104 protein-coding genes, 1 other RNA gene and 2 pseudogenes (1 of these 107 cut by a window edge) are annotated in these 112,912 nt (G+C 61.2%); 65 read left to right on the forward strand and 42 right to left on the reverse strand.

All coding sequences use genetic code 11. The features are described 5' to 3' along the window. The 6 genes from VR71_RS23800 to VR71_RS23825 form a co-directional block, all read left to right on the forward strand. On the forward strand, positions 1-990 hold a 990-nt coding region (locus VR71_RS23800; RefSeq protein ID WP_045686785.1), incomplete at its 5' end, for a hypothetical protein. A gap of 142 nt (positions 991-1,132) precedes the next feature. Continuing rightward, positions 1,133-2,092 (forward strand): HEXXH motif-containing putative peptide modification protein, encoded by a 960-nt coding sequence (locus VR71_RS23805; protein WP_296430842.1) that lies wholly within the window; start codon positions 1,133-1,135, stop codon positions 2,090-2,092. After that, positions 2,085-3,299 carry a SagB family peptide dehydrogenase gene (locus VR71_RS23810; protein WP_045686787.1) on the forward strand — a complete coding sequence of 405 codons (1,215 nt, stop codon included), beginning with the start codon at positions 2,085-2,087 and terminating at the stop codon, positions 3,297-3,299. The genes VR71_RS23805 and VR71_RS23810 overlap by 8 nt, the downstream gene beginning before the upstream one ends. Then, entirely contained in the window at positions 3,296-3,985 is a 690-nt protein-coding gene (locus VR71_RS25470; RefSeq protein WP_296430843.1) for a cupin domain-containing protein, read from the forward strand. The genes VR71_RS23810 and VR71_RS25470 overlap by 4 nt, the downstream gene beginning before the upstream one ends. Continuing rightward, positions 3,979-4,878 (forward strand): serine protease, encoded by a 900-nt coding sequence (locus VR71_RS23820; RefSeq protein ID WP_296430846.1) that lies wholly within the window; start codon positions 3,979-3,981, stop codon positions 4,876-4,878. Before VR71_RS25470 ends, VR71_RS23820 begins: the two co-directional genes overlap by 7 nt. Beyond that, positions 4,878-5,564, forward strand: coding sequence for a class I SAM-dependent methyltransferase (locus tag VR71_RS23825; protein ID WP_296430849.1), 687 nt, complete (start codon positions 4,878-4,880; stop codon positions 5,562-5,564). The genes VR71_RS23820 and VR71_RS23825 overlap by 1 nt, the downstream gene beginning before the upstream one ends. 63 nt (positions 5,565-5,627) lie before the next feature. Here VR71_RS23825 and bla read toward each other — a convergent pair whose 3' ends face one another. Continuing rightward, a complete protein-coding gene (bla, locus tag VR71_RS23830; protein ID WP_296430851.1) occupies positions 5,628-6,512 on the reverse strand; it encodes a class A beta-lactamase in 885 nt (294 codons plus the stop codon). A gap of 191 nt (positions 6,513-6,703) precedes the next feature. On the opposite strand from bla, the gene VR71_RS23835 reads away from it, so the two are divergent. Continuing rightward, the gene (locus VR71_RS23835; RefSeq protein WP_045686877.1) at positions 6,704-7,618 is read left to right on the forward strand and encodes a LysR family transcriptional regulator; all 915 of its coding nucleotides are present in this window, start codon (positions 6,704-6,706) and stop codon (positions 7,616-7,618) included. Positions 7,619-7,690: 72 nt separating this feature from the next. Here the strand turns inward: VR71_RS23835 and VR71_RS23840 are convergent, their stop codons facing one another. Genes VR71_RS23840 through VR71_RS23865 form a run of 6 tightly spaced genes read right to left on the reverse strand, consistent with a single transcriptional unit; the run spans position 7,691 to position 14,614 of the window. Continuing rightward, positions 7,691-9,322, reverse strand: coding sequence for an AMP-binding protein (locus tag VR71_RS23840; protein WP_045686789.1), 1,632 nt, complete (start codon positions 9,320-9,322; stop codon positions 7,691-7,693). After that, complete coding sequence (locus VR71_RS23845) at positions 9,322-10,104, reverse strand: enoyl-CoA hydratase/isomerase family protein (RefSeq protein ID WP_367118667.1); 783 nt, start codon at positions 10,102-10,104, stop codon at positions 9,322-9,324. The genes VR71_RS23840 and VR71_RS23845 overlap by 1 nt, the downstream gene beginning before the upstream one ends. Next, the gene (locus tag VR71_RS23850; protein WP_045686791.1) at positions 10,082-11,773 is read right to left on the reverse strand and encodes a methylmalonyl-CoA mutase family protein; all 1,692 of its coding nucleotides are present in this window, start codon (positions 11,771-11,773) and stop codon (positions 10,082-10,084) included. The genes VR71_RS23845 and VR71_RS23850 overlap by 23 nt, the downstream gene beginning before the upstream one ends. Continuing rightward, positions 11,770-12,771: a methylmalonyl Co-A mutase-associated GTPase MeaB gene (gene meaB / locus VR71_RS23855; RefSeq protein WP_045686792.1), complete on the reverse strand. Its 1,002-nt coding sequence runs from the start codon at positions 12,769-12,771 to the stop codon at positions 11,770-11,772. Before meaB ends, VR71_RS23850 begins: the two co-directional genes overlap by 4 nt. Next, positions 12,768-13,220, reverse strand: a complete 453-nt coding sequence (locus VR71_RS23860) for a cobalamin B12-binding domain-containing protein (protein WP_045686793.1) — start codon at positions 13,218-13,220, stop codon at positions 12,768-12,770. Before VR71_RS23860 ends, meaB begins: the two co-directional genes overlap by 4 nt. Then, a complete protein-coding gene (locus VR71_RS23865; protein WP_045686794.1) occupies positions 13,217-14,614 on the reverse strand; it encodes an aspartate aminotransferase family protein in 1,398 nt (465 codons plus the stop codon). The genes VR71_RS23860 and VR71_RS23865 overlap by 4 nt, the downstream gene beginning before the upstream one ends. A 57-nt stretch (positions 14,615-14,671) precedes the next feature. Here VR71_RS23865 and VR71_RS23870 point away from each other — a divergent pair, with 57 nt between their 5' ends. Further along, positions 14,672-15,583: a LysR family transcriptional regulator gene (locus tag VR71_RS23870; RefSeq protein ID WP_296430852.1), complete on the forward strand. Its 912-nt coding sequence runs from the start codon at positions 14,672-14,674 to the stop codon at positions 15,581-15,583. 31 nt (positions 15,584-15,614) lie between these two features. Here VR71_RS23870 and VR71_RS25475 read toward each other — a convergent pair whose 3' ends face one another. From VR71_RS25475 to VR71_RS23880, 3 genes are read right to left on the reverse strand one after another with little or no spacing between them, the layout of a single operon-like run. Continuing rightward, entirely contained in the window at positions 15,615-15,788 is a 174-nt protein-coding gene (locus tag VR71_RS25475; protein ID WP_157046581.1) for a hypothetical protein, read from the reverse strand. Between the two features lie 15 nt (positions 15,789-15,803). Next, on the reverse strand, positions 15,804-16,973 hold the full coding sequence (locus VR71_RS23875) for an MFS transporter (protein ID WP_045686796.1): 1,170 nt from the start codon (positions 16,971-16,973) through the stop codon (positions 15,804-15,806). After that, entirely contained in the window at positions 16,970-17,494 is a 525-nt protein-coding gene (locus tag VR71_RS23880; protein ID WP_045686797.1) for a helix-turn-helix domain-containing protein, read from the reverse strand. Before VR71_RS23880 ends, VR71_RS23875 begins: the two co-directional genes overlap by 4 nt. Positions 17,495-17,690: 196 nt before the next feature. On the opposite strand from VR71_RS23880, the gene VR71_RS23885 reads away from it, so the two are divergent. From VR71_RS23885 to VR71_RS23925, 9 genes are all read left to right on the forward strand, one after another. Beyond that, complete coding sequence (locus tag VR71_RS23885; protein ID WP_296430853.1) at positions 17,691-18,314, forward strand: TetR/AcrR family transcriptional regulator; 624 nt, start codon at positions 17,691-17,693, stop codon at positions 18,312-18,314. A 732-nt stretch (positions 18,315-19,046) separates the two neighbouring features. Beyond that, positions 19,047-19,331, forward strand: coding sequence for a XapX domain-containing protein (locus VR71_RS23890; RefSeq protein ID WP_045686799.1), 285 nt, complete (start codon positions 19,047-19,049; stop codon positions 19,329-19,331). Between the two features lie 149 nt (positions 19,332-19,480). After that, positions 19,481-20,317 carry an alpha/beta hydrolase gene (locus VR71_RS23895; protein WP_045686878.1) on the forward strand — a complete coding sequence of 279 codons (837 nt, stop codon included), beginning with the start codon at positions 19,481-19,483 and terminating at the stop codon, positions 20,315-20,317. A 37-nt stretch (positions 20,318-20,354) separates the two neighbouring features. Beyond that, the gene (locus VR71_RS23900) at positions 20,355-21,044 is read left to right on the forward strand and encodes a hydrolase (RefSeq protein WP_009817767.1); all 690 of its coding nucleotides are present in this window, start codon (positions 20,355-20,357) and stop codon (positions 21,042-21,044) included. A 61-nt stretch (positions 21,045-21,105) separates the two neighbouring features. Further along, complete coding sequence (locus tag VR71_RS23905; RefSeq protein WP_296430856.1) at positions 21,106-23,070, forward strand: amidohydrolase; 1,965 nt, start codon at positions 21,106-21,108, stop codon at positions 23,068-23,070. A gap of 46 nt (positions 23,071-23,116) precedes the next feature. After that, positions 23,117-23,509, forward strand: a complete 393-nt coding sequence (locus VR71_RS23910) for a DoxX family protein (protein ID WP_045686800.1) — start codon at positions 23,117-23,119, stop codon at positions 23,507-23,509. Next, positions 23,506-23,805 carry a GNAT family N-acetyltransferase gene (locus VR71_RS23915; RefSeq protein ID WP_045686801.1) on the forward strand — a complete coding sequence of 100 codons (300 nt, stop codon included), beginning with the start codon at positions 23,506-23,508 and terminating at the stop codon, positions 23,803-23,805. Before VR71_RS23910 ends, VR71_RS23915 begins: the two co-directional genes overlap by 4 nt. Continuing rightward, positions 23,789-25,384: an MFS transporter gene (locus VR71_RS23920; protein ID WP_045686802.1), complete on the forward strand. Its 1,596-nt coding sequence runs from the start codon at positions 23,789-23,791 to the stop codon at positions 25,382-25,384. The genes VR71_RS23915 and VR71_RS23920 overlap by 17 nt, the downstream gene beginning before the upstream one ends. A gap of 31 nt (positions 25,385-25,415) precedes the next feature. Next, on the forward strand, positions 25,416-26,378 hold the full coding sequence (locus VR71_RS23925) for a pirin family protein (RefSeq protein WP_045686803.1): 963 nt from the start codon (positions 25,416-25,418) through the stop codon (positions 26,376-26,378). 68 nt (positions 26,379-26,446) lie between these two features. Here VR71_RS23925 and VR71_RS23930 read toward each other — a convergent pair whose 3' ends face one another. Then, positions 26,447-26,848 (reverse strand): RidA family protein, encoded by a 402-nt coding sequence (locus VR71_RS23930; protein ID WP_009817773.1) that lies wholly within the window; start codon positions 26,846-26,848, stop codon positions 26,447-26,449. A gap of 271 nt (positions 26,849-27,119) precedes the next feature. On the opposite strand from VR71_RS23930, the gene VR71_RS23935 reads away from it, so the two are divergent. Further along, entirely contained in the window at positions 27,120-28,694 is a 1,575-nt protein-coding gene (locus VR71_RS23935; RefSeq protein WP_045686804.1) for a VOC family protein, read from the forward strand. On the opposite strand, the gene VR71_RS23940 is transcribed toward VR71_RS23935, so the two are convergent. Beyond that, complete coding sequence (locus VR71_RS23940; protein ID WP_296430857.1) at positions 28,664-30,298, reverse strand: pyridoxamine 5'-phosphate oxidase family protein; 1,635 nt, start codon at positions 30,296-30,298, stop codon at positions 28,664-28,666. The genes VR71_RS23935 and VR71_RS23940 overlap by 31 nt on opposite strands. Positions 30,299-30,325: 27 nt before the next feature. Next, positions 30,326-30,958 carry a glutathione S-transferase gene (locus VR71_RS23945; protein ID WP_045686880.1) on the reverse strand — a complete coding sequence of 211 codons (633 nt, stop codon included), beginning with the start codon at positions 30,956-30,958 and terminating at the stop codon, positions 30,326-30,328. A gap of 138 nt (positions 30,959-31,096) precedes the next feature. On the opposite strand from VR71_RS23945, the gene VR71_RS23950 reads away from it, so the two are divergent. Then, positions 31,097-31,999 carry a LysR family transcriptional regulator gene (locus tag VR71_RS23950; RefSeq protein WP_009817778.1) on the forward strand — a complete coding sequence of 301 codons (903 nt, stop codon included), beginning with the start codon at positions 31,097-31,099 and terminating at the stop codon, positions 31,997-31,999. Here VR71_RS23950 and VR71_RS23955 read toward each other — a convergent pair. Both VR71_RS23955 and VR71_RS23960 read right to left on the reverse strand, forming a co-directional pair. After that, on the reverse strand, positions 31,986-33,041 hold the full coding sequence (locus VR71_RS23955; protein WP_045686806.1) for an LLM class flavin-dependent oxidoreductase: 1,056 nt from the start codon (positions 33,039-33,041) through the stop codon (positions 31,986-31,988). The genes VR71_RS23950 and VR71_RS23955 overlap by 14 nt on opposite strands. A 33-nt stretch (positions 33,042-33,074) precedes the next feature. Continuing rightward, a complete protein-coding gene (locus VR71_RS23960) occupies positions 33,075-33,707 on the reverse strand; it encodes a LysE family translocator (protein ID WP_045686807.1) in 633 nt (210 codons plus the stop codon). A 755-nt stretch (positions 33,708-34,462) separates the two neighbouring features. Between VR71_RS23960 and VR71_RS25480 the strand changes: the two genes are divergently transcribed. After that, on the forward strand, positions 34,463-39,511 hold the full coding sequence (locus tag VR71_RS25480; RefSeq protein WP_296430859.1) for an ExeM/NucH family extracellular endonuclease: 5,049 nt from the start codon (positions 34,463-34,465) through the stop codon (positions 39,509-39,511). Between the two features lie 360 nt (positions 39,512-39,871). On the opposite strand, the gene VR71_RS25485 is transcribed toward VR71_RS25480, so the two are convergent. Next, positions 39,872-40,180, reverse strand: coding sequence for a hypothetical protein (locus VR71_RS25485; protein WP_296430860.1), 309 nt, complete (start codon positions 40,178-40,180; stop codon positions 39,872-39,874). Positions 40,181-40,284: 104 nt separating this feature from the next. On the opposite strand from VR71_RS25485, the gene VR71_RS23970 reads away from it, so the two are divergent. The 10 genes from VR71_RS23970 (at position 40,285) to cysG (ending at position 54,249) form a co-directional block, all read left to right on the forward strand. Next, the gene (locus tag VR71_RS23970; protein ID WP_009817784.1) at positions 40,285-40,869 is read left to right on the forward strand and encodes an ANTAR domain-containing response regulator; all 585 of its coding nucleotides are present in this window, start codon (positions 40,285-40,287) and stop codon (positions 40,867-40,869) included. Beyond that, on the forward strand, positions 40,866-42,038 hold the full coding sequence (locus VR71_RS23975) for a CmpA/NrtA family ABC transporter substrate-binding protein (protein WP_009817785.1): 1,173 nt from the start codon (positions 40,866-40,868) through the stop codon (positions 42,036-42,038). The genes VR71_RS23970 and VR71_RS23975 overlap by 4 nt, the downstream gene beginning before the upstream one ends. 267 nt (positions 42,039-42,305) lie before the next feature. Beyond that, entirely contained in the window at positions 42,306-43,673 is a 1,368-nt protein-coding gene (locus VR71_RS23980) for a CmpA/NrtA family ABC transporter substrate-binding protein (protein WP_045686808.1), read from the forward strand. A gap of 75 nt (positions 43,674-43,748) precedes the next feature. Beyond that, positions 43,749-44,825, forward strand: coding sequence for an ABC transporter permease (locus VR71_RS23985; protein WP_045686809.1), 1,077 nt, complete (start codon positions 43,749-43,751; stop codon positions 44,823-44,825). Positions 44,826-44,830: 5 nt separating this feature from the next. Next, positions 44,831-46,516 carry an ABC transporter ATP-binding protein gene (locus VR71_RS23990; RefSeq protein WP_045686810.1) on the forward strand — a complete coding sequence of 562 codons (1,686 nt, stop codon included), beginning with the start codon at positions 44,831-44,833 and terminating at the stop codon, positions 46,514-46,516. Positions 46,517-46,520: 4 nt separating this feature from the next. Beyond that, positions 46,521-48,953 (forward strand): nitrite reductase large subunit NirB, encoded by a 2,433-nt coding sequence (nirB, locus tag VR71_RS23995; protein WP_045686811.1) that lies wholly within the window; start codon positions 46,521-46,523, stop codon positions 48,951-48,953. Beyond that, positions 48,950-49,279, forward strand: coding sequence for a nitrite reductase small subunit NirD (gene nirD, locus VR71_RS24000; protein ID WP_009817790.1), 330 nt, complete (start codon positions 48,950-48,952; stop codon positions 49,277-49,279). The genes nirB and nirD overlap by 4 nt, the downstream gene beginning before the upstream one ends. Continuing rightward, the gene (locus VR71_RS24005) at positions 49,279-51,909 is read left to right on the forward strand and encodes a nitrate reductase (protein WP_045686812.1); all 2,631 of its coding nucleotides are present in this window, start codon (positions 49,279-49,281) and stop codon (positions 51,907-51,909) included. The genes nirD and VR71_RS24005 overlap by 1 nt, the downstream gene beginning before the upstream one ends. Further along, positions 51,906-52,832 (forward strand): glycosyl transferase family protein, encoded by a 927-nt coding sequence (locus tag VR71_RS24010; protein WP_045686813.1) that lies wholly within the window; start codon positions 51,906-51,908, stop codon positions 52,830-52,832. Before VR71_RS24005 ends, VR71_RS24010 begins: the two co-directional genes overlap by 4 nt. Before the next feature lie 13 nt (positions 52,833-52,845). Beyond that, a complete protein-coding gene (gene cysG, locus VR71_RS24015) occupies positions 52,846-54,249 on the forward strand; it encodes a siroheme synthase CysG (RefSeq protein ID WP_045686814.1) in 1,404 nt (467 codons plus the stop codon). 70 nt (positions 54,250-54,319) lie between these two features. On the opposite strand, the gene VR71_RS25490 is transcribed toward cysG, so the two are convergent. Then, the gene (locus VR71_RS25490; RefSeq protein WP_296430861.1) at positions 54,320-54,493 is read right to left on the reverse strand and encodes a helix-turn-helix domain-containing protein; all 174 of its coding nucleotides are present in this window, start codon (positions 54,491-54,493) and stop codon (positions 54,320-54,322) included. Positions 54,494-54,531: 38 nt separating this feature from the next. On the opposite strand from VR71_RS25490, the gene VR71_RS25495 reads away from it, so the two are divergent. Both VR71_RS25495 and VR71_RS25500 read left to right on the forward strand, forming a co-directional pair. Then, a complete protein-coding gene (locus tag VR71_RS25495) occupies positions 54,532-54,702 on the forward strand; it encodes a hypothetical protein (RefSeq protein WP_296430863.1) in 171 nt (56 codons plus the stop codon). 32 nt (positions 54,703-54,734) lie between these two features. Next, positions 54,735-54,947 (forward strand): annotated as a pseudogene (locus tag VR71_RS25500) (IS3 family transposase); the annotation flags it as partial. A gap of 72 nt (positions 54,948-55,019) precedes the next feature. On the opposite strand, the gene VR71_RS24020 reads toward VR71_RS25500, so the two are convergent. The 4 genes from VR71_RS24020 to VR71_RS24035 are packed head-to-tail and all read right to left on the reverse strand — an operon-like array spanning position 55,020 to position 57,677. Beyond that, entirely contained in the window at positions 55,020-55,319 is a 300-nt protein-coding gene (locus VR71_RS24020; RefSeq protein ID WP_009817799.1) for a hypothetical protein, read from the reverse strand. A 9-nt stretch (positions 55,320-55,328) separates the two neighbouring features. Next, the gene (locus VR71_RS24025; RefSeq protein ID WP_045686815.1) at positions 55,329-56,588 is read right to left on the reverse strand and encodes an APC family permease; all 1,260 of its coding nucleotides are present in this window, start codon (positions 56,586-56,588) and stop codon (positions 55,329-55,331) included. Continuing rightward, a complete protein-coding gene (locus tag VR71_RS24030) occupies positions 56,581-56,937 on the reverse strand; it encodes a cupin domain-containing protein (protein ID WP_009817801.1) in 357 nt (118 codons plus the stop codon). Before VR71_RS24030 ends, VR71_RS24025 begins: the two co-directional genes overlap by 8 nt. Then, a complete protein-coding gene (locus tag VR71_RS24035) occupies positions 56,934-57,677 on the reverse strand; it encodes a YqcI/YcgG family protein (RefSeq protein WP_296430865.1) in 744 nt (247 codons plus the stop codon). Before VR71_RS24035 ends, VR71_RS24030 begins: the two co-directional genes overlap by 4 nt. Positions 57,678-57,822: 145 nt before the next feature. Between VR71_RS24035 and VR71_RS24040 the strand changes: the two genes are divergently transcribed. The 4 genes and pseudogenes from VR71_RS24040 to dusA all read left to right on the forward strand — a co-directional run bounded on the left by VR71_RS24040 (position 57,823) and on the right by dusA (position 60,651). Next, a complete protein-coding gene (locus VR71_RS24040) occupies positions 57,823-58,335 on the forward strand; it encodes an Lrp/AsnC family transcriptional regulator (RefSeq protein ID WP_217623016.1) in 513 nt (170 codons plus the stop codon). Next, positions 58,335-58,745 (forward strand): helix-turn-helix domain-containing protein, encoded by a 411-nt coding sequence (locus tag VR71_RS25620; RefSeq protein ID WP_367118669.1) that lies wholly within the window; start codon positions 58,335-58,337, stop codon positions 58,743-58,745. The genes VR71_RS24040 and VR71_RS25620 overlap by 1 nt, the downstream gene beginning before the upstream one ends. Before the next feature lie 106 nt (positions 58,746-58,851). Next, positions 58,852-58,989 (forward strand): annotated as a pseudogene (locus tag VR71_RS25505) (integrase core domain-containing protein); the annotation flags it as partial. A gap of 636 nt (positions 58,990-59,625) precedes the next feature. Then, entirely contained in the window at positions 59,626-60,651 is a 1,026-nt protein-coding gene (gene dusA, locus VR71_RS24055; protein WP_045686817.1) for a tRNA dihydrouridine(20/20a) synthase DusA, read from the forward strand. Here the strand turns inward: dusA and VR71_RS24060 are convergent. Next, positions 60,641-61,531, reverse strand: coding sequence for a LysR family transcriptional regulator ArgP (locus tag VR71_RS24060; RefSeq protein WP_045686818.1), 891 nt, complete (start codon positions 61,529-61,531; stop codon positions 60,641-60,643). The two genes, dusA and VR71_RS24060, sit on opposite strands and share 11 nt — an antisense overlap. A gap of 117 nt (positions 61,532-61,648) precedes the next feature. On the opposite strand from VR71_RS24060, the gene VR71_RS24065 reads away from it, so the two are divergent. Next, positions 61,649-62,242 (forward strand): LysE/ArgO family amino acid transporter, encoded by a 594-nt coding sequence (locus VR71_RS24065; protein WP_045686819.1) that lies wholly within the window; start codon positions 61,649-61,651, stop codon positions 62,240-62,242. A 95-nt stretch (positions 62,243-62,337) separates the two neighbouring features. Continuing rightward, positions 62,338-63,258, forward strand: coding sequence for a DMT family transporter (locus tag VR71_RS24070; RefSeq protein WP_009817812.1), 921 nt, complete (start codon positions 62,338-62,340; stop codon positions 63,256-63,258). A gap of 12 nt (positions 63,259-63,270) precedes the next feature. Here VR71_RS24070 and choV read toward each other — a convergent pair whose 3' ends face one another. The 5 genes from choV to VR71_RS24095 form a co-directional block, all read right to left on the reverse strand. Next, on the reverse strand, positions 63,271-64,299 hold the full coding sequence (choV, locus tag VR71_RS24075) for a choline ABC transporter ATP-binding protein (RefSeq protein ID WP_009817813.1): 1,029 nt from the start codon (positions 64,297-64,299) through the stop codon (positions 63,271-63,273). Next, positions 64,296-65,132, reverse strand: coding sequence for a choline ABC transporter permease subunit (choW, locus tag VR71_RS24080; RefSeq protein ID WP_045686820.1), 837 nt, complete (start codon positions 65,130-65,132; stop codon positions 64,296-64,298). Before choW ends, choV begins: the two co-directional genes overlap by 4 nt. Continuing rightward, complete coding sequence (locus tag VR71_RS24085; RefSeq protein WP_045686821.1) at positions 65,132-65,857, reverse strand: hypothetical protein; 726 nt, start codon at positions 65,855-65,857, stop codon at positions 65,132-65,134. Before VR71_RS24085 ends, choW begins: the two co-directional genes overlap by 1 nt. A gap of 2 nt (positions 65,858-65,859) precedes the next feature. Further along, entirely contained in the window at positions 65,860-66,789 is a 930-nt protein-coding gene (gene choX, locus VR71_RS24090; RefSeq protein ID WP_045686822.1) for a choline ABC transporter substrate-binding protein, read from the reverse strand. A 103-nt stretch (positions 66,790-66,892) separates the two neighbouring features. Next, positions 66,893-68,446 carry an ABC transporter substrate-binding protein gene (locus tag VR71_RS24095; RefSeq protein ID WP_045686823.1) on the reverse strand — a complete coding sequence of 518 codons (1,554 nt, stop codon included), beginning with the start codon at positions 68,444-68,446 and terminating at the stop codon, positions 66,893-66,895. A 245-nt stretch (positions 68,447-68,691) separates the two neighbouring features. Between VR71_RS24095 and betI the strand changes: the two genes are divergently transcribed. The 4 genes from betI to VR71_RS24115 all read left to right on the forward strand — a co-directional run bounded on the left by betI (position 68,692) and on the right by VR71_RS24115 (position 73,260). Continuing rightward, positions 68,692-69,279, forward strand: a complete 588-nt coding sequence (gene betI / locus VR71_RS24100; RefSeq protein ID WP_296430866.1) for a transcriptional regulator BetI — start codon at positions 68,692-68,694, stop codon at positions 69,277-69,279. Beyond that, complete coding sequence (betC, locus tag VR71_RS24105; protein WP_045686824.1) at positions 69,276-70,784, forward strand: choline-sulfatase; 1,509 nt, start codon at positions 69,276-69,278, stop codon at positions 70,782-70,784. Before betI ends, betC begins: the two co-directional genes overlap by 4 nt. Positions 70,785-70,857: 73 nt before the next feature. Beyond that, positions 70,858-72,516 carry a choline dehydrogenase gene (gene betA, locus VR71_RS24110; RefSeq protein ID WP_045686825.1) on the forward strand — a complete coding sequence of 553 codons (1,659 nt, stop codon included), beginning with the start codon at positions 70,858-70,860 and terminating at the stop codon, positions 72,514-72,516. A 63-nt stretch (positions 72,517-72,579) separates the two neighbouring features. Further along, positions 72,580-73,260, forward strand: a complete 681-nt coding sequence (locus tag VR71_RS24115) for a thermonuclease family protein (protein WP_045686826.1) — start codon at positions 72,580-72,582, stop codon at positions 73,258-73,260. A 91-nt stretch (positions 73,261-73,351) separates the two neighbouring features. On the opposite strand, the gene VR71_RS24120 is transcribed toward VR71_RS24115, so the two are convergent. Beyond that, entirely contained in the window at positions 73,352-74,044 is a 693-nt protein-coding gene (locus tag VR71_RS24120) for a metal-dependent hydrolase (protein WP_045686827.1), read from the reverse strand. Positions 74,045-74,190: 146 nt separating this feature from the next. On the opposite strand from VR71_RS24120, the gene gatC reads away from it, so the two are divergent. The 6 genes from gatC (at position 74,191) to VR71_RS24145 (ending at position 78,420) form a co-directional block, all read left to right on the forward strand. Continuing rightward, positions 74,191-74,478 (forward strand): Asp-tRNA(Asn)/Glu-tRNA(Gln) amidotransferase subunit GatC, encoded by a 288-nt coding sequence (gene gatC, locus VR71_RS24125; RefSeq protein ID WP_040651348.1) that lies wholly within the window; start codon positions 74,191-74,193, stop codon positions 74,476-74,478. Continuing rightward, positions 74,478-75,965 (forward strand): Asp-tRNA(Asn)/Glu-tRNA(Gln) amidotransferase subunit GatA, encoded by a 1,488-nt coding sequence (gatA, locus tag VR71_RS24130; RefSeq protein WP_045686828.1) that lies wholly within the window; start codon positions 74,478-74,480, stop codon positions 75,963-75,965. Before gatC ends, gatA begins: the two co-directional genes overlap by 1 nt. A 38-nt stretch (positions 75,966-76,003) precedes the next feature. Continuing rightward, complete coding sequence (locus VR71_RS24135) at positions 76,004-76,735, forward strand: hypothetical protein (protein ID WP_045686829.1); 732 nt, start codon at positions 76,004-76,006, stop codon at positions 76,733-76,735. Positions 76,736-76,799: 64 nt separating this feature from the next. Next, the gene (locus VR71_RS24140) at positions 76,800-77,432 is read left to right on the forward strand and encodes an N-acetylmuramoyl-L-alanine amidase (protein ID WP_296430876.1); all 633 of its coding nucleotides are present in this window, start codon (positions 76,800-76,802) and stop codon (positions 77,430-77,432) included. 12 nt (positions 77,433-77,444) lie between these two features. After that, an RNA gene (gene rnpB, locus VR71_RS24435) (RNase P RNA component class A) lies at positions 77,445-77,877 on the forward strand. Between the two features lie 36 nt (positions 77,878-77,913). After that, positions 77,914-78,420, forward strand: coding sequence for a DUF2244 domain-containing protein (locus VR71_RS24145; RefSeq protein ID WP_045686831.1), 507 nt, complete (start codon positions 77,914-77,916; stop codon positions 78,418-78,420). A gap of 151 nt (positions 78,421-78,571) precedes the next feature. On the opposite strand, the gene VR71_RS24150 is transcribed toward VR71_RS24145, so the two are convergent. After that, positions 78,572-79,030, reverse strand: a complete 459-nt coding sequence (locus VR71_RS24150; RefSeq protein ID WP_045686832.1) for a GatB/YqeY domain-containing protein — start codon at positions 79,028-79,030, stop codon at positions 78,572-78,574. A gap of 161 nt (positions 79,031-79,191) precedes the next feature. Here VR71_RS24150 and carA point away from each other — a divergent pair, with 161 nt between their 5' ends. Both carA and VR71_RS24160 read left to right on the forward strand, forming a co-directional pair. Further along, entirely contained in the window at positions 79,192-80,340 is a 1,149-nt protein-coding gene (gene carA, locus VR71_RS24155; protein WP_045686833.1) for a glutamine-hydrolyzing carbamoyl-phosphate synthase small subunit, read from the forward strand. A 95-nt stretch (positions 80,341-80,435) separates the two neighbouring features. After that, positions 80,436-82,370, forward strand: a complete 1,935-nt coding sequence (locus VR71_RS24160; RefSeq protein ID WP_296430868.1) for a glycosyltransferase family 2 protein — start codon at positions 80,436-80,438, stop codon at positions 82,368-82,370. Here VR71_RS24160 and VR71_RS24165 read toward each other — a convergent pair. Further along, the gene (locus VR71_RS24165; protein WP_009817831.1) at positions 82,311-82,961 is read right to left on the reverse strand and encodes a GntR family transcriptional regulator; all 651 of its coding nucleotides are present in this window, start codon (positions 82,959-82,961) and stop codon (positions 82,311-82,313) included. The two genes, VR71_RS24160 and VR71_RS24165, sit on opposite strands and share 60 nt — an antisense overlap. 101 nt (positions 82,962-83,062) lie before the next feature. Between VR71_RS24165 and VR71_RS24170 the strand changes: the two genes are divergently transcribed. The 3 genes from VR71_RS24170 (at position 83,063) to VR71_RS24180 (ending at position 85,247) form a co-directional block, all read left to right on the forward strand. Then, the gene (locus VR71_RS24170) at positions 83,063-83,707 is read left to right on the forward strand and encodes a pyrimidine 5'-nucleotidase (protein ID WP_045686834.1); all 645 of its coding nucleotides are present in this window, start codon (positions 83,063-83,065) and stop codon (positions 83,705-83,707) included. An 85-nt stretch (positions 83,708-83,792) separates the two neighbouring features. Continuing rightward, complete coding sequence (locus VR71_RS24175) at positions 83,793-84,011, forward strand: hypothetical protein (protein ID WP_009817833.1); 219 nt, start codon at positions 83,793-83,795, stop codon at positions 84,009-84,011. 33 nt (positions 84,012-84,044) lie between these two features. After that, entirely contained in the window at positions 84,045-85,247 is a 1,203-nt protein-coding gene (locus VR71_RS24180) for a UbiH/UbiF family hydroxylase (protein ID WP_045686835.1), read from the forward strand. 3 nt (positions 85,248-85,250) lie between these two features. On the opposite strand, the gene VR71_RS24185 is transcribed toward VR71_RS24180, so the two are convergent. From VR71_RS24185 to VR71_RS24195, 3 genes are all read right to left on the reverse strand, one after another. Then, the gene (locus VR71_RS24185; protein WP_045686836.1) at positions 85,251-86,378 is read right to left on the reverse strand and encodes an aminotransferase class V-fold PLP-dependent enzyme; all 1,128 of its coding nucleotides are present in this window, start codon (positions 86,376-86,378) and stop codon (positions 85,251-85,253) included. A 64-nt stretch (positions 86,379-86,442) separates the two neighbouring features. Beyond that, complete coding sequence (locus tag VR71_RS24190) at positions 86,443-86,901, reverse strand: Lrp/AsnC family transcriptional regulator (RefSeq protein ID WP_009817836.1); 459 nt, start codon at positions 86,899-86,901, stop codon at positions 86,443-86,445. After that, positions 86,898-87,353, reverse strand: coding sequence for an Lrp/AsnC family transcriptional regulator (locus VR71_RS24195; RefSeq protein WP_040651353.1), 456 nt, complete (start codon positions 87,351-87,353; stop codon positions 86,898-86,900). The genes VR71_RS24190 and VR71_RS24195 overlap by 4 nt, the downstream gene beginning before the upstream one ends. Positions 87,354-87,480: 127 nt before the next feature. On the opposite strand from VR71_RS24195, the gene ilvC reads away from it, so the two are divergent. Together ilvC and VR71_RS24205 are read left to right on the forward strand one after the other, a co-directional pair. Beyond that, positions 87,481-88,503, forward strand: coding sequence for a ketol-acid reductoisomerase (ilvC, locus tag VR71_RS24200; protein ID WP_009817838.1), 1,023 nt, complete (start codon positions 87,481-87,483; stop codon positions 88,501-88,503). Between the two features lie 66 nt (positions 88,504-88,569). After that, positions 88,570-89,487 (forward strand): DMT family transporter, encoded by a 918-nt coding sequence (locus VR71_RS24205; RefSeq protein WP_045686837.1) that lies wholly within the window; start codon positions 88,570-88,572, stop codon positions 89,485-89,487. A 132-nt stretch (positions 89,488-89,619) separates the two neighbouring features. Here the strand turns inward: VR71_RS24205 and folP are convergent, their stop codons facing one another. The 6 genes from folP to proS all read right to left on the reverse strand — a co-directional run bounded on the left by folP (position 89,620) and on the right by proS (position 95,364). Next, positions 89,620-90,630, reverse strand: a complete 1,011-nt coding sequence (gene folP / locus VR71_RS24210; RefSeq protein WP_045686838.1) for a dihydropteroate synthase — start codon at positions 90,628-90,630, stop codon at positions 89,620-89,622. A 211-nt stretch (positions 90,631-90,841) separates the two neighbouring features. Further along, the gene (locus VR71_RS24215) at positions 90,842-91,240 is read right to left on the reverse strand and encodes a DUF4864 domain-containing protein (protein ID WP_045686839.1); all 399 of its coding nucleotides are present in this window, start codon (positions 91,238-91,240) and stop codon (positions 90,842-90,844) included. Positions 91,241-91,293: 53 nt separating this feature from the next. After that, entirely contained in the window at positions 91,294-91,698 is a 405-nt protein-coding gene (locus tag VR71_RS24220; protein WP_009817842.1) for a cytochrome c, read from the reverse strand. 71 nt (positions 91,699-91,769) lie between these two features. Then, positions 91,770-92,453 carry an ABC transporter ATP-binding protein gene (locus VR71_RS24225; protein WP_045686840.1) on the reverse strand — a complete coding sequence of 228 codons (684 nt, stop codon included), beginning with the start codon at positions 92,451-92,453 and terminating at the stop codon, positions 91,770-91,772. Further along, positions 92,446-93,732: a lipoprotein-releasing ABC transporter permease subunit gene (locus tag VR71_RS24230; protein WP_009817845.1), complete on the reverse strand. Its 1,287-nt coding sequence runs from the start codon at positions 93,730-93,732 to the stop codon at positions 92,446-92,448. Before VR71_RS24230 ends, VR71_RS24225 begins: the two co-directional genes overlap by 8 nt. Before the next feature lie 276 nt (positions 93,733-94,008). Then, complete coding sequence (gene proS, locus VR71_RS24235) at positions 94,009-95,364, reverse strand: proline--tRNA ligase (protein ID WP_045686841.1); 1,356 nt, start codon at positions 95,362-95,364, stop codon at positions 94,009-94,011. A 169-nt stretch (positions 95,365-95,533) separates the two neighbouring features. Between proS and VR71_RS24240 the strand changes: the two genes are divergently transcribed. From VR71_RS24240 to VR71_RS24275, 8 genes are all read left to right on the forward strand, one after another. Then, positions 95,534-96,778, forward strand: coding sequence for a cation:proton antiporter (locus VR71_RS24240; RefSeq protein ID WP_045686842.1), 1,245 nt, complete (start codon positions 95,534-95,536; stop codon positions 96,776-96,778). Between the two features lie 79 nt (positions 96,779-96,857). Then, positions 96,858-97,637: a 23S rRNA (adenine(2030)-N(6))-methyltransferase RlmJ gene (rlmJ, locus tag VR71_RS24245; protein ID WP_045686843.1), complete on the forward strand. Its 780-nt coding sequence runs from the start codon at positions 96,858-96,860 to the stop codon at positions 97,635-97,637. A 133-nt stretch (positions 97,638-97,770) separates the two neighbouring features. Further along, on the forward strand, positions 97,771-99,423 hold the full coding sequence (locus VR71_RS24250) for a pentapeptide repeat-containing protein (protein ID WP_296430870.1): 1,653 nt from the start codon (positions 97,771-97,773) through the stop codon (positions 99,421-99,423). Between the two features lie 524 nt (positions 99,424-99,947). Further along, the gene (gene ctaD, locus VR71_RS24255; protein WP_009817850.1) at positions 99,948-101,621 is read left to right on the forward strand and encodes a cytochrome c oxidase subunit I; all 1,674 of its coding nucleotides are present in this window, start codon (positions 99,948-99,950) and stop codon (positions 101,619-101,621) included. Positions 101,622-101,773: 152 nt separating this feature from the next. After that, positions 101,774-102,703: a dihydroneopterin aldolase gene (locus tag VR71_RS24260; protein WP_045686845.1), complete on the forward strand. Its 930-nt coding sequence runs from the start codon at positions 101,774-101,776 to the stop codon at positions 102,701-102,703. A gap of 184 nt (positions 102,704-102,887) precedes the next feature. Further along, on the forward strand, positions 102,888-104,147 hold the full coding sequence (gene fabF / locus VR71_RS24265) for a beta-ketoacyl-ACP synthase II (protein WP_045686846.1): 1,260 nt from the start codon (positions 102,888-102,890) through the stop codon (positions 104,145-104,147). Next, the gene (gene mltG / locus VR71_RS24270) at positions 104,147-105,304 is read left to right on the forward strand and encodes an endolytic transglycosylase MltG (RefSeq protein ID WP_045686847.1); all 1,158 of its coding nucleotides are present in this window, start codon (positions 104,147-104,149) and stop codon (positions 105,302-105,304) included. The genes fabF and mltG overlap by 1 nt, the downstream gene beginning before the upstream one ends. A gap of 158 nt (positions 105,305-105,462) precedes the next feature. Continuing rightward, positions 105,463-106,032 (forward strand): hypothetical protein, encoded by a 570-nt coding sequence (locus VR71_RS24275; RefSeq protein ID WP_296430872.1) that lies wholly within the window; start codon positions 105,463-105,465, stop codon positions 106,030-106,032. 246 nt (positions 106,033-106,278) lie between these two features. Here the strand turns inward: VR71_RS24275 and VR71_RS24280 are convergent, their stop codons facing one another. The 3 genes from VR71_RS24280 to VR71_RS24290 form a co-directional block, all read right to left on the reverse strand. After that, on the reverse strand, positions 106,279-107,211 hold the full coding sequence (locus tag VR71_RS24280) for an ABC transporter permease (protein WP_009817856.1): 933 nt from the start codon (positions 107,209-107,211) through the stop codon (positions 106,279-106,281). Further along, the gene (locus tag VR71_RS24285; RefSeq protein WP_045686849.1) at positions 107,204-108,211 is read right to left on the reverse strand and encodes an ABC transporter permease; all 1,008 of its coding nucleotides are present in this window, start codon (positions 108,209-108,211) and stop codon (positions 107,204-107,206) included. The genes VR71_RS24280 and VR71_RS24285 overlap by 8 nt, the downstream gene beginning before the upstream one ends. An 89-nt stretch (positions 108,212-108,300) precedes the next feature. After that, the gene (locus tag VR71_RS24290; protein ID WP_045686850.1) at positions 108,301-110,001 is read right to left on the reverse strand and encodes a peptide ABC transporter substrate-binding protein; all 1,701 of its coding nucleotides are present in this window, start codon (positions 109,999-110,001) and stop codon (positions 108,301-108,303) included. A 300-nt stretch (positions 110,002-110,301) separates the two neighbouring features. On the opposite strand from VR71_RS24290, the gene VR71_RS24295 reads away from it, so the two are divergent. Together VR71_RS24295 and argE are read left to right on the forward strand one after the other, a co-directional pair. Continuing rightward, positions 110,302-112,122 (forward strand): ABC transporter ATP-binding protein, encoded by a 1,821-nt coding sequence (locus tag VR71_RS24295; protein ID WP_045686851.1) that lies wholly within the window; start codon positions 110,302-110,304, stop codon positions 112,120-112,122. 2 nt (positions 112,123-112,124) lie between these two features. Beyond that, positions 112,125-112,912, forward strand: the 5' portion of a protein-coding gene (argE, locus tag VR71_RS24300) for an acetylornithine deacetylase (protein ID WP_045686852.1). The gene runs 379 nt beyond the window's last position; the window shows 788 of its 1,167 coding nt (coding positions 1-788); it begins with the start codon at positions 112,125-112,127; the stop codon falls past the right edge of the window.

Here is a 112,912-nt window from a genome sequence, read left to right on the forward strand (position 1 = left end):
GGCGGTGCCAAGCTGGGCAGTCTCGCGAACCTCGCGGCCTTGCTTGATCAGCAACAACAGCAGACCGGGTCGCGTGGGCTGGACGCGTTGGCAGCGATCCTTGACCAGCAACAGCAGCAGGGCGGTGCCAAGCTGGGCAGTCTCGCGAACCTCGCGGCCTTGCTTGATCAGCAACAACAGCAGACCGGGTCGCGTGGGCTGGACGCGTTGGCAGCGATCCTTGACCAGCAACAGCAGCAGGGCGGTGCCAAGCTGGGCAGTCTCGCGGGTCTTGCGGCCTTGCTCGATCAGCAACAGCAGCAGACTGGGTCGCGTGGGTTGGACCAGTTGGCAGCGATCCTTGATCAGCAACAGCAGCAGGGCGGTGCCAAGCTGGGCAGTCTCGCGAACCTCGCGGCCTTGCTTGATCAGCAACAGCAACAGGGCGGCGGCAAGTTTATGGAAAACTTGGCGGCGCTGCTGGATCAGCAACAGCAGCAGGGCGGTGCCAAGCTGGGAAATCTCGCGAATCTTGCGGCCTTGCTCGATCAGCAACAGCAGCAGACCGGGTCGCGTGGGTTGGACCAGTTGGCGGCGATCCTTGATCAGCAACAGCAGCAGGGCGGTGCCAAGCTGGGCAATCTCGCGAATCTAGCGGCCTTGCTCGATCAGCAACAGCAGCAGACCGGGTCGCGTGGGTTGGACCAGTTGGCGGCGATCCTTGATCAGCAACAGCAGCAGGGCGGTGCCAAGCTGGGCAATCTCGCGAATCTAGCGGCCTTGCTCGATCAGCAACAGCAGCAGACCGGGTCGCGTGGGTTGGACCAGTTGGCGGCGATCCTTGATCAGCAACAGCAGCAGGGCGGTGCCAAGCTGGGCAATCTCGCGAATCTAGCGGCCTTGCTCGATCAGCAACAGCAGCAGACCGGATCACGCGGGTTGGATCAGTTGGCGGCGATCCTTGACCAGCAACAGCAACAGGGCGGCGGAAGGCTGTTTGGAGGACGCTGAGATGGAGGTGCAAACGCAAGTGACGTCCTGGCCGGCGTCCTTTCATCCCGATTCAGATGCGACCAGCGTTCAGGCCATGCGCGAAGCCTTTATAACTTCGCGGCGCACTCAGGGCAGCAAAAGCCTAAAAGTGTCGGCGACGGTGGCACCTGACGCAACCCGCGAAGCGGTGCAGAACGGGATTCTAGATCTTTTGTCCGGCCACGGCGACGGAGAGGACGGTCTCTATGTCGATCCTGTCTTTACCGCTTGGATGAATTTTCTTGGGCGTGCCTTTGCGCGGGGCGACGAAAAGGAAATCATGTTCCACTGCGAGAATGTCGCGCAGGTGATGGCAAGAGTGAAGGGACGACTTGCCGGGGAGGACAGGCATTATATCCCCGGAACCCGGATTGCCCTGTTACAGGACGATTTTGATCCCTACATCATGGCCGCAACGCCGCCGTCCTATGACTTTGAGCCGCTCTTGACGTCCGAGAAAGGTCTGAATGGCTACGGACATCCGCTTGCCCTTCAGAAAGAGCTTTTGGGTCTCGCGTTCGAGAATATCGCCAAGGCGTGGCCAGAGCTGCGGACGCAGATCGAGGATGTGGTCCAGATTGTCGGCTACCTTCCTAACGCGACGTTCCGAAGTTGTTCGGCGGCGCGGTATGCAGGCGTGGTTTACTTGGGGAATCTGGATGAGAGGATCCTCGACATCGAAGAATCCATCGTTCACGAGGCCGGTCATCAAGTATTGTATCGCTTGGGTGAATTGGTCCCCTTGGTGCAGGAAGACGCGCCCAAGACGGATGATTACACGCTGCCGTGGTCGGGATCGAAACGTGATCTTTTCGGGTTTTTGCACGCCTTCTATATCTACACGCTTTTGACCAAGTATTTTTGGCGTCGCGCCGCGATCAACGAGTCTGAGCACAAAGACTGCGTGTTCCGCGCCGCGGTGATCCTTGTCGGGTCCGAAAAGGCAATCCCGATGCTTCTGAAGGATGACAATCTTAGCCCTCAGGGGCGGACCTTGGTCGAAGCGCTGGCCAAAGACATGGAGGTGCTGCGCCCTGACATAGACTCCGCTTGGTCGAAGATCGCGAAAAGCCATGGGTGAGTCGGAGAAAGATGACGCCGAGGATCCCGGCGCAGCCGTGCCGCCTGCCGATCTGGTGCTGCGGTTTTCGGAGGCAGCGATTGTCGGTATGGATGACGAGCGCATTCTGATCGGCAATCGCGACACCGGCGGCTATCGGTTCTGGGCGCGGGCGGAGGAAGAGTGGCTGGGTCGATACATGTCGTGGCGATCCTTGCGCGATATTCTGGCCGAAGCGGTGCATCGTGTTGCGGCTGGCGATGAGATCGCCCCGGCGGTCAATGCGGAGCTTGATCGTCTCGTCGGGCTCATGACGCTGGGTGTGCTTGAAGACCGCGCGGCCGATCTCAGCGGAGCGCGGCTTGACCCGCCGGGTCCGGCTTGGGAGCCTGCGTTGCGGTTTCTGCTTGCGACGCGGACGACGGCGGATACGATCTTTGCCATTCCCGAGGAATACAACCAGATGCTCGCCGAGCGGGCGCGTCTGGAACGTCAGCCCTCTGCCTATTACGAGCGCCCCGGCGTACCGGTTTTGCAGCTCTCCGAACCCGGGGCAAACGACAGCCGCAAGGGTCGTAGCAAGTCCTTCAAGGATGTGCTGCTGTCCCGTCGCACCACGCGACGCTTCTCTGACGAGCCGATGACAGAGGCGCAGCTTTCAACGCTGTTGTATTATGGCTGGGGCGAGACCAAGACCGTGCCCAATCCTTTGGGAGATGTGTTTTTGCGCAAAACCTCACCCAGTGGTGGATCGCTTCACCCGGTAGAGGTCTATCCGGTGGTCCTGAATGTCGAGGGGGTTCCGCGCGGTCTGTATCACTATTCCGTCCGTCGGCACGCGCTGGAAGAGCTATCGCGCGAAGATCCGCGCGATTGGGTTGCGCATGCGACGGGTGACCAGCAATGGGTGGCCGAGGCGGGTGTGGTTTTTCTGATAACTGCCTTTCTCCCGCGCACGGCGTGGAAATATAACTATCCGAGAGTGGCAAGAGCGGTCATTTCCGAGGTCGGGTTCAGCAGTCAAAGCGCCTTTCTGACTGCAACCTGGCAGGGACTCGGGGCCTTTCATACGATTGCGCTGCGCGACCAGATTTGGGAGGAGAAGCTTGGACTCGATCCGATCAGGGAACCGGTATTCGGCCTGACCGGAGCCGGTACGCTGGAGGAGGATATTGATGATCACTCTCGCCCCAGACAAGAGGTGGCACCTGGGGTGGACGTATCATGACTGGGGGGGCGCACGAGGCTCTGGAAGAGACGGCCTGTGTCGCATTTGGCAGTGGCCCAAGCGCTCTTTGCGCTGAAACCGAGGTGGCCATCATAGAGGCGCTGGGCAAATGCAGTTGCAAGCTGCTCTACCGCGATACGTCGGGCCACCACAAGGAAGTGTCACTTGGTGATGGCCTTCGCAAGGCGGATCGACGCGGCACTTATTGCGCCATGCATCTTGAACGCCAATCACCGGCGCTGCGCGGCTGTCTGACCCCGGTCGCTGTTGAGAGTGACGCGATTGATCGCATCAATCTCTACATCTCGCCACCTGAGTCCGGAGCGCCAATGCATTTCGACACCCGCTGGAGTGTCGTGGTTCAGTTGGCGGGAAGCAAACTTTGGCAAGTGGGGCCGGGGCCAGCGGTGGCGGAGCCGCTCTGCAATGTCGTGGCGGACGAGCAAGCCGGCGAAGCATTTCATCTTGGTCAACGGATCGCCCTGCCTGAACAGATGAGTTTCGTTAATCTTCAACCCGGCGATTGGTTGATGCTGCCTTGGGGCACCTGGCACGGCACGTATTCCCATGGCGGGTCGGTTTCGGCGACGCTTGCCTTTGCAGAGGGCACCCGACCGCGTTTCAACGCTGATTTCTGGGCAAATGGCACGACACGTCTGCCAGAAGGGCTGCGTCTCTTATGTTGAAGGAACTTCAGCAAACCGCCTGTGCGGGTCGGTTTCAACAGCGCGCAGCCGTGCGGCAACAACGCTTGGGCTCTTTAACCGACTTGCTCTCGGGTAAGAGTGTAGACCCCAACTCGATTGAGCCGATGGCACGGCAGCAGGAACGTGCCCGGCTCTTGGTAGAGGCCCGTCCTGCGCTGTCTGCGTCCGATTTGCAGGACGGGCGACGCATCCTTGAGGCGGTGGTGGGTCGTGATGACCGAGTGCCGCGCAGCTTTTTGGTGGATGGCGCGCGCACCGCCGATGCAGTTTGCCGTGTCGCAACGCTGACAGACTCGGGACAGCCATCCCTGGGCAGCGGGTTTGCGGTAGCGCCGGGGTTGATCCTGACCAACAATCACGTGTTGCCGGACTGGACCGCCGCAGCGCGCGGACAGGTCGAATTCGGGTATTGGTCGAACGAGTCCGCGCGCCAGAATTCCCGCGTTGTTCTGGCATTGGATCCGGGAACATTGTTTCTGACGGATGTGGTGCTCGATTTCACATTGGTTGCCTTTGAACCCAACGCTGCTGAAGCAGCACACCGGGTTTTCGGCTCTATCGACATCTTGCCCGACACAGGCAAGGCTCTGATCGGCGAAGCCCTGAACGTGATCCAGCATGGTGACGGCGAGGCTCAGACCATAAGTCTGCGCGACAATGTCGTGGTCGATGTCTTTGAGGACTGGATTCACTATACCAGCGACACATCCGCGGGTGCCTCTGGGGCCCCTGTGCTGAACGACCAATGGCAGCTTGCGGCCCTGCATCATGCCGCGTTCGAACATACGGCGGCCGATGGCCGTCGGGTTTTGGTCAATGAAGGCGTGCGGATCAGTTCAATTGCCGTCGCGCTTGCGAGGATGTTGCGATGATGTCATATGGGTTCCGATCTGCGGCTCAGGCGCTGAATGGCACATTTGGCACTGAAACCGCCGCGCCGTTGCTCTACGCGCTGGCGCGATTTGTCAGACCGCGTCGGATATTCGAGGTTGGAGCAGGGCTCAGCACGCTTTACCTCTTGCAAGCGCTCGCTGACTCGGCGGCGGATGACCATGAAGATCGCAGTTCTGACCGCAATGTCTACGGCAAGACGTCTTGGTATGATCGCCCCTATGCGCCGCGACTGATGACATTGGATGATCAATCCCACGGTCAAAACAAGGTTGAACGGCTCTTGGGTGTTGTCGATGATCTGGGCCTCGCGCCCTATCTCGACCTGCGTCGCGATGTCTTTGAAGGCTATGCCGCCAAGCTGTCAGACGACATGCTGCCACTGGATCTGGTGTGGTTCGACTGTGGAGGATTGGAGGCCTATGTCGACTTCACGCTCGAGTATTGGCCACTGGTCAATCCGAATGGCGGTCTGATCGCCTATCACTCGACCCTCACAAATGCCGAGCTGCGGGTTTTCACCGAGGTCTTGATCAATCGTCAGCGGGCAAGCGGTGAATTTGAGCTTATCAACCTTTTGGAGCCGCATAAGAAGATGCAGAACAGCATGACTATTCTGCGGCGTCGGTCGGGTCGTCTATCCCCACTCTACACCTGGGAGCCATGAGGCCGCGCTCTGTCGCTGCTTTGGGGCATGCGCCGTCAAGGTCGCCCGTCGCCCGCGTTTCGTTTAGCGGCTTGTGACCACATCCATCACAGCCTTTGACAATGTGATGACAGCGGCGTTGCGTGTTGCGAAATCGGCATCGGTATCCGACAGAAACATGGTGATGACATAGGGGGGCTGATCCGGCGGCGTCACCATCGCAACTATATTTCGGTTATACGCGCCACTGCCTGATTTATCTGCGACCTGCCAGCCTTTTGGGGTGCTGGCCCGGATCAAGGCGCCTGTGACACCGCCCGCACTCATCCATTTGACAAGCTGCGCACGGGATTGAGGCGAAAGAGCATCACCTGCCAGGATGTTTTCCAGCGTTGACGCCATTGCAGCCGGTGTGGTCGTGTCGCGAGGATCACCGGGCGTGAAGGTGTTCAGGTCCGGCTCGCGTCGATCAAGCCTGCTGACCGGGTCACCGATAGCGCGTAGGAATGCCGTAACCTTGTGAGGTCCGCCAAGGCGGTCAATCAGAAGGTTCGTTGCCGTGTTGTCGCTCATATCAAGCGCCGCAAAGCAAAGCTCTCCGAGACTCATGGTTTTGCCGATCTCGCTCTCCGTTATTGGCGCGTATTCGAGGATATCCTGGTCTGTGATTTCTAGCTGCTCATCAAGAGCGAGCGTGCCCTTATCGACCCGGCTCAGAACCGCGCCACAAAGCATGGCTTTGAACGTGCTGGCCATGAGAAACCGCTCGTTTGGTCGATGGCTGACAGACCAGCCCGTTGCGCTGTCGTGGATATGGAGTCCGACGCGTGCGTCAAGGGTTTGCTCAATCTGCGCGATTGTCTGGGCAAGGCGGGATTCGGCGTCTTGTGCGACGGCTGACGACGAAGCGAGAAGGCCACAGGCCAATCCGACCGCCAGAAACGGCATAGAAATACGTGAGAGAAGCATGCGCATATCCTTGGTTGTACCAAACCCTATGTATTTGCCTGACCCTCGGGTGACGGTGTGTACCGAAGACCTTGGGTCTGGCCGCGACGTGATCACCGATATCACCTGATGTCATGGAGAACGCATAACCTTACGATTTACGGACCTCAAACGACAAAGTATAACCCATGTCATTAGCTGGAGTAATGGCAATGGATCGTCCGGATATACCATTGAACGGGCTGCGCACCTTTGAGGTCGCGTTGAGGCAGGGCAGTTTCACACGCGCGGCAATCGAATTGCGGGTCACTCAGGCGGCCGTCAGCCATCAGATCGCGCGGCTAGAAGATCGGCTTGGGGCCAAGCTGTTTCTGCGCACCTCCGGCGGTTTGGTTCCAACCGACGAAGGGCGGGATTTGTATCCGGTTTTGGAGCATGGTTTGGACGCTATCGCGCGTGCGTTGGACCGAATTACCGGGCACCGCCACATTGAGACGCTCAAAGTCGGTGTCGTCACGACCTTTGCTGTTGGATGGCTTTTACCAAGGCTGTCAGAGTTTCGACGTAGCCATCCGACGATTGATCTGCGCATCTCGACCAACAACAACAGGGTTGAGATACTGCGAGAAGGCCTCGATATGGCCATACGTTACGGCGCCGGAACTTGGACAGGACACAATGCCGAACTGGTTTTGGAGGCGCCGCTGACACCGCTCTGTGCGCCATCCGTCGCGGAAACTCTGAGCCACCCGGATTGTTTGAGTCGGCAAGTCCTGCTTCGAAGTTATCGCAGTGACGAGTGGTCGCGATGGTTTTCGGCGGCGGGCGCGTCTTGTCCAGCGCTTACGGGCCCAATCTTTGACTCGTCCATCGCGCTGGCTGACGTTGCATCCGCTGGCGCAGGTGTGGCGCTGTTGCCGGTCGAGATGTTTGCGCGACGACTGGCCGAAGGACATCTGGTTCAGCCATTTGCAACGACGGTATCGGCAGGGCGCTACTTTTTGACTTGGCCGGCCGAACGACCGTCGACGCCAGCCATGATGGATTTTACGAGATGGATCACTCGGGCATCCGCTGAATTACATCCGATTGTTCACGCGCAGATCACAGGGTTGAGGTCGGAGTAGGCGACAGGCGTGGGCTAGGGTGGCGGGGCTTTGTTCCAGTGTCGGTCCGCGGGCTGACCCCGTGCGGTCGCATCAGCGTTCTGACGTATCGAAGGTCTGCATCCCGACACCGCGCTGTTTCAATGCTGCCCGAGAGGTTTTCTCGGTCGGCGTTCTTGGGAGGGGATCGTCGGTGATCTCGATGTATCGCGGCACCAAGTGACGTGGCGCATTATCGAGAAAATAGTCGCGCAGGATTTCTGGTTTGAGACCCGAACCGGGACGCCGCAACGCGACCACCATGATATCTTCTTCGGTCAGGTCCGACGGCACGCCGAATGCAGCACTTTCGACGATATCTGGGTGGCCCTCGGCGATGCTCTCGACTTCATAGGCCGATACATTCTCACCTCTGCGCCGGATCGCCTCGTTGAGGCGGTGTTTGAAATAAAGCCAGCCCTCTGCGTCGAGATAACCCGCATCTCCCGAGTGATACCATAGGTTTTGGAGCGTTTGGATCGTCTTTGCCTCAAAGCCGTCATAGCCGGAGAAAATGCACCAACTTTTCCTGGGGCGTGCGACGATCTCACCAATCTCACCTGCAAGAACGGGTCGATCATGTTCGTCAACCACTGCGACCTCCCAATCGGGGTGCGCGCGCCCACAGGAATTCTCACGGGCCTCATCAACGCTGTCCAGTGTGACAAAGCTGGTTTCCGTTTGCCCGTAGCCAGTGACAACTTTCAGGCCAAAGCGGCTCTCAAAGGCTGGCTTGTCTGGCACGAGGGGGATGCACTGGCAAACACGCAGAGGGTTTTCGGTCTCATTCGCGGCGGGCGGTGCTCGCATCAAGATTACGGCCATGGCACCCAGCATGTTGGATGCGGTCGCGCCACTGGCCCGCACTTGATCCCAGAACCGGGAGGCGCTGAACCGATCAACGATCGTGGACTTTGTTCCAAACACGAGCGGCATGTAGACGCCGAACATCTGCGCGTCAGTGTGAAACAGGGGCAGTGCGGAAAAATAGCTGTCGGACGACGTATAGCCAAGATTGCGGGCCATCGCCTCGGTCCAAGCAAAACATTGATGATGCGACATCACCACGCCCTTGGCCGGACCCGTTGTCCCGGAGGTGTACAAGATCGCCATTGGATCAGAATACCGCACATCCGGACGATCAAAGGCAGTTTGTGACGACAGGCACGCGTCATAGGGAATGATCCGGTCGATGCGCACTCCGGCCGCACGCGCTGACTCTGGCGTTGCGTCAACCAGAATGAGGGTGCGGATCAGAGGAAGATGCTGTTGTACGGCGGCAATCTCGTTGAGGGTCGCGCCATCCGCAACCAACACTTCGGCACGGCTGCTTTGCAAGTTGTGGATCAGGAGATCGCCGCGCAGCCCCGGATTGCTGGGCACCTCAATCGCGCCGAGCTTGGACGCCGCAAACCATAGCGCGACAAATTCGAGGCAATTGGGAAGCAACAGAGCGATGCGATCCGAGTGTTTGACGCCGAGCTGCCGAAGGCCGTTGGCAAGCTGGTCGGTGATCCGGTCCATTTCGGCGAATGTAACCGGGCGCCCGCAGATTTCGAGGAATGGCATATCGCCCAATTGTTCCGCCTGTCGACGGAGAATGAGCGGCAAGACGCGATCCAGCATGGATACCATCGCTGACGCCGGGTCACAGGTCACGCCCTGAACCGAAGTGTCGACGCTCATCAGAATTCCCTCACCAAGGCCTGCGACGCGGGTGACAGAAAGCCGCGAACCGTCGCCTCGGTTTCGATCTCCATTGCGTCCTTGAGTGTCGAGTGAAACCCTTGATTGATCGCGCGCTTGATGTCCGCGACTGCGACTGCGGGTTTTTCGATGATCGCTGATGCCAGTTGGCGTGCTTCGTTCAAAAGGGAGTCTTCGGGGACCAGCTTCCATGCGATGCCAAGATCGAGTGCCATCTGAGCATCCTGACGCGCGCCGAGTATCATCAGTTCCTTGGTTTTTTGCGGGCCGATCTGTTTGGTCAGCAGTGCCGTAACGCCCCCAGTGACGAAAAGCCCATAAGACACTTCTGGAAAGAACCACCGGGTGGTTGCAGCAAACAGCCGGAAATCGCAATTGATCACCCATTCGAGTGCGCCGCCCACGCACCAGCCATGGACGGCAGCGATAACGATCTTGTCGGAATCCATGATCTGCAAGGTGACGCGTTGGATGGTCTCAACCCAGGCCGCCGTGGTGGCGTCCGAGGCGGTCTGCGCATCAAGATCCTTAAGATCATCGCCCGAGCAAAACGCGCGGCCCTCTCCATGCAGGATGATGACCCTGACAGACGGGTCGGTATTGGCAGAGTCGAGCGCGCGAACAAGCCCATCGACCAGTGGCCCGTTCATTGCATTCAATCTTTCGGGACGATTCAGCCTGATCCAGCGTATGGGGCCATCACTGTGTGTCAGGACGGGTTCAGGCATCGCGGACTCCTCAGACAATATTGGGTTCATCATAAGCCCCCCAAACCTCGCGCAAGGCGCTGCAGATTTCGCCCAGCGTGGCGCGTGCTTTGACCAGTTCGATCGTTTTGGGCAACAGGTTGGTTTGCTCTGTCCGGGCCTGTTGTTTAAGGTCGCTCAGAAGGTCATTAACCAAGCTGTTGTCTCGGTTTTCGCGAAGCTCCTTCAGACGGCTGACCTGAAGGGTGGTGCAATTCTCGTCGTAGGGATGAATTTCAACCGCTGCTGGCGCGCTATTTGCATCCACATGCCGGTTCACCCCAACCGAAATTTTCTCGCCTCGATCAATGAGCTTGAATGTCTGATAGGCAGAATCCGCAAGTTTCTGTTGGAACCAGCCGTCTTCGACCAGCTTTACAGCCCCACCAAGACGATCCACCTCGTCCAGAACCTTCCAGATTTCCCGCTCCATCTCGCTTGTCAGGCTTTCAACGAAGTAAGAGCCGCCAAGGGGATCAACGACGGATGTTACGTTGATCTCGTCGCGAATGATCTGCTGTGTCCTGATTGCGAGCTTCATCGCCTCTTCGGTGGGAATGGCGAAGGCCTCGTCAAGGCCGTTGGTATGCATGCTTTGACAGCCGCCCAGCACAGCGCCAAGCGCCTGAAACGCTGTTCGCATCAGGTTGTTCTTGTGTTCCATCTTGGTCAGGCTCATCGCTGCGGTCTGGACATGGACACGCAAGCGCATGGATTCTGCTTTTTTCGCGCTGAACCTTTCGGCCATGATCTTGGCGTAGACCCGCCGGGCCGCGCGGAATTTGCAGATCTGCTCAAAGAAATCCTGATGACTGATGAAGAAGAACGACAGGCGTGGGGCAAAGTCGTCAATGTCCATGCCCGCGGCGATCACCTCTTCACAATAGGCGATGGTAAAGGCCATGGTGAACGCGATTTCCTGAATGGCATTCCCGCCGACGTCCGAAAGGTGATAGCCGCTGAGGCTTATTGGGTTGATTTTCGGGGTTGTTTTCGTGCTGTAGATGATCAGGTCACGCAACAGGCGAACCGCTGGCCGCACTGGATAGATCCATTCTTTCTGCGCAACATATTCTTTGAGCGGATCGGCCTGGAGCGTTCCGGTGAGTTTGGTGAGATCATTGCCGCGGCGTTCAGCACTGGCGACAAACATCGCATAGATGACCCAGGCAGAGGGATTGATCGTCAGCGAGACCGATATTTTTTCAAGGTCGATCCCGTCGAACAGCCGGTCAACATCATCAATCGAGTCGATTGAAACCCCAACGCGGCCAACTTCGCCAAAGGCCATCGGATCATCGGAGTCGAGACCGAGCAAGGTTGGAAGATCAAAGTCCGTGGACAGGCCAGTCTGCCCGGTTTCGATCATGTACTTGTAGCGTTGGTTGGTCGACTCGGGGTTGCCAAATCCTGCGACCTGCCGAATTGTCCAGGGACGGCCACGGTACATCGTTGGGTAAGGCCCGCGCGTAAAGGGAAACTTGCCGGGAAAGCCGATGTCCTCGAGTGGAATATCGGCCACATCCGCTGCCGTGTAGATGCGTTTGAGGGGGATGCCACATTCGGTGCGGTAGTCGGTCTTGTCCTCGGGGCGGATGTTCAGCGTCGCGGCGAGTTCATCCTGCTCCCATTCCGCAAGACTTGCCCGCAGCTTTTCGGTTGTCTCTGGGGAATAGTCGGTCATGGTTTGGCTTCCATCCTGTTCAATCCCAAAAGCGCGAGAGCTGCCGTCATCGGATCCGAGCTACGGTCGGCCACAGCCTGCAAGTGCGCGGCGAGGTTTGTGGTATTTTCGTCGAACTCTCGGCGGAGGAGATGGTTGAGGGTCGCGAGAACCCGCGTTCGGCTAATGGATCTTTGACGCAGGGCGAGTTCGCCGCTGGCCACAAGGTGGGCGTGGTGGCTGTCGAGGCATTGCTTCAGGTCAAGGATACCATCCCCCGTTGCGACGCTGAGCGTCAGGATCGGAGTCTCCCATTCTGATGGTCTGCCCAAAGGCGTCAGAGACATCATGCCCCTGAGCGCTGAGGCGGTGGCCGCTGCGTCGGGTTTGTCGCCTTTGGAGACAACATGGATGTCAGCAATCTCTGTCACGCCGGCCTTGATGGCCTGTATGTCGTCTCCGAGGCCGGGTGGCGACAGCACCACCACCGTATGAGCGGCGGTGACCACTTCGACCTCATCTTGGCCCACACCGACAGTTTCGATGAAAATGGGCGAGTATCCCGCTGCATCCAGCACATCAACGGCTTGGAGTGTGGCCCGTGCGAGACCGCCCAAATGGCCGCGTGTGGCCATGCTCCGAACAAAGGCCTGCTGCGCCTCGGCGCTGTCACCCATGCGGATTCTGTCGCCGAGGATGGCACCGCCGGAATAGGGGCTGCTCGGGTCTACGGCGACCACCGCAACCTTGTGACTGTCGCCCGAATAGGCGCGGATCAGCGCCGAGATCAGCGAGGATTTTCCGCCGCCCGGCACGCCTGTGACGCCGATCACATGCGCCCGCCCGGCATGGCGATAGAGTGCGGCCAAGGCATCAGACGCCTCGTCATAGCCAGCTTCGGCGCGCGAAATCATCCGGGCGATATCGGGTCTGGAGCCCGCCAGCACTTTGGGCACGAGGTCAGCCGAGGGGCGGTAAATGCCCCGCTTGGGTGTGGCGTTGCGCGTGACCAAAGTCATATGCGACCGCGCGCGTCTACGAGGTCTCGGATCGCAGATACAATCATATCAGACCGCGCCTCTTGCGGCACGATGACATCCACGCCGCTGTTCATCAGCGCGTCATAATCCTGTTCCGGGATCACGCCACCAGCGACGAGCAGAATATGATCGGCCTGCTGGTCTCGTAGCAGGCTGCCGAGCGCGGCAAAGAGAGGGACATGGGAGCCGGACAGAAGGCTGACCCCGATCACGTCTACATCTTCCTGAATCGCGGCTTCCAGAATTTGCGCGGGAGTTTTGTAGAGGCCGGAATAGATGACCTCCATTCCGGCATCGCGAAGGATGCGTGCAACCACTTTGGCACCTCTATCATGCCCGTCGAGGCCAAGTTTTGCGACAAGAACGCGGATCCTTGGGGTGTTGGACAGGTTTTCTGAGCCGGGCATCCGGTCTCTTTCGACGGTCATGTCTGTGGGTCCTTTGCACAGGCATCACGCGTATGTGCTGTCTCGATCTTGATGCTCTGGCCGCTGGCTTGGTTGGTGGGTGTGATCCCGCGCGTCATGGTGGCCTCTATCGCGTCTGCGATTATACCGAGCCCCTGTTCGAGATCGTCTTCGGAAATCGTGAGAGGGGGGGCGAGGCGGAACACACCGCCCATGCTGGGAAGTTTCACGATGTTCATGCTGAGGCCTCGGCGTAACGCTTCGGCGGCGATGCGCGCGCCTGTCTCATGGTCCGGGATGCGGTTCTGCCGGTCAGACACAATTTCGAGCCCGGCAAGCATGCCGCGACCCCGCACATCGCCGACGCAATCAAACCGCTGTTTCAGCGCATGCAGCCCTGCGAAGAGACGCTTGCCCATAAAGCGCGCACGTTCGACCAAGCGTTCCTGTTCGACCACGTCAATGACGGTCAGGCCAACCGCAGCCGGTAATGGATCCGAAACATGGGTGGTGTAGAACAGAAAGCCCTTTTCATGCGCCTTGTCTTCTATTTCGGCCGTGGTCATCACTGCGGCAAGGGGAAGACCCGCGCCAATTGTCTTGGAAAGTGTCAGAATATCAGGTGTTATTCCGTCGCGCTGATAGGCAAACATGTCGCCTGTGCGACCCAGCCCAGTTTGGGCCTCGTCAAGGATCAGCAGCATCCCGCGCTCGTGACACTTTTGCTGCAAGGCGCTCAGATAGCCCTCAGGCAATTCCAGCACACCGCCGCTGGATAGAATTGGTTCTGCAATGAAGGCCGCAAGGTTTCCGGTTGATTGCGCATCAATGAGCGCGAATCCATCATCCAACTCGGCTTGCCAATCAAGGAGCCCTTCGGGGGTTTTGAAGCGGGGGCGGTAGCTGTTTGGTGCCGGTATCGCCAAAGAACCGACGGATGATGGTCCATAGCCCTTGCGGCCAGCGCTATAGGTTGCCGATGCCGCAACCCCGGTCATGCCATGCCAGCTTTGCGCGAAGGCGACGATCTCGTGCTTGCCTGTCACCAGCTTGGCCAAGCGGATCGCGGCTTCGTTGGACTCCGCCCCGGTCGACAATAAAAGCACGCGATCCAATCCCGGTGCAATTCCCGCTAACCGACGTGCCAAATCGACAACTGGCCAAGAGAGCATTCCACTAAAAAGGTGAATTGAATCAGCGGCTTGCCGTTGAATTGTGGCGACCACGCTTGGATGGGAATGCCCAAGAAGCGCGCTCATCTGTCCCGACGTGAAATCAAGGATCGCACGCCCGTCAGCGTCATAAACGAAACTGCCCTGTGCCCGCTCGATGATGACGGGATCAAAACTTCCGCCATAGCGGAGGAGGTGGGTTCGAGCGGAGGTCCAGAACTCGTGATTGCTGTTCGCCGACATAGATCATTTCACCTTTCTTGTCCGGAGACCCATCTGCACGGGAAAGACTAGACGCGTGTGGTGAATCCAGTAAAATTGATAATAATCAATTGGGATATTAGGAATTCTGATATGCTGCAAACATTGGACCTGCGCTTGCTTCGCACATTTGTTTGTGCAGCGCGGTCAAGATCGCTGAGTGCGACGGCCATTCAGGTGCTGCGGACACAGTCGGCCGTCACAATGCAAATCCAACGGCTGGAAGAGGTGCTGGAGCAGAAACTGTTTCACCGGTCGGGCAGCGGTATTCATGCGACCGAGGCTGGGGAGCGATTTCTGATCTATGCTGAGCGCATCCTGAAGTCGCATGACGAAGCGATCTCGGAGTTTACCAACAAGGGTCTCTATGGTTCACTCAGTTTTGGGTGCCCGGAGGACTATCTGATCGCCTTCGGCCCGTCTTTGTTGCAAAGTTTCGGGGCCATTCATTCTGCTGTGGACATCACGGTTGTTGCCGCGCCGACAGTTGAGCTGCGCCGACTGGTGCAGCAGCGCCAGATTGATCTGGCTCTGATCTCTACCTCGCATCCGACAGAAGCAGATGAAATCCTGCGGCAGGAAAAGTTGGTTTGGGTTGGAAACAAACCCAAACTTGCCTTGGAAGAGTATGGCGACACCTTACCGTTGGCTCTATCAGCCTCCAATACAATGGATCACAAGGCGGCCTGCGATGCGATGGATCGGGCTGGGATCAACTACAGAATATCCTTTGCAAGTAACAGTTTGGGTGGCTTGATTGCCATTGCAAGATCAGGATTGGCCGTTTGCGTCTTTACGCAGAAGGCGGTTCCGCCGGACCTTTATATCCTTGATCGCTACTTGCCGCGCCTGCCACATATCGGGGTTCTTGTGGACTATTCAGACACAGAACGCTCTGCGGTGGTGAAGACCTTTGGAGAGCATATCCGCAATCTGCTACCCTCTCTGTGACTTGGCTGACGTCAGGACCAGTGGAGGGTTGTCATCGCAGCGCTGCGATACTCATGAGTTGGGTCAGGCGGTCTTTCTCACTCTGGCCCATGCACCCCACGGCCAGCATCGGCGTGGCAATGTTGCGCAACAGACGCGCCTTTTGTGCCTCGTTGAATAGCAGGAACAACGCGCGCGGCGGGCTGTGGATCGTCTGCCATCTCACGGAACCGCCGCAGTTTCAGACCTTTTGACCGTGCGGTCGCGGGCACCTGATTTCAGCGGCGTCCACGGACAAGCGGCGCGCGCGAAACGCGCCGCCGATCAGCGCAAGGGTGGCGAACACCGCCCCCGCCGTGGATGGTCCCAATTGCCCCAAGACCATGCCAAACACAGGCGCGCCCGCAGTCTGTCCGATCGCGATCGTAAGGAAGCCCACCATCAGCCCCGTGGCCGGACGGTCGGGCAGGGCACGCACGCCCCAGATCAGGTAGACCCCCGTCAGCATGACATAGGCACCGCCGAACAATGCACCTGCGGTCAACACCAGGACCGGTGTGGCCTGAACCGTTGCAATGACCAATATGCCGACCGCCATCAATACAAGGAAGATGCCGTGGGTCGTGTTCAGCCCGAACCGGGCAACAAGGCCGCCTGCGCCCGCGCCCGTAATTCCGCCAAGACCCATGCAGACCCAGAGCCCCCCGATCTTTTCAGGCCCCCAGTCCAGATTAATCGACACCAGTTGGCCACCAAAGGACCAAACCGCCGTGCTTGCCGCCCCCATGAGGAAGGACGTGGCGATCAGGCGTCGGATCGACGCGTTAAAGGCCGGCATCCTTTTCGGGAGGGTGGTGACGCGCGACGTGGGCAGGGATCGTGCCACTGAGACGGCGACGATCAGCGCCAGAACGGCGAGAAAAGCGAAGGCGGTTCTCCATTGTCCGGCCATTAGGAAGGCGATTGGACCGGAAAGCGCCACGCCCGCGCTGGTGCCTGCATTGATCGTCGTGTTCACCAGATCCTGCCGAACTGGTGAAACGGCCGCCGCCACAGCGGCCGCCATCGGAGGCGAGGCAAGACCTGTGCTTGCTCCTGCGAAAATCACGGCCGCCGCCAGAAACAGGGGCGTCGGTGCCAACGCGATACCCGCCATGCCGAGGGCGGCAATGAGGGCGGCAGCCGTCGCAACCGCCCGCGCGCCCAACCGTTCTGTCACTACGGCGGAGCCAATGATCGCGACGCAGTAGCTTGCGAAAGCACCGCCCGATATCACCCCGCTCAGTGTGGGACCGAGCCCAAGATCGGCATCCACCTGCGGCAGGAAAAGCCCGAAGGCGAAACGTGCAAAACCGTAGCAGACGGCGATCAGGGCGAAACCAGTCGCGCTGATACGAACGGCGGGGCTCATGTCCGAGCTGCCTTTACCAGCGCCGCTGCAGCAACCCGAGCGGCGTCAACTGCGCCATTGCCCCGATAGATCGCGGCATGCGCCGCGCCCTCGAAGAGGACAATGATCTGCTCTGTCAACAAGGGGTCATCGCGGCCGATATCCATGGCCACGATGTCGCCTATGCGCGCCGCGAATGCGGCCTTGTGCGCCGCGACCGCTGCGGTGATTTCGGGTGTGTCTCCGCCTGTCTCGCCCAAGGCGCGCAAGAACAGACACCCGCGTGCGCCTTCGGTTGCGGTCCAGTCCTTGAGCGCGTCAAAGAGCGCCTCGACGCTCTTTACGTCGGTACGGCACAGAAAACGTTTGTCGCGTTCAGACAGCACCATCGCCATAAGCTGCGCCTTGCTGCCTGCATGTTTGTAAAGCGTCCGGCTGGACATGTCGGCGGCCTTGGTAAGCCGGTCCATTCCGGTTGCCGTGTATCCGTACCGGTCAAAGAGTTTCTCGGCTGCATCGGTCAGCCTGCGCGTCAGTTCCATGACAGTGTCCTTTTCGGTATCAAGCCCGTAAATGTAAAACGATCACTTTACATGTAGGCGGCCGTATGGACGATTGCAACCGGGTTGCGGCATCCGGCGAAGCCTTGTTATTTCATATACGTTGCGTACATTAAGAATGCGCTCAGCGAGATATTGAAAATCAGGGGCTTCCCTCCGAATTACTCAGAGAATGACGATGGCAGCCAGAACACGCGCCGAGATGATGAAGGAAACCCGCGAAAAGCTGATCGCTTCGGGGCGTAAGGCCTTTGCGGAAAAGGGCTTTTCCGGCGCGTCCATGGACGACTTCACCGCTGAGGCCGGTTTGACGCGCGGTGCGCTCTATCACAACTTCGGAGACAAGCGGGGCCTGTTCGCGGCGGTGGTCGACGAAATCGATTCAGCGATGGCCGCGCATGCGCAGGCCGCAGGGGAGCTGGCGGGCGGCGGCTGGGAAGGTCTGCTTGCCGAAGGCCACGCCTATATCGAGATGGCACTCAGGCCCGAAGTTCAGCGGATCGTGCTTTTGGATGGCCCTTCGGTGCTGGGTGACCCGTCGCAATGGCCCAGCCAGAACAGATGCTTGCAGGCGACTGTCGCCACCCTGAGCGACCTTGCGATCCAAGGTGCGATCAAGCCTGTGGACATCGAGGGGTTGGCCCGCCTCTTGAACGGCATGGCGCTCAACGCGGCGCTTTGGGTCGCATCAAGCGATACGCCCGAAGCCACGCTGCAAAAGGCCGTCGCGGCATTTGAGTGTCTTGCGTCAGGGATCGTCGTAAAGCAACAGATAACATCCGCAAGTGTCCGCCTGCCTTAGTGTCTGAAATCGAACGTTTCGAGATCGCGGATTTAAGCCCCGTTGACGTCAGCGAAAGTGGCTAACAAAGGCGGCAGCGCTCTGTAAGAATGGCACGACCATTGCCCGCGACCGCAAGCGCCTTCGCAGAGCGCTTCAAGAAGCTGAGTTGGCCGCTCGGCCGTCGATACCTCTCCCGACGCCAGCACAGGCGGCACTCGCCATTTTCCAGCGGGCACCTCTCGGGAAATCCGCAAGGTGCAGGACGGAGACAGAGGCGTTGCAAGGGGACTAGGCCAGAGGGAGATTTCCCTCAAATCTGACCGCCGACGTTAGGCATCCGGGAGATAATCGGAGGTCGGATAAGTCTGAGAGGCAAAAATATGATGACTCTCCGACAGAAGTCGCAAGCCCAGCACCATCGCAGCAAACGATGCGCCGAAATGGCTTTGAAGCCCTGTTATTGTGAGTCTGCCAAGAGGATCTCACAACTCATTGCCAGGAGCCTGATTACAGTCAGCGATCCGAATTGCAGTGGGCATCACAGCCAGGACTTGCAAAATGCCCGAACCACATAGTGCCTTCATTATCGTATCGACCCGCGCGTCGCGCTTTGCGGACAAATGCGACGAGGACCGCGAGGGCGCACTCTTGAGCCGTTTCATTCAAAAATGAGGGCCACGCGACACTCAGGCCGCGCGGGGTCCTGAGGCTCTGCAAGGCAAGGCCAGCAACAACGGGAGCGACGTCACCATGAAGATCTACCTTTTATCACTGGGCGTGGGGATTTTAGTCGGTGCGATCTACAGCTTTTTGAACGTCCGTTCGCCTGCGCCGCCGGTGATCGCACTGGTGGGCCTGTTGGGCATCCTGATCGGCGAACAGACCGCGCCGCTGCTGCGGCAGGTCATGTCTGGAAACAGCGTCAATCTGACGTGGTTCAATCATCACTGCGGCCCGCATCTGTTTGGGCGGCTTCCTCAATGCCATGATGCGGCGAGCGACCTTAAAACACCACCATCGGAGAACGCGGGATGAAACCGGACGATCAATCGCACCCCAGCCTCACTTTCAACCGCCGCGAGGTGATGATCACCGGATCAACCTTTGCGGCCGCGCTTTCGCTTTCCGGTCCTGCGTTTGCTGCGGGCCCGGCGCCCCTTGACCCTTCAACAGGAGACCTGATCATGGGTTATGTAACGACAACAGACGGCACCGAAATCTTTTACAAGGATTGGGGCCCCAAAGATGCCCAACCCATCGTGTTCCACCACGGCTGGCCGCTCAGCTCGGATGACTGGGATGCGCAAATGCTGTTCTTCGTATCGAAAGGCTACCGCGTCGTCGCCCATGACCGTCGCGGTCACGGCCGGTCGGCGCAGGTGTCCGAAGGGCACGATATGGATCACTACGCGTCAGACGCCTTTGCGGTGGCCGAAGCGCTGGATCTGACCAACGCCGTCCATATCGGCCATTCGACAGGCGGCGGCGAAGTGGCGCGCTATGTTGCGCAACACGGTGAACCAGCGGGCCGTGTGGCCAAGGCGGTTCTGGTCGCCGCAATCCCGCCCCTGATGCTGAAGACCGACAGCAACCCAGACGGCACGCCGATCGAGGTTTTCGACGGGTTCCGCGCCGCACTCGCAGGCAACCGCGCGCAATTCTTCCGGGACGTTCCAGCGGGCCCGTTCTATGGCTTCAACCGCGAGGGGGCCACGGTTCATGACGGCGTGATCCAGAACTGGTGGCGTCAGGGCATGACCGGCAGCGCCAAAGCGCATTACGACGGCATCAAGGCCTTTTCCGAAACGGACCAGACCGAAGACCTGAAGGCAATCACCGTCCCGACACTGATCATGCACGGCGAAGATGACCAGATCGTTCCGATCGCCGCATCGGCGGAACTGGCGGTCAAGCTGCTGCCGAACGGCACGCTCAAGACCTATCCCGGCTTTTCGCACGGCATGCTGACCGTGAACGCCGATGTGCTGAATGCCGACCTGCTGGCATTCATCGAAACTTGAAATCCGTCCTTGTCACAACCGAAGAAAGACCACGAACATGTCCAAAACCGAAGTTCTTACCCCCGCAAACAGCCAGTTAATCTTCATCGACCACCAGCCGCAGATGGCCTTTGGCGTGCAGTCGATTGACCGTCAGGTGTTGAAGAACAACACAGTCGGTCTGGCCAAAGCTGCAAAGATCTTTGATGTTCCGACCACAATCACCACCGTCGAAACCGATGCTTTCTCGGGCCACACCTATCCCGAACTGCTGGATGTTTTCCCCGAAGCACCGCTATTGGAGCGGTCTTCGATGAACTCGTGGGACGACCAGAAGGTGCGCGATGCGCTGGCGAAGAACGCAGCCAAGGGTCGCAAGAAGGTCGTCGTGTCGGGCCTGTGGACCGAGGTGTGCAATACCACCTTTGCGCTCAGCTGCCTGAACGACACTGACTACGAGATCTATATGGTCACGGATGCGTCGGGCGGCACCACACTTGAGGCGCATGACCGTGCGATGGATCGGATGGTTCAGGCTGGCGTTGTGCCGGTCACGTGGCAACAGGTGCTGCTGGAATGGCAACGCGACTGGGCGCACCGCGACACCTACGATGCCGTGATGGCATTGGTTCGCGAGCATTCGGGTGCCTACGGCATGGGCGTCGATTACGCTTATACGATGGTTCACAAGGCCCCCAGCCGCAGTCAACACACCGGCACACGTCTTGATCCGGTAGCCGCAAAGTAAATCACTCGGGCTGTCGCGGCGCGAGCTTCGGCGGCCCGATCTTCTGAAGCTGGAGAACATCATGTCCACACGCCGTCGCACCGTGCTGGCGGGTCTGGGGGCCACCACGGCCCTTGGCCTGATCCATCCCCGATTTGCCTGCGCACAGGAAAAGACCATGACCGACACCACACTCATTCTGCGAAACGGCAAGATCACCACGCTTGATCCCGACACGCCCGACGCCACGGCGATCGCAATCATTGACGGCAAGGTGGCCGCTGTTGGCACGGATGCAGATGTGATGCGGCTGCATGGCGATGATGTGGAGAAGGTCATCGACCTTGGGGGGCGCCGGGTGATCCCCGGTCTGAACGACAGCCACACCCATGTGATCCGCGGCGGTCTGAACTACAATATGGAGTTGCGCTGGGAAAACGTGCCATCGGTCTCTGACGCTCTGGCGATGCTGCGCAAGCAGGCCGCCAACACGCCCGCGCCGCAATGGGTGCGGGTCGTCGGCGGATGGTCGGAATTCCAGTTTGCAGAACGACGGATGCCCACGCTGGACGAGATCAACGACGCGTCTCCGGACACGCCGGTGTTCGTGCTGCATCTTTATGCCGCGGCCCTTCTCAACCGCGCGGCGCTCAGGGCGCTCGGCTTTACCAGGGACACGCCCAATCCTCCCGGTGGAGAGATTGCCCGCGATGCCAAGGGCAACCCCACCGGCATGCTGATCGCGCGGCCATCGGCGTTGATCCTCTATTCAACGCTGGCACAGGGGCCAAAGCTGGCCATCGAGGACCAAAAGAACTCGACCCGTCATTTCATGCGCGAACTGAACCGTTTGGGTGTCACATCGGTGATTGACGCAGGCGGTGGCGGGCAGAACTATCCGCAGGACTATGACGTGATCCAGTCGCTGCATGACGCGGGCGAGATGACGCTGCGCGTGGCTTACAACCTCTTCGCCCAGACCGCCGGACAGGAACTGTCGGATTATGAGCGCTGGATTGGCATGACCGAACCGGGGGCGGGTGACGGCTGGCTGCGGATGAACGGGGCGGGCGAGAATCTGGCGTGGTCGGCGGCGGATTTCGAGAATTTCCTTGAGCCGCGCCCCGATCCCGCGCCGGTGATGGAGGAGGAACTGGAGCGCATCGTCGAGTTGCTGGCGACGAACGAATGGCCGTTCCGCATCCATGCCACCTATGACGAGACCATCGACCGATTCCTCAATGTGTTCGAACGGGTCAACGGCAACACGCCGTTCAAGACGCGGTTTATCATCGACCACGCCGAAACCATCAGCACGCGCAACATCGAACGGATCAAGGCCTTGGGTGGCGGCATTGCGACCCAGCACCGGATGGCGTTTCAGGGTGAATATTTCGTGGACCGCTACGGCGCGCAGGCCGCCGAGGCCACACCGCCGATCCGCGAGATGCTGAACACCGGTCTGCCCGTTGGCGCAGGCACCGACGCCACGCGCGTCGCCAGCTACGATCCCTGGGTTTCGATGCACTGGCTGACCACGGGCAAGACTGTGGGCGGGATGACGCTTTATGGGGACGACAAACTGCTCAACCGCGAAGAAGCTTTGGCGCTTTGGACCACCGGCTCGGCGTGGTTCTCGGGCGAGCAATCGGTCAAAGGTCGCCTGACGGTGGGCATGTACGGTGATCTTGCGGTGTTGTCCGACGATCTGATGAACGTGCCCGATGGCAAGCTGCGCGGAATTACGTCAGTGATGACCGTGGTCGGGGGCAAGGTCGTCTTTGCCGAGGGCGACTTTGCCGACCACAACCCGCCGCTGCCACCCGCGAGCCCTGATTGGGCCGCCAACGCACAGTTCGCAAGCCCGGCGCAACGGCAGGCATCGCTGGCACCCGCCTCAATGGACATGCGCGCGTGTCACGACGGCTGCTCTAACGGGTGCGGCCTGCACGGCCACAGTCACGGCATCGCATGGGCCAACCCTGTTCCGGTGCGGGACGCATCGGCGTTCTGGGGGGCATTGGGATGTGCATGCTTTGCGGTTTGAACACGGGCGGGCGCAGGGTGCGCGCCGCTACACAGGGGGCAGATCAATGTACCTGAGCCGTGCCTTTGTGACCGCGACCAACGTGGTAATTACATGCCCATTCTGGGCCAGTGCCTTGGTCAAAGCTGCCGATTTTGAAGGCACCGTGGCCGAGGTCGCCGCTATGGGGCTGCCCTTGCCTGTCTTCGTCGCCGCCATGACGGTTCTGGTGCAGCTGGGCGGTTCCATCAGTCTGATCACAGGACTGTTTGCGCCCGTCGGGGCCGCCATGCTGGTGCTCTTCTCAGGGGCCGCATCGATTCTTGCTCATCATTTCTGGAGCATGCCACAGGACGCCTTCCTTCCGAATTTCGCAGCGTTCACGGCCAACATGGGCCTGATCGGCGGGCTGATCGCCGCGGCGATCCTGATCAGACTCCAAGAGGACAAGTATCCATGACATCACCAAAAATCACCTACACCGAGACCGATAGCAAGGGCCGCTATGCGGCAACCGTCGAGGGCAAGATCGGCGAGGCGGAACTGACCACCTCCAAGGTTTCGGACAGGCTTGTGATCGCGGATCACACCGATGTTCCGGACAGCATGCGCGGCACCGGCGTCGGTCGGGCGCTGGCAGAACAGTTGATTGCGGACGCGCGCGCCAAGGGTCAGCGCATCGTGCCGCTGTGTCCCTTTGTGCGGGCCCATGCCATGAAACACCGCGAAGAGCTGGCCGATGTCATCCAGTGGTAACGCTTCCGCAGCGGTCAGCGCCTATGCGCCGTTCGGTCAAGCCGCCTTTGCCTTGCTTTGGACCGCAACGCTGATTTCCAACATCGGCACGTGGATGCACGATGTGGGCGCGGGCTGGTTGATGACCACGCTCGATCCTAGCCCTGCGGTTGTCACATTGGTACAGGCGGCGACGACCTTGCCGGTGTTCTGCTTTGCTCTGCTGGCCGGCGCATTGGCCGACCGTTTGGACAAGCGGCGGATGCTGCTGGGGATCAATATGGGGCTGCTGGTCGTTGTCAGCCTGTTGACCGTGCTGGTCTGGCTAGAGGCGATGACGCCGGTGCTGCTGATCGTCTTTACGCTGGTGATTGGAACGGGTGCTGCCTTCATGGCCCCCGCATGGCAGGCCATCGTGCCGCAACTGGTCCCACGCGAGCAGTTGAAGCCTGCCATCGCGCTGAACTCCATGGGTATCAATATCTCGCGCGCCATCGGTCCGGCAATCGCGGGGGCGCTGATCGCCAGCGTTGGCCTTGCCGCACCTTTCGCCGTCAACGCCCTCAGCTTTCTGGTCATTCTCACGGCGCTGGCGCTCTGGCGGCCCGAGAAGACGGAACGGCGACGTGCGACCGGATCGCTCTTGTCTGACATGGCGACCGGCCTGCGCCATGTCCGCCACAACCCTGCGATGCTGGCCACTGTCGTGCGGGCTGCGGCCTTCTTTTTGTTCGCTTCGGCCTATTGGGCCCTGTTGCCGCTGATCGCGCGCAGTGCCGAAGGCGGCGGAGCGACGCTTTACGGTGCGCTGATGGCACTGATCGGGGCGGGGGCGGTGACGGGTGCCGTGCTTTTGCCTCGGCTCCAGCGGGTCGCCTCATCGGACGCGACGGTGCGGATCGGCACCGCAGGCACGGCATTCGCACTGATCCTGATGGCGTTGGCGCAAGTCCCCGTGGCCCTGCTGGTGGCTGCGTTCATGGGTGGCATGTCGTGGATCGCCGTGCTGAGCTCTTTCAACGTCTCTGCGCAGACCGCCCTGCCGAACTGGATCCGGGCGCGGGGGCTTGCCGTGTTCCTGATGGTGTTCTTCGGCTCAATGGCGCTGGGGTCGATCCTTTGGGGGCAGGTGGCGGCGGCGACGTCCATCGCAACGGCTCTGTTCATTGCCGCTGTAGGCCTTGGCGTCGGCGCTGTCCTCACACGCAACCTGACGATCGGTCAGGGCGAGGTGCTGGATCACAGCCCGGCGTCCGTCTGGCCCGAAGCGCCGACGCAGGCAGATGGACAAAGTGATGACCAGCCCGCGATGGTCACTGTCGAATACCGCATCCGGCCCGAGGACACGGCGGAGTTTCAAAAGCGAATGAAGGCGGTCGCGAAAGAGCGGCTACGCAACGGTGCCACACAGTGGTATGTTCACCAAGGCGTCGAGGAGCCTGCTCTCTGGCTGGAGACCTTTCATCTGCCGAGTTGGGCCGAGCACCTCGAACAGCATGGTCGTGTCAGCGTTGCGGATATGGACACCCACCGGAGCCTGCGCAGCCTGCACCAAGGACCGGATGCACCCCGCGTGCGTCACTATATCGGATCGCACTAGACCTCCCTCTCAACCTGCAAAGGAGACTTACATGAGCTGGAACCCGACCCATACCCCCGAATGTCCAACCACTGGCAACGACGCGCTTGAAACGCTTATTATTCCGCGCGCCCGCGATCTGGGGGGCTTCGAGGTGCGGCGCGCACTGCCCTCGCCAGAGCGCCAAATGGTGGGGCCGTTCATCTTTTTCGACCAGATGGGCCCCGCTGAATTCATCACCGAAGGCGGCATCGACGTGCGCCCGCATCCGCATATCGGCCTCGGCACTGTGACCTATCTGTATAATGGCGAATTCGAACACCGCGATAGCATCGGCACGCATCAGATGATCTATCCCGGAGAGGTGAACTGGATGGTCGCGGGCAAGGGCGTGACGCACTCCGAGCGCACCAGCGCCGAAACACGCGCGACGCGCCACAAGGTCTTTGGCATCCAGACTTGGATCGCCCTGCCCGAAGATCGTGAAGAAATGGAGCCGGATTTTGAGCATCACAAGGAAAAAGCGCTGCCCGTGCTGCGCGATAACGGAGCTGAAGCGCGGCTGATCCTTGGGTCAGCCTATGGCGAAACCAGCCCCGTCACGATGCAATCCGAGACCTTCTATCTGGATGTGGTTCTCGAGCCCGGAGCGGCCTTTCCTCTGCCAGACAACCACGAAGATCGCGGGCTTTATATCACCCAAGGTTCCGTCGAAGTTGCAGGCGACCACTTTGACGAGGGGCGGATGATGGTGTTCCGTCCGGGCGACAGCATCTCGGTCAAGGCCGGGCCTGCGGGCGCGCGGTTGATGGCATTGGGCGGGGCCACGATGAACCAGGAGCGGTATATCTGGTGGAATTTCGTTTCGTCTTCGAAAGACCGCATCGAGCAGGCCAAGGAAGACTGGAAAGCTGGCGATTGGACCAAGGGACCGTTCCGCCTTCCGCCGGGGGATGACGCCGAATTCATCCCGATTTCTGCGGCACTGGATCGGACAAGCCCCAAACGGTTTTAGGGGGTGGACGTTCGGCCACGGCACACCATCGTCCGCCGCGCTATCATGGCGCGGCGGAAGAGACGGTATCACGCCGAAGCCGGAGCGCGGGCGATCACCTTGATTTCAAAGTCGAACCCTGCAAGCCAGTTCACGCCGATTGCGGTCCAGTTCGGGTAGGGGGCCTGATCAAAGACGGTCGACCGTACGTCCATGATATCCGCGAACTGCGTTTCCGGGTCGGTATGGAAGGTGGTCACATCGACGATGTCGTCGACCGTACATCCGGCGGCTTTCAGCACAGCCTGAAGATTTTGGAAGGCAAGCGCGACCTGTTTCTTGAAGTCGGGTTCCGGCGAGCCGTCTTCGCGGCTGCCCACCTGGCCGGATACAAAGACCAGATCGCCTGACTTGATCGCTGCCGAATAACCGTGTTCTTCGTAAAGCGCATGGCGGTCTGCGGGGAAAATTGCTTCGTTTGCGAGTTTCATTTTGTCCTCGGGATTTTGTAGGTTGAAGGGGCGTCACTGTTTGAGATACGAGACGTATGTGAAATAATAAGATACGCTGCGTATGTCAATGGATGTGAGCGGCGGATCTCAAGCGAAGTTTGATGTGTCTGGGACAAGCCGTGTGCTGCACAAACCGGAAAGGCAGCAAGATCGGCAGGCTTTGCGGTGCAAGTCCGCGGACGTCCGAGACTTTAAGAGGGATTTTTCGTAAGTCCGGCAAAACAGAAATACAACGCAAGAGGCCAGGAAAATGAGCGCGACGATTAGCACGAAATCTGCAACTGGCATTCATCACGTCACCGGCGTTACCGGTGATGTGCAGGCCAATGTGGATTTTTACGCCGGTTTCCTTGGCCTCAGGCTGGTAAAGCAGACCGGCGGATATGCAGACGCCGAACAGTTGCACCTGATTTACGGTGACGGCATCGGCAGCCCGGGATCGCTGCTGACGTTTCTGGTGTGGGAGGCGTCAGGACGGGGCCGGACCGGCATCGGACAGGTCTCGGAGGTGGCGCTTGCCGTGTCGCCCGCATCCTTGGGTGATTGGGTGACCAAGGCGCTCGCGGCCAACGTCCCGTTCGAGGGGCCATCCCGCGAATTCAATGAGCCGGTGCTGCGGTTGAAAGACCCCGACGGGCTGATCGTGAAGCTGGTGGGCATCGACATGCCGACGGCGGCTGCGCTGGCTGATGCGCCCACGCGGGTGCGGGGCGTTACAGTTTTGACCGACAAGGCGGAAGAGACTGCATCGTTTCTGTCGAGGTTTGGATATGAGCCGGGCCTGCGCGAGGGCCTGACGCACCGCATGGTGTCCGACACTGATGTGGTCGATGTGCGGGAAGTGTCGGGATACGTGCCATCCGTCGCTGGCGCAGGGGTGCCGGACCACGTGGCGTTTCGCGCGCCGGATGCCGATGCTATTCGATCCATGCGGCTATCGCTCAGGGATCATGGGCCGACCGAAGTTCACGACCGAAAGTATTTTGTGTCGCTCTATGTGCGCGATCCGGCGGGTATTCTGCTGGAATATGCCACGGACGGGCCCGGAATGACCGTCGATGAAGCGCCGGACGCGCTTGGCCGGACGTTGTTTCTGCCGCCTTCGGACGTTGACCGTGCCGACGATCTGAAGGCCATGCTGCCGCAGTTCGCCCTACCCGGAGAAGAGCGGTTCCCGGCGCGCAAACTGCCCTTTACCCATCGTTTCAACCGGCCCCGAGACCCGGACGGCACGACCTTGGTTCTGCTGCATGGCACCGGGGGAAACGAGGCCGACCTGATGCCGCTTGCGCGCCGTATCGCGCCGCGCGCAACGCTGCTGGGGGTGCGGGGTAGGGCCATCGAAGAGGGAAGCAATCGCTGGTTCCGCCGGATCGACGCCGCGACCTTTGATCAGACGGATATCCGCAGCGAAGCCGAAGCGTTTGCGGCCTTTGTCGAGGGCGCGATCCGAGGCTATGGGCTTGCCGCCGAACGGCTTGTCTTTCTGGGCTACTCCAATGGCGCGAATTTTCTTGCGGCTGTGATCCAGTCCTATCCAGGCCTCGTGCGCCACGCGGCCCTGTTGCGCGCCATGCAGGTATTGGAAGACCCGCCCGCCGAAGATCTGTCGCAGACACATGTGCTGCTTCTTGATGGAAGCGACGACACGCTGGTCCACAAGCCGTCTATGTTGGCGGGCGACCTCAAGGCCCGAGGAGCCAGCGTCGAAGCCCATCTGGTTGCAGCGGGCCATGAGCCGTCCCAAGCGGACATCGCCGAGACGGCCCGATGGCTTCAGGAAACGCAGGGCGGTCAGCCGACCGGACCGAAGGCTTCGACGTGAATGTGGTCTTGGGATACACCAGCCTGTTCCAGATCGGTACGAACTGCGGATAGGAAATGTTCGGGGCCGCACAGCAGGTAATGTGCATCCGGTCCGGCATCGAGACTGATGAGATCATCGGCCCCCACGCGACCGGCGGCATCGAATGTCTCGCCCTTGGTGTCCGTCGGCAGGGGGGCGCTGTAAAAGACCCGTCGCATGATGTTCGGACGCGACGCCACGAGCCTATCGACTTCACCTCCAAAAGCGTGTTCCCGTCCGTTGCGGACCCCGTGTACGAACCAGACTGGTCGATCGGACCCTATCGCCGCACTGGCATGCAGCATCGACAGCATCGGTGTGACGCCCACTCCGACGCTCACGAGCACAAGCGGGCTGACGTCATCGGGTATGACGAAATCGCCCGACGGGGGTCGTGTTTCGATCGTGGCACCGATATGAACATCGGACGCGAGGTGGTTCGAGGCAACACCGAGATGTTCGCGCTTGACGCTGATCCGGTAGGTTGCCGCATCGGGTGCGCCGGATAGCGAATAGGTTCGCGCGACCACGTCCGCCTGCCCCGGAACCTTCAGGTCGAGGGGCAGATACTGTCCGGCTTTGAAAGGCGCAAGTGCGCTGCCATCGACGGAGGCAAGATGGAAAGACGTGATGCCGCCGCTCTCTTGTACCTTATCCACGACTTTCAGTCTCCTTTGCGCCCCGTCATCTCTGCGCCATCTCAGCGCCAGCGCCGCGGGGCGGTCGATGACCTCGTCCACTGTCACCTCAATCATGCGTCGCGCATTGGGGTCATGGCTGCCGACCGGTGCCCAGTCGATCCGTGCCCGGCCCGTGATGTGCAGCAGGCGACCGGTTTCAAACTCAACGAAGACAAGCCCCACGCGCGGGTCTCGCAAGAGGTTTCCGATCGTGTTGAAGTATTTGTTGCCTGCGTAATCAGGGATCAGCAGCGTCCCGTCGGCAGTGACGCGGACAAACCCCGACGGACCGCCGCGATGCGAGGCGTCGTAGCCGTTTGATGAGGGCTGGCCATTCGCGCCGAACGATCCCGTGCCTATGAAGAAGGTGTCAGCTGCCGCGACCATCGCTTTCTGGCGCGCGTCCAGTTGTCTGGAAACCTGCGCCTTTGGAATGTCGTAAAGCGGTTCCCGCGACCATTCGCGTTCCTGAATGTATTGCGGGCAATTCCCAAAGCTTTGCCGGACTTCGATGGCGAGGGTTTTGCCAGAGCTTGTGACGATGCCGTTCAACCGGTTTCGCCGACGCGTTGACAACTCGATCCCCAGCATCCCCACCGAAGAACCGGGGGCGAACGTGTCGTGGAGCGGGTCCTGGTGGTGCGGGTTTGCATCCACCTTCAGGCTGTGCCGGTCGGGCGAGCGGATAAAGCCCTCCCGACCTTCCATAAGTGTCACCCAAGGGCGGCCCGCGCTGTCGCCACCCGCGACCACGAGAAACGGCAGTGCCGTGAAAAAGTCACGGTGCTGATCCGGCATGTGGTCGCGGATGAACCCGCCGGCCCAAGACGCAACATCACCTACGTTGGCACGTCGCTGCGCCTCGAGTTCGCCTTGATGAAAGGGATTGTGGTGGTTGGTCATCATGATGCTCCTTGGTCCGAGGCACCGTCAGGCCAGCACGGGTGATCGTGCCATGCCGACAAAGCGCGGCAGTGCTTCGACGCCCGAGAGCCATCTGCGGATATTTGGATAGGGGGAAAGGCTGACTGCACCCTCGGGGGCGTGCGCGATGTAGCTGTAGCCAGCGATATCGGCCAGCGTGGGCCGCTCTGCCACGAGCCATGTGCGGCCTGTAAGATGCACCTCCATCATCTGGAAGAGGCGATGTGCTCTCGCCTTGGCGGCCTCGTGGTCAAGGGACACGCCAAATAGGGTTACCAATCGCGCGGCACAGGGCCCTGACGCAATCTCTCCGGCTGCTATGGACAGCCACCGCTGGACTTCGGCCTTTTCTGATGGGGTTTGACCCCGCCACTCTTCGGCGTCGCCGTAGCGTTCGGCCAGATATGTGATGATCGCGTTGGAATCCGACAGCGCAGCTCCATTGTCGTCGATTGCCGGAACCTGCCCAAGCGGGCTCAGCCTGAGGAATTCGGGCGCTTTGTGCGCGGCGTTCGCCATGTCGAGATCGACATTTTCATAGGGTACATCCAAGAGCGACAGCATCAGCTCGACGCGGTGACAGTGTCCGGATTTCGGGTTTCGGTAGAGAAGAACGGGCGCTTCGTTGCGGGCGGGCATGGTGGTCTCCTTTTGTGTGGGCGACAGGCCGCTGTCTTGCAGCCTTCGATAGACACAGAGGTAGAACATCCCTAAAGATAAAATAATAACCTTATTCTGTAAGTCAGTATTTCACAATCTGCATTAATGGTGGGCAGGATGGATCGTCTTCAAACCTTGAAGGTCTTTGTCGCGGTGGCCGAAGCCGAAAGTTTTGTCGCCGGTGCGCGCGTGGCCGGAATGAGTGCGCCATCGGCGACACGGGGGATCAACGCGCTCGAGGCGCATCTTGGCGCCCGTCTGTTTACCCGGACCACCCGGACCGTAAGGCTGACCGATGTTGGCAGAGCCTATCTCCAGGATGTCAGAGAAATACTCTGGTCATTGCAAGCCGCAGACGAGGCGGCGACGGGTACGGCTGCGGCCCCCGTCGGGCAGTTGCGCATCACCTGTCCTCAGGAATTCGGGCGCATTTACATCACGCCGGTCCTGCTGGATTTTCTGGATCGACATAAGGGCGTTACCGCCGATGTGCTGATGGTCGATCGACTGGTCAACATCATTGAGGAAGGTTTTGACGTCGCGCTTCGTATCGGGCCTTTGCCATCCTCCGGGCTGACTGCGGTGCGGGTCGGACAGGTGCGCAGGGTGATTTGCGGCGCTCCGTCGTATTTTGCCTCGCACGGACGCCCGAATTTTCTGGAGGACCTCGCGGGACACAGGGTCGTGTCGATTGCTCCGCTCAATGCCGGACACCATTTGAGATTTGGGAACGGCGGCACGCAAAGCGTCAAGATCGAACCGCGACTGGCGGTCAGCAGTGTCGCCGCCGCCATCGACGTTGCGCGGCGGGGATGGGCGCTCTGTCAGGTCTTGTCCTATCAGATCGGCCCTGATCTAGAAGCGGGAACCCTCGAGACGGTTCTGGAGGCGGAAGAGGCAGAGCCTCTTCCGATTCATCTCGTTCACGCAGAAGGGCGTCGGGCACCTGCCAAGATCCGCAGCTTCATCGATTTTGCTGCCGACCGCCTGCGCCAGAATGCCATCCTTAGTGAACGGTGACGACTGCACCTGCCGTGGCCTTGCGGATGACTGGTGCAACCTCATTGCCCAGAAGTGCGATGGAACGTTGCATTGCCGCGGTTTCAAGCGAAGCTGTACTCATCTGGAAGGTGATGCGTGAAAGACCGCCCAATACTTCACTGGCATGAAGCATCTTTGCGGCCACCATTTCCGGCCCCCCGACAAGAAACGCGCCTTCGGGGCCGGCCATCGCGTCGAACTGCTGGCGCGTGGGCGCTGACCAGCCACGTTCGCGTCCGATGGTCTCTGTCAGGTGCGCCCAGCCGGGAAAGAACGTATCCTTGGCTGCCGTGTCGGTGTCGCCGACAAAACCCATCGCGTGAACGCCCACCGAAAGCTGGTCGGGATTGTGCCCCGCCTGCAGGCCGGTCTCACGGTAGAGATCGACCAGAGGCCGGAAACGATCAAAACTGCCGCCGATGATTGCAATCATCAACGGAAGGCCCAACTGCCCTGCGCGGGCAAAGGATTGTGGGGTGCCGCCCACGCCCAGCCAGAGCGGCAGGCGGGGCTGTTGCGGACGCGGGAAAACACCTTGACCCGTCAGCGCAGGGCGAAAGCGTCCGTCCCATGTCACATGGGTCTCATCGCGCAGTTTCAGGAACAGCTCGAGTTTTTCCGCGAACAGTGCATCATAGGCCCGCGTGTCCAGACCGAACAGGGGAAAGGCCTCGCCGAACGACCCTCTGCCGACGACAATTTCGGCACGCCCCTTGGCGATCAGGTCGAGGGTTGCGAACTCTTGAAACACGCGCACGGGGTCGGCCGCGCTCAAGACGGTCACTGCACTTGTCAGCCGGATCCGGTTGGTACGCGCGGCGGCGGCGGCAAGAATGACAGCGGGTGCGGAATCCAGAAATTCCGGTCGGTGATGTTCTCCTATGCCGAACACATCCAGCCCTGCCTGATCTGCGGCCACGACTTCGTCGAGCAGTGCCGCCATGCGGTCGGCTTGTGCTGGAACCTTGCCAGTGGCGGGATCGGGAAAGATCGCGGCAAAACTGTCGATACCTATTTCCATAACGTTTCCTGTTCCGTGTGAATTGCGGGGGGTCTAGATGTCGCCCCAGGCAGACCAGACCATCCATGCCCCGAAAGCCAGAAAGATGATGCCCGTCAGCAACCGGCCTCGCTGCGCGTGCTCGGGCTTGCTGAGCAGTCGGACAGCATGTCGTGCCCCAAGCGCATAGCCGCCCAGAACGACCAGTTTCACTGCGACAAAAGTCGATACCAATATGGCAAGAACTGCCGGACCACTTCCTGCAGGGATGAACTGGGGGAACAAAGCGGCGAAGAAAAGAACGGCTTTCGGATTGCTTATGCCGACGCCGAATGAATGGACCCATAGCAGCAGGCTACTGCGCGCATCTGCTGATCTGACGGCTGATGGGTCTGGTCGTGGCGGGGGCGTGCGCAGAAAGGTCAGACCGAGCCAGATGATATAGGCCGCACCGGCAAGGCGCAGGACGAGGAAAGCCGTGGGATAGGTGGTCAGCAAGGTGCCGAGACCCACAATGGAAAGCGTGGCCAGCAGCGCGATGGCGATCAGATCGCCGCTGAGCGCGGCCAATGCACGGCGCCACCCGTGGGCGACGGCATTGTTGACGATGAACAACGTGGATGGTCCCGGTGTCGCAACCTGTGCCGTGCTGACGATCACAAAGGTGAGATATGCGGAAAGCTCCATCACGCCCCCAAATCAGGCAGATGACATGCAGGTGTCGCGGAATGGGTCGGGCAGGGATTGATCATGGTTCTGTCCTTCGTGCTGCGGGGGACCTGAGACCTTGATGTAACAGCTAACTTTGACCCCTGCGACGCAGTGGCTGCGGTCATGGTGCCGGTCTTGCTGTCACCTTGGGGACGGACGGCAGCGCGGCCAGAGTCCAGGGTTTCGCAGACGTCGGTTGAGACACGCCGTCAGGGCTATGCTTCGACCCTGACCGTGAAACCGGACAATCCGACCCTGCCGGGGTTGACCGAGAATGAGGTCTGATGCCTCAGGCAGGCTGCGGCCATCGGCATCCCGGCGGCAGAGGCGACGACAGACCTTTCTGATCTTCCCTCAGCCTTCGCGCGAACGCATGACGTGAGCAGAAGGGCGAAATCTGCGACCTGTTTCTGGATGGACACTTTGGCGCGATGTACGAAAAAGACAATTTTATTCAGCGTCCTGTCTTGCTCCGTCGCGTTCTATGGCGATTATGGGAAAGGTCTTGATAGTGCCTCCCGAGGCAGAGGCCTGAGGTTCGAACCCTGATAAGTCCGCCATTTCCCTCCGAATTCTGAGAATACCCGGTCGGCAGCAGTGGCGAGCGGGCAGGGGCGATGATCCCACAAGACGCTCGCATCGGAAACGCCCAATTGTCGTGTTTGACACAAACCTTATACGTTTGCGTGTCACACCCACGACTATCATTTGATGCAGTCGGAGGAATCGGCATGACCGCTTGGTGGCGCAACTTTGCTTTTGGCACTCAAAAATCCAATGTTCTCAACGGAACGGACAAGAGGGATATCCTGCTCGGGTTTGGCGGGGATGACATCCTGTCTGGCGGTGGCGGCAATGATCTGCTCTTTGCCGGTTCGGGCAATGACATCCTTGATGGCGGAACAGGACAGGACGCGCTCCATGGGGACCGGGGCAACGACACGCTTGCCGGAGGTGCGGGCGATGATTTTCTGAGCGGCGGGCGTGGGTTTGACACGGCGGTCTATCAGGGCGGCATTGACGACTACCAGATTTCCGTGCGCGGCGGCTGGTTCGGGCGCACAGCAACGGTCTCGAGCGTCACCGCCACGGTGGCCGATGCTGGCCACGACCGGCTCACCGGGGTTGAGGCGCTCTATTTCGCGGCTGATGACCTGACGATCTTTATCGACGGGCGCAACAATGCGGTCATCGCGGGCGACGACAGCGCAACGGTGAGCGAAGATGGCACAACCGGTATCGCGGTGGCGGACCTTCTGGCGAATGACCGGGATTTCGACGGGGATACCGTCGCGATCACGGCGGTTTCGGCCAATTCCGAGGCTGGGGCCTCGGTTCGGATCGACGGTGATCAGGTGGTGTATGATCCCGGCTCGATCTTTGACCATCTCGACGATGGCGAGACAGCTACCGACAGCTTTACCTATACGGTCGATGACGGTCGCGGCGGCGTGACCGAAGCCAAGGTGACAGTCACCATATTGGGCGCCAACGATGCCCCGGTCCTGTCTGCCCTTGCCTCTGTCACCATCGACGAGAACAGCATTGCCGTTCCGGCGGATATTCTGGCCAGTGACGTCGATGGCGATGTGCTCAGCTTTGCGATCACCGGCGGGGCCGACGCCGCGCTGTTTGCGATTGATGCGGTGACCGGCGCGCTCAGCTTCGTCTCGGCCCCCGATTTCGAAGCGCCCGCGGATGCGGGGGGCGACAATGTCTATGACGTGCAGATCGGTGTGAGCGACGGGGATGTGACCACCACCGCCGATATTGCTGTGACGGTTGCCGATGTCGCAGAGATCGACGCGCGGATCAACGAGATCCATTATGACAACGCGGGCACTGATGTCGGCGAGTTCGTCGAAGTGCGGGTCGGCGCGGGGCAGGACGTCTCCGGCCTCTTGCTGGAATTCTACCGCGATGACGGCACCGTTTATGACAGCCGCAGCCTGCCTGATGCACCCGCGAGCAGCGAGGGTGGTTTCGACTATTACCTCGTCGAGATGCCCGTGAACGGCATTCAGAACGGCGCTGCGGACGGCATCGTCCTGTCGAACAATGGCCGGCTTATCGAACTGCTGAGTTACGAGGGCACGCTGACCGCGACCGAAGGCACCGCAGCCAGCGTCACCTCGACCGATATCGGTGTGGACGAGGGCAGCGGCACGCCCATTGGTGCATCGTTGGAGCGGGCCGAGGAGGGTGAGGGCTGGTCGGTCGCGGATCAGGACACGCGCGGGCTCAACAACGATTTCGTGCCGCTGGCGCAGCTTGTCATCTCCGAGATCATGCAGAACCCGGCGGCTGTCTCGGACGACGCGGGCGAGTATTTCGAGATCTTCAACGCCGGTGACAGCGCGATTGATCTCAACGGCTACACCATCTCTGACAATGATGCCGATGTCCATGTGATCGACAACGGCGGCCCGCTGCTGATCGCGCCGGGTGCGTTTCTGGTGCTGGGGCGCAATGCTGATACGGCCACCAATGGCGGGGTTGCGGTCGATTATCAGTATAGCGGCATCGCGCTGGCCAATGGGGCCGACGAGATCGTTCTGACCGACACCCAAGGCCGCGAGGTGGACCGCGTCGAATATGATGGCGGCCCTGCCTTTCCCGACCCGAATGGTGCCTCGATGGAACTGGTCGATCTGGCCGCCGACAACAACGATGGTGCCAACTGGACGACCGCGACGCAGAGCTTTGGCGCGGGCGATCTGGGCACGCCGGGGGCGGAGAACGGCACGCCGCCGCAGGTCTTTGTCGGGCGGATCAACGAGTTTCACTATGACAATGACGGCGCTGATATCGGAGAATTCATCGAGGTGCGTGTGGCCGCGGGCACGGACGTGAGTGCGACAACGCTCGCGCTCTACAATGGCAATGGCGGAGGTCTCTATGCGACTCTCAATCTGCCTGCGGCCCCGGCCACGTCGGATGGTGTGTTCGACTATTACGTGGTGGATGCGCCCGGCCTGCAAAACGGTTTCCCGGACGGGATCGCGCTGATCAACGGCGGCACGGTGGTCGAGTTCCTCAGCTATGAAGGGGCCATGATTGCGGCGGACGGGCCTGCGGCGGGTTTGACCTCGACTGATGTGGGTGTGGCCGAACTCGGCACCACGCCTGTTGGCTTCTCGCTCCAGCGCAATGCGGATGGCACATGGCGCGGCCCCGAGGCCGAGACCCGGGGGGGGGCCAATGACGGGGCCACACCGCCGCCGAGCGTGGCGATCAACGAATTCCGTGTCTCCAGCAGTGGTGCCAGCGATGATACCTCGAATTTCGTCGAGATTGCCGCGACGCCGGGGCAAAGTTTTGACGGGCTGACGCTACTCGCCGTGTCGGGTGAATTCGCGCCCGGTCAGGTCGATTTCGCGATTTCTCTCGATGGAGCTGTTGCCGATGAGAATGGCTTTCTTCTCATCGCAGAGGCGAGCAACCCGGCGCTCGGCATCGGTGATGTCGGCGTTGCGGGGCTGGATTTCTTTGGCTCGCCGCAGACATTCCTTTTGGTTGACGGCTTTACCGGTAGCGCGGGCGACGATCTGGATACTGACAATGACGGCACGTTCGACACCGATGTCGGCGCGGTTCTGGCGTCGGTTTCGTTGGTAGATGGCGATGCCACGCCGGATGTCAATTACAGCGCGACCGTGTTCGGGCCGGACGGCAGCTTTACTATGGCGGGCGGGGCACGCGACCCCGATGGCAGCGGTGATTTTGTGCAGTTGGATTTTGGTGACACCTCGGCCGACACGCCCGGTGCCACCAACGCCGCTGCTCCCGCCACCCCGGCGTTGATTTCCGAGGTGCAGGGCGCAGGCCCGGTCGCGGCACGCTTTGGTGAGGTTGTCACGGTGAGCGCGGTGGTGACCTATCTCGTTGACGATGGCTTCTTCCTTCAGGAAGAGGATGCCGACAGCGACGGCAATGACGCCACCTCCGAGGGGATATTCGTCTTCACCGGGGGCGGTTTTGCCCTGCCGAGCCTTGGGGATCAAGTTTCGGTAACCGGCACGGTGACGGAGTTTTTCGAGGAAACCCAGATCGGCAATGTCACCAATGTGACCGTGCAATCCTCGGGCAACCCGCTGCCGACCATGGCCGAGATCATGCTCTCAGAGAGCGCCTCGGATTTCGAGGCGGTGGAGGGTATGCGCTTTCGTCTTTCCAGCGGCATCGCGGATGAAGAGATCACCGTGATCGAGAATTTCAACCTCGACCGCTTTGGCGAGATCACTGTGAGTGCGGGCACCCAGACCCAGGCAACCCAGCTGTTTGATGCGCAGACCGAGGCCGCGCAGGTGGCGCAGGTGATCGAGGGCAACCTCAACAACCGGCTGATCATCGACGACGGGCAATCGGGGCAGAACCCGGATAGCTTCGAGTTCATCCCCAACCTGACACCGGGCGACAACGGCAACGGCATTCTTGACGCGGGCGATACTTTCACCGCCGGGGGGGCGACGCTGCGGCTCGGCTCGGAAATCACCGGGGTGACCGGCGACGCGGGGCAGGACGACATCACCGGCGTGATGCGGTTCGGCTTTGGCGAATACCGGATGCTGATCGATGGCCAACTGGTGATCGACCCGACCACCAACGAGGGCGCGCGCCCGGCCTTGCCCGAAGATGTGGGCGGCGATATTCAGGTGGCGGCGTTCAACGTGCTCAACTACTTCACCTCGCTCAGTGACGGCGCGGCGACCAATCCCGCCGGGCAGGCGCGCGGGGCGTCAACGGCCAGCGACCTTGAGCGGCAGACCACCAAGCTGGTCGAGGCGTTCTTCGAGACCGGGGCCGAGGTCTTTGCCATTCAGGAGATCGAGAATAACGGCTTTGGCGAGGGCTCTGCCATCGCGGCCTTTGTCGAGGCGCTCAATGCCGAAGCGGCGTTGCGTGGCTCTTCGGCCGTTTATGCCTTTGTCGATCCAACCGTTGACGGCGGCCCCATCGGGACAGACGCCATCACCACCGGCCTGATCTACGACAGCAACGCGCTCGATCTCGTCAGCTCCGATTTCAACGTGTTCACCGAGGCGTCGGCGGCAGAGACCTTTGCGCTTGCCGAGGTGCTCAACCCGGTCGTTGCCTCTGGCAATCAGTTGGAGGATTTCCAGCGCAACCGGCCCGTGGTGGCGGCGGAGTTCGAGGACAAGCTGTCGGGTGTCACCTTTACCGTGGCGTCCAACCATTTCAAATCCAAGGGCGACAGCGGCCTTGTGGGTCTGGTTGAGGCGGCGCAGGCGTATCTCGATGGCGGCGGCACCGGTATCACCCAAGCCGATATCGACGCGATGCGGGCCGATCCGAATTTCGATCAGGGCAACGGTCAGGGCTTCTGGAACGCGGTGCGTGCGGATGCGGCGGGCGAGCTTACCACATGGCTCGAGACCGGGTATAACGGCACCGGTACGGACAATGCCCTGTTGCTCGGCGATTTCAACGCCTATGCCAAGGAAGACCCGGTGCAGACCATTGCCGATGACCCGGATTATGTCGATCTGATCGACAGTTTCATCGGTCAGGAGGAGGCGTTCAGCTTCATCTTCGATGGCCAGCAAGGCACGCTCGATCAGGCGCTCGCATCCAGCGACATCGCTGGGCTCGTCACCGGCGTGACCGAGTGGCATATCAACGCGCAGGAACCGGATCTGCTCAACTACAACAGCCAGTTCAATAATCCCGGTTTCTTCAGCCCGGACGTGTTCGCCTCGTCCGACCACGATCCGCTGATTGTTGGGCTCGATACCCAGCCCGACCTGCTCGTCGGCTGAGTCAATGCCCCGGTCCTCCTGTGGGGGGCCGGGGTATGTCATGGTCTGGCAGTGCATCCGCGCAGGTGTTTTGTCCCGGCACCTGCCGGGTCACGTCAGATTTCCGAACCTTGCCCTTTAACCAACCGAGCGGTCGGAGGGTTTGCATGCAACAGAGTTGCCCCTCCGCTTGCTGCTGTGTGGATCCACTTCAAGGCATATAGGAAAGGGTTGCTAGGTTTCTGGAGGATCGGAGCGGTTACCCCTCATCCTCAAGGCTTTGGCGAATAGGCCACACGGATCTTGCTCGTTCTTGCGGATCTGGGGCGCTCTTGGAAAACGTCTCGAAGGCCGGAATTCGAGGGGATTTCGCGAAGGCGACTAAAGCCTGTCGTTGAGCCACTGCAGGATATCCATTTTCTCGTGCAGGACGGCGATGATGATGGGGTGGTCGATTGCGCGCCAGAAGATGTCGTGATCCTGCTCTGCGGTCAGCGTGAGTTCATAGTTCGCCATGTCATAGGCTAAACTCTTGCGCTCTTCGCTTTGAGTGTCGTCAAGGGATTTGCCGGAAAGCTGGCCGCGCCGCGCCTGCCCGATCTGACCGCATGTGGAAAACGGGTGTGGTGTCGAACCGCAGCGTCGGCAAACACTTGAGAACCTACCCAGGAAAATCGGGCTTTCGCCCATTTTATGGGCACACTGTTTGGGGTGGACATGTTCTGTAAAAGAAACATGTCCGTTTGATCGTCAATCAATTGCATCCTCCACAAGAACCATTGCACTTCCAGATCATGAAAAACTCGATCCGAATTGTCGTCGTCGAACAGGACCGCGACAGAGCCTTGGCAATTGTTGACGCCCTGAAAGACGCCTGCGCCTGTGACGTCCTGGTTGTCGGCGATACCAGTGGGTTGGAGCGGAAGATCGCGGGGTACGGCCCCGATATTGTCCTGATTGATATCGACAATCCGACCCGCGATATTTTGGAGGAACTGACCCTTGCCTCCGGGCCGCTGGAGCGTCCTGTGGCGATGTTTGTCTCGGGCAATTCCGATGGGCTGGCGGCAGCGGCCATCGAGGCGGGCGTTTCAGCTTATGTGGTTGACGGTCTGGCACCAGAGCGCCTCAAGCCGGTGATGGATACCGCGATTGCCCGCTTTGCCATGGTGCGGCAGATGCGCAATGAACTGGCCGAGACGCGGCGTGCCCTGGAAGAGCGCAAGGTCATTGATCGCGCCAAGGGGCTGCTGATGAAAGCTAAGGGCATTGATGAAGATGCGGCCTATGCGCTCTTGCGCAAGACCGCCATGGATCGGGGGCGCCGGGTCGCCGATGTTGCCGAGGCGCTTGTGACGGCAGCGGGGCTTTTGGGATGACGCGGGTCACGGTTCCTGTCGCCTATATGCCGCTGGTTGATGCGGCCCCTCTGATTGTCGCGCAGGAGATGGGGTTTGCGCATGCCGAAGGTATAGCGCTTGATCTGATTGCCGCGCCGTCCTGGTCTTCGGTTCGCGATATGCTGGCCTTTGGGCGGGTTGATGCGGCGCATATGCTGTCACCTGTTCCCGTGGCCATGGCCATGGGGCTGGGCGGTGTGGCGACAGCGATGAGTGCGCTTTCGGTGCTGTCGGTCAATGGCAACGTCATCGGCGTGGGCAAACCGCTTGAGGACCGGCTCCGGTCCATCGGCTTTGAGTTTGATTTCGCTGATCCTGCGAAGGCTGCCCGTGCCTTGGCCGAGGTTCGGCAGGGGCCGATCACCTTTGGCGTGCCGTTCCCGTTTTCGATGCATGTCGAACTGTTGCGCTATTGGAGTGCGGCGACCGAGCTTGGTGCTGATGGCATCGTGATCCGCACCGTGCCGCCACCGCTGATGGCGAACGCCTTGGCGGCAGGCGATATCGACGCCTTTTGCGTGGGTGAGCCGTGGGGTTCGGTGGCGGTGGAGCAGGGCGCTGGTGCGCTTTTGTTGCCCGGCGTCGCGATCTGGAGCTTTGCGCCGGAAAAGGTGTTGGCGGTGCGCACCGAGTGGGCCGAGACCGAGCCGGACCTCACGGGACGGCTGATGCGCGCAGTGTGGCGGGCCGGCCGCTGGCTTGCCGATCCTGATGCAAGGCTGACGGCAGCGACCCTGTTGTCGCGAAAATCCTATCTGGATCTTTCGCCCGAACTGATCGACCGGGCGCTGTCGGGGCATCTTGTGGTGTCAGACCGCGGCGAGCAGCGCCGGGTCGATGGCTTTTTGATGTTTCATCATGGTGCGGCGAATTTTCCCTGGCGCAGTCAGGCAAAGTGGATTGGCCAGCATCTTGCGCAATACCACGGCACTGGCACCAAAGCGGATATCGACGTCATAGCCAAGGTCTATCGCGCTGATCTGTACCGCATGCACATGGGCATGACCGGCTGTGACATGCCCGGCGCCTCCGAGAAAGTCGAAGGGGCGATTCTGCATGCGACCCCTGTGGCATCGGCGGGTGGTACGTTGACGCTCCTGCCCAATCGCTTTTTTGATGCACAGGTTTTTGACTTTCACCTGGATTGACCGTCGCTTTTTTGTGCAGATGAGAAAAGTGCCGGTGATCTGACACCTTTCCCCGCGAATTATATGGAAAGCTTTGCTGCGTTGCGGCATCGTTTGACTGTGCTCGCAACGATGTGAGCAAATCGAATTCCTCCCAGGATCGGGACACTCTGAGCAGGGCCGCTCACTCTCCGCCGGTATCATCCGGTGGTCAGTGTCGGCCCTATTTCTGTTCTTGTTCGGTCTTGTCTTTTTCCCGACAGACCGGGCGCTTTGAAAGGATACACCATGAGAAGGCTCCTTCTGAGCTTTGCCGCCACCACGGCTCTGGCCAGCCCGTCATTTGCCGAATTGCTTGATCTCGAAAAAGACGAACTGACCTTTGGCTTTATCAAACTGACCGATATGGCGCCGCTCGCGGTGGCCTATGATCAAGGCTATTTTCTTGACGAGGGATTGTTTGTCACGCTGGAGGCGCAGGCCAACTGGAAGGTGCTTCTGGATGGTGTGATCGACGGTCAACTGGATGGTGCGCATATGCTGGCCGGTCAGCCGCTGGCGGCGACGATCGGTTACGGGACGCAGGCGCATATCGTCACGCCCTTCTCGATGGACCTGAACGGCAACGGCATCACCGTGTCAAACGAGGTCTGGGAGATGATGCGCCCGCATATCCCGTCTATGGATGATGGCCGTCCACAGCACCCGATTTCCGCCAAGGCGCTGGTGCCCGTGATCGAGGAGTTCAACGCCAGGGGCGAGGCCTTCAACATGGGAATGGTGTTTCCCGTGTCGACCCACAATTATGAACTGCGCTACTGGCTGGCCGCCGGCGGCATCAATCCGGGGTATTACAGCCCCGACAACATCTCGGGCCAGATCGAGGCGGATGTCTTTCTGTCGGTGACCCCGCCACCGCAGATGCCTGCCACGTTGGAGGCGGGGACGATCCACGGCTATTGCGTCGGCGAGCCGTGGAATCAGCAGGCGGTGTTCAAGGGAATCGGCGTGCCGGTCATCACCGATTACCAGCTGTGGAAGAACAATCCCGAAAAGGTCTTTGGTCTGACTGAAGAGTTCACCGAACAGAACCCGAACACAACGCTGGCCATTACCAAGGCATTGATCCGGGCCGCCATGTGGCTCGATGAGAACGACAACGCCAACCGCGCGCAAGCCGTGGAGATCCTCAGCCGCCCGGAATATGTCGGCGCGGATTACGAGGTGATCGCCAACTCGATGACCGGCTTTTTCGAATTCGAAAAGGGCGACAAGCGCGACATCCCGGATTTCAACGTGTTCTTCCGGTACAACGCGACCTATCCGTTCTATTCCGATGCGGTGTGGTATCTGACACAGATGCGCCGCTGGGGGCAGATCGACGAGGCCAAGCCGGACACCTGGTATGACGAGATTGCCAGGTCGGTTTACAAGCCCGACATCTACCTTGAGGCGGCGCGCCTTCTGGTCGACGAAGGCCTGGCCAACGAGGCGGATTTTCCCTGGGACAGCGACGGTTACAAAGAACCGACGCCCGCGGCTGATATCATCGACGCCATTCCCTATGACGGGCGCGCGCCCAATGCCTATCTCGACAGCCTGCCGATCGGCCTGAAGGGCGAACAGACGGTCGATGGCAATGAGGTCAAGGGCTGATCCGCGCCTGCAAACACGCTGTGCTCCGGGCTTGGCCCGGGGCCTTTCTCTCTCGCCGATGAGGACATGTGAGACATGACAACCGTTGATCCCAATTTCGCCGAAACAAAAGACCGCGAGGCGCGTCGCGCCCGGCTTTTTACCCGTATCAATGCGGCCGATAAATGGTTCCAGGTTCTGGGCCTGTCCTGGCTGACACCTGTTCTGAGGGCCGCAGCCGGCGACAACCCGAGCGCGCAGATGAAGGAAATCTGGCGGCTTCTGGCGGTTCCGGTCATCGCGATTGTCGTTTTCCTGATGCTCTGGGGCACGCTGGCGCCGAAAGTGCAGACATCGCTTGGTGCGGTTCCCGGACCTGCTCAGGTCTGGGCCGAGGCTGTCAACCTGCACGAGGACGCGCTGGCCAAGGCCGACAGCAAGGCCCGGTTTGACGCGCAGGTCGCGCAGTTGAACGAACGCCGTGTCCAACAAGGGCAGGAGCCGGTTGCGCGCGCATATACCGGGGCGCCGACCTATTACCAGCAGATCTGGACCTCTATTCAGACGGTGTTCTTTGGCTTCTTGATTGCAACGGTCGTCGCCGTGCCGCTTGGGATCGCCGCGGGTCTGTCGCCGATCGCCAATGCCGCGCTGAACCCGCTGATCCAGATCTTCAAGCCGGTCTCGCCGTTGGCATGGTTGCCGATCGTGACGATGATCGTCTCGGCGCTGGCGGCCTCCAATGACGGGATCTTGGCCAAGAGCTTTGTCATTTCGGCGGTGACAGTGACGCTCTGTTCGCTCTGGCCGACCCTGATCAACACCGCCCTTGGTGTGGCGAGTATCGACAAGGATCTGGTGAACGTCTCGAAGGTGCTCAAGATGAACACCTGGACCAAGATCACCAAGCTCGTCCTGCCGTCGGCTCTGCCTTTGATCTTTACCGGGTTGCGTCTGTCGCTTGGCGTGGGCTGGATGGTGTTGATCGCGGCTGAGATGCTGGCGCAGAATCCCGGTCTGGGCAAGTTTATCTGGGACGAATTCCAGAACGGCTCCAGCTCCAGCCTCGCCAGGATCATGGTCGCGGTCCTGAGCATCGGCATCATCGGCTTCCTGCTGGACCGTGTGATGTATGCGCTGCAATCGCTCTTTACCTTTACGAACAACCGGTGAGCGCCATGGGGATTTTGACACTCGACAAGGTAAGCCAAAGCTATGGCACTGGTGCGCATGCCAGCCATGTGCTCAACGATATCAACCTGGACGTGCAAGAGGGCGAGTTCCTGGTTCTTCTTGGCTTTTCCGGGACCGGCAAGACGACGCTGATCAACCTGATGGCGGGGCTTGAAACGCCCACCAAGGGCAAGGTCACCTTCAAGGGCGCGCCGATTACAGAGCCCACCCCGGAACGCGGCGTGATTTTCCAAAGCTATTCCCTGATGCCCTGGCTGACGGTGAACGGCAATGTCCGGCTGGCCGTTGACACGGTTTTCCCCGGTCTGTCGAAGGCGGAAAAGGCCGAGAAGGTCGCGCATTACGTCAAGATGGTAGGGCTGAGCCACGCCGCCACGCGCCGTCCAGCAGAGTTGTCGGGCGGCATGCGCCAGCGGGTGAACGTGGCCCGCGCTCTGGCCATGAACCCGGAAATGCTGCTGTTGGACGAACCTCTCTCGGCGCTGGATGCGCTGACGCGGGCCAATCTTGCCGATGAGATCGAGGGCATCTGGCAGGCCGACAGGAAGACCTGCGTTCTGATCACCAATGACGTGGATGAGGCGATTATCCTCGCGGACCGCATCATCGCGCTGAACCCGGACGGCACGCTTGGGACAGAGTTCAAGGTGACCATTCCGCGCCCGCGCGACCGGACCCGAATGAACACCAACGAGACGTTCAAGCGTCTGCGTGCGGATGTGACCAAGTATCTGATGGAGGTCGGGATCGAGGCCAAGGTCGAGGGAACGCGGCATTTGCCGAACGTGACGCCGATCCACGGTGTGCCGGCAGCGGTCAAGGAGGCGCAGCACGGTCTGATCGAAAACCGGTTCCTCGATTTTTCTCAGCTGCACAAGGTCTATCCGACGCCGAACGGGCCGCTGACGGTGGTCGAGAATTTTGATCTGAAGATCGACAGGGGCGAGTTCATTTCGCTGATCGGGCACTCGGGCTGCGGCAAATCCACGGTGCTGACCATGGCCGCCGGTTTGAACCCGATCTCCAAGGGGGCGATCAAGCTGGACGGGCGTCATGTGGAGGGGGCGGACCCTGAACGCGCGGTGGTGTTCCAGTCGCCGAACCTCTTCCCATGGCTGTCGGCGCGCGAGAACTGCGCCATCGGGGTGAACAAGGTATACCCGAAGGCGTCTCAGGCCGAACGGCAGGATGTGGTGGAGTACTACCTTGAACGCGTCGGTCTGAGCGATGCGATGGACAAGCCTGCCAGCGATATGTCGAACGGCATGCAGCAGCGCGTGGGGATCGCGCGGGCCTTTGCCCTGTCGCCGAAACTGCTGCTTCTGGATGAACCCTTCGGCATGCTCGACAGTCTTACCCGCTGGGAATTGCAGGAAGTGCTGATGGAGGTCTGGAGCAGGACCAAGGTCACGGCGATCTGTGTCACCCATGACGTCGACGAGGCGATCCTGTTGGCGGACCGGGTCGTCATGATGACCAACGGACCGAAGGCCACCATCGGCAAGATCACCCATGTGAATTTGCCGCGCCCGCGCACTCGCAAGGCCCTGTTGGAGCATCCTGATTACTATGCCTATCGTCAGGAGGTTCTTGATTTCCTTGAAGACTACGAACACGGGGCGACGCCAAAGCCCAAACTCGCGGCCCCAAAGGCCGTCGCGGCGGAGTGAAGACATGACCCAGAAACTTGTTATCATCGGTGCCGGTATGGCGTCTGGCCGGGTCATCGAGACCCTGGTCGAGACCGACCCCGACGCCTTCGAGATCACGCTGTTCAACGCTGAGCCGCGGGGGAACTACAATCGCATCATGCTTAGTCCCGTCTTGTCTGGTGAGAAGGCGTACGAGGATATCATCACTCATGGTGACGACTGGTACGCACAGCATCGCGTGACCTGCCGGTTCGGCGAGCATGTGGTGAGAATCGACCCCGAGAGGAAGGTTGTCGAAGGGCAAAACGGGCCTGTGTCCTATGACAAGCTGGTGATCGCGACCGGCTCGGCCCCCTTTATCATCCCGGTCCCCGGCAAGGATCTTCCGGGCGTCATCACCTACAGGGATCTCGACGATACCAATGCGATGATCGAGGCCGCCAAACAGGGTGGCACTGCCGTGGTCATCGGCGGTGGCCTGTTGGGTCTTGAGGCGGCGGCGGGGCTGGCCGAACGCGGCATGGCGGTCACCGTCGTGCATCTGATGGGGCATTTGATGGAGCGCCAACTGGATGAGGCCGCCGGATATCTGCTGCGCAAGGACCTGGAAAAGCGCGGCATCACGATCCGCACGCAGGGCTCGACCAAGGCGATTATCGGCAAGGACCGCGCCGAGGCGGTGGTTCTGGAAAGCGGCGAAACCCTGTCTGCCGATCTGGTGGTCATGGCTGTCGGCATCCGCCCCGAGACGCGGCTGGCGACGGATGCGGGCCTTGACGTCGCGCGCGGGATCGAGGTGAGCGCGCAGATGCAGACCTCGGACCCCTATATCTTTGCCGTCGGCGAATGCGTGGAGTTCGATGGCACCCTGTTTGGCCTTGTCGCGCCGCTTTACGATCAGGCGAGGGTTCTGGCCCGCACGCTTCTGAACGAGCCCGACGCCTTTGTCGTGAAGGATACCGCGACCAAGCTCAAGGTAACGGGCTGTGATCTGTTCAGCGCCGGGGACTTTGCCGAAGCCGAGGGTCGCGAGGACATTGTGCTGCGCGATCCCGGCAGAGGCATCTACAAGCGGCTGGTGATCGAAGACGACCAGCTGATCGGTGCGGTCATGTATGGCGATACCGCTGATGGCAACTGGTTCTTCGGTCTGATCAAGGATGAGACCGACATCTCGGAGATGCGCGAGACGCTGATCTTTGGCCCGGCCTATCAGGGGGGTGCCTCTGCGGACCCTCTCTCAGCCGTTGCAGCATTGCCGCGTGATGCGGAGATTTGTGGCTGCAACGGCATATGCAAGGGCACCATTGTTGATGCAATCGAAGGCGGCGCAGCCGATCTGGGCGCGGTGCGGGCCACAACCAAGGCCAGCGCGTCCTGCGGGACCTGCACCGGGCTGGTGGAACAATTGTTGCAGGTCACGCTTGGCGATGATTTTCAGATGCCCGCCGCGCAGCCGATCTGCGGTTGCTGTGATCTGACACATGAGGACCTGCGCCGCCTGATCAAATCGAAGCCGTTGAAATCGCAGGATGCGGTTTGGCAGGAGCTTGGCTGGACGACCCGCAATGGCTGTCATGTCTGTCGCCCGGCGGTGAATTTCTACCTGCTCGCCGACTGGCCGCTGGAGTATCGGGACGACCCGCAAAGCCGCTTCGTGAATGAACGCAAGCACGCCAACATCCAGAAGGACGGCACGTTTTCGGTGGTGCCGCGCATGTGGGGCGGCATCACCAACCCGCGCGAGTTACGCGCCATCGCCGACGCGGCGGACAAGTACAACGTGCCCACCGTCAAGGTCACCGGCGGCCAGCGGATCGACCTGCTGGGTGTCAAGGGCGAGGATCTGCCGCATATCTGGGCGGATCTGAACAAGGCCGGGATGGTGTCCGGGCACGCCTATTCCAAGGGGCTGCGCACGGTAAAGACCTGTGTGGGCACCGATCACTGCCGCTTTGGCACGCAGGACAGCACCGGGCTCGGCATCAAGCTCGAACAGATGTTGTGGGGGTCGTGGACGCCGCACAAGGTCAAGCTGGCGGTGTCGGGCTGCCCGCGAAACTGTGCCGAGGCGACCTGCAAGGATGTCGGCATCATCTGTGTCGACAGCGGGTATCAGGTCGGCGTTGCCGGCGCTGCTGGCATGGATTTGAAGGAAACCGAGCGTCTGTGTGACGTGCCCACCGAGGCCGAGGCGATTGCCGTGACGGTCGCCTTTATCCAGCTTTATCGTGAAACCGCCAAATACCTCGACCGGCCCTATAAATGGGTGGCCAAGGTCGGGCTTGATTGGGTCAAGGGCCGCGTCGTTGACAATCTGGACGAGCGCGCGCGATTGATCGCGGCGTTTGAGCTGTCGCAATCGATCTACCGCAAGGACCCCTGGGCAGACCACGCCAAGCGGGCCGAGGCCTATCAGCCGCTTGCCGACCTGACATTGGAGGCCGCAGAATGAGCTGGATCGATATTGGCCCGGTGAGCGACATCCCCCTGCGCGGGGCGCGCAAGATCAAGACGGCGCAGGGGTGTGTCGCAGTGTTTCGCACCGGCCCCGATGAGGTTTTTGCCGCCACCGACAGCTGCCCCCACAAGGGCGGGCCGCTTTCGGAAGGGATCGTGCATGGGCAGTCGGTCACCTGTCCGTTGCACAACTGGGTGTTTGACCTGAACACGGGTCAGGCCTGGGGCGAAGACGCGAGTATAACCATCTTTCCCGTGCAGGTCCGCGAGGGCCGCGTCTGGATCGACGGCGCCAGCCTTGCGGCGCGGAGTGCCGCGTGATGGACGGCAGCGGCCTTCCCGAAACGCGCTCGACCTGCCCCTATTGCGGGGTAGGGTGCGGGGTCTTGTTGCGCCCGGACGGGCAGGGCGGTCTGGCTGTGCGGGGCGATCCCGAGCATCCGGCGAATTTTGGCAGGCTTTGTTCCAAAGGCTCGGCGCTTGGCGAAACCGTGGGGCTGGGGCACCGGCTGCTGATGCCGCGCGTGACGGGCAAGGACACGGATTGGCCGAGCGCGCTGCAGCTGGTGGCCGACAGATTCACCCGGACCATCGCAGAGCACGGGCCGGACAGCGTGGCCTTTTACGTCTCCGGTCAGATGCTGACCGAGGATTATTATATCGCCAACAAGCTGATGAAAGGGTTCATCGGCTCGGCCAATATCGACACCAATTCGCGGCTGTGCATGGCGTCATCGGTTGCCGGGCACAAACGCGCCTTCGGCAGCGATACGGTGCCCGGCACCTATGAGGATATTGACGCGGCTGATCTTGTGGTGCTGGTCGGATCGAACCTCGCCTGGTGCCACCCGGTGCTGTATCAACGCCTGCTTGCGGCCCGCAAGGCGCGCGGCACCAGGATCGTCGTCATCGACCCGCGCCGCACCGCAAGCTGTGACGGGGCAGACATGCATCTGGCGCTGCAACCCGGATCAGATGTGGCGCTGTTCAATCGCCTGTTCATCACGCTTTGGCAAGGCGGTGCGCTGGACAAGGATTTCATACGCCATACCACCGGATTCGATGCTGCGCTGCAGGCGGCGCAAAACGACCCGAGCGCGCCGATTGGCCTGGCCGAGGCGGATATCGCCGCCTTTTGCGCGCTTTGGATGCGCACCGAAAAGATTGTCACCATCTATTCCCAAGGGGTCAATCAATCGACTTCTGGCGCGGATAAGGTGAATGCGATCCTCAACTGTCATCTGGTCACGGGCCGGATCGGCAAGCCGGGATGCGGGCCGCTGTCGGTCACCGGCCAACCAAATGCCATGGGCGGGCGCGAGGTGGGCGGGCTGGCAAATATGCTGGCCTGTCATCTTGACCTTGAAAACGCCGATCACCGGTCTGTGGTGCGTGGTTTCTGGGGGGCAGGACCGCTGCCAGAGGCGCCCGGACTCAAGGCGGTCGACATGTTCCGCGCGGCGGGTGACGGCCGGATCAAGGCGCTCTGGATCATTCACACCAACCCTGCCGTGTCGATGCCCGAGGCCGATGCCGTGCGCGATGCGATTGCCGCATGCCCCTTTACGGTGGTCAGCGACATCACCGATCAGACCGACACGGCGCGGCTGGCCGATGTGCTGCTGCCCGCAACCGCCTGGGCCGAGAAAGACGGCACCGTCACAAACTCGGATCGCACCATCAGTCGCCAGCGCCGGGTCTTGGCTGCGCCGGGTCAGGCGCGTCCTGATTGGGACATCCTTGCCGAGGTTGGCCGCCGCATGGGGTTCGAGGCGGCCTTTGATTTCGCCAGTGAGGCCGAAATTTTCCGTGAATATGCAGCGCTGTCGGGCCTTGCCGGTCAGATGGGTCGGGATTTTGATATCTCGGCGCTCTCGACGCTGTCGGACGCAGCGTATAACGACCTTTCCCCTCAGCGCTGGCCGCTGACGCGGGCGCGCAGCGGAGGACGCTTTTTCGCCGATGGGCAATTCTTCACGCCGGATGGCAAGGCCCGGCTACTGCCGGTGTCATGCAAACCGCCCGCCGCCAGAACCGAGCCGCGCTATCCCTTCCGTCTCAACACGGGTCGGGTGCGCGATCAGTGGCACACCATGACCCGCACCGCGCTCAGCCCGCGCCTGTCGGCGCATCTGGCGGAACCCTTTGTGGATATTCATCCGCAAGATGCAGAGCGATTGAGCCTTGCGCGGTCGGACCTGGTCACGCTGCAAAGCCCTCATGGCCGCGCGATCCTACGCGCCCGGATCACCGATGCGGTGCAGGTCGGACAGGTCTTTGCCCCGATGCACTGGACCGGGGAAACAGCGCCTTCGGCCCGAATTGACGCGCTGGTGGCCGCGGCCTGCGATCCGGTTTCTGGACAGCCGGAGAGCAAGGCGAGCGTGGTCGCGCTCGCCCGGTTTGACGCCGCGTGGTATGGTTTTGCGGTGGCGCGTGATCCAATGGTGCTGAGCAGCGATTACTGGGCCCTTGCCCGCACGAGCCGCGGTTACCGGGCCGAGCTTGCGGGAGTTAGGGCGATTGCCGATTGGGAGGTTGAGGCCCGGCGGCTGTTTGGTGCCCCCGACGCGCGGCTGGTCAGCATGCTTGACGCAAAAGCCGGCAATGCGCGGATCGTGCTCTATCAGGACGGGGTGATGATCGGGGCGCTGTTTGTCGCCGCGACGCCCGTCGCTGTCATGCGCGACTATCTTGCGACCTTGCCCGGAACCGACAGCGCGGGCGCGATCACGGGGCGCACGCCGCCCGATATGGCCGATCCGGGGCCGGTTCTGTGCGCGTGCTTCGGGGTTGGGGTCAACAGCATCGTGACGGCGATTGAGGCCCAAGGGCTGATCTCTGTCGAGCAGATTGGCGCGGCTCTCGGCGCGGGGACGAATTGCGGTTCCTGCCGCCCCGAACTTGCGGACCTGCTGGGCCGCGTGCGCGCGCGTGAGGCTGCGGAATGAGCCTGGCCGATCATGTCCGGACACTGGGCCGGGGGCCGGGGCGTGCGCGGGGCTTGACGCAGGACGAGGCGGCGGACGCCATGCGCCTGATGCTGCACGGTGATGCCGCACCAGAAGCAGTGGGCGCCGTGCTGATGTTGCTGCGCATGAAAGGCGAAACCGCCGAGGAAATCGCCGGGTTCGCGCATGCGGCGCAGATCGCCTTGCCTGCCTTGCCGAACGCCGATCTGGACTGGCCAAGCTATGCCGCGGGCCGCACCCGGGGGGCGCCGTGGTTTCTATGCGCCGCGCGGCAGGTGGCGGATGCGGGGCACCGCGTTCTTTTGCATGGCTGGAACGGCAACGACCCAAAGGTGCGCGCGGGATTGGCGGGAGTCGGCATCGGGATCGCGACCGACCCCGATCATGCTGCCTCCTTGCTGGAGCGTGACCGGATTGCCTATTTGCCGCTTGAAACCTTTCATCCCGCGCTGTTTCGCATCTTGAAGCTGCGTGAGGTTCTGGGGCTGCGCTCTTGCATCAACACCGTGTGCCGCATGCTGAACCCGGCCGCCGCCCCGGCCAGCGTGCAAGGCGTGTTCCACCCGTCCTATCGGCTCTTGCAGGCGGATGCTGCGGAGCTCCTGGGCTGGGATGCGCTGAGCGTCATCAAAGGCGGCGGGGGCGAGTTTGAACGGCACCCGGCCAAGGCCATTTCGGCCTTCGGCCTGCGCGGCGGCGTCGCCTGGGACGACGTGTTGCCTGCCCTCTTACCAGAAACCCGACGCCTGTCCGAGCCTTTGGGTGAAACGCTCGGCCCACGATGGGCCACGCAATCGCCCGACGTCTTTGAACGTGCCGTTGTAGCAGGGACGGCGGCAGCCGCCTTTGCCACCCTTGGTGCGCGTTCAGCGTCTGATCAGACCTCACAAACCGCTGCCTGAGAAGGGGACGCCCATGAAAGCCTTTCCAATGTTCATTCGCACCACCGGGCGCAAGGTGGTGATTGTCGGCGGCGGCGAACAGGCCGCGCAAAAAGCGCGCCTGCTGCTCAAGACCGATGCGGATCTGGTTTTCGTGGCGGCACGGCTTGAGGATGAACTGCAACGCATCGTGAAGGATGGCCGGGCGCAGCTGATCACAACCCTCTCGGCAGAGGTTTTTGCAGGGGCGGCCATGGTTTTCATCGGCACCGGTTGCCCCGCCTTCGACGCCGCGGCCCATGGAATTGCCAAAGCCTCGGGCTGTCTGGTGAACGTGGTCGATCAACCGGAACTGTGCGATATGACCACCCCGGCCATTGTCGACCGTGATCCGATCGTTGTGGCCATCGGCAGTGAAGGCACAGCCCCCGTTCTGACCCGCGACATCAAGACACGGCTCGAGGAACTGCTGCCGATAAACATTGGCGGGCTTGCCGCGCTTGCGGGGCGTTTGCGTCCGAGTGTCGCGCGCAATGTACCCCGTGATCAGCGCCGCGCCTTTTGGGCCTGGGTCTTCAAGGGGGATGCGCGGGATCAATGGAGCCGCGGCGCGGAACGCGATGCAGCGCGCGCGATCAAACGGGCGATTGCGGCGGGCGGCCTGCCGTCACGATCCGGAAAAGGCCAGATTTCTCTGGTGGGGGCAGGCCCCGGTGCCCGCGATCTGTTGACCCTGCGCGCTGTCGAACGGCTGCAAGAGGCGGATGTGGTGTTTTATGACAGGCTGGTCGATGCAGAGGTGCTCGAGCTTGCCCGCCGCGACGCAGAACGCGTCTTTGTGGGCAAGGATGTCGGCGCGCATGCCTGGCCGCAGGACAAGATCAACAAGGTCATTCTGGCCGAGGCGTTGCGAGGCAAACGGGTCGTGCGCCTGAAGTCGGGCGATCCCGGTATCTTTGGCCGGGCGGGCGAAGAGATCGCGGCCGCGCAGGCCGCCGGTGTGCCCGTTGAACTGGTGCCCGGCGTCACCGCGGCCTCGGCCGCAGGGGCAGCACTTGGTCAAAGCCTGACCGAGCGTGGCGTCGCGGATAGCTTTGTCATTGCCACCGGATCGGGCTGTGCGGACAATCCCTTGCCGGAGTGCACACGTTTGACCGGCCCCGGAACGACCACGGCTTTTTACATGTCAGCGCGGCACGCGGCCCGGATTTCGCAACGGCTCATGCAACAAGGTCTGCCTGCCGACAGTCCGGTCGATGTTTGCGCTGATGTCTCCAAGAAGACCCAAAATTTGCTCCGGACAACCATTGCAGACTTGCCAAAAGACATGGCTCACAACCAGATCAGGAATTGCGCCATCATTCTGGTAACCTGGCCGCTTGTGCTTGAAAATTGCGCATACTCAAAGGAGCCAGCTGGCAACGTTGTTCATATATGAAGAACGCGTTTGCAAATCCGGGGCAACCGATGGTGTTTTTGACTCATATTTGGCCCGTTTGACACGTGTCCTATTCGGCACAGACCTTCGCAACCAGACTGTAGCCAGCGCCATGCCCAGTGCGGATCAGCGACTCGCAGCCGCCATGAGTGGCGATCTTCTTGCGCAGCCGGGCGATATGGGCGTGAATGGCGCGGTCGTAACGCGAGCGGGAAAGGGCCGACGTGACCGCGATCAAACGCACCTATACGCTCGCCACGGCCGCCGCGCGCTGATCGTCTGGTGAAGGTCGACGCCGCCGAGACCATGTTGGGCGCGGACGAAGCCGCACCGCTCGCACCGCTGCCAGACGCGACAGAGGTCAACGCCGCGCGCGCGGACTTGGGCAACATGCTCTTCTTCGACCCGCGCATGTCGGGTGCACCGGGCTCTCTTGCCTGTGCGTCAGACTGATTTGATCCGAGAGGCCCGGGACGACATCGGCACGACGCCGCACATACCGCACACGCGACGCTGCAAGGCAGGGCGTGTTCGAATACATCGAGATGGTCTGCAACCCGAAACGCACGCACACGAACAACGGCATGCTGTCGCCCGTTGACTTCGAGGTCAGACAGCAGAAACTGAAGGAAGCGGGTCTCTGGAAACTAGGGGCACCTCACACCGCCTTCGAGCCTACGGGATATGTCCCGGGTTAACGCCCAAAGGCTTTCAAGGCTGTTGCACGACATGAGCGTGTGACACGGAAGCCGGGCGCGGTTGGTCCACGGTCATTTGCCTGGCATCATGTCATGCGTTTGCGCGGAGAGGTCCTCTGCCTTGAATAAGAGTTGATCGAGGGCATCGACGTCGAGTTCGCTTGCAAGCAGCAAGAGCGTATCGAGCCGAGGATCAGAGCGCCATGCCAGAAAGGTTTTCACGACGTCTGGATCATGAACCATGGCAATCTGGGCAATGAATTCCGCCACCAGCCGAACGCGTGCATTCGACAGGTTGCGTAAGACAGATACGATCTCGGCCTCTGCGAAGGCGGGCTTTGCGGGATCAGGCGATTTAGGTGTCTCCATCATGCCCGCCGTCTAGTCCAGTGTTCCGAGTATTGCGGGTCTATGTCCTTGCCGCACGACCGCAATCGCGATCACGCATAGAAAAATCGGATAAGCGAGTCCCTCACCGGCGCGGAATGCCACCAAGAGCAGCACCTCGGTGATGCAGGTCAAGGCAAGTATTTTCTCGGCGCGCTTTGGGCTGGATACCCCGAGAGCCAAAGCGGAAATGCCATAAATCAACAGAAAGTTCTGCCCTGCGACGCCCAGCATGACGCCCAAATCAAACGCGCCCACGGCGGAAATCACCTCAACCGCGACGAGCGCGCTGACTGTTGTGATGACGGCGCGATAGGGGGTGCCGTTTTTCAAAGACCGCAGGTTCCTGGGCAAAAGCCCTTCGCCCGCCGATGCCCATACCATGCGAGACACAGCCCAGACAGCCGCCGCCAGATTTGCGATCACCAGAATGACCGCGACGCCGGCGATAAATGTGCCGCCCATCCATCCAAAGCGTGTTTCGAACAAAACGACAAAGGGGGCTGCTGCCTTATCACTCAGTCCCAAAGATCCGGCGATGACGGCAAGCACCACGTAGAGCAGCACAGCGACGCAGAAAGACAGACCGATTGCGATTGGAACATCGCGGCGTGGATTATGGAAATCTGCGCTGAGGTTCGCAGCAAGTTCCCAACCGGTGAAGGCAAAGAAAATCATCATAAAGACCTGACCAAACACCTGCAGCGAAATCGTTGGAGGTAGTGGCGGGCGCAGGGTCTCCCAGCTTGGGCTGACGAGGGTCACGCCGACGAGCGCGATCCCCGCAAGCGCCACTAGCACCACGCTTGCGATGATCGCATTGATGCGGCTTGTCCATTCAACCGATACCAGGTTTATCGCCACAGCAAAAAGCAACATACCAACTGCGAACACATGCGGTGAGCCACCAAGCATAGCGCTGGCATAATAGCCGCCAGTCAAGGCTATTGACGGTAATCCAAAGAGGACTGCACCGAGAAACAGGAATGTTGTGGCCGCATATCCATAGCGTCCAAAGGCGAGTCCGGCGATCTTTGCCAATCCCCCTTGATCGGGGTGGCTTCGGCTGATGACGGCAAAGGCCGCAAGCAAGGGTATGGAGGCAACCGCGCAGGCCAACCAGACCGTCAGAGCGTTCTCGCCAGCGTGCTGAACCGCCAGTCCGGGAAGGGTGAGCAGTCCTGCGCCCAATACGATATTGAGCATCACCGCTGCGCCGCGAAGCGGAGAGAGGGTTGCGCGCATCTCATCCATCAAATGGCATTTTCATTTGGTCGAACACGATCAGATAGGTTGCGCCCTCATCGAGCGCGACAGTGCCATAGGTGAAGCCCGCTGGAAATGCGACGACTGAGCCGGTTCCCGCAATAGTCTCTCCGCTGTCCCAGTAGCACAGAAGATGTCCCGCGAGAACGATCAGGGTTTCGTCTGTTTCGCTATCATGCTGGCTGTGATGTTTGCCGGGGACATCGCGGCGCACTTCGATATGTCCCTGATCCGGCAAGGACGACTCTATCAGGGGACCCAAATCTGCGGTGTCGATCCGAGAGGTGAAGACGCTGAAATCCTGGTTGCGCGCATTCGACCGAGCGTTCAGGTTCATGCGACCTCTCCCTCGTTTGGCCTGTTGGTCTGTCCGAGTTGATGGAAAGGGCAAGCGGGCCTTTCATTGGTGTCATAGATAAAATACTGGACATGCTCTCGGGCCTCTGGATTGCCGTAGCTGCCGAGATAGGGAAATACGGGGACCGCGTCATACGCCATGATCCGATCGCGAATGTTATGCAAGGAGCGCTGCACGGCAGGCTCATCACTGTCCATGATCCCCTTGAATATCCAACGTGGCTGGAACACGGCCATGAAGGTGGCCGATCTGCGGCTAGCGCGCAAGACATGGGCAGGGGTCGCGCAGGACACAAAGATGGGCTCGCCCGCATAGCAGAATTCCCAATTCGGGTGATCGATCTCTGCGGGGATCGCTGGCGGTCTTGGGGTCGTATCCGTGCGCTCCATTCCGTCAAGCAAGGTCCAGAGTTGGTCCTCGTAGCTCTTCATGTCGCGCACGGGGCCCGGACGCGCGAATACCACCAAAGAGGTCATGCGCCCGTAGTCCCGTGCATGCGTGATATACTCACGCAAGATCGGTCCCAAGTGATCGGGGGTCAACGGGTCTACAAACGCGACCCTGAGCTGGCGCGACTTGATCGCGGACGCCCCGAAGACGCAGGGAAATGGGCGGGATGTGCTGGTGAGCGTCGATTTGAGATCCGCGAAGACAAGCCGCTGCCAGCTCTGCTCAGGATAATGATCTTCGACATCGGCCACTGAGATATGATTACCCATCATGCAGGCTCCTTTATGCATATCGCATAAGATTTTCCGGAAACTCCTTTAGGGCTACCTTGCAAAATGCAGAAATCTCTTCACTTTGACTAAAAACCATCTAGGGTAGAGCTAAATGGCACCTGCCCCTCCCAAGGATTCCGTCTTGGCCAAGCCCCTTTGCGCGACCAGCCGAATGGTTCTTGAATTGTTGCGTGAGAACAGCCGCTCGACGGTCTCGGAAATGGCTGCAATTGTTGGCACAAGCCGGACCACCGTTGCGTATCATATAGACCAGTTGGTCGAGCGCGGTTTTATCCGCCGCTTCACGGTCGATATCGATCCCGATCTGGATGTGCGTCCTTCGGGCGTGCGCGCCATGTTCGATGTGAGACTTCGGCGCAAGATCTGCGGGATCGTGTTTGCCTCGATCTCGGACTGGAAAGAAGTCGTGTCGGTCTGGTCGACATCTGGATCAATTGACATGCGGGTTCTGATCGAGGCGGCGGATCAGTCCATCGTGGAAGAGCTTCGTGATCGGTTGGCGCGTCATCCCGAAGTGGCCTCTCTGACGACAACGATGATCCTGAAAACCTGGTGCGAGCGCATTTCAGGCATCCATGAAACGGCACCCAAAGACTATGTGATTTTGCGTAAAGAGAGGTCTGATGTTCAGTAATGTGCTCCAAACAGAATGATATTGATGTCATCGTGGGGCGGGTCCTGCGGCGAACTCGTTTGGCCTCAGGCCACACCATGACGTCACTCGCAGCGCAGTGCGGCGTCACGCACCAGCAGCTTCAAAAATACGAATCCGGATCAAACCGCGTATCGGTCAGCCGATTGTTTATCCTGTCCAACGCCTTGGGCATACCACCCGCCGAATTGATTGACCAAGTGCAAGAGCTCCTTGGTAGCGACAGGAGCGATCCCGTGGACAGCGCATGGCACCGCTTGCAGTTTGCCAAGCCAGAGCATTGCAGGAAAATAATATCCGGCCTTGCATCCGTCCGCGACACGGAGGTTCTACAGTCCGTCCTAAATTTGCTTGCCGTATTGGATCAAAAGGAAGGGCGAGTTGAGCGGTAAAGGCCAGTCAATCTTTATGAGGTTTGCATTGCGCTGACCCGTGCGAACCACGACATGGGCCGCAGTGTTGGAGAGGCGGCCGCAGAAATTCGGACCCTTTGTTAAGGTGGATCGCATGATTGATCGTCTCTGGCGGTCGCTGAAATACGAATGCGTTTACCTGCGCGCTTTTGAGATCGGATGACAGGTCCGCGACGGCATCGGCAAATGGTTGGCCTCTCCCAATGCCGAGCGGCCCCACTCGACCCACGGCGTCTTGACCCCAGATGAGGTCCATGCCAACCAAACTGAACCGATGAGAACAGCAGCCTGATAGGAAACCCTGATCGACCTTAACTGGGCTGCAATCTGGTCGAAAAAGCAGGACCACCTATGTTCTGCACTGGTGCGGCGGACCGGCCATTTTACAAAGCCCGGGCAAAGGTCGTGACGTCACTTGCACGCAGTCCATCACAGGGAATGTCACTGATAACAAAGTCATTGCGGATCTTACGCAACATCTGTCCCTTTGTGCGGCCGATGTTGCCGCCGGTGGCTTTCAGGTCGTCTTCAATGACGTCACCAACTGATCCTGATTATCGGCGTACAGAGTTAAGGCCACCAGGTGTCGCAAGTTCCTTTTCCCGATGTTTCAGCTAGGCTTTCGCCGACGCCAACCGATCGAAGCTTGACGACTCTTGGTGGACGATCCGTCCCTTCGACTTTATAAGGATCTGCGCGCGATTGCTGATCGTGCCATCCTTGCGTTTGCGTTCGACGATTGAGCCCATTTCAGTAGTCCTCGACAAGAATTTGGTAGTCCTGTGGACTACTGATAAGGATGCACAGCCCCAATTATGCCGAAATAGCACCAAATACGTCCGAGTGAGATCCTCCATATATGACTGATTTTCCAACAAAAAAAAGGCTTTGTGATGCTCACCGCCTGAGCATCGCGCCGATGATGGATTGGACAGACCGGCATTGCCGGTATCTGCATCGGCGGCTCAGTCGGCATGCGTTGCTCTATACCGAGATGGTGACGGCGCCTGCTTTGGTGCGCGGAGGGGCGGTGCATTTGTTGGAGCATAGCCCGGAGGAATACCCGGTCGCTTTGCAATTGGGGGGATCGGACCCCGCAGAGCTGGCGCGGGCGGCGCGGATGGGGGCGCAGGCGGGATATGCAGAGATCAACCTCAATTGTGGTTGCCCGTCGGATCGGGTGCAATCGGGGCGGTTTGGGGCGATTCTGATGACGGAACCGGCCCTTGTGGCCGAGTGTTGCGCCGCCATGATAGACGCGCAACCCGTTGAAGTAACAGTAAAATGCCGGATCGGGGTGGATGATCAGACCCCTGAGGAGGTGTTGCCGGAGTTCCTTGCCCAGATCATCGCCGCAGGCGTGCAGCGGGTGCAGATTCATGCGCGCAAGGCCTGGCTCGACGGTCTCAGCCCCAAGGAGAATCGTGATATTCCGCCCTTGAATTACGATCTGGTGCAGCGGATGAAAATGCTGTTCCCCAACCTCCATATCTCAATCAACGGCGGAATTACATCGCTGGATCAAGCCGTTAGCCTACTTGATCAAGGGCTTGACGGGGTCATGGTGGGGCGGGCGGCCTATCATCAGCCGGCGGATATCCTCTGTGCGGCGGATCGGCGGATATTCGGCAGCACAGAGCCAGACACCACCCCGGAAGGGGCCGTGCAGGCCATGCTCCCCTATATCGAGGCGCATCTCGCAAGCGGTGGTCGGTTGAACCAGATTACTCGGCATATGTTGGGGCTTTTCGCCGGGCGGCCCGGTGCGCGGGCGTGGCGGCGGCACCTGTCAGAGGGCGCGACGGGGCCCGGAGCGGGGCCGGAACTGGTCGAGCGGGCCTTGGCCGAGGTTACAGACCTTAAGGAATCATCCCCTATTTTGTAAGGTCGCGCAGGCTATTGCGCGCGCCACGGCGCAGGGCGCGGGTGAGCGGCGCGAGCGCCTTGCCCAGAAGCCGGCTCCATTGCCAGTAGAGCGCGGTATCGAGCGGGCAATCTGCGCGCAGCAGGGTGAGCGTGCCGCGCGTGAGATCCGCGCGCAAGAGCGCCTCGGGGGCCATGCCCCAACCCATGCCAAGACGGGCTGCGGTGACAAACCCTTCGGACGACGGCAGCCGGTGACAGGGCGGGCGGAGCGCGACGCCGGTCGCCTGCGCGATCCAGCGATGTTGCAACTGGTCATGGCTGTTGAATTGCAGCATCGGCGCTGTGGCGAGACTGTCCGGCGTGATCCCGGTGGCAAAGTGGCGGGCGATGAAATCGGGGCTGGCTATGGCCTGATAGCGTAGCAGTCCGAGCGCCATGACATCGCAGCCGGGCAGGGGGCTGGCGCGGGTGGTGAGCGCGCCGAGAACTTCGCCGCGCATCAGCCGGTCGTGGGACACATCCTGATCGTCGATCACCAGATCAAAGAGGTGATCGGGTAGGCTGGCCAAGGCCGCGGGCAGCCAGGTGGCGAGGCTATCGGCATTGACGGCGAGGCGCAGGCGGGTTTGCGGCGCGGGGGTCAGCCCGGAGAGATCATCCCCAAGCCGCGCCTCGAGCAGGACAATCTGATCGGCATGGGCGGCAAGACGCTGGCCCACGGGTGTTGCGGTGCAGGGGGTGGTGCGGTGGAGGAGCTGCGCGCCGACACGGGTTTCCAGGGCCTTGAGCCGCTGCGAGATGGCCGATTGCGTGAGGCCAAGCGCCTGTGCCGCGCCTTCGAAACTGCCAGTTTGAAGAATCGCGGTGAGGGTGGCGAGATGGTCGGGTGGCAGCAACATTAAGAAATCTAATTCCAGATAAGTATATTGAATTTGAGTAATGAAGAACCAACCGATAGGCAAGACCCGGCGGCAAGGTCGCGGTTGAGTATTTGATCCAAGAAAAAGGGCGGGGGCATGCAGGCGGGACTGGCGGGATTTGCGCTTGGGTTGAGTTTGATTTTGGCAATCGGGGCGCAAAATGCCTTTGTGCTGCGGCAGGGCCTCCGGCGTGAGTATGTGCTGGCGGTGGTGCTGGTCTGTGCCGTGTCCGATGCGGTGCTGGTGGCGGCGGGTGTGACCGGCTTTGGCGTTCTGGCCGAGGCGGTGCCGGGGCTGGAGCGGATCATGCGCTATGGGGGGGCAGCGTTTTTGCTGGCCTATGGCGCGCGCAGTTTTTGGGCCGCGTGGCGCGGTGGGGCCGCTCTTGAGGCGGGAGAGGGGGCGGGCAGCCTGCGGCGGGCGGTGCTGACCTGTCTGGCGCTGACCTGGCTCAATCCGCATGTCTATCTCGATACGGTGGTGTTGCTGGGATCGGTTTCGGCGCAATATGCGGATCGTTTTGCCTTTGGTCTGGGCGCGGTCTGTGCGAGTTTTGTGTTTTTCTTTGCGCTGGGCTATGGCGCACGCCTGTTGGCCCCCCTGTTTCGCCGTCCGGGCAGTTGGCGGGTGCTCGATGCCGGGGTGGGCTGTGTGATGTGGGCCATTGCATTTGGGTTGCTGCGGGGCTGAGTTATGCGCCATTTGGCAGGGTGTGTTGCGCAAAGCGCATGGCAAAGCGCCAAGCCAGCCTCGACAGGCGGGCAGAGGCATGAATTAATGCAGGCATGAGCGCGCAACAGGCAAGCACGGCAGAAAGCACGGCACAACCGGGCTGGGGCATCTTCTGGATGGTGGTGACGGGTATCCTCTTTGTCGGGGTGACGGCGCTGGTCAAGGTGTTGGGCACGCGCGTGCCAGCCCCGCAGGCGGCGTTTTTGCGCTATGCCATGGGGCTGGTGTTTCTCATTCCGATGCTCGGATCGCTCTGGCGGTTGCGGCTGGATCGCGGCACCTGGGGATTTTTCGCGGCGCGCGGCATGGTGCATACGGTGGGCGTGGCGCTGTGGTTCTATGCGATGGCGCGGATTCCCATCGCGGATGTGACGGCGATGAATTATCTGGCCCCTATCTATGTCACGCTTGGCGCGGGTCTTTTTCTGGGCGAGCGTTTGGCGCTGCGGCGGATTTTGGCGGTGGGGGTGGCCCTGATCGGCGCGCTGATCATCCTGCGGCCGGGATTTCGCGAGGTGGGGCCGGGGCATCTGGCGATGATCTTTACCGCCATCTTCTTTGGCGCGTCTTACCTGATTGCCAAGGTGGTATCCGGCCGCAGCAGCCCCGGCGTGGTGGTGGCGATGCTGTCGATCACGGTCACGATTGGTCTGGCCCCTGTGGCGGCGGCGGTCTGGGTCACGCCAACGCCGTGGGAATTGGCGATCCTCTTTGCGGTGGCGACGCTGGCGACGGCGGGGCATTACACGATGACGCTGGCGTTTCGCGCGGCCCCACTGGCGGTGACGCAGCCGGTCACGTTCCTGCAACTCGTCTGGGCCGTGCTCTTGGGCGCGCTTGTCTTTGGTGAGGGGGTGGATGTGTTCGTGGTTCTGGGCGGTATGGTGATCGTGGGCGCGGTCAGTTTCATCAGCTGGCGCGAGGCGGTGCTGAAGCGGCGGATCACGCCGACGGTATCGGCCACCAAGGTCTGAGCGCGCGCCCGCTCAGGCGCGCGGATCGAGCAGCTTGGCCAAGATCCGGTTGCGGGTGATCTGGCCCATGAGTTTGCCATTTTCGGTGACACCGACCGGGCGATCATGCCCTTGGGCGCATTCCATCACGTCCTGAATGCTGGCATCCGGGCCGACACAGGTTTCGGGCGTGCCAATGGCCGGTTCCATCACGTCGCGGGCGCAGAGCACGCCAAGCGGATTCATATGGGCCACGAAATCCGCCACATAGTCCGTGGCGGGGTTGGTAAAGATATCCTGCGGCGTGCCGCATTGCACGATGCGCCCGCCCTCCATGATGGCGATGCGGTCGCCCAGTTTGAACGCCTCATCCAGATCATGGCTGACAAAGATGATGGTGCGGCCGAGGGTTTTTTGCAGGTCGATGAGTTCGTCCTGAAGGTGGTTGCGGATCAGGGGATCGAGGGCAGAAAAGGGTTCGTCCATCAGCAGGATTGGCGCATCGGTGGCAAAGGCGCGGGCGAGGCCCACGCGTTGTTGCATGCCGCCCGAAAGCTCTCCCACGCGGCGGTCTGCCCAGTCTGAGAGGTTGACGAGGGAGAGTTGCTTTTCCACCCGCGTGTTGCGTTCCGCCTTGGGGATGCCCGCAAGTTCCAGTCCGAGGCCCACGTTCTCGCGCACGGAGCGCCACGGGAGGAGGCCGAATTGCTGAAACACCATGGCGATATGGTGCTGGCGCAACCGGCGCAGGGTTGCGGGGTTGGCGTGGGTCACATCCACCATGCCGGTGCCGTCGTGGATTTCGACCGTGCCGCGCACCACCGGGTTGAGGCCGTTGACCGCCCGCAGGAGGGTGGATTTGCCCGATCCTGAGAGGCCCATCAGCACGAGGATTTCGCCCGGTGCGACCGAGAGGTCACAGTCATGCACGCCCAGAACCTGACTGGTTTGTTGCTGGATTTCGGGCCGGGTCATGCCCTGATCCATCAGTGGCAGCGCGGTTTGCGGGGCATCGCCAAAGACGATGGAGACCTTGTTGAAATTGACGATTGTATCGGTCATTTGCGTCCCTCCATCCGCAGCATGCGGTCAAGGACGATGGCCACGACGACGATCATCAGCCCCGATTCAAAGCCAAGCGCGATGTTGACGGTATTGATCGCGCGCAGCACCGGCACGCCGAGGCCGTCCGCCCCTACCAGCGCGCCGATCACCACCATCGACAGCGACAGCATGATGGTCTGGTTGAGCCCCGCCATGATCTGCGGCAGGGCGTAGGGCAGTTCCACCTTCCACAGGGTCTGGCGGTTGGTGGCCCCAAAGGCCTGCGCTGCCTCTAGCAGCGGTTGCGGGGTGTTGGAGATGCCCAAATGCGTGAGGCGGATGGGGGCGGGCACGACAAAGATCACCGTCGCAATCAGGCCCGGCACCATGCCGATGCCGAAAAACACAATCGCGGGAATGAGATAGACAAAAGGCGGCAGCGTCTGCATGAGATCGAGCACCGGCCGCATCCCGTCATAGAGCCGGGGCCGGTGGGCGGCGGCTATGCCCAGAGGCACGCCCAAGACCATGCAGAAGATGCAGGAGGATATCACCAGCGTCAGGCTTTCGGTGGTTTCTTCCCAATAGCCTTGGTTGAGTATGAAGAGAAATCCGAGGATGACGAAGAGGCAGGTCTTCCAACTGCGCTGCAACGCCCAGGTCAGGGCGACAAAGACGCCGATGATGACCAAGGGGTGCGGGGTTTGCAGCACCCAGAGAAAGGCGTCGATCAGCCCCTCCATCAGCGCCGCGAGGGCGTCAAAGAAGCCCGCTGCATTGTCCTGAAGCCAGAGGAAGAAGCCTTCGGCCCATTTCCCCACCGGGATTTTGTGATCGCTCAGCCAGTCCATCAGTTCGCCTTGTTTAACGGGGTCCAGTTCGTATGTCGCTCGGATAAAATAGCGGCGTGTTCAATCATGACGCGCATGACCTTTGAGGTGAGATCGGCGCGTTGCGGGTTGGTATCAAATGTTGTCAGCGCATCTGTGCAGGTCTCGAGCATGACAGGCTCGCTTTTGCCGAGGCGTTCCAACAATAGGCGGTTGACCCAGATCGACGTTTTTTGGCTCCCGCCGGGTGTCCGGTAATTCCGCATGCGGCGACGCAGGTTTACTGTTTCGCCTACATACACGGATCGGCTCACCGGAAGCCTGATACGGTATAGTCCAGCGCATTCAGGCAAGCGCGGAAAGCGCAGTGTCGACTCATGCAAAGTAATTTCTCCCACGCTTTGCCAATGAAACTCAATGCTGAGGCATGTCGGCGAAACGGCTCGGATTTCGACGCCCGGCGGCATCGCCGGGCAGCCCCCGACCGCCCCCTCGGGCGGGGGCTTCTCCCCCACCCGCGGCCGGGGGCTGCCCTCGGTGCCTTGTTTTGACGTTAGAGGAAGATTGGTAATCGCGCCAATAGAGGGCTTTATCCTTTGGATAAGACCCTCTTCCGCAAGTTTGCGGCAGCGAGCATTGACTTGCTGGTGGCGCGATTTAGCCCCCGGAATCGTGCGCACGATTTCAGCGTCAGTGATCCCGGGCCTTTCTTCGATCAGGGCGAGAATATCGTCCCTGAGCGTCATTATCACAGACCCAACTCGGCCTTGACTGCCGCCATGGCATCGCCACCGTCTTTGGTGGTCACGCCATCGAGCCAGGGGCTGATGGCATCCGGATTGGCCTTGAGCCAAGCGCTTGCGGCCTCTTCGGGCTTGGCCCCGTCATTGAGGATCGCGCCCATGATTTCGTTTTCCATGGCGAGCGTGAACTCGAGGTTTTCCAGCAGCTTGCCCACATTGCCGCATTCCGCGACATAGCCCGCGCGGGTGTTGGTATAGACCGTGGCGCCGCCCAGATCGGGGCCGAACCAGTCATCGCCCCCCGTCAGATAGGTCATGTCGTGATTGGCGTTCATCGGGTGCGGTTCCCAACCGAGGAAGACAATCGGCTCTTCGCGGCGATCGGCGCGCGTCACCTGCGCCAGCATCCCCTGTTCGGAGCTTTCCTTGACCTCGAATCCCTTGAGGCCAAAGGCATCCGCTGTGATCATGTCGAGGATCAGGCGGTTGCCGTCATTGCCGGGTTCGATGCCGTAAATCGTGGAGTCGAGCGCCTCAGCGTGTTGCGCGATCGTGTCGAACGAGCTGATCCCAAGGGCGGCACCCGCCGCATTTGTCGCCAAGGTGTACTTTGCGCCCTCCAGGTTGGCACGCACCGTGTCCACGGTGCCGGCCTCGCGGTAGGGGGCGATGTCGCCTTCCATGGTGGGCATCCAGTTGCCGAGGAACACGTCGATATCGCCCGCGGCGAGCGACGTGTAGGTCACCGGCACAGAAAGCACCTTGATGTCGGTCTCATAGCCGAGTGCCTCGAGCACGACGGTGGTGGCGGCGGTGGTTGCAGTGATGTCGGTCCAGCCGACATCGGCAAAGGTTACGCTGTCGCAATTGGCCAGTGCGGGCCCGGCGGCTGCCGTGGCGAGGGCAATGGCGGTCAGGGTTGTTTTTAAGGTCATGGCAGGTCTCTCCCGGTTTCGGATTATGCGGGCGCTTGGCCCGGTTTGGCAAAGGCCCGAGGGGAGATCCCCCGGGCCTTGCAGTCAAGTCAGACGGTGTGGATCAGGCCGTCCACCACCGCTCGACAAAGCGCATGCCGTCCACATCCCAGTTGGCGCCGAGCGTGTCGGAATGCGCCACTTTGGAGGAGTTGCCAAAGACGTAATTGGCAAACATCGGTACGATCACGCCGCCATCATCGCTACAGATCGCCTGCATTTCGAAATACATCTCGCGACGTTTGGCTTCATCGAGCTCCGAGCGCGCCTTGAGCATCAGCTCTTCAAAGCGGTCATTGCACCAGAATGTATCATTCCATGCCGCCCCGCATTTGTAGGTTGTGGCAAAGACCTGATCCTCGACCGGACGACCGGACCAATAGACTGCGCAGAACGGCTTTTTCATCCAGACATCGGACCAGTAGCCGTCATTGGGTTCACGGACCGGGGTCAGCTTGATGCCTGCCTGTGCTGCCGAGCTCTGATAGAGCACTGCTGCGTCTACGGCACCGACAAAGGCCGCGTCTGCCGCCGAAAGTTTGACTTCGATACTGTCGAGGCCTGCCGCCTTGAGGTGGAATTTTGCCTTGTCGGGATCAAAGGACTTTTGCTCCAGATCGGTGTTGAAGAAGCGTTGACCGCGACCGATCGGGTGGTCATTGCCAACCGACCCGTAGCCGAACAGGATCTTGTCCACCAGTTCCTGCCGGTCAATGCCGTATTTGAGGGCAAGGCGCAGGTCGTTGTTGTTATAGGGCTCGGCGCGGGTGTCCATGGCAAAGGTGTAATGTTGGGTGCCTGCGACCGAGTTGATCTGGATGTTTGGATTGCGCGCCAGAAGGCCCACGGTCTTGAGGTCGAGCCGGTCTGCCACATCTACATCGCCGGAGACGAGCGCAGTCGTCCGGGCGTTCTGGTCGACGATGGCAAGCACTTCGGCGGTGTCGAACCATGCCACATCATCGCGCCAGTGGTTCGGATTGCGTTCGACAGCGTAGGACACACCGGGATTGAAATCCTTGAGCACATAGCTGCCGCAGCCATCGCCCGATTTCCAGTCGATGCTTTCGCCTTCGGCCTTGCAGATCACGAGGTGATAGTCGCTGAGGAAGAAGGGGAAGTCGGCATTGCCGCCGCCAAGGGTGATGACAACCGTGTCATCGCCTTCGGTGGCAAGGTCGGTGATTTCAGCCACCAACGGCCCGGCCGCCGAGGTCGATCCCTCGCCACGGTGGAAGTTGAGCGAGTTCGCAACGTCGGTTGCTGTCACAGCCTTGCCGGAGTGGAAGGTGACACCTGACCGCAGCTTGAACCGCCAGACGGTGGCATCGTCCGAGGCTTCCCAGCTTTCGGCCAGTTCGGGGATGAGCGTGCCATCGGCGGCCACTTCGGTCAGCCGACCATGGATGGCAAAGGCGAGCGAGGTGGTGAAGCTGTTGGAATAGGTGCCCGGATCGAGCACATCGGTGGTCTGGCCGTGGCCGATGGCCGCACGCAGATGTCCGCCGCGTGACGGTGCCGCCTTGGCCCGCAGGGGCAGGCCTGCAATGAGCGCCGCGCCAGCGGTGGTGGCCATGAAGCCGCGTCGGTTGATGCGGCCAGAATTGAGAATGGTCATGGTGGTCGTCTCCCTTTGGTTTGCTATCCCGAACCGTCCTTGTGCCTCTTTCAGGTCTCCGCGGCCCCCTGCCGCGTGGCGGTCGGTTTATACCTGCCAAGGCTAATATGACGCTGTCATGAAATACAACGCCATTCTGGCAGGGGGGGTATGTCTTGTGATGCGGTCCTTCGTGGTTTTTATTGATTGACGAGTCAATTAAACACGATTAGGCCAGTCTGGCAACTGGTCTTTGGAGGGGGTGCATGCCGAAAATTGGGATGGAGCCGATCCGGCGCAGCGCGCTGGTGGAGGCCACGATTTCAGAGATCGGCGCGCATGGCAGTCTGGATGTGACGGTGGCGCAGATTGCCCGGCGGGCGGGCATGTCCTCGGCTTTGGCGCATCATTATTTCGGCTCTAAAGAGCAGATGTTCGTGGCCGCGATGCGCCATATCCTGACGCTCTATGGGGCGGAGGTACGCGGCGCGCTGATCATGGCCAAGACCCCGCGCCAGCGGATCGAGGCGATCATCCGCGCCAGTTTCACGCCTGCGCAATTCCGCGCCGAGATGGTGTCGGCCTGGCTCAATTTCTATGTGCAGGCGCAGCGCTCGGAGGAGGCGCGGCGTTTGCTGCACATCTATCAGCGGCGTTTGCGGTCGAACCTGCATCACGCCTTTCGCGCGTTGGCCCCCGATGACGCGCGCACGCTCACGCGTGGCCTCGCGGCGATGATCGACGGGCTCTACATCCGCCAAGCCTTGCGTGAAGGGCCGATGCAGCCCGGCCTCGCGATTGATGTGCTGTTGCATTACCTCGACACCAGCCTGCCTCAGAAGGATCTGACATGACCGCGCCCAATATCCTGATTTTCATGGTTGATCAGTTGAATGGCACTCTCTTTCCCGATGGTCCGGCCGACTGGCTGCACGCGCCGAATCTCAAGGCGCTGGCGGCGCGGTCCACGCGCTTTGCCAATGCCTATACCGCCTCGCCGCTCTGTGCGCCGGGACGGGCGAGTTTCATGTCGGGGCTCTTGCCGTCGCGGTCCCGCGTCTATGACAATGCCGCCGAATTCGCCGCTGATATTCCCACCTATGCGCATCACCTGCGCCGCGCTGGCTATCAGACCTGCCTGAGCGGCAAGATGCATTTCGTCGGCCCCGATCAGTTGCACGGGTTCGAGGAGCGGTTGACGACCGACATCTACCCCGCCGATTTCGGCTGGACGCCGGATTATCGCAAACCCGGAGAGCGGATTGACTGGTGGTATCACAATATGGGCTCGGTGACGGGCGCTGGGGTCGCGGAAATCTCGAACCAGATGGAGTATGACGACGAGGTGGCGTATAACGCACGCGCCAAAGTCTATGATCTGGCGCGGGGCCTGGACGCGCGGCCCTGGTGTCTGACGGTCAGTTTCACCCATCCGCATGATCCCTATGTGGCGCGCAAGAAATACTGGGACCTCTATGAGGACTGCGACCATCTGCTGCCAGAGGTTTCGGCGATGGACTATGCGGATCACGATGCCCATTCACGCCGGATCTTTGACGCCAACGACTGGCGCAATTTCGACATTACCGAGGACGACATCCGCCGCTCGCGCCGCGCCTATTTCGCCAATATCTCGTATCTTGACGACAAGATCGGCGAGGTTCTGGAGGCGCTGGAGAGCACCCGGCAAGAGGCGATTATCCTCTTTGTCTCGGACCATGGCGATATGCTGGGCGAGCGCGGGCTGTGGTTCAAGATGTGTTTCTACGAGGGCTCTGCCCGCGTGCCCCTGATGATCTCGGCCCCCGGCATGGCACCGGGGCTGATCACCGATCCGGTCAGCAATATCGACGTCTGCCCGACGCTTTGCGATCTGGCAGGGGCGGATATGTCCGAGGTCATGCCCTGGGTCGAGGGACAATCGCTGGTTTACTTGGGGCAGGGCGGCACGCGCGAGGCCCCTGTTGCGATGGAATATGCCGCCGAGGCGTCACAAGCGCCGCTCGTGTCGCTGCGCTATGGCAAGTGGAAATACAACCGCTGCACGCTCGACCCCGATCAGCTGTTTGATCTGGAGGCCGATCCGCAGGAACTGACCAATCTGGCGAATGACCCCGCCCATGCCGGAACGCTCGCGCAATTGCAGGCCAAGGCCGAGGCGCGCTGGGATCTCAGTGCCTTTGACGCCGCCGTGCGCGAAAGTCAGGCGCGCCGCTGGGTGGTTTACGAGGCGCTGCGCAAGGGCGGCTATTACCCTTGGGATTACCAGCCGCTGCAAAAGGCCTCTGAGCGGTACATGCGCAACCACATGGACCTCAACGTGCTGGAGGAAAGCAAGCGCTTCCCGCGGGGCGAGTGATGCGTTCATCGTTCTTTAAATACTCAATTTCGGCCGGTTTCGGCAGGGATTGCGCGCAAGGAAAGAGAGACTGATGCAAGCCGATTATGTCATCGTGGGCGCGGGCAGCGCAGGCTGTGCCATGGCCTACCGTCTGGCCGAGGCCGGAAAATCCGTGCTCGTGATCGAGCATGGCGGCACCGATGCGGGCCCTTTCATTCAGATGCCCGGCGCGCTGAGCTACCCGATGAACATGAAGCGCTATGACTGGGGCTATCTGAGCGAGCCCGAGCCACATCTGGGCAATCGTCGCCTCGCCTGTCCGCGCGGCAAGGTGATTGGTGGCTCCAGCAGCATCAACGGCATGGTCTATGTGCGCGGCCATGCGCGCGACTATGACCATTGGCGCGATGAGGGCTGCGACGGCTGGGGTTATGCCGATGTGCTGCCCTATTTCAAGCGGATGGAAAACTGGCACGATGGCGGTCATGGCGGCGATGCGGGCTGGCGCGGCCATGATGGCCCGCTGCATGTCAGCCGGGGGCAGCGGGACAATCCGCTGGTGCGCGCCTTTGTCGAGGCGGGCAAGCAAGCGGGCTATCCCGAGACGCATGACTACAACGGCCATCAGCAAGAGGGGTTTGGCCCCTTTGAGATGACCGTCCACAAAGGTCAGCGCTGGTCGGCGGCCAATGCTTATCTGCGGCCCGCGCTGAAACGCGAGGCTTGCGATCTGCTGCGGGGGCTTGTCACCCGCGTGGTGATCGAAGAGGGGCGCGCGGTGGGTGTCGAGGTGATCATCAAGGGCCACAAGCAGGTCGTGCGGGCCCGACAAGAGGTGATTCTTGCTGCCTCCTCGCTGAATTCCCCCAAACTCTTGATGTTGTCCGGGATTGGCCCGGCTGCGCATCTGGCGGACCATGGCATCCCGGTGGTCGCCGACCGCCCCGGCGTTGGACAGAACCTTCAGGATCATCTGGAGCTTTACATCCAGATGGCCGCAAGCCAGCCCGTCAGCCTCTACAAGTACTGGAACCTCTTTGGCAAGGCTTGGGTGGGGGCGCAGTGGCTCTTGTCCAAGAGCGGGCCGGGGGCGAGCAACCAGTTCGAAAGTTGTGGCTTTATCCGGTCCGGGGCAGGTGTGGATTATCCCGACATCCAGTATCATTTCCTACCCATCGCCGTGCGCTATGATGGCAAGGCTGCCGCCGAGGGGCATGGGTTTCAGGCGCATGTTGGCCCGATGCGCAGCCCGTCGCGCGGCGCTGTGACCCTGCGCAGTGCCGATCCCGCCGACGATCCGGTGATCCGCTTCAACTATATGAGCGACGCACAGGATTGGGAGGATTTCCGCAAATGTATCCGCCTCACCCGCGAGATTTTTGCGCAGGAGGCCTTTGCGCCCTTTGTCCGGCATGAGATTCAGCCCGGTGCGGCGGTGCAGAGCGACGATGAACTGGATGCGTTCATCCGCGAGCATGCCGAGAGCGCCTATCACCCCTGCGGCACCTGCAAGATGGGGCGCGCCAGCGATCCGACGGCGGTGGTAGACCCAGAGGGCCGGGTGATCGGAGTCGAGGGTTTGCGCGTCGCGGATTCGAGCCTGTTCCCACGCATCACCAATGGCAATCTCAACGCGCCGTCGATCATGGTGGGCGAAAAGATCGCCGATGCCGTGCTGGGCCGCAGCCCGCTGCCGCCTGAGAATGCAGAACCGTGGCTGCATCCCGACTGGGCGCAGAGCCAGCGGTGATCCGTTAACCTTTTGTTCACCTTCTGTCTTGAATGACGGGCGCGGCCTCTTGCATAAGGGGGCATGTTAAGAATTTGTTTACTCATCGGTCTTGGTCTGGTCCCGCTCTCGGTGGCGGCTGAGGGGTTTGGCGGTCTGATCCGGGTGATCGACGGCGACACGTTTGACGTGGGCGAAACGCGTGTGCGCCTGCACGGGATCGACGCGCCGGAACTGGGGCAGATCTGCACCAATCCCGATGGCGAGACTTGGGATTGCGGCACATGGGTGGCCGAAGAGGTGCGCGCCCGGATCGAGGGGCGCGAGGCGCGCTGCGAGGCGGTGGATACCGACAGATATGACCGCACCGTCGCACGTTGCGAGGTGGTGGGGCAAGATCTGGGCCGGATGCTGGTGGCGGACGGTCTGGCGCTGGCCTATCGCAAATATTCCATGGCCTATGATCTGGACGAGAAAGCGGCTGTGATCGCCGGGCGCGGGCTGCATGAGGTGCTGATGGCCCGCCCCGAGGATCACCGCCGCATGGTGCGCGAAGAGCGCGCGGCGGCGGCCAGCGCCAATGCGCCCGCAGCCCGAGCGGGCTGTAATATCAAGGGCAACCGCAGCGGATCGGACCGGCGCATCTATCACATGCCCGGACAGGCGGATTATGACGCTACGGTCATCACCGAGGCCAAGGGCGAGCGCTGGTTCTGTTCCGAGGCCGAGGCGCGGGCCGCCGGATGGCGGCGCGCCAAACGCTGAGGCGGATCGGGCGGGCAGGCCGGATTTTTGAGTATTTTTGGAACAGTGAAAGGGGCGGGGGACCTGCCCCTTCACGGCGGGGGCGGGTCGGTCAGAGCGTGATCGGCTGCATCACCTGCGGTTCGATCACATCGACCCCCGGCAGGGCCGCGGCGAGTTTCTCGGCGGATTGCTCGAGGATCGGGAAGGTCCGGTAATGGCAGGGGATCACCGTCTTGAAATCAAAGAAGGTCCGGGCCGCATAGGCAGCGCGGCGCATGTCCATGGTGAAATGCCCGCCCGCGCAGAGGATGCCGATATCGGGCGCATGCAGCGCGTTGAAGACGCCCATATCGGCCATCACATCGGTATCTCCCGAGACATAGATCACGTGGCCCTCGCCTGCGATCATGTAGCCACATTCGCTGCCCGTGACCTGCGGTCCGGCATCGGTGGCGATCGAGGTGGAATGGGTGGCGTGCACCATGGTTATCTGAATGCCGCCCAGATCGACCGTGCCGCCCTTATTGAAGCCGAGGGTTTGGATGCTCTCCTTGGCCTCCCAATGGGACATGAGGTCATATTGCCCCACGACCGGCACGCCGAGGCGTTTGGCCAGAGGCAGCACATCGGCGACATGGTCGAAATGCGCGTGGGTGAGCAGGATATGGGTGGCGCCCTCTGTGGCGGGGCCATGTTGATCCTCGGGCAGCATCGGGTTTCCGTTGAGCCAAGGGTCAAGGAGAAGGACCTGTCCGCCGATTTCGATCCGGAAAGAGCTGTGGCCGAGCCATGTGATCTGCATTGGTATCTCCGCTTGTTTCCTGATTGCGTTATCTTAGCGGTCCAGCCGCTCAAGGAAAGGGGCGGATGGCGCTGCGCGCCGCGATCCGCTTGCGCCCGCGCGGCCCCGGCGGTAAACGCAGGGCAAACGGATCATGGGAGAGGCTCATGTCGATTGATCTCGAAACCGCCGCCAAGGTGGCCAAGCTGGCGCGGATAGCCGTCAAGGACGAGGCGCTGCCGGCGCTGGCCGATGAATTCAACACGATTCTCGGGTTTATCGAGCAGCTGAACGAGGTGGATGTGTCGGGCGTGGAGCCGATGACCTCTGTGACGCCGATGCGGTTGCGGCGGCGCGAGGATGTGGTCAATGACGGCAATCAGCAGACGGCGGTGCTGTCGAACGCGCCGGATGCGCGCGAGGGTTTTTTTGCCGTGCCGAAGGTGGTTGAATAATGACCGAGCTGAACAGACTGACGATTGCCGAGGCGCGCGATGCGCTGCGCAAGGGCGATGTGACCAGCCTCGAGCTGACCGAGGCCTGTCTCGCGGCAGTCGAGGGTGCCGGGGCGCTCAATGCCTTTGTGCATCACACGCCCGATCTGGCGCGGGCACAGGCGCAGGCGGCGGATGCGCGGCTTGCCAAGGGCGATGCGCCCGCGATGTGTGGCATTCCCCTGGGCATCAAGGATCTTTTCTGCACCAAGGGTGTGCCAAGCCAAGCTGCGAGCCGGATTCTGCAAGGATTCCTGCCTGAGTATGAGTCGACCGTGTCGCAGAACCTGTTTGATGCGGGTGCAGTCATGTTGGGCAAGCTCAACATGGACGAGTTTGCCATGGGATCGTCGAACGAGACCTCTTGCTATGGCAATGCCGTCAATCCGTGGCGGCGTGGCAATGACGCGACCGAGCTTACGCCCGGTGGCTCCTCTGGCGGGTCGGCCAGTGCCGTGGCCGCCGATCTCTGCCTTGGTGCGACGGGCACCGACACGGGCGGATCGATTCGCCAACCTGCGGCCTTCACCGGCATCACCGGCATCAAGCCCACCTATGGCCGCTGTTCGCGCTGGGGGATCGTGGCCTTTGCCTCGAGCCTTGATCAGGCCGGGCCGATGACCAAGACCGTGCGCGACAGTGCGATCATGCTGGGCACGATGTGTGGCTTTGATCCCAAAGACAGCACCTCGGCCGATATTCCTGTGCCCGATTTCGAGGCCCTGCTGACGGGGGATATTCGCGGCAAGGTGATCGGAATTCCACGCGAATACCGAATGGAGGGCATGCCCGCCGAGATCGAAAAGCTGTGGTCCGATGGGGCCGATATGCTGCGTGCGGCGGGGGCGGAGATTCGCGACATCAGCCTGCCGCACACGAAATACGCGCTGCCCGCCTATTACGTGATTGCGCCGGCCGAGGCGTCCTCCAATCTCGCGCGCTATGACGGGGTGCGCTATGGCCACCGCGCCAAGCTGGCGCAGGGCGATGGCATCACGGAAATGTATGAGAAAACCCGCGCCGAGGGCTTTGGCCATGAGGTGCAGCGCCGCGTGATGGTGGGGACTTATGTTTTGTCCGCCGGGTTCTATGACGCCTATTACAACCGCGCCCGCCGCGTGCGCGCCCTGATCAAGCGCGATTTTGACGAGGCCTTTGCCGCTGGCGTCGATGCGATCCTCACACCCGCCACGCCAAGTGCGGCTTTTGGTTTGGGTGAAATGACGGATGCCGATCCGGTGCAGATGTATCTCAACGATGTCTTTACCGTGACGGTCAATCTGGCCGGTTTGCCGGGCGTTGCTGTTCCTGCGGGGCTGAACGCGCAGGGGCTGCCTTTGGGGCTGCAACTGATTGGGCGACCTTGGGAAGAGGGCGATCTGCTCAACACCGCTTATGCGCTGGAAGAGGCCGCAGGCTTTGTGGCCAAGCCCGCGAAATGGTGGTAAGGCGCGGGTCGATAGAGGTTTTGGCAGGATTAGGACAGATGCGGTTCACTCTTGGTTTGGTCGCCCTCGTGGCGCTTGTGGCCTGCGCGCCCGCAGTTCCCGACAGCGGTGCCGGGGTCGGGTTTGAGGACTATGGCACCTACGAGCGCGAGAAAGCGGCGCGCGAAGCCGCCTTGGCGCAAGGGGCGTTGCCACCGCCCGATGCGGTGTCGACCGAACCGCTGAACGCCACAGGACAGGCCATGTCGGCGGGGACCGATGATGCAGCGGCCATCGCGGCGGACGCGCGCGCCGCTCTTGATGCGGCGGCGGCCAATTCCGGTGAGGTGCCGCTACAGGCAAGCCCGTCCAACCCTCCGCCCGCAGTCGAGAATGCCGCCGGGATCTCAGAAGAGAACAATTTTGATGCCGTTGGCGCAGAGCGTTCCATCGAAGAGGATGCTGCGCGGATTGCCAATAATCGCGCGCAATATCAGGTGGTCCAGCCACAGGCGATTGGCAGCCGTCCCAGTGACGTTGGTCCCAATATCGTGGAATATGCGCTGAGCAGTAAACATGCCGTGGGCACGCCGGTCTATCGACGGATGGGATTGAGTGCGTCGAGCAAGTTCGAGCGAAATTGTGCGCAATACCCCTCGGCGGATCAGGCGCAGTTGGATTTCCTGCGGCGTGGTGGGCCGGAGAAGGACCGCCAAGGTCTTGACCCCGATGGCGATGGCTATGCTTGCGGGTGGGATCCGCGCCCGTACCGTAATGCGGTGCGCGGCTGACAGGCCCGTGATCTCGCGGCCCTCGCCCAATTTCGGCCCGCGCCGAGGGGGCGTGCGGCCCGACATGATTGTCGTGCATTACACGGCGATGGCGACCACAGAGGCGGCGCTGGAGCGGCTCTGTGATGCGCAGGCCGAGGTGTCGGCGCATTACCTCATCTGCGGACATGGCCGCGTCTGGCAACTGGTCGAGGAGGGCGCGCGCGCCTGGCATGCCGGGGCTGGGCAATGGGGAGATGTGACGGATGTCAATTCGCGCTCCATTGGAATTGAGTTGGCGAACACTGGGGCGCATCCCTTTTCCGAGCCGCAGATGGCGGCGCTTGAAGAGGTGATGGCGGGGATCATGGCGCGCTGGGATATTACGCCCGCGCGCGTCATTGCCCATTCCGACATGGCACCTGCGCGCAAAGACGATCCCGGGCCACGCTTTGACTGGCGGCGGTTGGCGCGGCAGGGGCTGTCGATCTGGCCAAAGCTTGGGGCAGGGGGCGAGGCCACGCCCGCGCAATTCGCCCGCGATGCCGGGCGCTTTGGCTACATCAGGGCCGAAGGCGTCAGCGATGCCGATATCCTGCGCGCCTTTCGCCTGCGGTTTCGCCCGCATGTCACTGGCCCGCTGGAGCCGGAGGATTGCGCGATGATGGCAGATCTTGCCGCACGCTTCGCCGTTGACCGCACCGCGCCAAGCGCCTAAGTCAGCGCTTGCGCGGAGGGCCGGATGGCCGCGGCATCCCCCAAAGGGGGTGACGAGGAAAGTCCGGACTCCACAAGACAACGGTGCCGGGTAACGCCCGGCTGGGGTAACCCAAGGGAAAGCGCCACAGAGAAGAAACCGCCCGTCGCACCTGCGGTTCGCCAAGGGAGACTGCGCACGGGTAAGGGTGAAACGGTGGGGTAAGAGCCCACCGCGGGACGGGCAACCGGACCGGCACGGCAAGCCCCACCGGGAGCAATGCCAAATAGGGACCGCGCGTGGGGACAGGTCGGGCAACCGATACCGCCCGCAGGCACGTCTTGGCCCGGCGGTCCGGGTTGGCAGCTAGAGGGGCGTTGGCAACAACGTCTCAAGAGGAATGGTCATCCAGCCCCGGATCACGGTCCGGGGTGGACAGAATCCGGCTTATAGGCCCTCCGCGCGCTCTTTTCATTTCCGACAGGCAGGCTAAAACCCTGATATGCCGTATAAATGGACCGGGCCTCGCGCCGAGGCTGATCAAGAAGTTACCCTGTCTCTCTGGCCGCACCGGTCGCTGCCGCGTCGGGGGTTTGCTGCCTTTGTGCTGACCACTTTCACGCTCATCACCGTGCCCCTCTATCCGCTGCTTGGCACGGCGGTGCTCTGGGGGCTGTTGCCCTTTTTGCTCTTGGCGGTCGGGGGCGTGTGGTGGGCGCTGGAGCATAGCTATCGCACCGCGCGGCTGAGTGAGGTTTTGACCATCGCGCCGGAAGACGTGCATCTGGTGCGCACCAATCCGCGCGGCGATGTGCAGGAATGGACCTGCAACCGCTATTGGGCGCAGGTCAACATGCATGACCAAGGGGGGCCGGTGGCGCATTACCTCACGCTCAAGGGGGCCGGGCGCGAGGTTGAGATCGGCGCGTTTCTGTCCGAGGACGAGCGCAAGGTGCTTTACGGCGAATTGGCGCATGCGCTGCGCCCGCCTACGCCGCTGGTCGGGTAAGGGGGCGCGAACCATTGGGCCTGATGATTCCGAGAGCATGATCTTGCCATGACCCTTGCCCCGCGGTGCATGCCGCCGCAGTGGTCTGCGTCCGGAGGGGCGGGGAAAGGCAGAAATTGGTTATCGCGGACGAACCGCCCGGTCGATGCGCCTAACCGAGGCGGGCTTTGACTTGTGGGCCGACCGCGCCGAAATCCATTTGTCCGGCATGACGATCCTTGAGCTTGCCCATGATCTTGCCCATGTCGCGGATCGTGCTGGCCCCAACGTCGCTGATTGCCTTGTCTATGGCTGCGCTGACCTCGTCCTCTGTCAGTTGACGTGGCAAAAATTCCTCGATGACCTTGATTTCGTCGCGTTCCCGTTCGGCCAGATCAAGACGCCCGCCCTCTTCATAGGCGCGCACGCTCTCGTTGCGTTGCTTGGTCATCTTGGCGAGAATGGCCAAGATCTCGGCATCGCCGACGGGCGTGGCTCCGTCAGCGCTTCGGCCGGCGATTTCTTGATCCTTGATTGCAGCGTTGATCAGGCGCAGCGTTGCCAGTCGGCTTGCCGCCTTGTCCCGCATGGCCTGTTTCAGGGCCTGATCGACCCGGTTGCGCAATTCCATTCCAGTTCATCCCCATGATCTTTACAAGAGGAGGAGCCTAACGTTAATGGGGTGTGATGGCAACTGCCTGACGTGTCGGTCCGCGGGGCAACTGGGCCTTGACCCGACCGGGGCACGCCCGTAGGTATGCGCAAATTTGCCCGCGCCGGAGACTCGCACCCATGGCCCACGCCTCCACTCCCCGCCCGACTGCCTGCCTTGCCCTCGCGGATGGTTCGCTCTTTTACGGCTACGGGTTTGGCGCGGTGGGCGTGACCACGGCAGAGCTGTGCTTTAATACCGCGATGACGGGCTATCAGGAAATCATGACCGATCCCAGCTATGCCGGGCAGATCGTGACCTTCACCTTTCCGCATATCGGTAACACCGGAGTGAACATCGAGGATGATGAGACCGCCGAGCCTGTTGCCGAAGGTATGGTGGTGAAATGGGACCCGACCGAGCCGAGCAATTGGCGCGCGCAAGAGCATCTGACAAGCTGGTTGGCCCGGCGCGGTCGGATTGCGATCGGGGGGGTAGATACCCGTCGCCTTACCCGCGCCATCCGGCAGCAGGGGGCGCCGCATGTGGCCCTTGCCCATGATCCTGAGGGAAATTTCAACGTTGAGGCGTTGGTGGCACGGGCCCGCGGCTTTGGCGGGTTGGAGGGCATGGACCTGGCCAAGGATGTGACCTGCGCGCAATCCTATCGCTGGGATGAAATGCGCTGGGCCTGGCCCGACGGATATCTGCGTCAGACCGAGGCACGGTATAAGGTTGTCGCGGTCGATTACGGCGCCAAACGCAATATCCTGCGCTGTTTGGCAAGTGCCGGGTGTGACGTGACCGTCCTGCCTGCGACGGCGACCGCCGAGGATGTGCTGGCCCATTCACCGGATGGTGTGTTCCTGTCCAATGGACCCGGTGATCCGGCGGCGACCGGAAAATATGCCGTGCCGATGATTCAGGGTGTTCTGGAGACCGGGCTGCCGCTTTTTGGTATTTGTCTCGGGCATCAGATGTTGGCACTGGCCCTTGGGGCGGAAACGATCAAGATGAACCACGGACATCACGGGGCCAACCACCCGGTCAAGGATCTGGAAACCGGCAAGGTCGAGATTACCTCTATGAATCATGGCTTTGCCGTTGATAGTCAGACCCTGCCTGCAGGGGTTGTCGAGACGCATGTCTCGCTTTTTGACGGATCGAATTGTGGTATCCGGATCAAGGATCGTCCTGTGTTTTCGGTTCAGCATCACCCCGAGGCCAGCCCCGGACCGCAAGACAGTTTCTATCTGTTCGAGCGGTTTGCGGCCTCGATGGCGGGTTAAGCCGGCAGAAAGTCGTCTCTGTTAACTTCTCCTTAAAACATCGTTAACCAACGGCGCGCTAGCGTTCCTTGAACCGAATGGGGAAAGGGCGCAGCATGGGAATTTCCGAACTCCGCCATATGGGCGCGCGCGGGTCTGGTGCGCGGGTGCCGATCAATCCGCTGGGGCGCGCCCTGGTTCGGGCCGGTGCCATCAGCCGATCCGATGCCGCCTTGGCCGAGATGGTGCGGCGGCATTGCGATACGTCCCTCGACCGCATTCTGCAGGCCGAGGGGCTGGCGACCGAAGACGATTTGCTCGCGGCCCACGCCCGCCGCCTGTCCAGCCAACGGTGGACGGTCCAAGACCTCGCGGTTGCCGAGCCGGTTGACGCGGGCCTCGACCCACGCATCCTGCTCAAATATGGCGTGCTGCCTCTGACCGCCGCCTCTGGGGCGACGGTTCTGGCCACGGGTGGGCCAGAGAGCCTTGCGGCGTTGCGCCCATCCTTGCCCAAATCGTTGGCGCGTGCGCGTGCAGTGATGGCGCCGCGCCACGCGATTCAGGACCGCATCGCCCAAGAGCACCGTGACCTCTTGCGAGCGCGGGCAGAGGCCCGCGTGGCGGAGACTGAGAGTTGCCGCACTTGGGAGGGAGCGTTTGACCGCCGCTTGCGGATAACGTTGGCCGGTCTGGCCGGAATCGCAGTGCTCAGCCTTGCGTTTCCGGTGATGATTTTCGCTCTGTTTGCCTTTTGGGCGTGCTTGACCCTTGTGGTGTCTGCCGGGCTCAAGATCGCTGCCTTTGTGGCGCATCGTGTGGCCAAGACGGCGACTCCGGCGCTCGATCCTCGATCCCAACGTCCCCTTCCCAAGGTGTCGATCCTTGTGCCGCTCTTTCGCGAAACCGAAATCGCCCATGCGCTCATTGCCCGGCTGAGCCGTCTCACATACCCGAAATGCCTGCTCGACGTGATCCTCGTGCTCGAAGAGGAGGATGATCTGACCCGTCAGACGCTGGCGGGTATCGACCTGCCGCCGTGGGTGCGGCCCGTGATCGTGCCCGATGGCAAACCGCGCACCAAGCCGCGCGCGATGAACTATGCGTTGGATTTCTGCGAAGGCGACATCATCGGCATTTTCGATGCCGAGGACGCGCCTGAGGCTGATCAGATCACTGTTGTTGCCCGCCGGTTTCAGCAGGTGCCGCGTGAGGTGGCCTGCTTGCAGGGGATATTGGATTACTACAACCCCACACAGAACTGGTTGGCGCGTTGCTTTACCATCGAATACGCCACCTGGTTCCGCACTCTTATGCCCGGCATGGCGCGGCTGGGGCTGGCCATTCCGCTTGGGGGCACCACGCTCTACTTTCGGCGCGATGTGCTAGAAGAATTGGGCGGCTGGGACGCGCATAACGTGACCGAGGATGCCGATCTGGGCTTTCGTCTGGCACGGCATGGCTACCGCACCGAAATGATCAAGACCGTGACCGAGGAAGAGGCCAATTGCCGCGTTTGGCCTTGGATCAAGCAACGCTCCCGCTGGCTCAAGGGCTATATGACCACCTATCTCGTGCATATGCGCCAGCCCCGATTGCTTTATGCGCAGCTCGGGCCGCGCAAGTTCTGGGGGTTCCAGGCGCATTTCGTCTCGGCGCTCTCGCAGTTTCTGCTGGCACCGTTCCTATGGTCCTTCTGGCTTGTGCTGTTTGGTCTGCCGCATCCGCTCGACCCGGTTCTGCCGCATAGGGTGCTGGTGGGGTTGGGCAGTCTCTTTCTGACGGTCGAGGTTCTGAATGTCTGCATTCACATGGCCTCTGTCGCGGGGCCGCGTCACCGACATCTGATGGCATGGGCCCCGACCATGCATTTTTACTCACCCTTGGGGGCTATTGCCGCCTATAAGGCGCTGTACGAGCTGATCCTGAAGCCGTTTTTCTGGGATAAGACGGCGCATGGCCTGTCGGTCGCCGCCCGAGGGCGGCGCACGTCAGACGGTGGATTTGACCTCTCCGGAATCAAGCTTGAGCCGGGTCACAAAGGCCTTTGAAATGTGATCGCGCAGGGCCTGTGCCGCACCCTTGCCATCATGGGCTTCGATGGCGACGACGATCGCGTCATGTTCGCGCAGCGCATCCTCATCCCGACCCACCGCCGCAAGGGACGTGGTCGCCAAAAGCGCCATCGAGCGATGCACAAGATCGAGTTGTTGCACCAGAAAGCGGTTGTGCGAGGCCAAGTGAATCTGCTTGTGAAACCGCCGGTTGGCGCGTGCCAACTCAACCGGTTTGCCCAAGAGCGTGCGATCATCCTCGACCATGTCGCGCAACACGCGCACCTCTTCGGGGGTCGCATGGCGTGCGGCCAGTTCCGCGGCCAGACCCTCCAATTCGGCGCGCACCACGTAGAGTTCGGCCAACTGGTTGTAGTCCAGGGACGACACGATCAGGCTGCGACCGTCGCGGCTGAGCATGGATTGCGTCTCGAGTCGTTGCAGCGCCTCACGGATGGGCGTGCGCGAGACGCCGAAGCGTTCGGCAAGATCGCTCTCGACCAGTCGGTCACCGGGTTTGAAGATGCCAACATCTATTGCCTCAAGGATGAGCGAATAGGCATCGGTAGGGGGCGGTTTCATCAGCATGTCCGTTTCTTCTGATTGTTGGTGGGAACCTTACGCGCTTTGGGCGCGGGATCAAGCCTTGGGCGATTGCGCGCAATGTCGCGGCCGCCTATATCTGCGCCATGTCCAAGACAGATTTTTCTCACATCCACACATGGGTCTTTGACCTCGACAACACACTCTATCCTCCTTCGGCACGGCTCTTTGACCAGATCGAAGTGCGGATGACGCGGTTTGTGATGGAAACGCTCGGCGTGACCCATGCCGAGGCGGATCAGTTGCGGCATCACTACTGGCGCGAGCATGGCACGACACTGGCGGGGTTGATGCGGCTGCATGATCTTGATCCGGGACCATATCTACAGGCTGTCCACGATATCTCGCTTGATCATCTGGAGCCGGACGCTGCGCTGAATGCAGCTATTCGCGCGCTGCCGGGGCGCAAGATCGTCTATACCAACGGCTCAGCCCCCTATGCGGAACGGGTGATCACCGTGCGCGGACTGACGGGGACGTTTGACGCGGTTTACGGCGTGGAACATGCCGGATATCGGCCGAAACCCGAGGCCGAAGCGTTTGAGATCATACTGAGGCAGGATGGGAGCGCGCCGCAAACTGCGGCAATGTTCGAGGATGACCCGCGCAATCTTGCGGCGCCGCATGCCATGGGAATGCGCACCGTGCATGTGGCCCCCGAACGGATCGAGGCAGCGCACATTCATCATCACACCGATGATTTAGGTGGATTTCTGGCGGGTCTGGTCTGAGCGCTGCGGCGATACGTCCCTTTGAACGCGGGGGGTGGGGCATATTTATGCGTCACGAGATTCATCTTAGACCAAGAGGCCCGACATGACCGCGACCGCAGCCCCCAGCGATGCCAAGCAAGCCCCCGCCAAGAGCCATGATCCCGACGCCGCCGCCGTTGGCCCGATCCTGTTGAGCGTGGCGGTTTTTCTGGCCGGATGGGCCACAAGCATTGTGCTTTGGGGCATTCCGGGGCTTTATATTCCGGCACTGGCCCTTGTCCCGGTGATCTGGGTGATGCTGATTTTGATCTCGCGCGGCTGAGCAAGCACTCGACCGCTTTCGGAGGCTCTGAGAATGGCGCAGGCAGACTATGATATCGTGGTCTCGGGCGGCGGGGTTGCCGGTCTGACGGCGGCTGCGGTCCTTGGCCACGCGGGCTTTTCCGTGCTCTGCGTTGATCCCGCGCCGCCGGTGACCGCGCGTGATGCCGAAGGGTCTGACTTGCGCACGACGGCGTTTTTGCAACCCGCCCAGGCACTCTTGGATCACGCAGGCCTCTGGGCGCGGCTAGCCCCGTTTGCCACCGACCTGCAAGTGATGCGGATCGTTGATGCGGGCGGAGAAGTGGCTGAGCCACGCGTTGTAAGAGAATTCAACGCCAGCGATATTTCCGAGCGTCCCTTTGGCTGGAACTTGCCCAACTGGCTCTTGCGCCGCGAGATGGTGGCGCATCTGGAAAGCCTGCCCTCGGTCACGTTCAGGCCCGGCACCGGCACCACCACGCTCTTTACCCGCGAGGCAGAGGCACGCGTGGGGCTGACTGACGGTGCCCGCGTGCGATGCCGTTTGGTGATTGCCGCCGACGGGCGCAATTCGCCGATCCGCGAAGCAGCAGGCATTCGTTTGAAAACAACACGTTATGGGCAAAAGGCGCTTGCCTTTGCCGTCACGCATCCGATCCCGCATGACAATGTATCGACCGAAATTCACCGTTCTGGTGGGCCGTTCACTCTTGTGCCGCTCCCTGACCATGAGGGACGGCCGTCGTCGGCGGTGGTCTGGATGGAAGAGGGGCCAGAGGTGGCGCGCCTGGCCGCGCTGCCGGTGGCCGAATTCGAAGCGACGATGAACGCCCGCTCCTGTCAGCTCTTTGGCCCCCTGACGCTGGCGTCGCGCCGCAGCGTCTGGCCGATCATCAGCCAAGTGGCCGAGCGCATGTCAACCGAGCGGGTGGCGCTCGTGGCTGAGGCTGCGCATGTGGTGCCGCCGATTGGCGCACAGGGTCTGAACATGTCGCTTGGCGATATGCGGGTGCTGCTGGACCTGGCCGAGGCGAACCCCGAGCGTTTGGGCGACCGCCAGATGCTCGACACCTACCATCGCCGCAGGCATTGGGAAGTGCAGGCGCGCGTGACCGGGATCGACCTGCTCAACCGCGCCTCGATGCTGAGCGCACAGCCCCTGCGGGATGCGCGCGCGCAGGCGCTGAGCGCGATCTATTCACTGGCCCCGGTGCGCAAGACCCTGATGAAGATGGGACTTGGGGCGCGGGGGTGAGGCTCAGAGCACCTTAGCGAGCACCACCTCCAGCCGTTTCAGCGCTGCGGGCACATCGTAGAGCTTATCAAGGCCGAAAAGCCCGAGGCGGAAGGTACGGAAACCCTCGGGTTCACCCACTTGCAGTGGCACGCCAGCGGCGATCTGCATGCCTTCTGCCATGAATTTTTTGCCGTTCTGAATGTCGGGGTCGCTGGTGTAGCTCACGACGACACCGGGCGCGCCAAATCCCTCGGCGGCAACAGAGGTCACGCCGCGCGCGGCCAGCATGGCGCGCACGCCATTGCCCAATTCCCATTGCGCAGTCCGCAACCGCTCGAATCCATAATCGCGAGTCTCGATCATCGTATCGCGGAACCCGCGCAGCGCATCGGTGGGCATGGTCGCGTGATAGGCATGACCGCCATTTTCATAGGCCTGCATGATCGCGCGCCATTTCTTGAGGTCGAGCGCGAAACTGTCCGACGTGGTCTCTTCCAGCCGCGCCACCGCGCGCGCCGAGAGCATCACGAGACCGGCGGAGGGAGAGGCCGACCAGCCCTTTTGCGGCGCGGAAATCAGCACATCGACGCCCGTGGCGCGCATATCGACCCAGGCACAGCCCGACGCGATGCAATCCAGCACCATCAGCGCGCCCACCTCATGTGCGGCCCCGGCCAAGGCCGTAATATAGTCATCGGGCAGGATCAGACCGGCAGAGGTTTCCACATGCGGGGCAAAGACCACATCGGGCTTTGCTTCGCGGATCTTGGCCACGACCTCGTCGATAGGTGCGGGCGCAAAGGGCGTGGTCGCCCCGTTGCCGGTTTGCCGCGCCATGCACACGGTGGTGTCTGAGGTGAATTGACCCGCGTCGAAAATCTGGCTCCAGCGAAAGGAAAACCAGCCGTTGCGCACGATCAACGCATGCGCGCCGCGCCCGAATTGCCGCGCCACGGATTCCATCGCATAAGAGCCACCGCCGGGCACGAGCACCACGGCATCGGCGGCATAGACGTCCTTGAGCATGGATGAAATGTCGCGCATAACCTTTTGAAAAGAGGCGGACATATGGTTGAGCGAGCGGTCGGTGAACACCACCGAATATTCCAGCAGGCCATCGGGGTCGACGTGGTCGAGCAGGGCAGTCATGGGATGTCTCCTCTATCTTGCGGGCAAGATGGCGCGGGATGGCCCATAAGTCCAGTGCGTCACGTCAGCCAATCGGTCCCGGACGACGTTCCTCGCTCAACAGCACATTGGCCTCGACATCGCCGACCCCTGGTAGGGTCATGATCCGGCGGCGCAGCACGCGCTCGAAATCGGAAATGTCGCGGGCCACCACGCGCAGGCGATAGTCATAGAGGCCCAAGATATGTTCGACCGTCTGTACCTCGGGGATGGCCGATACCGCACGCTCGAAATCCTCCAGGCTGACCCGGCCCTTGGTGGCGAGTTTGACTCCAAGGAACACCGTGACCCCAAAGCCGAGCTTTTCGTGATCCAATTCAAGGCGCTGCCCTTTGATCACGCCGGTTTCGCGCAGGCGGTTGATGCGCCGCCAAGCCGCAGGTTGCGACAGGCCGAGGATGCGGCCGATAGCGCTTGCGGATTGGGTGGCGTCACGCACGAGTTCACGCAGGATCAGGCGGTCGGTGGTGTCGAGTTCGATCATAGCGGCAACACCTCGTCGGATTTGATCCGGGCGACATGCATGAGCGCCTCGATATCGGCGATATGGGGCAGGGTGAGAATGGCGCTGCGATACAGTTGTTGGTAATGACCCATATCGCGGGCTATGATCGACAGCCGAAGATCGACGCGACCGAGAAATGTTTGAATTTCAAGAACTTCCGGGACATTTCTGGCCGCTGCCATGAATTCGTCAAAGGCGCGTGGCTGGGTTTTGTCCAACGTTATGCGAAGCGAAACCTCGACTTCATAGCCAAGGGCACGCCAGTCGATGACGGCGCGGTTGGCACGCAGTATTCCCTCTTCCTGCATACGTTCCAACCGACGTGTGCAGGTCGCAGGTGCCACACCTGATCGCTCCGCCAACTCGGCGGGGCCAAGAGTCGGTGCATGCTGATATTGCCGCAGAATGCGGCGGTCTGTGTCGTCGAACATGATATTTTTGTCAATTGTGAGTTTGTGAATGATTGCACAAAAATTACCGAATTTCAAACCGAATTCACATGCGTCTTTGCGCGTGGAGTCACTATGCTGCGGCTATCCAATGAAAGAGGAGAACGCCATGCGCGTCTATTACGATCGTGACTGTGACATCAACCTGATCAAAGACAAGAAAGTCGCCATTCTGGGCTATGGCAGCCAAGGCCACGCCCATGCGCTTAACCTGCGGGATTCAGGGGCAAAAAACCTTGTGGTTGCGTTGCGTGAGGGATCGAAATCGGCCAAGAAGGCCGAGGCAGAGGGCCTCAAGGTCATGGGCATCGCAGAAGCGGCCGCCTGGTGTGATCTGATGATGTTCACCATGCCCGACGAATTGCAGGGCGAGACCTATCGCAAATATGTTCATGATAACATCAAGCCCGGTGCGGCGATTGCATTTGCCCACGGTCTCAACATCCATTTCGGCCTGATCGAGCCGAAAGAGGGCGTCGATGTCATCATGATGGCGCCCAAGGGCCCCGGTCACACGGTGCGCGGTGAATATGTCAAGGGCGGCGGCGTGCCCTGCCTTGTGGCGGTCAACAACGATGCCTCTGGTAAGGCCTTGGAACTGGGGCTTTCTTATTGTTCGGCGATCGGCGGCGGACGCTCGGGGATCATCGAGACCAACTTCCGTGAAGAGTGCGAAACCGACCTGTTCGGCGAGCAGGCTGTGCTCTGTGGTGGCCTTGTGGAACTGATCCGCATGGGCTTTGAGACGCTGGTCGAGGCGGGCTATGCCCCTGAAATGGCTTACTTTGAGTGCTTGCACGAGGTCAAGCTGATCGTCGATCTGATCTATGAGGGCGGCATCGCCAACATGAACTATTCGATCTCGAACACGGCTGAGTATGGCGAATATGTCAGCGGTCCGCGTGTGCTGCCTTATGACGAGACCAAGGCGCGGATGAAGGCCATTCTGACCGACATTCAAACAGGGCGCTTTGTCCGTGATTTCATGACGGAAAACGCCGTTGGGCAGCCGTTCTTCAAGGGGACGCGCCGGATGAACGACGCGCATCAGATCGAAGACGTCGGGGCCAAGCTGCGTGGCATGATGCCCTGGATTTCGGCGGGCAAGCTCGTAGATCAAGAGAAGAACTGAACCTATTGAAATATAACGCGAAAGGGCATCCCTTGTGGGTGCCCTTTTGTGTCTGAGGGGATGCCCATGCAAGAGATTTCAGCACTCAACTGGTTGAGGATTGGTGCGTTGGGCATGATCTGGGGGGCGTCCTTCATGTTTGTCTCGGTCGCGTTGACCGGGGTGGGGCCGTTCTTTTTGGCGGCGGTGCGGATCGTGTTGGGGGCGGGGTTTCTGCTGTGCCTGCTCCGGATCAAGGGGCGGAAACTGCCACCTTTACGTCAGGGAGATGGTCAGAGAATTTGGCGATTTGCCCTGATCATGGCGTTGTTTTCAAACGTTTTTCCTTTCATCCTTTTGTCTTGGGCACAACAATCCGTGGCCTCGGGGTTTGCCGGGGTCTGCATGGCGGCGGTGCCGCTCTTGATCTTGCCCTTGGTGCATTTTCTGGTGCCGGGAGAGCGGATGAGTTTGCGCCGGTTGGTGGGGTTCGTCCTTGGGACCGTGGGCGTCGTGGTTCTGATCGGGCCGGATGCTTTCACATCGACCGGTAAGGATCTGGAATCCTTGGCAAGATTGGCCTGCCTAGGTGCTGCGGGCGGCTATGCGATCGGCTCGATTGCGACGCGGTTGTCGCCGGAAGTGGACCGTTTGTCCCTGTCCGCCTTGGTTCTGATGCTGGCTGCGGGGATTATCGTGCCGGTGGCGATGGTGGTCGAGGGCTGGCCTACGGCGTTGAATATGAAGAGTTTATTGGCCCTCCTCTATCTTGGTATCCTGCCCACAGGGGTGGCACAACTGTTGTTGGTGCAGGTCAATCGCGAGGCAGGGCCGAGTTTCTTTAGTCTTGTCAATTACATGGTGCCGGTCTGGTCGGTGATCCTTGGCGCTTTGGTCTTGTCCGAGGCGCTGCCGCCGAGTTTGCTGGCGGCGATGACGTTGATCTTGATCGGCGTCGGGATGAGCCAATGGGGCGCTCTGCGGCGGGTGTTTGGCCGGGGGTGATGCGTACAGGCGGTACATTTTCGGGCGCGAAATGTACGCAACCGCGTCCATCGTCCAAAAATGTAAGGTTTTGGTAACTATTCCCGGATTATCCTTGGGTAAGTGTCAAGAGAAGGTCTGATTCAGACAAGCTCAAAATCGAGGAGCAGAGAGTGTTGCACGCCAGAGATCGAACGCCGCGCGGGTTGCGGCCACGTCATGTACGCGCAGGATCTGAACGCCCTGCGCAAGACCTCCCAAGGCGACGGCGATTGAACCGGGGACGCGGTCGGCGGCGACCGGGGTTCTGCTGATGTCGCCAATAAAGCGTTTGCGCGACGCACCAAGCAGGATGGGGCAGCCGAGGCTGTGAAAGAGCGAGAGGTTTTGCAGGAGGGTCAGATTATGCGCCACGGTCTTGCCAAAGCCGATGCCGGGGTCGGTGATGATCTGGGTGCGGGGGATGCCCAAGGCGATGAGCGCCTCGATCCGGGCTGCGAGCCAGTCGTAGACATCGAGCAGCACGGTGTCATAGCGTGGGTCGGCCTGCATGGTTTCGGGCGTGCCCTGAGCGTGCATCACGCAAACGGGCAGGGCGTGGGTGGCGGCAAAGGGGGCGAGGGCGGCATCATAGGTAAAGCCCGCCACATCGTTGATCAGATTGGCCCCTGCGGCATGGGCGGCACTGGCCACTGGCGTCTTGCGGGTGTCGATGGAAATGGGGGTGGTGAGGCCCGCGCGCAGGGCCGCGATCACCGGGGCGGTGCGGGCGATTTCGTCCTCGATGGGCACCGGGGCCGCGCCGGGGCGGGTGGATTCACCGCCCACGTCAAGAATGCTGGCCCCATCAGCCGCCATCTGCCGGGCATGGGCGAGCGCGATCTCGGGATCGAAATGCCGACCGCCATCGGAAAAGCTGTCCGGGGTGACATTGAGGATACCCATGATCTGGGGCGTGGCCATGTCGAGCGAGGCGATGGGCGCGCGCGGGGTGGTGAGGTGATGCAACGCGTCGGCTGGCAGGTCCGAGGCGGGCATCAGAGAGGAGGGCGCGCCTCGGTCCAACACCTCGACCGTATCGAACCAGCACCAGCCGCCCGCAAGGGTCAAGGCGCCGGTTGGGCGGGCAGGATCGGTGCGGGGGATCGGGCGGTAATAGGGCATGAGCGACCTCGGAACGACGCGGAGCGTTGAACCGGTGAGGTAAGCGGGTGCAGTCGTGGGGTCAAGGCCTGGGATGGGACCGAGGATGGGGCCGGAGATCGGGCCCGGTATGGGGCCAGAGATTGGGTCGGCGATGGGGGCCTGTGATGGGGCCAGAGCTTGGGCCTGTGATGGGGCCGGAGATTGGGCCTGTGGTGGGGCGGATGCAGGCTCAGGCGGTGGCGTCAGGCGCAGGCGTGACCCGCACGCCATTGATGCGCCAGCCATCCGGGGTTTCGACCATCTCGTATTCAACGATCCAGCCCGCGCCGGTCGCGTCCCGCAGGCTCACGCTCTGCCAGAGTTTGCCGGCGATGTCCTTGGCGTCGAGAAAGATGACATCGGACGGTTTCCACACCATCGGATAGCCATCGCGCACCATCGCGCCGAACTGTTCCGGGGTGCCGAATTTCTGCTGGATAAAGGGGGTGGCGTAGCCATAGGCGCGCGCCACGTCCTGTGCCAGAAATGCCTCGATCTGGGCGGAAATGACGGCCTGTGCGCCCTCATCGGCGCGTAGGGGAGCGGCCAGACCAAGGGCCAGAGCCAGAGACAGGATCAAATACCGCATCGCGCACCTCCGTTTCATGTAGAGATAGCCCTGCGCTGGCCTGCGTCAACTGCTCAGGATTTTTGCAGCCCTTGCAGATAGGTCACCAGATCGACAACCGGTTGGCTGGTCAGGATGGTTTGTCCGCGTTCGGTCATGAGCCCGATATCGCGATCCTCGAAGAAACTGCCGTAGATCGGCATCGGGCTGCCATGCGAGACCAGCGGGTCACGCCCGTCGATCCGACGCACCACCCGTTCGACGGGGAACTGTCCGTTGTTCTTGGCCTGCAACATGGTCAGGTCTGTCGGCTGCACCGAGAGGACCACTTGCATCGGTCCCATTCCGGTGGCGTCCAGCCCGTGACAGGCGGCGCAATAGCGCTCAAAGGTTTGCTCGCCCGCGCGGGTGTCCTGCGCCTGTGCGGGGTGCATCAGGCTGAGGGTGACGAGGGTCAATGTGCAGAATGTCGCCCGCATACGTGGTCTCCTTGCTGCTGATCGTGTTTCTGGATGGTGCCCGATTTTCGGGGCACGCGCCTTGATCCACATCAGCCCGGCACGACCTGTCCCTGATCCAATCGCAAGATGCGGTCCATCCGGGCGGCCAGATCAAGGTTATGGGTGGCAATGAGGGCCGAGAGACCGGTGCCGCGCACCAACCCTGTGAGCGCCTCGAACACCTGATCCGACGTGCCGGGATCAAGGTTGCCGGTGGGTTCATCCGCCAAGAGCACACGGGGGGAATTGGCCAGCGCCCGGCAAAAGGCCACGCGCTGTTGCTCGCCCCCCGACATGGCCGAGGGCCGGTGCCCGGCGCGCGGCCCAACGCCCACCTGTTCCAGCAGCTCTTGCGCGCGCGCCTCTGCGGTGCGGCGGGCAACGCCATTGGCCAGTTGCGGCAACACGACGTTTTCCAGCGCGCTGAACTCGGGCAAAAGATGGTGGAACTGATAGACAAAGCCCACCTCTTGCCGCCGCACCGCCGTGCGCCGCCTGTCGTTGAGGCCGGTCATGTCCTCAGCCCCGATCTCGACCCGGCCTGCGTCCGGCGTATCGAGCAGCCCCGCGATATGCAGAAGCGTCGATTTGCCCGCGCCGGAGGGGGCGACCAGCGCCACCATCTCGCCGCGTGCGAGGGTCAGGTCGACGCCGTTCAACACCCGCACTTCAGAGCTGAGGCCGCGATTGTAGATTTTCTCGACGCCCATGAGGCGCAGCATTGCGTCACTCATAGCGCAGCGCCTCCACCGGGTTCATCCGGGCCGCGCGCCGCGCCGGAAAGATCGTGACCACAAAGCTGAGGCCCAGCGACAGCATCACGGCTGAGAGCACATCCTCGGACCTCAGTTGCGCGGGCAGGCGGTAAATGCCGCGAATGGAGGGGTCCCAGACCTGACCGCCCATCGCCATGTTCACAAAGCTGAAGATCGGGTCGATATAGAGCGCAAAGAGGCAGCCGAGGATCACGCCCATCGCCGTGCCGATCATGCCGGTGAAGGCGCCGCAGATGAAGAACACCCGCAGAACAGACCCCTCGGTCAGGCCCATGGTGCGCAGGATGCCGATGTCGCGGCCCTTGTTCTTGACCAGCATGATGAGGCCGGAGGTGATGTTCATCGCGGCGATCAGCACGAGGATCGACAGGATCACGAACATCACGTTATCCTCGACCTCGAGCGCGCGCAGGAACGAGCCGCTGGCGTCTTGCCACGTCCAGAGCATTGCGCGCTCGCCCGCCGCCTGCAAGAGCGGCAGGGTCAGGCTGTCCACGGTTTCGGGGTCTTCCACCATCACCTCCAGCTCATCGGCGCGGCCATCGCGGTTGAAGAAACTCTGTGCCTCTTCGAAGGGGAGATAGGCGCGGACCCGGTCAATGTCGTAGCGCCCGGCGGAAAAGATATAGACCACCTCATAGGCGTTGACGCGGGGGCTGGTGCCGAGGGGCGTCTTGACCCCGTTGGGGGAGATGAGCTTGATCCGGTCGCCCAGTGTGATGCCCAATTCCTGCGCCACACCGGAGCCTATGGCGATGCCTTGGGAAAAGCGCGCGATGTCACCTTGGGAGGTTTCGGGATCGGCGACGCGGGGGATGGTTTGCAGATCCTCGGGCGTGATGCCATAGACCTGCACACCGGCGTTGCGGTCGCTGGCATTGGCCATGACCTGACCCTTGACCAGGGGCGCGACGCGCGTGACGCCGGGGACGGCGCGCACCCGGTCGGCCATGGCGGCATAATCCTCAAGGCTGCGATCCACCCGGCCCGAGGCATCGACCGAGCCGGAGTTGTAGACCGTCACATGCGCATTTGCCCCGAGGATCGTATCGACAAATTCCGCGCGAAAGCCCGAGCGCACGGCGAGCGTGGCGATGAGGGCAAAGACCGCAAGCGTGATGCCGATCAGGCTGATCCAGGTCATGACGCTGACGCCGCCCTCGGCGCGCTTGGCGCGCAGGTAGCGCCAGGCGATCATCCATTCGAAGGCGGCAAAGGGAGGGGGCGTGCGTGCCATTGCGGTTCCTTGGTCTTGGGTTGGGCGGAGAGTGGGGGTTTCGGGTGGGGGCGTCAAGGGAGGGGGTAACCTCCGCCCCGAGCGATGAGCGGCGCGGTCGCTGGGCCGGGGACTAGCGAAGCAACGGACGTGACTGCCACTTTATGCCTGCCGAGTCCGTGTAACCCCTCAGTGATGCGCGCCCTCTCGAAATCGCTAGGCCGCGGGACGGCCCAGCGATCGCGCGGCGGCGCGTTCCGCGCCTTGATTCCGCGCGGCTCACCCCCCTTTACACCCTCACAGGCTCGGCCGGAGCACATGCCCCGCATAGATCTGCACCAGCTTCGCCACCGCCTCCTCGGGCGGCAGTTCTTCGCTTATCCCCGTGCGGCGGCTGGTCAATTCGACGACACCATTCTTGAGGCCGCGCGGCCCCACCGTGATCCGCCACGGCAGGCCGATCAGGTCCATCGTGGCAAACTTGCCGCCCGCCCGCTCGTCGCGGTCATCATAGAGCGGCTCCATCCCGAGGGCTGTCAAAGAGGCGTAAATCGCTTCGCAGGCGGCGTCCGCCTCGGCATCGCCCTGCTTGAGATTGACGATCCCGGCATGGAAGGGCGTGACGCCTTCGGGCCAGATGATGCCCTTGTCGTCATGGTTGGCCTCGATGATAGCGCCCACCAGACGGCTGACGCCGATGCCATGGCTGCCCATATGGACCGGCACGGATTTGCCATCCGGCCCTTGCACATTGGCGCCCATCGGCTCGGAATATTTGGTGCCGAAGTAGAAAATCTGCCCCACCTCGATGCCCCGGCTGGCGCGGCGTCGCGCCTCGGGGATGGCGTCATAGAGCGCCGCATCATGGGTCTCGTCGGTGCGCGCATAGGGCGTGGTCCATTCGGTGACGATGGCCGCGCATTCGGCGCGGCTGGCATAGTCCACCACCCGGTCGCCAAGCGTCAGATCGGTGATGGCACTATCATAGAACACCTCCGACTCGCCGGTATCGGCCAGCACGAGGAATTCATGCGTGTCATCGCCGCCGATCGGGCCGCTATCCGCCCGCATCGGAATGGCCTGAAGCCCCATCCGCTCATAGGTGCGCAGATAGCTGACCATGTGGCGGTTATAGGCATGCAGCGCGTCGTCCTTGGTCAGGTCGAAATTGTAGCCGTCCTTCATCAGGAATTCGCGGCCGCGCATGACGCCAAAGCGCGGCCGGACCTCGTCACGGAATTTCCACTGGATATGGTAGAGCGTCAGCGGCAGGTCTTTGTAGCTGCCGACATGGGCGCGGAAAATATCGGTGATCAATTCCTCGTTGGTGGGACCATAGAGCATGTCGCGGTCGTGCCGGTCCTTGATCCGCAGCATTTCCGCGCCGTAATCGTCATAGCGCCCGGACTCGCGCCAGAGGTCCGCCGATTGCAGCGTCGGCATCAGCACCGGAATATGCCCGGCGCGCACCTGTTCTTCGTGCACGATGTTTTCCAGCTTGCGCAGGATCTTGAAGCCCAAGGGCAGCCAGGAATAGATCCCGGCGCTCGCCTGCTTGATCATCCCCGCCCGCAGCATCAGCCGATGCGAGGCAATCTGCGCCTCCGAGGGGGTTTCCTTGAGAACAGGCAGAAAATAACGGCTCAGACGCATGGGCAGGGCACCTTTGAGATGAAATGCTTGGTTGCCCTCGAGTATCCTAGGGCGCGGAGCGCCGCAAGCGTTGAGCGGTTTGGTGCGATCCCTTGGCATGCGTCAACTGGCCGTTGCGGGCATTTCCCTATAGGAGATGCGGTATCACTAGTGAGGATCGACGCGAGACATGCAGGACGAACCCCTTTTTGCGCTGAATTCCTATCACATCGCGCTGGCTGTGATCGGCCTGACCGTGATCGCCGCGCGGTGGCTGCCGCGGCTGGTCTCGAACCGCGAACCGGCGTCCGCGCCGCTGATGATCCTGTTCGGCGCGGCGGCGACGCTCGTGATCCCCGGGCTGCCGACAGTGCCGGACCCGCGTCAGGCGCCGCTGCCGTGGGAGTTGGTGAGTGAACTGACCGTAATCGTGGCCTTGTTCGGCACCGGCATGCGCATCGACGGCTTGCGTCCTTGGAGGCGCTGGATGCCGACGGTGCGCATGCTTGCCATCGCAATGCCGCTGACCATACTGGCCATCGCTCTCCTCGGGGTTGGTTTGGCCGGGCTTACGCTCGCCGGGGCGATCCTGCTGGGGGCGGTGCTAGCACCGACCGATCCGGTGCTTGCCGCCGATGTGCAGGTGGGACCGCCGCAAGAGGGTGGCGAGCATCCGGTGCGCTTTACCCTGACCACGGAGGCCGGTCTCAATGACGGTCTGGCGTTTCCGTTTGTGTATCTCGGTTTGATCGTGGCGGTCGAAGGGGTGAACCCGGGAGCCTGGGCTCTGGAGTGGCTGCTGCGCGATGTCGTCTATCGGATCGTTCTGGGGGTTGCGATGGGTTGGCTCGGGGGGCGGGCCTTGGGCTATATCCTGTTCTCGGTGCCCAAGGATGCCGCGCTTGCGGAAACCGGCTCGGGGATCATTGCGCTGGCGGGGGTTCTGCTCTGTTACGGGTCGACCGAATTGATCGAGGGGTATGGTTTCATTGCCGTTGCGGTCATGGGGCTGACCCTGCGGCGCATCGAGACGGAGCACCATTTCCATCGGCGGCTGCACGATTTCTCGGACTCCATCGAGCATGCGCTGACCGCCGTGCTGCTCATTGCGCTGGGCAGCGTGATGCCGCTGCTGTTCGTGGACCTGAGGTGGGTTGATGTGGGCATGGCGGCGCTGCTCATTCTGGTGATCCGCCCGCTGGCGGGCTGGGTGGCGCTCTGGGGATCGGATCTCGACCGTCGGAGCCGGGCGGTGGTGTCGGTCTACGGGGTGCGTGGCATCGGCTCGATCTACTATCTCTGCTACGCGGCGGGTCATGTGGATTTCGCCAATGAGGCGCAATTGTGGTCTCTTATCGCTCTGGTGATCCTGATTTCCACCATCCTGCACGGGTTCAGTGTTGGACGGGCGATGGACGGTCTCGAGGACGCGTGAGGGTGTCGGATGGGCGGGCGTTGTGCCGTGACACATCTGTCCCTCTTCCCCAACCCCGCCGCACCTGCTACCAGCCCGCATGCTCAGTTATCAGCACCATTATCACGCGGGCAATCCGGCGGATGTTCACAAGCACGCAGGCTTGGCGTGGGTGCTTGACTATCTCACGCAGAAGGACAAGCCGCTCAGCTATATCGAGACCCATGCCGGGCGGGGGCTCTATGATCTGGGCGATGCGGCGGCGCTGAAAACCGGCGAGGCGGCGCAGGGCATCGGGCGGCTGGAGGCGGGATTTGCTGTGGCGCATCCTTACCTCCTGCGTTTGAAGGAGACCCGATTGGCGCTGGGCGCGCAGGCCTATCCCGGCTCGCCCCTGATTGCGGCACAGAGCCTGCGGGCGATGGACAGCCTGCATCTGGCGGAGTTGCATCCCGGCGAGAATGCCCATCTGCGTCGCAATCTGGCGGGCTATGACGTGAAGATCCGCCAGCAGGACGGGTTCGAGATGGCGCAGGAGATCTGCCCGCCGACGCCCCGGCGCGGTCTCTTGCTGGTTGATCCGAGCTATGAGGTGAAGACCGAATATGAGAGCATTCCCCGGCACCTGACCCAGATCGCCCGCAAATGGAATGTGGGTATTCTGATGCTTTGGTATCCGATCCTGACCAGCGGGGCGCATGAGGGGATGCTCACCCACCTCGGCGCGGCCTTTCCGGAGGCGCTGCGCCACGAGGTCCGATTTGCGCCGGTGCGGGCAGGGCATCGGATGGTGGGCTCGGGGCTCTTCGTGGTCAATGCGCCCTATGGGTTGGAGGCGGAGTTGGCGCGGGTGACGGGGGTTTTCGCGGCGCGGGGGTGAGGGGGATTTGTGGTGTTGTCATCCTCGGGCTTGACCCGAAGACCTCTTGCCCCACACGCGCCCGCAAACCTCCCCCTTGCCCCACGCCTTCGATCCCGCCAAGGTCGCGGGGCGCGTGGTTAAAAGGTGCCCCATGAAAAACAAAGAGCCGCCACAGGATTTGCTTGACTGGATGGGCCTCACAAACGCGCCCAATTGGCTGGGGTCTAGGTCATTTGGACGTCTTGTCGGCACCCTATTAGCGGTAGCCGTTCCGGTCCTCTTCGCCGGATCATTAATCACGGCATTTGTGGTGCTCTGGCATACTGTTGATCAGGCTATGAACGGTGAAGGCGCGTCGATAAATCTGGGAGCGGGCGCCCTGATTGCCGCGCTCTTGGGTGCCCCTTTCCTGATCTGGAGCACGGTCCTGAAACACCAGACTGTGCGCTATCAAAAAGAGGGCCATATCACGGACCGGATCACCAAGGCGGTGGAACAGTTGGGGGCGGAAAAGAGCGTTGATCGCATTGGCCGACCCGCGACCATTTGGACGGGCACACCCTCACAAATGTCAGTTGGGTCAGAATCAAGGGATAAATACCTAGAAGAACCAAGGTCACGGCTGATGGGGAGCGAGTGGTCGCAACGTTACAATGAGGAAGCCGACGAGGTTTGGGAGGGCCGCCTCTATGATATACACACTTGGCCAAGCGAGAAAACAGTTATTCAGTGGCAAGGTGAGGAGATTGCTCTCGTCAAAAGTGAAGAGATCGGCAACGTAGGTGATTGGCAAGTATTCACTGAAACTGTCCCCAATATCGAGGTCCGCATCGGCGCGATCCTGTCGCTGGAACGCATCGCGCAGGACAGCACGCGCTATGACAAGGGGCGCGACCATGTGCGGGTGATGGAGATTTTATGTGCATACGTGAAAGAGAATTCGACGGCACAACCGTCTAGCGGGCTTACTAAGCCAGATAACAAAAATCATCGCAAGTGGGTCGATGACATGGCAAAGCCGAGAGAAGATATCGCGATGGTTTTGAGAGTCATCGGACGCCGATCAAACGAACAGCGCGAGGTCGAGAAGGCACACGTCACATTTGATGGGCACTATCGTTTGGATCTTCACGGAACCAATCTGCGCAAGATGGATTTAAGTGGCATGAATTTTGATGACGCTCGACTGCGTGGCAGTTGGTTTGACGGCGCGATGTTGAAGCAAGCAAGTTTTAAAAGCGCAAATCTACTTGAGACCAGTTTTATTGAGGCGAGCGCTACAGGCGCGCAATTCGAACGTGCCAACCTTGGCGCGGATTTTTCAGATGCAATTCTTGATGGTGCAAAGTTCGAATTCACTGAGACCGACAACGAAGATAGTCTTTTCAAGAGCGAGAACGGTCGGTACGCATGCTTCGCCGGAGCTCAACTTTTGAATGCTTCTTTTTTGTTTAGTGGGAATCCGTCAAAGAAACGGAATTGGGGTATTGGAGCGGATTTTAATGACGCCAGCATGCGAGGATGCCTCTTTGATGGGTTTAACGGTTTTTTCGAGCATGTTTGGCCTGAGCAGTTTCATCACGGTTCCAAGAATGAGAAGGGTCTTGCGTTCCGCAATTGCCATTTAACCGAAAGCATCGTCAGTCGTTGCACACTCGATCTATGTTTCGGTGATGGAACTGTAAAACTTCCCGATGGGTCGGGACCAGAAAATCCTATGTGGCCTAGCACTTGGCCGAAGGTAATTCTAAGCGATATAGAATATGAAAGTACGCTGCGAGAATGGCGATTGTCGCGCCCCTGATTTGGAGATTTTTTAGCTTACCAAATGGCTTTCGAGTTTTCTGCCCGACCGGTTCCTGAGACCCGACTATCCAATTTCATTTTTTTTCTGCTGATTAACGCAAATGGCTCGCCAGCCCCGACGCCTATACGCCCCCTCCCAAGCCGGAGGGGTGAGGGGCGGCGCTTTGGTTCTGTCATCCTCGGGCTCGACCCGAGGATCTCTGGAGGCGGGAGGTCCTCGGGTCGAGCCCGAGGATGACGGGTGTGGGTGCGGTGGGAGGTCCTCGGGTCAGGCCCGAGGATGACGGGGTGTGGGTGTGTGTGGCTGGAGGTCCTCGGGTCAGGCCCGAGGATGACCACCCCCCCAAATCCCCCCGTTATCACCACCCCTTCCCGCAAGGGGGTGCGACAAAATTCTTTGATCTGCATCAATTTCGCGCATTGCCGCGCCCCACCGGACATTCTAAAACCCAAACAGATCACGGGCAGGTGGGACTCAATCGTTCTGCATGCTGCGGCACTAACACCAGCAGGAGGCAAACAATGGCAGATGCAGCCATTCACGGCCACGAACACGAAGATCAGCGCGGGTTTTTCACCCGGTGGTTCATGTCCACGAACCACAAGGATATCGGTATCCTCTATCTGATCGTCTCGGCTTTCGTCGGCCTGATCTCGGTCATGTTCACCGTTTACATGCGGATGGAACTGATGGAACCGGGCGTTCAGTATATGTGCATGGAAGGCGCGCGGTTCATCGCCTCTGATGTCGCGGACTGTACGCCCAACGGCCACCTCTGGAACGTGATGATCACCTATCACGGCGTTTTGATGATGTTCTTTGTCGTCATCCCGGCGCTCTTTGGAGGGTTTGGCAACTATTTCATGCCGTTGCAGATCGGCGCGCCGGATATGGCGTTTCCGCGCATGAACAACCTGTCGTTCTGGCTCTATGTCGCGGGCACCTCGCTGGGTGTGGCGTCGCTCTTGGCACCGGGTGGCAATGGTCAGCTGGGCTCGGGTGTGGGCTGGGTGCTCTATCCGCCGCTCTCGACCAATGAGGCCGGCATGTCGATGGATCTGGCGATTTTCGCGGTCCACGTGTCGGGTGCAAGCTCGATTCTGGGTGCGATCAACATGATCACCACCTTCCTCAACATGCGCGCGCCGGGCATGACGCTGTTCAAGGTGCCGCTGTTTTCGTGGTCGATCTTTGTCACAGCCTGGCTGATCCTGCTCAGCCTGCCGGTTCTGGCGGGGGCGATCACCATGCTTCTGACCGACCGCAATTTTGGGACCACCTTCTTTGATCCCTCGGGCGGCGGCGATCCGATCCTCTATCAGCACATCCTGTGGTTCTTTGGCCACCCGGAAGTGTATATCATCATCCTGCCCGGTTTCGGCATCATCAGCCATGTGATCGCCACCTTCTCGCGCAAGCCGATCTTTGGCTATCTGCCGATGGTCTGGGCGTTGATCGCGATTGGGGTTCTGGGCTTTGTCGTCTGGGCGCACCACATGTATACGGTGGGCATGTCGCTGACCCAGCAGAGCTATTTCATGCTGGCCACGATGGTCATCGCGGTGCCGACAGGCGTCAAGGTGTTCTCTTGGATTGCGACCATGTGGGGCGGCTCGATCGAGTTCAAGACGCCGATGCTCTGGGCGTTTGGATTCCTCTTTCTGTTCACCGTGGGCGGCGTCACCGGCATCGTGCTCAGCCAGGCCGCGATCGACCGCGCCTATCACGACACCTATTATGTCGTGGCGCATTTCCACTATGTGATGAGCCTTGGCGCGGTGTTTGCCATCTTTGCGGGGATTTACTTTTACTTCCCCAAGATGACCGGGCGCATGTTGCCGGAGTGGGCCGGAAAGCTGCACTTTTGGGCGATGTTCATCGGTGCGAACCTGACGTTCTTCCCGCAGCACTTCTTGGGTCGTCAGGGCATGCCGCGTCGCTACATCGACTATCCCGAGGCCTTTGCGGTCTGGAACTGGTGGTCGTCGATTGGAGCATTCCTGTCCTTTGCCTCCTTCGTGTTCTTCATAGGTCTGGTGGTCTACACGCTGCTGCGCGGCGCCCGTGAGACGCGGCCGAATCCGTGGAACGAATATGCGGACACGCTGGAATGGACCCTGCCATCGCCGCCGCCGGAGCATACGTTTGAGACGCTCCCCAAGCGTGAAGACTGGGACAAGCAGCCCGCGCACTGAACGGGACGACATGATACGGCAAAGGCCCCGGACATATCCGGGGCCTTTTGCGTTGCGGCTGCCGCGCGGCGTTCCCCGACTGTCGCATTCGCCCTTTCAAGGGCTTTGGTCCGCATGCTATCCCCTTGCCCAAGTTACGCAGGAACCATGCCATGACCCAAGAAATCCGCCTCGCTTTTGAGCATCCGTCGGCCCGCGCGCGCGCCACCTCGCCCGATGGGCCACTGGATCGCATTTCGGTGCGCGACCATGTGGTCGCGGTCGAGATCGGTGCCTTTCAGGCCGAGCGTGGCACGACGCAGCGTCTTTGCTTTAATGTCGTGGTCGAGGTGCGCCCGCTGACCGATGCCATCGAGGATGATGTGGACCGCATCCTGAGCTATGACAAGGTAACAGAGGCGATTGCCGCCGAACTGGCGGAGGAGCGGCTGAACCTGCTGGAAACCCTCGCCGAACGTATCGCCGAGCGCATCCTGTGGGAACCACAGGCGGTGCGCACCTTTGTGCGGATCGAGAAACTGGACCGGGGACCGGGGGCGTTGGGTGTCGAGATCGTGCGCTCGGTCAATGATCTCAAGACCAAGCCGATCACGCCGCATGCCGCCACCACGCCGCATCCGCATGTGGTGTTCCTGACCAATACCGCGATCGGCTCGCCCAATCTTGGCCGCTGGCTTGACCAGCTTGAGGCGCGGGCAGAGCCGGTGATCCTCTGCGTCGGACGCGCCGATCAACCCGCGCCACAGACCGGGCACCGGATGACGCAACGTCGCGTGGATCTCTTGGCGATGGAGCAGAATGCCTGGGTGCTGGCGGGGCGCGATGAGCGCTGCGTCGTGGTGGCGACCCGCACCGAGCTGGATTGGTCGATGAAACACGGGCAGATCAGCGTTTGGGCCCCCTCAAAGATCGTGCTTGACGCCGTGGATGGGCCGGGGGTGGCGACGGATGATCCGGTGGCGCTTGCTGCATGGTTTGCGGGGCACATCGAGGCGTCGGATCTGTTGATGATCGGAGAGGCTCCGCCGAAGTCCTGTCGTGTGCCGGTGCTGTTTCAGGACGTGGCGCAATCGGGGCTGTGACAGAGGTCATTGGCACCGCTCTGCGCGAAGGCTTGGCCGCTGCTGACCATAACATCCAAGTCACCGCAGCCTGTTTTGCCCCCTTGACCGGCAAGGCCATGCGCGTGACGGTGTGATGCTCTTGCTCCTTGGGGTAAAGCCGGGGTAAGAGCAGCAAAAGCACAACCAAGGGAGAGGCAGCATCATGCGGCGTGTCGTTGTCACAGGTATGGGTCTGGTGACCCCGCTGGCCGATGGGGTCGAACTGACTTGGAGTCGTCTTTTGGCGGGTCAATCCGGGGCGGGGACGATCATCCGATTTGACCCGGTCAATGTGGTGACGAAATACGCCTGCCAGATTCCCTTGGGTGATGGCACCGATGGCACCTTTCATGCCGATAAATACATGGAGCCGAAAGAGCGCCGCAAGGTCGATGATTTCATCCTCTACGGCATTGCCGCAGCACAGCAGGCGGTCGAGGATTCGGGCTGGATGCCCGAGGATGAGGCCGCGCGCGAGCGCACCGGTGTCATGCTGGGATCGGGCATCGGCGGGTTGCGCTCGATCGAGGAAACGGCGGGCATCATCCGCGAAAAAGGCGTGCGGCGGGTGTCGCCGTTCTTTATTCCCGGCGCGCTGATCAACCTGATCTCGGGGCAGGTGAGTATTCGCTATGGTTTCAAAGGACCGAACCATTCGGTCGTGACCGCCTGCGCCACGGGCGCGCATGCGATTGGCGATGCCGCGCGGCTCATTCAGTGGGGCGACGCCGATGTGATGGTGGCGGGGGGGGCCGAAGCCTCGATCTGCGAGATCGGGATTGCCGGGTTCAACGCCTGCAAGGCGCTGTCGACGAAACGCGCCGATGATCCACAGGGCGCAAGCCGCCCCTATGACGTGGACCGTGACGGGTTTGTCATGGGCGAGGGCGCGGGCGTGGTGGTGCTTGAGGAATACGAGCATGCCAAGGCGCGGGGCGCAAAAATCTATGCCGAAATTCTGGGCTATGGTCTCTCGGGGGATGCCTACCACATCACCGCCCCGTCCGAGACGGGTGATGGCGGGTTCCGCGCGATGCAGGCGGCGCTCAATCGCGCAGGGCTGACCGCGTCGGATATTGATTATGTCAACGCGCATGGCACATCGACCATGGCCGATACCATCGAATTGAAGGCGGTTGAGCGGCTCTTGGGCAATGCGGCGGCCAATGTGACGATGAGCTCGACGAAATCCTCGGTCGGGCATCTTCTTGGGGCGGCAGGTGCTGTCGAGGCGATTTTCTGCATTCTGGCGATCCGCGATCAGGTGGCCCCGCCGACGATCAATCTGGACAATCCGGCAGTGGAGACCCCGCTTGATCTGGCCCCCAATGTCAAGCGTGAGCGCAAGATTGACGTGGCGCTCTCCAACAGCTTTGGCTTTGGCGGCACCAATGCGGCGCTGATTGTTGGGAAACCGCGCTGATGTGGCGACACATCGTTTCAAACTTTCTGACGCTGCTGGTGGTGGCGGTGTTTCTGCTCGGGGGCGTGATCCTCTGGGGGCAACAGCAATATTCGGCGCGCGGTCCCTTGTCAGATGCGATCTGTCTGCGGGTTGATCCCGGCAGCAACATGCGCCGGGTGTCGTCGAAGCTGGAAACCGAGGGCGCGGTCAGCAGCGGCGCGATTTTCCGCATCGGCGCGGAATATGGGGACAAGACCGGGCTGCTCAAGGCCGGAAGCTGGCTTATCCCTGAAGCGGCGAGCATGGCCGAGATCACGGATCTGATCACACGCGGCGGGGCCAGCACCTGTGGCACCGAGGTGGTGTACCGCTTGGGCGTGACCAGTTCCGAGGTGGTGGTGCGCGAATTGGATGCGGCCACGGGCCGGTATGAGGAACGCGCCAAGTTCGATCCTGCCGCCGAGGGCGAGATCCCGGAGGAATTCACCCGTGTGCGCGAGCAGGCCGATACGCGCTACCGTGTGGCCCTGGCCGAGGGGGTCACAAGCTGGCAGGTGGTCGAGGCGTTGAAGGCCGTTGATGTGCTGACCGGCGAGGTGGCCGAGGTGCCGCCCGAGGGCACGCTGGCCCCCGACAGCTATGAGGTGAGCACGGACGATACCCGCGAGAGCGTTTTGGCGCGGATGAGCGAGGCGCAGGCGGTCATTCTGGAAGAGGCCTGGCAGGGGCGGGCCGAGGGGCTGCCGCTCGAGTCGGCGCAAGAGGCGCTGATTCTGGCCTCGATCATCGAAAAGGAAACCGGCGTGGCGGATGAGCGGCGGCAGGTGGCTAGCGTTTTTGTCAACCGGCTCAGTCGTGGCATGCGGCTTCAGACCGACCCGACGGTGATCTATGGTGTGACCGAGGGGAGGGGCGTCTTGGGCCGGGGTTTGCGGCAGAGCGAATTGCGCGGCGCGACGCCTTGGAACACCTATGTGATCGAGGGGCTGCCGCCGACGCCCATCGCCAATCCGGGCCGCGCCAGCATCGAGGCGGCGGTAAACCCGGATAGCACGGACTACGTGTTCTTTGTGGCCGATGGCTCTGGTGGCCATGCGTTTGCCGAGACCTTGGATGAGCACAACCGCAACGTCGCCCGCTGGCGCGAGATCGAGGCGGAGCGCGGGAATAACTGAGGGGGGCTGGGGCTTTGACGTCTTGTCCAACTCTGCCGACGCCATTTTGCACGCTACCGAAGATTTGCGCTGAGCCCCCTTGTATTCTTTTGAAATCAGCGGAATAGGCAGTTTAGCCTGTCGGAATTGGTAGGTATGTAGGTTGAAAGGTCTATCCCATGATAAATCGTAGAGTGTTTCTGGGGGTCTCGTTTGCCGGTCTTGTGGCAGGCTGTCAGACAACCACGGAGGGCAGCGCCCCTTCGTCCAAGGCCCCTGCAACGGCCCCTGTACCTGATGGCACCGTTGCAATGGCCGATGTTCGGATCGTGGATGTCGATGTGAAATTCGTCGACCATATCACGCAATCAGGTCGGACCTTTGACCATCCCAACGACGCAATTCTGGCAGAGGTCAAGGCCGCGATGCTGCGGACGCTGCCTGCGGCCAATCCCGGCGGAACGGTGCCGGTGACGGCCGAAGTGACCGTGCTCAATGTCTTTATCACCAACGGGGCCGCCGCCATCCTGATGGGCAGCGGGGCCAGTTCCATCACCGCCAAGACGATTCTGCGACGCACGGATACTGGCGCGCAGGTTGGGCGCGGCATGGATGTGACCGGAAGTTCGGGTGCGCGGCCCACCATCTTTGGCGCGGCGGCGATCAAGGCACCTGCGATGGAGGTGCAATTGGCTGCGGCGGATCTGGCTAAGAAAACCAAGGGGCGGATTTACGGGAAGTCCTCTTGAGGGAAGGCGCATGGGGATGGGGCCATTCGCGCGAATAGCACCGAAGGTGCCGCGCGATCGCCAGACCGCCCCCCGGTCTGGCGATTTTGCAGCGAAGCGCAGCGCTTCGAGGTTACACTGACTTGGCTGGCATAAAGTGGCAGTTGCCGCCGTTTCATCGCCAAACCGCGGTCTGGAGATCACGCGGCACGGTGACCGTGCAACGAAATGTCCATGTCAGGCGAGCCCCAAGTCTGCTCTCCCCCATCACCGCCCCCGTATTCTCGGGTCCAGCGCGTCGCGCAGGCCATCGCCCATGTAGTTGATCGACAGCACCGTGAGCGAGATCCCCAGGCCGGGCCAGAACACGCGCTCGGGGTAGTCCTGTAGATACTGTGTGGCGTCGTTCAAGAGCCGCCCCCAGGTCGGGAAATCGGGGGGGAAGCCGAGGCCCAGAAAGCTGAGCGCGCTTTCAGTAATGATCGCATTGGCGATGCCGAGCGTGGCCGAGACCATGATCGGCGACATCACATTGGGCAGGATATGCCGGGTGATGAGGCCGAAATTGGTGGTGCCGATAGAGCGGGCGGCGAGGATGAATTCCCGCTCTTTCAGCGCCAGCACATCGCCGCGCACGATGCGGGCGGTGGGCATCCAGCTTGTCACGCCGATGGCCACCACGATCAGGATGAAAATGCCCCGCTCGGGACCAAAGGTGCCGTTGAGCGCCTCGCGGAACAAGAGCACCATCACGAGCAATAGCGGCAGAAGCGGCAGCGACAGGAAGAGGTCGGTGAGGCGCATGAGCGGCCCGTCGAGACGGCGGAAGAAGCCCGCGAGTACGCCCACAAGTGAGCCGAGTACCAAGGCCAGCAACATCGCCGTCAGACCCACCGCAATCGAGGTCTGCCCGCCCGCCATCATCCGCGCCAGCGTGTCGCGGCCCAATTGATCGGTGCCAAAGGGATGCGCCCAGCTTGGCCCCTGATTGCGGGCGCGGATGTCGATGAAGGTGGCGTCATAGGGCCAGACATGGGGTCCGATGAACACGGCAACGATGATAAGCACAAGGATAACCCCACCGGCGAGGGCGCCCCGGTGGCTCTTGAACTGGTCCCAGACATCGCGCCATTGGCTGCGCGGCGGGGCGGTGGGGCCAGTATCGGCGAGGGCCGCGATGGGTTTGGGGGTCTCAGTCATAACGTATCCTCGGGTCGAGCACGCCGTAGAGCACATCGGCGATGATGTTGAAGAACACGATCAGCACCGCGATGATGAAGGTCACGGTCTGCACCATCGGCAGGTCATTCGCCTGAATGGCGGTGATCAGGAGTTGGCCGAGGCCGTTCACCTTGAATATCTGTTCGGTGATGATCGCGCCGCCAAAGATCGACGGCACGCCGAGGGCGATGACCGTGATCACCGGGATCATCGAATTGCGCAGCACATGCGCCATGACCACTGTCCATTCCGAAAGCCCCTTGGCGCGGGCGGTGCGCACGTAGTCCTGATTGAGATTGTCGAGCATCGAGGCGCGCATGAAGCGGCTGATCTGTGCGGTTGTTTGCAGCGCCAGCACCATCACCGGCATGACCATCTGCATCAATTGCAGTTTGAACGTCTGCCAGTCGACCACCACCAGCGTGGTGTCATAGATCGAGGGCAGCCAGCCCAGTTGCACCGAAAAGATCACGATTACCAGCACGCCGGAGAAAAAAGGCGGCACCGAATAGCCGACCATGGTGATGAAGGTGCCGGTCTGATCGAACACGGAATATTGGCGGTAGGCGGAATAGATGCCGATGGGCAGGGCAATGAGGATACCCACCACATAGGACATGGCCACCACCCAGAGGGTTTGCGGCATGCGCTGCACGACCACATCCATCACCGGCGAGCGGAATTGCCAGCTGAGGACGCGCTGCTGGCCTTCGGCCAAGGCCGTGCCAAACAGCCAGTCGATGAACATCATCGGCTCGACCACGAAGAATTGCCACATCCATTTGACAAAGCGGATATGGGTGGGTTCGCCCAGCCCCAGCGCCAGACGCATCTTTTCCTTGACCTCGGGCGGCACGGTCAGCGGCACCTGTGCCATCGGGTCGCCGGGGGCGAGTTCGAGCAGGAGAAAGATCACGAGGCTGATAAACAGCAGCGTCGGGATCGCGAGGACAAGCCGTCGGATCGTATAGGTCAGCATGCGCGGCGCCTTATGCGGTCGTTCTTATCGTTGTCGGGCAAGCAAGGTGCCGCCCCGGAGTTGATCCGGGGCAGCCGTTTCGGATCAGATCACTTGATCCGGAACCAGTCCGCAGCGTTCCAAAGCTCGGTGTCCCAAGTGTTCAACTCGACCCCGCCCAGCGTGTTGGAGCGGGCCGAGACGCGGCCACGGTCCACAAGAGGCACGATGGTGTAGCTGTCCTTGGTCAGCATGTCGTTGAGGGTTTTGGCGATTTCCGCGCGCTTTTCCAGTTCTGCGGTGCGGCCCAGTTCCTTGATCAACTCGTCATAGGCCGGGTCGCAGAAGCGGTTGATATTCTCGCCTTGCCACTGGGTTTCGGGGCGCGGTGCCTTGTTGCAGGTGTAGCCCGCCAGATAGGACTGCGGATCGGTGCCATCAAAGTTGTTGGCGTACATTTCCACATCGGAGTAGAATTTCGGGAAGGTGTCGGGGCTGCCCGGATCGCTGCCGAAGAACACAGAGGCCGAGATATTGCGCAATTCGGTTTCGACACCGATTTCCGACCACCACTGTTTGATCAGGGCCTGAAAATCCTGACGCACGGCATTGGTCGAGGTCTGATAGAGCAGCGACAGTTTCTTGCCGTCCTTTTCGCGGATGCCACCGGCGCCCACGGTCCAGCCTGCCTCTTCCAAGAGCGCCTTGGCGCCTTCGATATCCTGCACCAAGCAGTCGGTGTTGTCGGAGGCAAAGATTTCCGGTGCGGGCACCAGATTGCAGGTGGCGCGGCCTGCTTTGCCATAGCCCACTTCGACCAGCAATTCGCGGTCAATTGCCATTGAGAGCGCCTGACGCACGCGCATGTCGGTCAGGATCGGGTGCGGGTGCTTGGCGGTGGCGCGCTCGCCCTCGGGCAGGTCGGGCGAGGGGTCGGTCATGTTCATCTCGATCCGCTCGACCAGCGTGCCAAAGGCCGACATGGCCACGCCCTTGCCTGCCGCCTCCATATTGGCGATCACGTCGGGGGCGAGTTGCAGGTTCCACGCATAGTCGAATTCGCCGGTTTCCAGCACCGCGCGCCCTGCCGCCGTGGCATCGCCGCCGCCCTTGAAGGTCATGGTCGCAAAACGCGGCTTGGCCGGGTCGCGGTAATTCGGGTTGGCCGAGAGCGAGATCACGTCATTGGGCCGGAATTCGTCCACCTTGAACGGGCCGGTGCCGATGGGCGAGAAATTCGCATCGGTGCATTCCGGGGCCTTGGGGCCAAGGCATTCGGCAAATTGCGCGGCTTGAATGATCGGGGCCTGACCGCCCATAAACGGGCCGTAGGGCACCGGGGTGGGCTGTGAGAAGTTGACCTTGACCGTCAGGTCGTCGATGACCTCGACCGACTCCACGCCTTCGTATTTACCAAGCTGGGCGCAGCCGCCCTCGGGGTGCATGCAGTATTCGGCGGTGAATTTCACGTCCGTGGCGGTAAAGGGCGTGCCGTCCGACCACAGGATGCCCGGCTTGATCTTCCATGTGATGGAGGTGAGATCCTCGGACACGCCGCCATTTTCGACGGTTGGAATTTCTTCGGCCAGATAGGGGATCATCTCGCCCTTGGTGTTGTAGCGGCCCAAGGGTTCGATCACGAGGCTGGCGGCCTCGACCTCTTTGGTGCCGCCCGAGAGATAGGGATTCATGATCGAGGGCGCTTGCCAATAGATCAGATTGACATGGCCATCCGCGCCGCGCTCTGCCATCGCGACAGAGGCGAGGCTGGTGGCGGCGGTCGCGCCAAGGAGTAGGGATTTCAGTGTCATGGGTGGGTCTTCCTCCGGTGTTGGACAGCGGTTTGTTGTGCCATCTCATTCGCTTTTTTCCCGGCGCGTCAGGGACGTGACCGGGCGAGTGCCGCAAAGAGAAGCCGCCAGCACCGTCGGTGTCAGGCTGCCGCATCCCCAGACGACATGGGGCATCTCAGACCGGATAAGTTTAAATTGCAAGCATTCCATTTGGGCGTGTGCGCAAAGGAGCATCACAATTCCCGTGTTATTTGACTCGGAGGCGGCAAAGTGAGTAGCGTTTGAGCAGTGTTCCCCAAAGGTGAGAGGTCGCGGCGCATGCTGGATACCCCGATTGTCCGGATCGAGAATCTCCGGGTTGAGTTCGAGACACGGGATGGGCCGGTGGTTGGGGTCGAGGATGTCTCCTTTACAGTCAATGCCGGTGAGACCGTGTGCATCGTTGGTGAATCCGGGTCGGGCAAGTCGGTGTCGTCGCTGTCGCTGATGCGGCTGGTGGAATATGGCGGTGGCACGATTGCCGGCGGGCAGATGATCTTTGACCGCAAGGAGGGTGGGGCTGTCGATCTCGCTCAGACGGATCAAAGCCTGATGCGCACGATCCGGGGCAATGAGATCGGGATGATCTTTCAAGAGCCGATGACGGCGCTTAACCCGGTGTTCACCGTGGGGCGGCAATTGTCCGAAGGGTTGCGGGTGCATCGCGGTTTGAGCAAGGCAGAAGCGCGGGCGCGGGCGCTGGACCTGTTGCGCGAGGTGCGCATTCCCGAGCCGGAGCGGCGGCTCGATCAATATCCGCATGAATTGTCGGGCGGCATGCGCCAGCGGGTGGTGATTGCCATGGCGCTGGCCTGCGCGCCGCGCCTGTTGATTGCGGATGAGCCGACGACGGCGCTTGATGTGACGATTCAGGCCGAGATTCTGGCGCTGATTGACCGGCTCAAGCGCGAGACCGGGACGGCGGTGGTGTTCATCACCCATGACATGGCGGTGGTGGCGCAGATGGCTGACCGGGTGGTCGTCATGTTTCGCGGCAACAAGGTCGAAGAGGGCACGGTCGAGCAGATATTCGAGGCCCCGGCGCATGAGTATACCCGCGCGCTCTTGGCCGCTGTGCCGAAACTTGGCGAGATGCGCGGCAAGGCCTATCCCGAGCCGATGCGCCTGTTGGGGTCCGATGCGCATGAGATCAAGCCGATCAGGGGCTACGATGACGAATTGTTGCATGTCAGCGGCTTGACCACGCGGTTCCCGGTCAAGGGCGGGTTCTTTCGCCGGACACTGGCCAATGTGCACGCGGTCGAGGATGTGTCGTTCACGTTGTCACGCGGGCGCACGCTGAGCCTTGTGGGGGAATCAGGCTGTGGCAAATCCACCGCCGGGCGGTCGATCCTGCGGCTGATCGAGCCAACCTCGGGCGAGGTGCGGCTGGGCGGAGTGGATATCATGGCGCTCACGCCGCCCGAGTTGCGCCGTGCGCGGGTGGATATGCAGATGGTGTTTCAAGACCCGTTCGCGAGCCTCAATCCGCAGATGAAGCTGGCGGCACAGGTGGCCGAACCGATGCGCAATTATGGGCTGGCGACCGGGTCCGAGATCGAAGACCGGGTGGCGATGCTGTTTGACCGGGTGGAGTTGCCGCGCTCGTTTCTGCGGCGGTTTCCGCATGAGTTGAGCGGCGGACAGCGGCAGCGGGTGGCGATTGCCCGCGCGCTGGCGCTCAATCCCAAGCTGATTGTCGCGGATGAGGCGGTGAGCGCCTTGGATGTGAGCGTGCAGGCGCAGGTGCTCAACCTGATGATGGAATTGCAGGCCGATCTGGGGCTGAGTTACCTCTTTATCAGCCATGACATGGCGGTGGTCGAGCGGGTCAGTCATGATGTGGGCGTCATGTACCTGGGCCGGATCGTGGAACGGGGGCCGCGCGCTGCGGTGTTCGAGAACCCGCAGCATCCCTATACGCAAGCGTTGATGAAGGCGGTGCCGATTGCCGATCCACGGCGGCGGAAATCCGAAAAGGATCTGAACTTCAAGCCGATCCCCTCGCCGATCCACCGGGTCGGGTATGAGCCGGGACCGTCGGTGTATAAAGAGGTCGATCCGGGGCATTTCGTGCTGACGTCCGAGAGCGGGTATTGAGCATGGCCGAGCGTTTGACGCCGTTCGAGATCATGGAACGGCTGGTGGCTTTTCCAACCGTGAGCCGTGACAGCAATCTGCCCTTGGTGGATTGGGTCGAGGATTATTTGGCGGGCCATGGCATATCCGCCCATCGCCATTATGACGAGACCGGCGAGAAGGCGGCGATTTTCGCGCATGTTGGGCCGGAGGTGGCGGGCGGTGTCGTGCTCTCGGGGCATACCGATGTGGTGCCGGTGGATGGCCAGCCCTGGGCCAGCGATCCCTTTGTGGTGGTGGAGCGCGACGGCAAATATTACGGGCGCGGCTGTTGCGACATGAAGGGGTTTGATGCGTTGGCGATCTGGGCGCTGGTCGAGGCGCAGCACGCCGGTGTGGCGCGGCCCCTGCAACTGGCGCTGAGCTATGACGAGGAAGTGGGCTGTGTCGGCGCGCCGCCGATGATCGAGCGGATGCTCGAGGTGCTGCCGCGCGCGGAACTGGCGATCATCGGCGAGCCGTCGATGATGCAGGCGGTGACGGGGCACAAGGGCGGGCTGGGCTATGAGGTGCATATGGTGGGGTTCGAGGTGCATAGCTCGATCATGCATCGCGGGGTCAATGCGATCATGGCGGCGGCGCCCTTGATCGACTGGGCCAATGTTCAGAATGCCGAAAACCGCGCGCGCAGGCCTTCGGAACTGGCGTCGATGTTTGAGCCGCCGTGGACCACCTTGCATGTGGGGCAGATTGCGGGTGGCACGGCGCATAACATCACCGCCAAGGATTGCCGGTTCGGCATGGATTTCCG

Source organism: Roseovarius sp. BRH_c41, from assembly GCF_000961715.1.
GTDB lineage: Bacteria > Pseudomonadota > Alphaproteobacteria > Rhodobacterales > Rhodobacteraceae > Roseovarius.

Excerpts from the sequence above, each read along its gene's own strand:
- VR71_RS23980 (WP_045686808.1), top strand. The coding sequence starts at position 42,306 with ATGAGAAGGCTCCTTCTGAGCTTTGCCGCCACCACGGCTCTGGCCAGC.
- VR71_RS25480 (WP_296430859.1), top strand. The coding sequence starts at position 34,463 with ATGACCGCTTGGTGGCGCAACTTTGCTTTTGGCACTCAAAAATCCAAT.
- carA (WP_045686833.1), top strand. The coding sequence starts at position 79,192 with ATGGCCCACGCCTCCACTCCCCGCCCGACTGCCTGCCTTGCCCTCGCG.
- VR71_RS24135 (WP_045686829.1), top strand. The coding sequence starts at position 76,004 with ATGCGGTTCACTCTTGGTTTGGTCGCCCTCGTGGCGCTTGTGGCCTGC.
- VR71_RS23850 (WP_045686791.1), bottom strand. The coding sequence starts at position 11,773 with ATGACCGACTATTCCCCAGAGACAACCGAAAAGCTGCGGGCAAGTCTT.
- VR71_RS23945 (WP_045686880.1), bottom strand. The coding sequence starts at position 30,958 with ATGCCCGCCCGCAACGAAGCGCCCGTTCTTCTCTACCGAAACCCGAAA.
- VR71_RS25470 (WP_296430843.1), top strand. The coding sequence starts at position 3,296 with ATGACTGGGGGGGCGCACGAGGCTCTGGAAGAGACGGCCTGTGTCGCA.
- VR71_RS23985 (WP_045686809.1), top strand. The coding sequence starts at position 43,749 with ATGACAACCGTTGATCCCAATTTCGCCGAAACAAAAGACCGCGAGGCG.
- VR71_RS24205 (WP_045686837.1), top strand. The coding sequence starts at position 88,570 with ATGCAAGAGATTTCAGCACTCAACTGGTTGAGGATTGGTGCGTTGGGC.
- VR71_RS23905 (WP_296430856.1), top strand. The coding sequence starts at position 21,106 with ATGTCCACACGCCGTCGCACCGTGCTGGCGGGTCTGGGGGCCACCACG.
- VR71_RS23925 (WP_045686803.1), top strand. The coding sequence starts at position 25,416 with ATGAGCTGGAACCCGACCCATACCCCCGAATGTCCAACCACTGGCAAC.
- VR71_RS24020 (WP_009817799.1), bottom strand. The coding sequence starts at position 55,319 with ATGATGGAGACACCTAAATCGCCTGATCCCGCAAAGCCCGCCTTCGCA.
- rlmJ (WP_045686843.1), top strand. The coding sequence starts at position 96,858 with ATGCTCAGTTATCAGCACCATTATCACGCGGGCAATCCGGCGGATGTT.
- VR71_RS23970 (WP_009817784.1), top strand. The coding sequence starts at position 40,285 with ATGAAAAACTCGATCCGAATTGTCGTCGTCGAACAGGACCGCGACAGA.
- betI (WP_296430866.1), top strand. The coding sequence starts at position 68,692 with ATGCCGAAAATTGGGATGGAGCCGATCCGGCGCAGCGCGCTGGTGGAG.
- VR71_RS24295 (WP_045686851.1), top strand. The coding sequence starts at position 110,302 with ATGCTGGATACCCCGATTGTCCGGATCGAGAATCTCCGGGTTGAGTTC.
- VR71_RS23910 (WP_045686800.1), top strand. The coding sequence starts at position 23,117 with ATGTACCTGAGCCGTGCCTTTGTGACCGCGACCAACGTGGTAATTACA.
- VR71_RS23885 (WP_296430853.1), top strand. The coding sequence starts at position 17,691 with ATGGCAGCCAGAACACGCGCCGAGATGATGAAGGAAACCCGCGAAAAG.
- cysG (WP_045686814.1), top strand. The coding sequence starts at position 52,846 with ATGAAAGCCTTTCCAATGTTCATTCGCACCACCGGGCGCAAGGTGGTG.
- choX (WP_045686822.1), bottom strand. The coding sequence starts at position 66,789 with ATGACCTTAAAAACAACCCTGACCGCCATTGCCCTCGCCACGGCAGCC.
- nirB (WP_045686811.1), top strand. The coding sequence starts at position 46,521 with ATGACCCAGAAACTTGTTATCATCGGTGCCGGTATGGCGTCTGGCCGG.
- VR71_RS23920 (WP_045686802.1), top strand. The coding sequence starts at position 23,789 with ATGTCATCCAGTGGTAACGCTTCCGCAGCGGTCAGCGCCTATGCGCCG.
- gatA (WP_045686828.1), top strand. The coding sequence starts at position 74,478 with ATGACCGAGCTGAACAGACTGACGATTGCCGAGGCGCGCGATGCGCTG.
- VR71_RS24225 (WP_045686840.1), bottom strand. The coding sequence starts at position 92,453 with ATGAGTGACGCAATGCTGCGCCTCATGGGCGTCGAGAAAATCTACAAT.
- choV (WP_009817813.1), bottom strand. The coding sequence starts at position 64,299 with ATGACCGATACAATCGTCAATTTCAACAAGGTCTCCATCGTCTTTGGC.
- VR71_RS23955 (WP_045686806.1), bottom strand. The coding sequence starts at position 33,041 with ATGGAAATAGGTATCGACAGTTTTGCCGCGATCTTTCCCGATCCCGCC.
- VR71_RS25620 (WP_367118669.1), top strand. The coding sequence starts at position 58,335 with ATGTGCTCCAAACAGAATGATATTGATGTCATCGTGGGGCGGGTCCTG.
- VR71_RS24290 (WP_045686850.1), bottom strand. The coding sequence starts at position 110,001 with ATGACACTGAAATCCCTACTCCTTGGCGCGACCGCCGCCACCAGCCTC.
- VR71_RS23880 (WP_045686797.1), bottom strand. The coding sequence starts at position 17,494 with ATGGAACTGACGCGCAGGCTGACCGATGCAGCCGAGAAACTCTTTGAC.
- VR71_RS24065 (WP_045686819.1), top strand. The coding sequence starts at position 61,649 with ATGCAGGCGGGACTGGCGGGATTTGCGCTTGGGTTGAGTTTGATTTTG.
- VR71_RS24085 (WP_045686821.1), bottom strand. The coding sequence starts at position 65,857 with ATGACGCTCAGGGACGATATTCTCGCCCTGATCGAAGAAAGGCCCGGG.
- VR71_RS24025 (WP_045686815.1), bottom strand. The coding sequence starts at position 56,588 with ATGGATGAGATGCGCGCAACCCTCTCTCCGCTTCGCGGCGCAGCGGTG.
- VR71_RS24230 (WP_009817845.1), bottom strand. The coding sequence starts at position 93,732 with ATGGCACGCACGCCCCCTCCCTTTGCCGCCTTCGAATGGATGATCGCC.
- VR71_RS24165 (WP_009817831.1), bottom strand. The coding sequence starts at position 82,961 with ATGCTGATGAAACCGCCCCCTACCGATGCCTATTCGCTCATCCTTGAG.
- folP (WP_045686838.1), bottom strand. The coding sequence starts at position 90,630 with ATGCCCTATTACCGCCCGATCCCCCGCACCGATCCTGCCCGCCCAACC.
- ilvC (WP_009817838.1), top strand. The coding sequence starts at position 87,481 with ATGCGCGTCTATTACGATCGTGACTGTGACATCAACCTGATCAAAGAC.
- fabF (WP_045686846.1), top strand. The coding sequence starts at position 102,888 with ATGCGGCGTGTCGTTGTCACAGGTATGGGTCTGGTGACCCCGCTGGCC.
- VR71_RS24035 (WP_296430865.1), bottom strand. The coding sequence starts at position 57,677 with ATGGGTAATCATATCTCAGTGGCCGATGTCGAAGATCATTATCCTGAG.
- VR71_RS24120 (WP_045686827.1), bottom strand. The coding sequence starts at position 74,044 with ATGCAGATCACATGGCTCGGCCACAGCTCTTTCCGGATCGAAATCGGC.
- VR71_RS24005 (WP_045686812.1), top strand. The coding sequence starts at position 49,279 with ATGGACGGCAGCGGCCTTCCCGAAACGCGCTCGACCTGCCCCTATTGC.
- VR71_RS23865 (WP_045686794.1), bottom strand. The coding sequence starts at position 14,614 with ATGTCGGCGAACAGCAATCACGAGTTCTGGACCTCCGCTCGAACCCAC.
- VR71_RS23895 (WP_045686878.1), top strand. The coding sequence starts at position 19,481 with ATGGGTTATGTAACGACAACAGACGGCACCGAAATCTTTTACAAGGAT.
- VR71_RS23915 (WP_045686801.1), top strand. The coding sequence starts at position 23,506 with ATGACATCACCAAAAATCACCTACACCGAGACCGATAGCAAGGGCCGC.
- betC (WP_045686824.1), top strand. The coding sequence starts at position 69,276 with ATGACCGCGCCCAATATCCTGATTTTCATGGTTGATCAGTTGAATGGC.
- VR71_RS23835 (WP_045686877.1), top strand. The coding sequence starts at position 6,704 with ATGGATCGTCCGGATATACCATTGAACGGGCTGCGCACCTTTGAGGTC.
- VR71_RS23845 (WP_367118667.1), bottom strand. The coding sequence starts at position 10,104 with ATGATGAACCCAATATTGTCTGAGGAGTCCGCGATGCCTGAACCCGTC.
- VR71_RS24145 (WP_045686831.1), top strand. The coding sequence starts at position 77,914 with ATGCCGTATAAATGGACCGGGCCTCGCGCCGAGGCTGATCAAGAAGTT.
- VR71_RS23940 (WP_296430857.1), bottom strand. The coding sequence starts at position 30,298 with ATGACCAACCACCACAATCCCTTTCATCAAGGCGAACTCGAGGCGCAG.
- VR71_RS23930 (WP_009817773.1), bottom strand. The coding sequence starts at position 26,848 with ATGAAACTCGCAAACGAAGCAATTTTCCCCGCAGACCGCCATGCGCTT.
- VR71_RS23975 (WP_009817785.1), top strand. The coding sequence starts at position 40,866 with ATGACGCGGGTCACGGTTCCTGTCGCCTATATGCCGCTGGTTGATGCG.
- choW (WP_045686820.1), bottom strand. The coding sequence starts at position 65,132 with ATGGACTGGCTGAGCGATCACAAAATCCCGGTGGGGAAATGGGCCGAA.
- VR71_RS24150 (WP_045686832.1), bottom strand. The coding sequence starts at position 79,030 with ATGGAATTGCGCAACCGGGTCGATCAGGCCCTGAAACAGGCCATGCGG.
- VR71_RS23900 (WP_009817767.1), top strand. The coding sequence starts at position 20,355 with ATGTCCAAAACCGAAGTTCTTACCCCCGCAAACAGCCAGTTAATCTTC.
- VR71_RS23860 (WP_045686793.1), bottom strand. The coding sequence starts at position 13,220 with ATGACCGTCGAAAGAGACCGGATGCCCGGCTCAGAAAACCTGTCCAAC.
- VR71_RS24190 (WP_009817836.1), bottom strand. The coding sequence starts at position 86,901 with ATGATCGAACTCGACACCACCGACCGCCTGATCCTGCGTGAACTCGTG.
- VR71_RS23810 (WP_045686787.1), top strand. The coding sequence starts at position 2,085 with ATGGGTGAGTCGGAGAAAGATGACGCCGAGGATCCCGGCGCAGCCGTG.
- VR71_RS23820 (WP_296430846.1), top strand. The coding sequence starts at position 3,979 with ATGTTGAAGGAACTTCAGCAAACCGCCTGTGCGGGTCGGTTTCAACAG.
- meaB (WP_045686792.1), bottom strand. The coding sequence starts at position 12,771 with ATGACTTTGGTCACGCGCAACGCCACACCCAAGCGGGGCATTTACCGC.
- VR71_RS25485 (WP_296430860.1), bottom strand. The coding sequence starts at position 40,180 with ATGGGCGAAAGCCCGATTTTCCTGGGTAGGTTCTCAAGTGTTTGCCGA.
- VR71_RS23935 (WP_045686804.1), top strand. The coding sequence starts at position 27,120 with ATGAGCGCGACGATTAGCACGAAATCTGCAACTGGCATTCATCACGTC.
- VR71_RS23890 (WP_045686799.1), top strand. The coding sequence starts at position 19,047 with ATGAAGATCTACCTTTTATCACTGGGCGTGGGGATTTTAGTCGGTGCG.
- VR71_RS24275 (WP_296430872.1), top strand. The coding sequence starts at position 105,463 with ATGATAAATCGTAGAGTGTTTCTGGGGGTCTCGTTTGCCGGTCTTGTG.
- VR71_RS24115 (WP_045686826.1), top strand. The coding sequence starts at position 72,580 with ATGTTAAGAATTTGTTTACTCATCGGTCTTGGTCTGGTCCCGCTCTCG.
- VR71_RS23990 (WP_045686810.1), top strand. The coding sequence starts at position 44,831 with ATGGGGATTTTGACACTCGACAAGGTAAGCCAAAGCTATGGCACTGGT.
- VR71_RS24160 (WP_296430868.1), top strand. The coding sequence starts at position 80,436 with ATGGGAATTTCCGAACTCCGCCATATGGGCGCGCGCGGGTCTGGTGCG.
- VR71_RS24285 (WP_045686849.1), bottom strand. The coding sequence starts at position 108,211 with ATGCTGACCTATACGATCCGACGGCTTGTCCTCGCGATCCCGACGCTG.
- dusA (WP_045686817.1), top strand. The coding sequence starts at position 59,626 with ATGACTGATTTTCCAACAAAAAAAAGGCTTTGTGATGCTCACCGCCTG.
- VR71_RS24185 (WP_045686836.1), bottom strand. The coding sequence starts at position 86,378 with ATGACTGCCCTGCTCGACCACGTCGACCCCGATGGCCTGCTGGAATAT.
- VR71_RS24140 (WP_296430876.1), top strand. The coding sequence starts at position 76,800 with ATGATTGTCGTGCATTACACGGCGATGGCGACCACAGAGGCGGCGCTG.
- VR71_RS24030 (WP_009817801.1), bottom strand. The coding sequence starts at position 56,937 with ATGAACCTGAACGCTCGGTCGAATGCGCGCAACCAGGATTTCAGCGTC.
- VR71_RS23825 (WP_296430849.1), top strand. The coding sequence starts at position 4,878 with ATGTCATATGGGTTCCGATCTGCGGCTCAGGCGCTGAATGGCACATTT.
- VR71_RS24095 (WP_045686823.1), bottom strand. The coding sequence starts at position 68,446 with ATGACCATTCTCAATTCTGGCCGCATCAACCGACGCGGCTTCATGGCC.
- VR71_RS24215 (WP_045686839.1), bottom strand. The coding sequence starts at position 91,240 with ATGCGGTATTTGATCCTGTCTCTGGCTCTGGCCCTTGGTCTGGCCGCT.
- VR71_RS24010 (WP_045686813.1), top strand. The coding sequence starts at position 51,906 with ATGAGCCTGGCCGATCATGTCCGGACACTGGGCCGGGGGCCGGGGCGT.
- VR71_RS23840 (WP_045686789.1), bottom strand. The coding sequence starts at position 9,322 with ATGAGCGTCGACACTTCGGTTCAGGGCGTGACCTGTGACCCGGCGTCA.
- VR71_RS24195 (WP_040651353.1), bottom strand. The coding sequence starts at position 87,353 with ATGTTCGACGACACAGACCGCCGCATTCTGCGGCAATATCAGCATGCA.
- betA (WP_045686825.1), top strand. The coding sequence starts at position 70,858 with ATGCAAGCCGATTATGTCATCGTGGGCGCGGGCAGCGCAGGCTGTGCC.
- gatC (WP_040651348.1), top strand. The coding sequence starts at position 74,191 with ATGTCGATTGATCTCGAAACCGCCGCCAAGGTGGCCAAGCTGGCGCGG.
- VR71_RS23875 (WP_045686796.1), bottom strand. The coding sequence starts at position 16,973 with ATGAGCCCCGCCGTTCGTATCAGCGCGACTGGTTTCGCCCTGATCGCC.
- VR71_RS24070 (WP_009817812.1), top strand. The coding sequence starts at position 62,338 with ATGAGCGCGCAACAGGCAAGCACGGCAGAAAGCACGGCACAACCGGGC.
- VR71_RS24240 (WP_045686842.1), top strand. The coding sequence starts at position 95,534 with ATGCAGGACGAACCCCTTTTTGCGCTGAATTCCTATCACATCGCGCTG.
- VR71_RS24250 (WP_296430870.1), top strand. The coding sequence starts at position 97,771 with ATGAAAAACAAAGAGCCGCCACAGGATTTGCTTGACTGGATGGGCCTC.
- VR71_RS24170 (WP_045686834.1), top strand. The coding sequence starts at position 83,063 with ATGTCCAAGACAGATTTTTCTCACATCCACACATGGGTCTTTGACCTC.
- VR71_RS24060 (WP_045686818.1), bottom strand. The coding sequence starts at position 61,531 with ATGTTGCTGCCACCCGACCATCTCGCCACCCTCACCGCGATTCTTCAA.
- proS (WP_045686841.1), bottom strand. The coding sequence starts at position 95,364 with ATGCGTCTGAGCCGTTATTTTCTGCCTGTTCTCAAGGAAACCCCCTCG.
- mltG (WP_045686847.1), top strand. The coding sequence starts at position 104,147 with ATGTGGCGACACATCGTTTCAAACTTTCTGACGCTGCTGGTGGTGGCG.
- VR71_RS24280 (WP_009817856.1), bottom strand. The coding sequence starts at position 107,211 with ATGACTGAGACCCCCAAACCCATCGCGGCCCTCGCCGATACTGGCCCC.
- nirD (WP_009817790.1), top strand. The coding sequence starts at position 48,950 with ATGAGCTGGATCGATATTGGCCCGGTGAGCGACATCCCCCTGCGCGGG.
- VR71_RS23960 (WP_045686807.1), bottom strand. The coding sequence starts at position 33,707 with ATGGAGCTTTCCGCATATCTCACCTTTGTGATCGTCAGCACGGCACAG.
- VR71_RS23950 (WP_009817778.1), top strand. The coding sequence starts at position 31,097 with ATGGATCGTCTTCAAACCTTGAAGGTCTTTGTCGCGGTGGCCGAAGCC.
- VR71_RS24180 (WP_045686835.1), top strand. The coding sequence starts at position 84,045 with ATGGCGCAGGCAGACTATGATATCGTGGTCTCGGGCGGCGGGGTTGCC.
- VR71_RS24220 (WP_009817842.1), bottom strand. The coding sequence starts at position 91,698 with ATGCGGGCGACATTCTGCACATTGACCCTCGTCACCCTCAGCCTGATG.
- bla (WP_296430851.1), bottom strand. The coding sequence starts at position 6,512 with ATGCTTCTCTCACGTATTTCTATGCCGTTTCTGGCGGTCGGATTGGCC.
- VR71_RS24260 (WP_045686845.1), top strand. The coding sequence starts at position 101,774 with ATGACCCAAGAAATCCGCCTCGCTTTTGAGCATCCGTCGGCCCGCGCG.
- ctaD (WP_009817850.1), top strand. The coding sequence starts at position 99,948 with ATGGCAGATGCAGCCATTCACGGCCACGAACACGAAGATCAGCGCGGG.
- VR71_RS24175 (WP_009817833.1), top strand. The coding sequence starts at position 83,793 with ATGACCGCGACCGCAGCCCCCAGCGATGCCAAGCAAGCCCCCGCCAAG.